The 113,660-nt window shown below is 66.2% G+C and carries 106 protein-coding genes, 1 tRNA gene, 1 other RNA gene and 2 pseudogenes (2 of these 110 cut by a window edge); 48 read left to right on the top strand and 62 right to left on the bottom strand.

All coding sequences use genetic code 11. From position 1 onward, the window contains the following. Positions 1–153 carry the 3' portion of a hypothetical protein gene (locus K8P63_RS16680; protein ID WP_223797128.1) on the top strand. Its footprint begins 297 nt before the window's first position, so the window shows 153 of its 450 coding nt (coding positions 298–450); its start codon lies beyond the left edge, outside the window; its stop codon occupies positions 151–153. A gap of 81 nt (positions 154–234) precedes the next feature. Here K8P63_RS16680 and K8P63_RS16675 read toward each other — a convergent pair whose 3' ends face one another. Further along, on the bottom strand, positions 235–1,524 hold the full coding sequence (locus K8P63_RS16675; protein WP_223797127.1) for an MFS transporter: 1,290 nt from the start codon (positions 1,522–1,524) through the stop codon (positions 235–237). Between the two features lie 119 nt (positions 1,525–1,643). On the opposite strand from K8P63_RS16675, the gene K8P63_RS16670 reads away from it, so the two are divergent. The 4 genes from K8P63_RS16670 to K8P63_RS16655 are packed head-to-tail and all read left to right on the top strand — an operon-like array spanning position 1,644 to position 3,467. After that, positions 1,644–2,171, top strand: coding sequence for a GNAT family N-acetyltransferase (locus K8P63_RS16670; RefSeq protein WP_223797126.1), 528 nt, complete (start codon positions 1,644–1,646; stop codon positions 2,169–2,171). 10 nt (positions 2,172–2,181) lie between these two features. Then, complete coding sequence (pgsA, locus tag K8P63_RS16665) at positions 2,182–2,730, top strand: CDP-diacylglycerol--glycerol-3-phosphate 3-phosphatidyltransferase (RefSeq protein ID WP_223797125.1); 549 nt, start codon at positions 2,182–2,184, stop codon at positions 2,728–2,730. A 3-nt stretch (positions 2,731–2,733) separates the two neighbouring features. Further along, a complete protein-coding gene (moaD, locus tag K8P63_RS16660; RefSeq protein ID WP_223797124.1) occupies positions 2,734–2,991 on the top strand; it encodes a molybdopterin converting factor subunit 1 in 258 nt (85 codons plus the stop codon). After that, entirely contained in the window at positions 2,988–3,467 is a 480-nt protein-coding gene (locus tag K8P63_RS16655; RefSeq protein WP_223797123.1) for a molybdenum cofactor biosynthesis protein MoaE, read from the top strand. Before moaD ends, K8P63_RS16655 begins: the two co-directional genes overlap by 4 nt. On the opposite strand, the gene K8P63_RS16650 is transcribed toward K8P63_RS16655, so the two are convergent. Beyond that, the gene (locus tag K8P63_RS16650; protein ID WP_223797122.1) at positions 3,428–5,362 is read right to left on the bottom strand and encodes an OPT family oligopeptide transporter; all 1,935 of its coding nucleotides are present in this window, start codon (positions 5,360–5,362) and stop codon (positions 3,428–3,430) included. The two genes, K8P63_RS16655 and K8P63_RS16650, sit on opposite strands and share 40 nt — an antisense overlap. Positions 5,363–5,479: 117 nt before the next feature. Between K8P63_RS16650 and K8P63_RS16645 the strand changes: the two genes are divergently transcribed. Both K8P63_RS16645 and K8P63_RS16640 read left to right on the top strand, forming a co-directional pair. Continuing rightward, positions 5,480–6,559 (top strand): mechanosensitive ion channel family protein, encoded by a 1,080-nt coding sequence (locus tag K8P63_RS16645; RefSeq protein ID WP_223797121.1) that lies wholly within the window; start codon positions 5,480–5,482, stop codon positions 6,557–6,559. 133 nt (positions 6,560–6,692) lie between these two features. Further along, positions 6,693–7,436 carry a hypothetical protein gene (locus K8P63_RS16640; protein WP_223797120.1) on the top strand — a complete coding sequence of 248 codons (744 nt, stop codon included), beginning with the start codon at positions 6,693–6,695 and terminating at the stop codon, positions 7,434–7,436. A gap of 83 nt (positions 7,437–7,519) precedes the next feature. Here the strand turns inward: K8P63_RS16640 and K8P63_RS16635 are convergent, their stop codons facing one another. The 4 genes from K8P63_RS16635 to K8P63_RS16620 form a co-directional block, all read right to left on the bottom strand. Further along, the gene (locus K8P63_RS16635; RefSeq protein ID WP_223797119.1) at positions 7,520–8,935 is read right to left on the bottom strand and encodes a UdgX family uracil-DNA binding protein; all 1,416 of its coding nucleotides are present in this window, start codon (positions 8,933–8,935) and stop codon (positions 7,520–7,522) included. A 290-nt stretch (positions 8,936–9,225) separates the two neighbouring features. Next, entirely contained in the window at positions 9,226–10,464 is a 1,239-nt protein-coding gene (locus K8P63_RS16630; protein WP_223797118.1) for a putative DNA modification/repair radical SAM protein, read from the bottom strand. A gap of 57 nt (positions 10,465–10,521) precedes the next feature. After that, entirely contained in the window at positions 10,522–11,532 is a 1,011-nt protein-coding gene (locus K8P63_RS16625; protein WP_223797117.1) for a sodium:calcium antiporter, read from the bottom strand. 224 nt (positions 11,533–11,756) lie between these two features. Further along, the gene (locus K8P63_RS16620) at positions 11,757–13,532 is read right to left on the bottom strand and encodes an ATP-binding cassette domain-containing protein (RefSeq protein ID WP_223799859.1); all 1,776 of its coding nucleotides are present in this window, start codon (positions 13,530–13,532) and stop codon (positions 11,757–11,759) included. Positions 13,533–13,629: 97 nt separating this feature from the next. Here K8P63_RS16620 and K8P63_RS16615 point away from each other — a divergent pair, with 97 nt between their 5' ends. The 3 genes from K8P63_RS16615 to K8P63_RS16605 all read left to right on the top strand — a co-directional run bounded on the left by K8P63_RS16615 (position 13,630) and on the right by K8P63_RS16605 (position 16,126). Further along, positions 13,630–13,929, top strand: a complete 300-nt coding sequence (locus K8P63_RS16615; protein WP_223797116.1) for a hypothetical protein — start codon at positions 13,630–13,632, stop codon at positions 13,927–13,929. Positions 13,930–13,998: 69 nt separating this feature from the next. Next, complete coding sequence (locus K8P63_RS16610) at positions 13,999–14,661, top strand: response regulator transcription factor (protein ID WP_223797115.1); 663 nt, start codon at positions 13,999–14,001, stop codon at positions 14,659–14,661. Positions 14,662–14,719: 58 nt separating this feature from the next. Next, the gene (locus K8P63_RS16605) at positions 14,720–16,126 is read left to right on the top strand and encodes a sensor histidine kinase (protein ID WP_398288916.1); all 1,407 of its coding nucleotides are present in this window, start codon (positions 14,720–14,722) and stop codon (positions 16,124–16,126) included. Here K8P63_RS16605 and K8P63_RS16600 read toward each other — a convergent pair. Together K8P63_RS16600 and K8P63_RS16595 are read right to left on the bottom strand one after the other, a co-directional pair. After that, entirely contained in the window at positions 16,045–17,379 is a 1,335-nt protein-coding gene (locus K8P63_RS16600) for a chloride channel protein (RefSeq protein ID WP_223797114.1), read from the bottom strand. The genes K8P63_RS16605 and K8P63_RS16600 overlap by 82 nt on opposite strands. Before the next feature lie 49 nt (positions 17,380–17,428). After that, positions 17,429–17,929, bottom strand: coding sequence for a GNAT family N-acetyltransferase (locus K8P63_RS16595; RefSeq protein ID WP_223797113.1), 501 nt, complete (start codon positions 17,927–17,929; stop codon positions 17,429–17,431). A gap of 812 nt (positions 17,930–18,741) precedes the next feature. Here K8P63_RS16595 and K8P63_RS16590 point away from each other — a divergent pair. The 3 genes from K8P63_RS16590 to K8P63_RS16580 all read left to right on the top strand — a co-directional run bounded on the left by K8P63_RS16590 (position 18,742) and on the right by K8P63_RS16580 (position 21,767). Further along, entirely contained in the window at positions 18,742–19,494 is a 753-nt protein-coding gene (locus K8P63_RS16590; protein WP_317629324.1) for a response regulator transcription factor, read from the top strand. A gap of 517 nt (positions 19,495–20,011) precedes the next feature. After that, positions 20,012–20,881, top strand: coding sequence for a sensor histidine kinase (locus K8P63_RS16585; RefSeq protein ID WP_223797112.1), 870 nt, complete (start codon positions 20,012–20,014; stop codon positions 20,879–20,881). A gap of 181 nt (positions 20,882–21,062) precedes the next feature. After that, positions 21,063–21,767, top strand: coding sequence for a hypothetical protein (locus K8P63_RS16580; RefSeq protein WP_223797111.1), 705 nt, complete (start codon positions 21,063–21,065; stop codon positions 21,765–21,767). A gap of 245 nt (positions 21,768–22,012) precedes the next feature. On the opposite strand, the gene K8P63_RS16575 is transcribed toward K8P63_RS16580, so the two are convergent. Both K8P63_RS16575 and K8P63_RS16570 read right to left on the bottom strand, forming a co-directional pair. Beyond that, complete coding sequence (locus K8P63_RS16575) at positions 22,013–23,038, bottom strand: LacI family DNA-binding transcriptional regulator (RefSeq protein ID WP_223797110.1); 1,026 nt, start codon at positions 23,036–23,038, stop codon at positions 22,013–22,015. A 48-nt stretch (positions 23,039–23,086) separates the two neighbouring features. Beyond that, positions 23,087–24,292, bottom strand: a complete 1,206-nt coding sequence (locus K8P63_RS16570; RefSeq protein ID WP_223797109.1) for an MFS transporter — start codon at positions 24,290–24,292, stop codon at positions 23,087–23,089. 406 nt (positions 24,293–24,698) lie between these two features. Here K8P63_RS16570 and K8P63_RS16565 point away from each other — a divergent pair, with 406 nt between their 5' ends. The 5 genes from K8P63_RS16565 (at position 24,699) to K8P63_RS16545 (ending at position 33,029) form a co-directional block, all read left to right on the top strand. Then, positions 24,699–27,350: a TonB-dependent receptor gene (locus tag K8P63_RS16565; RefSeq protein WP_223797108.1), complete on the top strand. Its 2,652-nt coding sequence runs from the start codon at positions 24,699–24,701 to the stop codon at positions 27,348–27,350. Positions 27,351–27,411: 61 nt separating this feature from the next. Beyond that, a complete protein-coding gene (locus tag K8P63_RS16560; RefSeq protein WP_223797107.1) occupies positions 27,412–28,377 on the top strand; it encodes a purple acid phosphatase family protein in 966 nt (321 codons plus the stop codon). Between the two features lie 56 nt (positions 28,378–28,433). Next, positions 28,434–29,438 (top strand): YncE family protein, encoded by a 1,005-nt coding sequence (locus K8P63_RS16555; RefSeq protein ID WP_223797106.1) that lies wholly within the window; start codon positions 28,434–28,436, stop codon positions 29,436–29,438. Further along, entirely contained in the window at positions 29,435–30,652 is a 1,218-nt protein-coding gene (locus K8P63_RS21055; RefSeq protein WP_398287826.1) for a histidine-type phosphatase, read from the top strand. The genes K8P63_RS16555 and K8P63_RS21055 overlap by 4 nt, the downstream gene beginning before the upstream one ends. A 1,291-nt stretch (positions 30,653–31,943) precedes the next feature. Beyond that, entirely contained in the window at positions 31,944–33,029 is a 1,086-nt protein-coding gene (locus K8P63_RS16545) for a YncE family protein (protein WP_223797104.1), read from the top strand. Between the two features lie 215 nt (positions 33,030–33,244). On the opposite strand, the gene K8P63_RS16540 is transcribed toward K8P63_RS16545, so the two are convergent. After that, positions 33,245–35,473, bottom strand: a complete 2,229-nt coding sequence (locus tag K8P63_RS16540) for a TonB-dependent receptor domain-containing protein (protein WP_223797103.1) — start codon at positions 35,471–35,473, stop codon at positions 33,245–33,247. Between the two features lie 150 nt (positions 35,474–35,623). Here K8P63_RS16540 and K8P63_RS16535 point away from each other — a divergent pair, with 150 nt between their 5' ends. Then, positions 35,624–36,337 (top strand): response regulator transcription factor, encoded by a 714-nt coding sequence (locus K8P63_RS16535; protein WP_223797102.1) that lies wholly within the window; start codon positions 35,624–35,626, stop codon positions 36,335–36,337. Further along, a complete protein-coding gene (locus K8P63_RS16530; protein ID WP_223797101.1) occupies positions 36,334–37,791 on the top strand; it encodes a sensor histidine kinase in 1,458 nt (485 codons plus the stop codon). Before K8P63_RS16535 ends, K8P63_RS16530 begins: the two co-directional genes overlap by 4 nt. Positions 37,792–38,247: 456 nt before the next feature. Here K8P63_RS16530 and trmB read toward each other — a convergent pair whose 3' ends face one another. Beyond that, positions 38,248–38,928 (bottom strand): tRNA (guanine(46)-N(7))-methyltransferase TrmB, encoded by a 681-nt coding sequence (trmB, locus tag K8P63_RS16525; RefSeq protein WP_223797100.1) that lies wholly within the window; start codon positions 38,926–38,928, stop codon positions 38,248–38,250. A gap of 126 nt (positions 38,929–39,054) precedes the next feature. After that, positions 39,055–39,768, bottom strand: a complete 714-nt coding sequence (locus K8P63_RS16520; protein ID WP_223797099.1) for a c-type cytochrome — start codon at positions 39,766–39,768, stop codon at positions 39,055–39,057. A gap of 132 nt (positions 39,769–39,900) precedes the next feature. Here K8P63_RS16520 and K8P63_RS16515 point away from each other — a divergent pair, with 132 nt between their 5' ends. The 5 genes from K8P63_RS16515 (at position 39,901) to K8P63_RS16495 (ending at position 45,010) form a co-directional block, all read left to right on the top strand. After that, on the top strand, positions 39,901–40,794 hold the full coding sequence (locus K8P63_RS16515) for a prephenate dehydratase (protein WP_223797098.1): 894 nt from the start codon (positions 39,901–39,903) through the stop codon (positions 40,792–40,794). A 63-nt stretch (positions 40,795–40,857) separates the two neighbouring features. Then, positions 40,858–41,862, top strand: coding sequence for an SGNH/GDSL hydrolase family protein (locus K8P63_RS16510; protein WP_223797097.1), 1,005 nt, complete (start codon positions 40,858–40,860; stop codon positions 41,860–41,862). Then, the gene (locus K8P63_RS16505; protein ID WP_223797096.1) at positions 41,859–43,259 is read left to right on the top strand and encodes a GDSL-type esterase/lipase family protein; all 1,401 of its coding nucleotides are present in this window, start codon (positions 41,859–41,861) and stop codon (positions 43,257–43,259) included. The genes K8P63_RS16510 and K8P63_RS16505 overlap by 4 nt, the downstream gene beginning before the upstream one ends. Continuing rightward, entirely contained in the window at positions 43,260–44,675 is a 1,416-nt protein-coding gene (locus K8P63_RS16500) for an MBOAT family O-acyltransferase (protein WP_223797095.1), read from the top strand. 14 nt (positions 44,676–44,689) lie between these two features. Further along, positions 44,690–45,010, top strand: coding sequence for a hypothetical protein (locus K8P63_RS16495; protein ID WP_223797094.1), 321 nt, complete (start codon positions 44,690–44,692; stop codon positions 45,008–45,010). A 51-nt stretch (positions 45,011–45,061) separates the two neighbouring features. On the opposite strand, the gene K8P63_RS16490 is transcribed toward K8P63_RS16495, so the two are convergent. After that, positions 45,062–45,616, bottom strand: a complete 555-nt coding sequence (locus K8P63_RS16490) for a cell wall hydrolase (RefSeq protein ID WP_223797093.1) — start codon at positions 45,614–45,616, stop codon at positions 45,062–45,064. A gap of 386 nt (positions 45,617–46,002) precedes the next feature. On the opposite strand from K8P63_RS16490, the gene K8P63_RS16485 reads away from it, so the two are divergent. Together K8P63_RS16485 and K8P63_RS16480 are read left to right on the top strand one after the other, a co-directional pair. Then, the gene (locus K8P63_RS16485) at positions 46,003–47,139 is read left to right on the top strand and encodes an AI-2E family transporter (protein ID WP_223799856.1); all 1,137 of its coding nucleotides are present in this window, start codon (positions 46,003–46,005) and stop codon (positions 47,137–47,139) included. 51 nt (positions 47,140–47,190) lie between these two features. Next, positions 47,191–47,267 (top strand) — tRNA-Asp (locus K8P63_RS16480). A gap of 24 nt (positions 47,268–47,291) precedes the next feature. Here K8P63_RS16480 and K8P63_RS16475 read toward each other — a convergent pair. From K8P63_RS16475 to K8P63_RS16445, 7 genes are all read right to left on the bottom strand, one after another. Continuing rightward, positions 47,292–48,119 (bottom strand): aldo/keto reductase, encoded by an 828-nt coding sequence (locus K8P63_RS16475; protein ID WP_223797092.1) that lies wholly within the window; start codon positions 48,117–48,119, stop codon positions 47,292–47,294. Positions 48,120–48,190: 71 nt separating this feature from the next. Then, the gene (locus tag K8P63_RS16470; RefSeq protein WP_223797091.1) at positions 48,191–49,201 is read right to left on the bottom strand and encodes a GGDEF domain-containing protein; all 1,011 of its coding nucleotides are present in this window, start codon (positions 49,199–49,201) and stop codon (positions 48,191–48,193) included. Positions 49,202–49,280: 79 nt separating this feature from the next. Then, entirely contained in the window at positions 49,281–49,475 is a 195-nt protein-coding gene (locus K8P63_RS16465; protein WP_398287819.1) for a DUF2842 domain-containing protein, read from the bottom strand. Between the two features lie 26 nt (positions 49,476–49,501). Then, on the bottom strand, positions 49,502–50,110 hold the full coding sequence (locus K8P63_RS16460; protein WP_223797089.1) for a 5-formyltetrahydrofolate cyclo-ligase: 609 nt from the start codon (positions 50,108–50,110) through the stop codon (positions 49,502–49,504). Continuing rightward, positions 50,097–50,253, bottom strand: a non-coding RNA gene (gene ssrS, locus K8P63_RS16455) — 6S RNA. Before ssrS ends, K8P63_RS16460 begins: the two co-directional genes overlap by 14 nt. 11 nt (positions 50,254–50,264) lie before the next feature. Continuing rightward, the gene (locus tag K8P63_RS16450; protein ID WP_223797088.1) at positions 50,265–50,576 is read right to left on the bottom strand and encodes a cell division protein ZapA; all 312 of its coding nucleotides are present in this window, start codon (positions 50,574–50,576) and stop codon (positions 50,265–50,267) included. Beyond that, positions 50,576–50,752: a hypothetical protein gene (locus tag K8P63_RS16445; RefSeq protein WP_223797087.1), complete on the bottom strand. Its 177-nt coding sequence runs from the start codon at positions 50,750–50,752 to the stop codon at positions 50,576–50,578. The genes K8P63_RS16450 and K8P63_RS16445 overlap by 1 nt, the downstream gene beginning before the upstream one ends. Before the next feature lie 248 nt (positions 50,753–51,000). On the opposite strand from K8P63_RS16445, the gene gap reads away from it, so the two are divergent. The 6 genes from gap to K8P63_RS16415 all read left to right on the top strand — a co-directional run bounded on the left by gap (position 51,001) and on the right by K8P63_RS16415 (position 56,827). Then, positions 51,001–52,011, top strand: coding sequence for a type I glyceraldehyde-3-phosphate dehydrogenase (gene gap / locus K8P63_RS16440; protein ID WP_223797086.1), 1,011 nt, complete (start codon positions 51,001–51,003; stop codon positions 52,009–52,011). 6 nt (positions 52,012–52,017) lie between these two features. Further along, entirely contained in the window at positions 52,018–52,470 is a 453-nt protein-coding gene (locus tag K8P63_RS16435) for an MOSC domain-containing protein (RefSeq protein WP_223797085.1), read from the top strand. Beyond that, a complete protein-coding gene (locus K8P63_RS16430; protein WP_223797084.1) occupies positions 52,467–53,675 on the top strand; it encodes a phosphoglycerate kinase in 1,209 nt (402 codons plus the stop codon). Before K8P63_RS16435 ends, K8P63_RS16430 begins: the two co-directional genes overlap by 4 nt. A gap of 95 nt (positions 53,676–53,770) precedes the next feature. Continuing rightward, positions 53,771–54,190 (top strand): low affinity iron permease family protein, encoded by a 420-nt coding sequence (locus tag K8P63_RS16425; protein ID WP_223797083.1) that lies wholly within the window; start codon positions 53,771–53,773, stop codon positions 54,188–54,190. Positions 54,191–54,275: 85 nt separating this feature from the next. Beyond that, complete coding sequence (gene trxB, locus K8P63_RS16420) at positions 54,276–55,280, top strand: thioredoxin-disulfide reductase (protein WP_223797082.1); 1,005 nt, start codon at positions 54,276–54,278, stop codon at positions 55,278–55,280. Between the two features lie 50 nt (positions 55,281–55,330). Beyond that, the gene (locus K8P63_RS16415; RefSeq protein WP_223797081.1) at positions 55,331–56,827 is read left to right on the top strand and encodes a Ppx/GppA family phosphatase; all 1,497 of its coding nucleotides are present in this window, start codon (positions 55,331–55,333) and stop codon (positions 56,825–56,827) included. A 10-nt stretch (positions 56,828–56,837) separates the two neighbouring features. Here K8P63_RS16415 and rnd read toward each other — a convergent pair whose 3' ends face one another. Further along, positions 56,838–58,001 (bottom strand): ribonuclease D, encoded by a 1,164-nt coding sequence (rnd, locus tag K8P63_RS16410; RefSeq protein ID WP_223797080.1) that lies wholly within the window; start codon positions 57,999–58,001, stop codon positions 56,838–56,840. A gap of 116 nt (positions 58,002–58,117) precedes the next feature. On the opposite strand from rnd, the gene aspS reads away from it, so the two are divergent. Then, complete coding sequence (gene aspS, locus K8P63_RS16405) at positions 58,118–59,938, top strand: aspartate--tRNA ligase (protein WP_223797079.1); 1,821 nt, start codon at positions 58,118–58,120, stop codon at positions 59,936–59,938. A 104-nt stretch (positions 59,939–60,042) separates the two neighbouring features. Here the strand turns inward: aspS and K8P63_RS16400 are convergent, their stop codons facing one another. From K8P63_RS16400 to dcd, 7 genes are all read right to left on the bottom strand, one after another. After that, the gene (locus tag K8P63_RS16400; RefSeq protein WP_223797078.1) at positions 60,043–61,362 is read right to left on the bottom strand and encodes a bifunctional folylpolyglutamate synthase/dihydrofolate synthase; all 1,320 of its coding nucleotides are present in this window, start codon (positions 61,360–61,362) and stop codon (positions 60,043–60,045) included. A gap of 24 nt (positions 61,363–61,386) precedes the next feature. Continuing rightward, positions 61,387–62,241 (bottom strand): acetyl-CoA carboxylase, carboxyltransferase subunit beta, encoded by an 855-nt coding sequence (gene accD, locus K8P63_RS16395; RefSeq protein ID WP_223797077.1) that lies wholly within the window; start codon positions 62,239–62,241, stop codon positions 61,387–61,389. Continuing rightward, on the bottom strand, positions 62,238–63,059 hold the full coding sequence (trpA, locus tag K8P63_RS16390) for a tryptophan synthase subunit alpha (RefSeq protein WP_223797076.1): 822 nt from the start codon (positions 63,057–63,059) through the stop codon (positions 62,238–62,240). The genes accD and trpA overlap by 4 nt, the downstream gene beginning before the upstream one ends. Next, positions 63,056–64,288, bottom strand: a complete 1,233-nt coding sequence (trpB, locus tag K8P63_RS16385) for a tryptophan synthase subunit beta (RefSeq protein ID WP_223797075.1) — start codon at positions 64,286–64,288, stop codon at positions 63,056–63,058. Before trpB ends, trpA begins: the two co-directional genes overlap by 4 nt. Then, on the bottom strand, positions 64,285–64,920 hold the full coding sequence (locus tag K8P63_RS16380) for a phosphoribosylanthranilate isomerase (protein WP_223797074.1): 636 nt from the start codon (positions 64,918–64,920) through the stop codon (positions 64,285–64,287). Before K8P63_RS16380 ends, trpB begins: the two co-directional genes overlap by 4 nt. 75 nt (positions 64,921–64,995) lie before the next feature. Continuing rightward, positions 64,996–65,778 (bottom strand): acid phosphatase, encoded by a 783-nt coding sequence (locus K8P63_RS16375; RefSeq protein ID WP_223797073.1) that lies wholly within the window; start codon positions 65,776–65,778, stop codon positions 64,996–64,998. Positions 65,779–65,797: 19 nt separating this feature from the next. After that, on the bottom strand, positions 65,798–66,349 hold the full coding sequence (gene dcd / locus K8P63_RS16370; RefSeq protein ID WP_223797072.1) for a dCTP deaminase: 552 nt from the start codon (positions 66,347–66,349) through the stop codon (positions 65,798–65,800). Between the two features lie 206 nt (positions 66,350–66,555). On the opposite strand from dcd, the gene K8P63_RS16365 reads away from it, so the two are divergent. Continuing rightward, positions 66,556–66,933: a DoxX family protein gene (locus K8P63_RS16365; RefSeq protein ID WP_223797071.1), complete on the top strand. Its 378-nt coding sequence runs from the start codon at positions 66,556–66,558 to the stop codon at positions 66,931–66,933. Between the two features lie 4 nt (positions 66,934–66,937). On the opposite strand, the gene K8P63_RS16360 is transcribed toward K8P63_RS16365, so the two are convergent. Next, the gene (locus K8P63_RS16360; RefSeq protein WP_223797070.1) at positions 66,938–67,390 is read right to left on the bottom strand and encodes a cytidine deaminase; all 453 of its coding nucleotides are present in this window, start codon (positions 67,388–67,390) and stop codon (positions 66,938–66,940) included. Between the two features lie 7 nt (positions 67,391–67,397). Next, complete coding sequence (locus tag K8P63_RS16355) at positions 67,398–67,880, bottom strand: UPF0262 family protein (protein WP_223797069.1); 483 nt, start codon at positions 67,878–67,880, stop codon at positions 67,398–67,400. Between the two features lie 148 nt (positions 67,881–68,028). On the opposite strand from K8P63_RS16355, the gene K8P63_RS16350 reads away from it, so the two are divergent. Then, positions 68,029–68,604: a TMEM175 family protein gene (locus tag K8P63_RS16350; RefSeq protein WP_223797068.1), complete on the top strand. Its 576-nt coding sequence runs from the start codon at positions 68,029–68,031 to the stop codon at positions 68,602–68,604. Here K8P63_RS16350 and K8P63_RS16345 read toward each other — a convergent pair. The 4 genes from K8P63_RS16345 to K8P63_RS16330 form a co-directional block, all read right to left on the bottom strand. Next, on the bottom strand, positions 68,594–69,280 hold the full coding sequence (locus K8P63_RS16345; RefSeq protein WP_223797067.1) for a DUF6975 family protein: 687 nt from the start codon (positions 69,278–69,280) through the stop codon (positions 68,594–68,596). The genes K8P63_RS16350 and K8P63_RS16345 overlap by 11 nt on opposite strands. A gap of 195 nt (positions 69,281–69,475) precedes the next feature. Then, positions 69,476–71,509: an RNA polymerase sigma factor RpoD gene (gene rpoD / locus K8P63_RS16340; RefSeq protein ID WP_223797066.1), complete on the bottom strand. Its 2,034-nt coding sequence runs from the start codon at positions 71,507–71,509 to the stop codon at positions 69,476–69,478. Between the two features lie 9 nt (positions 71,510–71,518). Further along, positions 71,519–73,408: a DNA primase gene (gene dnaG, locus K8P63_RS16335; RefSeq protein WP_449618970.1), complete on the bottom strand. Its 1,890-nt coding sequence runs from the start codon at positions 73,406–73,408 to the stop codon at positions 71,519–71,521. Between the two features lie 163 nt (positions 73,409–73,571). Further along, positions 73,572–74,024 carry a GatB/YqeY domain-containing protein gene (locus tag K8P63_RS16330; protein WP_223797064.1) on the bottom strand — a complete coding sequence of 151 codons (453 nt, stop codon included), beginning with the start codon at positions 74,022–74,024 and terminating at the stop codon, positions 73,572–73,574. A 136-nt stretch (positions 74,025–74,160) separates the two neighbouring features. Here K8P63_RS16330 and carA point away from each other — a divergent pair, with 136 nt between their 5' ends. Then, positions 74,161–75,348: a glutamine-hydrolyzing carbamoyl-phosphate synthase small subunit gene (carA, locus tag K8P63_RS16325; RefSeq protein ID WP_223797063.1), complete on the top strand. Its 1,188-nt coding sequence runs from the start codon at positions 74,161–74,163 to the stop codon at positions 75,346–75,348. Positions 75,349–75,461: 113 nt separating this feature from the next. On the opposite strand, the gene K8P63_RS16320 is transcribed toward carA, so the two are convergent. Next, entirely contained in the window at positions 75,462–75,794 is a 333-nt protein-coding gene (locus K8P63_RS16320) for an endonuclease domain-containing protein (RefSeq protein WP_223797062.1), read from the bottom strand. Between the two features lie 73 nt (positions 75,795–75,867). Between K8P63_RS16320 and carB the strand changes: the two genes are divergently transcribed. The 3 genes from carB (at position 75,868) to K8P63_RS16305 (ending at position 80,401) form a co-directional block, all read left to right on the top strand. Beyond that, positions 75,868–79,188, top strand: a complete 3,321-nt coding sequence (gene carB, locus K8P63_RS16315) for a carbamoyl-phosphate synthase large subunit (protein WP_223797061.1) — start codon at positions 75,868–75,870, stop codon at positions 79,186–79,188. An 87-nt stretch (positions 79,189–79,275) separates the two neighbouring features. Next, positions 79,276–79,752, top strand: coding sequence for a transcription elongation factor GreA (gene greA / locus K8P63_RS16310; RefSeq protein ID WP_223797060.1), 477 nt, complete (start codon positions 79,276–79,278; stop codon positions 79,750–79,752). Positions 79,753–79,774: 22 nt separating this feature from the next. Continuing rightward, positions 79,775–80,401 (top strand): rhomboid family intramembrane serine protease, encoded by a 627-nt coding sequence (locus K8P63_RS16305; protein ID WP_317629323.1) that lies wholly within the window; start codon positions 79,775–79,777, stop codon positions 80,399–80,401. 46 nt (positions 80,402–80,447) lie between these two features. Here K8P63_RS16305 and K8P63_RS16300 read toward each other — a convergent pair whose 3' ends face one another. The 6 genes from K8P63_RS16300 to K8P63_RS16275 form a co-directional block, all read right to left on the bottom strand. Beyond that, positions 80,448–80,669, bottom strand: coding sequence for a DUF4170 domain-containing protein (locus K8P63_RS16300; RefSeq protein WP_223797059.1), 222 nt, complete (start codon positions 80,667–80,669; stop codon positions 80,448–80,450). Positions 80,670–80,751: 82 nt separating this feature from the next. After that, a complete protein-coding gene (locus K8P63_RS16295; protein ID WP_223797058.1) occupies positions 80,752–81,354 on the bottom strand; it encodes an MlaC/ttg2D family ABC transporter substrate-binding protein in 603 nt (200 codons plus the stop codon). A 62-nt stretch (positions 81,355–81,416) separates the two neighbouring features. Continuing rightward, positions 81,417–81,860 (bottom strand): hypothetical protein, encoded by a 444-nt coding sequence (locus tag K8P63_RS16290; RefSeq protein ID WP_223797057.1) that lies wholly within the window; start codon positions 81,858–81,860, stop codon positions 81,417–81,419. Next, the gene (locus K8P63_RS16285) at positions 81,857–82,201 is read right to left on the bottom strand and encodes a DUF3618 domain-containing protein (protein ID WP_223797056.1); all 345 of its coding nucleotides are present in this window, start codon (positions 82,199–82,201) and stop codon (positions 81,857–81,859) included. Before K8P63_RS16285 ends, K8P63_RS16290 begins: the two co-directional genes overlap by 4 nt. Continuing rightward, the gene (locus K8P63_RS16280; protein ID WP_223797055.1) at positions 82,198–82,530 is read right to left on the bottom strand and encodes a hypothetical protein; all 333 of its coding nucleotides are present in this window, start codon (positions 82,528–82,530) and stop codon (positions 82,198–82,200) included. The genes K8P63_RS16285 and K8P63_RS16280 overlap by 4 nt, the downstream gene beginning before the upstream one ends. Positions 82,531–82,532: 2 nt before the next feature. Continuing rightward, positions 82,533–83,051: a hypothetical protein gene (locus K8P63_RS16275; RefSeq protein WP_223797054.1), complete on the bottom strand. Its 519-nt coding sequence runs from the start codon at positions 83,049–83,051 to the stop codon at positions 82,533–82,535. A gap of 135 nt (positions 83,052–83,186) precedes the next feature. Between K8P63_RS16275 and eno the strand changes: the two genes are divergently transcribed. Then, on the top strand, positions 83,187–84,464 hold the full coding sequence (gene eno / locus K8P63_RS16270) for a phosphopyruvate hydratase (protein ID WP_223797053.1): 1,278 nt from the start codon (positions 83,187–83,189) through the stop codon (positions 84,462–84,464). A 16-nt stretch (positions 84,465–84,480) separates the two neighbouring features. Here the strand turns inward: eno and K8P63_RS16265 are convergent, their stop codons facing one another. Further along, positions 84,481–85,539 carry an AbrB family transcriptional regulator gene (locus K8P63_RS16265; protein ID WP_223797052.1) on the bottom strand — a complete coding sequence of 353 codons (1,059 nt, stop codon included), beginning with the start codon at positions 85,537–85,539 and terminating at the stop codon, positions 84,481–84,483. A gap of 321 nt (positions 85,540–85,860) precedes the next feature. Between K8P63_RS16265 and K8P63_RS16260 the strand changes: the two genes are divergently transcribed. Then, on the top strand, positions 85,861–87,156 hold the full coding sequence (locus K8P63_RS16260; RefSeq protein WP_223797051.1) for an integrase family protein: 1,296 nt from the start codon (positions 85,861–85,863) through the stop codon (positions 87,154–87,156). A gap of 567 nt (positions 87,157–87,723) precedes the next feature. Here the strand turns inward: K8P63_RS16260 and K8P63_RS21105 are convergent. From K8P63_RS21105 to K8P63_RS16210, 10 genes and pseudogenes are all read right to left on the bottom strand, one after another. Beyond that, positions 87,724–89,242, bottom strand: a pseudogene (locus tag K8P63_RS21105) (peroxidase family protein); the annotation flags it as partial. A gap of 196 nt (positions 89,243–89,438) precedes the next feature. Beyond that, on the bottom strand, positions 89,439–90,233 hold the full coding sequence (gene cobA, locus K8P63_RS16250; protein ID WP_223797050.1) for a uroporphyrinogen-III C-methyltransferase: 795 nt from the start codon (positions 90,231–90,233) through the stop codon (positions 89,439–89,441). Next, a complete protein-coding gene (locus K8P63_RS16245) occupies positions 90,220–92,817 on the bottom strand; it encodes a nitrate reductase (RefSeq protein ID WP_223799854.1) in 2,598 nt (865 codons plus the stop codon). Before K8P63_RS16245 ends, cobA begins: the two co-directional genes overlap by 14 nt. A gap of 1 nt (position 92,818) precedes the next feature. After that, complete coding sequence (nirD, locus tag K8P63_RS16240; RefSeq protein WP_223797049.1) at positions 92,819–93,151, bottom strand: nitrite reductase small subunit NirD; 333 nt, start codon at positions 93,149–93,151, stop codon at positions 92,819–92,821. A gap of 11 nt (positions 93,152–93,162) precedes the next feature. Next, positions 93,163–95,631: a nitrite reductase large subunit NirB gene (gene nirB / locus K8P63_RS16235; RefSeq protein WP_223799853.1), complete on the bottom strand. Its 2,469-nt coding sequence runs from the start codon at positions 95,629–95,631 to the stop codon at positions 93,163–93,165. Positions 95,632–95,898: 267 nt separating this feature from the next. Next, the gene (locus tag K8P63_RS16230) at positions 95,899–97,104 is read right to left on the bottom strand and encodes an alginate export family protein (protein ID WP_223797048.1); all 1,206 of its coding nucleotides are present in this window, start codon (positions 97,102–97,104) and stop codon (positions 95,899–95,901) included. Between the two features lie 54 nt (positions 97,105–97,158). Further along, entirely contained in the window at positions 97,159–98,397 is a 1,239-nt protein-coding gene (locus K8P63_RS16225; protein ID WP_223797047.1) for a nitrate/nitrite transporter, read from the bottom strand. 198 nt (positions 98,398–98,595) lie between these two features. After that, complete coding sequence (locus K8P63_RS16220; protein ID WP_223797046.1) at positions 98,596–99,816, bottom strand: CmpA/NrtA family ABC transporter substrate-binding protein; 1,221 nt, start codon at positions 99,814–99,816, stop codon at positions 98,596–98,598. Further along, entirely contained in the window at positions 99,813–100,394 is a 582-nt protein-coding gene (locus tag K8P63_RS16215) for an ANTAR domain-containing response regulator (protein ID WP_223797045.1), read from the bottom strand. Before K8P63_RS16215 ends, K8P63_RS16220 begins: the two co-directional genes overlap by 4 nt. A gap of 393 nt (positions 100,395–100,787) precedes the next feature. Then, positions 100,788–101,133: pseudogene (locus tag K8P63_RS16210) on the bottom strand (IS5/IS1182 family transposase); the annotation flags it as partial. Positions 101,134–101,264: 131 nt separating this feature from the next. Here K8P63_RS16210 and K8P63_RS21050 point away from each other — a divergent pair. After that, the gene (locus K8P63_RS21050) at positions 101,265–101,447 is read left to right on the top strand and encodes a type 2 periplasmic-binding domain-containing protein (RefSeq protein ID WP_223799852.1); all 183 of its coding nucleotides are present in this window, start codon (positions 101,265–101,267) and stop codon (positions 101,445–101,447) included. On the opposite strand, the gene K8P63_RS16200 is transcribed toward K8P63_RS21050, so the two are convergent. The 4 genes from K8P63_RS16200 to K8P63_RS16185 form a co-directional block, all read right to left on the bottom strand. Further along, a complete protein-coding gene (locus K8P63_RS16200; protein WP_223797044.1) occupies positions 101,392–101,709 on the bottom strand; it encodes a hypothetical protein in 318 nt (105 codons plus the stop codon). The two genes, K8P63_RS21050 and K8P63_RS16200, sit on opposite strands and share 56 nt — an antisense overlap. A 41-nt stretch (positions 101,710–101,750) precedes the next feature. Beyond that, the gene (locus tag K8P63_RS21045; RefSeq protein ID WP_398288912.1) at positions 101,751–101,804 is read right to left on the bottom strand and encodes a hypothetical protein; all 54 of its coding nucleotides are present in this window, start codon (positions 101,802–101,804) and stop codon (positions 101,751–101,753) included. 160 nt (positions 101,805–101,964) lie between these two features. Further along, positions 101,965–103,050: a molybdopterin-dependent oxidoreductase gene (locus tag K8P63_RS16190; protein WP_223797043.1), complete on the bottom strand. Its 1,086-nt coding sequence runs from the start codon at positions 103,048–103,050 to the stop codon at positions 101,965–101,967. A gap of 134 nt (positions 103,051–103,184) precedes the next feature. Then, the gene (locus K8P63_RS16185; RefSeq protein ID WP_223797042.1) at positions 103,185–105,239 is read right to left on the bottom strand and encodes a hybrid sensor histidine kinase/response regulator; all 2,055 of its coding nucleotides are present in this window, start codon (positions 105,237–105,239) and stop codon (positions 103,185–103,187) included. 266 nt (positions 105,240–105,505) lie between these two features. Between K8P63_RS16185 and K8P63_RS16180 the strand changes: the two genes are divergently transcribed. Together K8P63_RS16180 and K8P63_RS16175 are read left to right on the top strand one after the other, a co-directional pair. Next, positions 105,506–106,993, top strand: a complete 1,488-nt coding sequence (locus K8P63_RS16180) for an ATPase domain-containing protein (RefSeq protein WP_223797041.1) — start codon at positions 105,506–105,508, stop codon at positions 106,991–106,993. A 2-nt stretch (positions 106,994–106,995) separates the two neighbouring features. Further along, the gene (locus K8P63_RS16175) at positions 106,996–109,146 is read left to right on the top strand and encodes a PAS domain-containing hybrid sensor histidine kinase/response regulator (RefSeq protein WP_223797040.1); all 2,151 of its coding nucleotides are present in this window, start codon (positions 106,996–106,998) and stop codon (positions 109,144–109,146) included. 4 nt (positions 109,147–109,150) lie between these two features. On the opposite strand, the gene K8P63_RS16170 is transcribed toward K8P63_RS16175, so the two are convergent. Continuing rightward, a complete protein-coding gene (locus tag K8P63_RS16170) occupies positions 109,151–109,405 on the bottom strand; it encodes a molybdopterin-dependent oxidoreductase (RefSeq protein ID WP_223797039.1) in 255 nt (84 codons plus the stop codon). Further along, the gene (locus tag K8P63_RS16165) at positions 109,299–109,640 is read right to left on the bottom strand and encodes a hypothetical protein (protein ID WP_223799931.1); all 342 of its coding nucleotides are present in this window, start codon (positions 109,638–109,640) and stop codon (positions 109,299–109,301) included. The genes K8P63_RS16170 and K8P63_RS16165 overlap by 107 nt, the downstream gene beginning before the upstream one ends. 241 nt (positions 109,641–109,881) lie before the next feature. On the opposite strand from K8P63_RS16165, the gene K8P63_RS16160 reads away from it, so the two are divergent. The 3 genes from K8P63_RS16160 to K8P63_RS16150 are packed head-to-tail and all read left to right on the top strand — an operon-like array spanning position 109,882 to position 112,033. Further along, complete coding sequence (locus tag K8P63_RS16160) at positions 109,882–110,688, top strand: SDR family NAD(P)-dependent oxidoreductase (RefSeq protein ID WP_223797038.1); 807 nt, start codon at positions 109,882–109,884, stop codon at positions 110,686–110,688. Continuing rightward, positions 110,685–111,680 (top strand): SMP-30/gluconolactonase/LRE family protein, encoded by a 996-nt coding sequence (locus K8P63_RS16155; RefSeq protein WP_223797037.1) that lies wholly within the window; start codon positions 110,685–110,687, stop codon positions 111,678–111,680. Before K8P63_RS16160 ends, K8P63_RS16155 begins: the two co-directional genes overlap by 4 nt. Next, the gene (locus K8P63_RS16150; protein WP_223797036.1) at positions 111,677–112,033 is read left to right on the top strand and encodes a hypothetical protein; all 357 of its coding nucleotides are present in this window, start codon (positions 111,677–111,679) and stop codon (positions 112,031–112,033) included. The genes K8P63_RS16155 and K8P63_RS16150 overlap by 4 nt, the downstream gene beginning before the upstream one ends. 35 nt (positions 112,034–112,068) lie before the next feature. On the opposite strand, the gene K8P63_RS16145 is transcribed toward K8P63_RS16150, so the two are convergent. The 3 genes in view from K8P63_RS16145 to K8P63_RS16135 are tightly spaced (each overlapping or abutting the next) and all read right to left on the bottom strand, a layout consistent with a single transcriptional unit that may run on beyond the window. Next, the gene (locus K8P63_RS16145; RefSeq protein WP_223797035.1) at positions 112,069–112,875 is read right to left on the bottom strand and encodes a VOC family protein; all 807 of its coding nucleotides are present in this window, start codon (positions 112,873–112,875) and stop codon (positions 112,069–112,071) included. After that, positions 112,872–113,318: a cupin domain-containing protein gene (locus tag K8P63_RS16140; RefSeq protein WP_223797034.1), complete on the bottom strand. Its 447-nt coding sequence runs from the start codon at positions 113,316–113,318 to the stop codon at positions 112,872–112,874. The genes K8P63_RS16145 and K8P63_RS16140 overlap by 4 nt, the downstream gene beginning before the upstream one ends. Further along, positions 113,315–113,660: the 3' portion of a DoxX family protein gene (locus K8P63_RS16135; RefSeq protein WP_223797033.1), read on the bottom strand. It continues 119 nt past the right edge of the window; 346 of the gene's 465 nt are visible here — the last part of the coding sequence; its start codon lies off the right edge, out of view; the stop codon is at positions 113,315–113,317. The genes K8P63_RS16140 and K8P63_RS16135 overlap by 4 nt, the downstream gene beginning before the upstream one ends.

Genomic DNA, 113,660 nt, shown 5'->3' with positions numbered 1-113,660 from the left:
GCGATCGGCGCGGCCGCGCTTGCCGGCGTGGCCGCCGGCGTCGCGGCGGTGATCGGGCGCAAGAAGATCGCCAAGGCGACCAGCGATGCGGTCGATGCGGTGACCGGCGCGGTCGAAGCCAAGCCCGAACTGCCCCAGCGCAGCGCCGACTGACGATCGGCGCTGGCGACGGTGACGGGATGCCCCTGCTCGCGCGGGGGCATTCTCGCGTCATGATTCGGCGCGTTTAGGAGCTCAGGATTCCGCGCACAGCGGTTCGTCGCAGGCGCGGTGCAGCTTCCACGCGATCGCCGCCGCGATCAGGCACATGCCGGCGACGCAGACCAATGCGTTGATGATCGAGACGCCCGCGGCGGCCAGGCCGATCGCGCCGCCGGCACCGATCACCATCGCTCCCGAATTGACGATATTGTTTGCCGCCACGGTGCGGGCGGTATGGTCGGCCTCGACCGTCGTCGTCAGGAAGGCATAGAGCGGCACCACGAACATGCCGCCGGTGATCGACACGCCGAGCAATGCCGCGCCGACCATCGGTGCGCCGGGATGGCGCGCAAACTCGCCGAGCGCATAGAGGTCGCGACCGGTCGCGGGGATCCAGCGGCTCGCGGCGAATGCCATCAGCAGCACGAAGCCCGCCATGGCGATCACCGAGGCCGGCGCGAAGCGTGCCGACACCTGGCCGTTGAGCAGCCGGTTGATGAGCACCGACCCGATCGCCACGCCGACCGAGAAGATTGCGAGGAACAGGCTCGCCACCTCCTTGTCCGCGGTGAAGACGTTCTTCACCAGCGGCGGGAACTCGATCACCAGCACCGCGCCGATCATCCAGAAGAAGCTGATCGCGCAGATCGACAGGAACAGGCGCGGGATGTGCATCGTCGCCGAAACGAGCCGGATCGACGAGCGTACGACGTGCAGATCGAGCGGCAGTCGCTCGCCCGGCGGTGGGGCGGAGGGGATCGTGCGCGCGGTCAGCCAGCCGATGCCGGCGACCGCCAGCACGATCAGCGCGGTCAGGCGCGCATCGACGAAGCCGGCCAGGATCGTCCCGGCAAGAATGGCGATATAGGTGCCCGCCTCGATCAGCCCGGTGCCGCCCAGCACCTCGTCGCCCTCCAGATGCTGGGGCAGGATGGCGTATTTGATCGGGCCGAAGAAGGTCGAGTGGGTGCCCATCGCCAGCACCGCCGCAAGCATCAATGGCACCGACGCGAACATCAGCCCGAGCGATCCGACGATCATGATAGCGATCTCGGCGGTCTTCACCAGCCGGACGATCTTCGCCTTGTCATGGCTGTCGGCGAGTTGGCCCGACAGCGCGGACAGCAGGAAGAAGGGCAGAATGAACAGCCCGGTGGCGATGGCGTTGAACGCCGCCTCCATCTTCGCATCCGAATAGATCGAGTAGGTCGCAAACAGGATCATCGCCTGCTTGAACAGATTGTCGTTGAACGCACCCAGAAACTGAGTCGCGAAGAGCGGCAGAAAGCGCCGCCTCGCGAGAAGTCGGAAGGACGGCGTCATGCGGGGGCGCAAACAGCACTGGATCGGGTCACGGCGGCGCGTCATAGCTCAACAACCATGCGAACACCAAGCCGCGTCTCTGACTTATGATTGCCGAGGCGTCCGGCCCGGTAGCGATCGTGACGCAGCGCCTGCGGCTCAGGCCGCACCGGCTCGACGATCTCGCCGGGCGTGCGGCGATGGTCGCTGAGCCGTCGACCATGCACCATGTCGGCGGCGCGCAGGATGCCGAGGAGAATCACGCCCGCATCCTGCGCTATGCCGGCCATTGGGCGCTGCGCGGCTTCGGCGCGTTCGCGATCGAGGAGCAGGAAAGCGGACGCTTCGCGGGGGAATGCGGCCTCGCTTTCTTCCACCGCGGCCTCGGCGACGATTTCGATCACTCGCCCGAGGCGATGTGGCTGCTGGCGGGCTGGGCGGAGGGGCACGGCTTTGCGTACGAGGCGATGTCGGGGGTGATCGACTGGCACGACCGGCACCGCGAACCCCAGCCCCTGGTCTGCCTGGTGGCGGTCGACAATGTCCGTTCGCTGGTGCTGGCCGCCCGGCTCGGCTTTCATCCGTTCCGCGACGCGCTCTATCGGGGCCATCCGGTCGTGCTGCATCGACGAACCGCGCCCTTCCCCAACGGGGGGGAGCCCGGCTAAGGTCGGGATCGTGCTGACGCTTCCGAACATCCTCACGCTGTCGCGCATCCTGGCGATGCCGGTGCTGGTCGCATTGCTGTGGTATCCGGGCCGCGGCGATTATGCCGCGGTGTTCGTGCTCTACGTGCTGGTCGGCATCACCGATTATTTCGACGGCTATCTCGCGCGTGCGCAGGGCACGGTGTCGAAGCTCGGCATCTTCCTCGATCCGATCGCCGACAAGATCATGGTCGCGACGGTGATCGTGATGCTGGTGTTCACCCGCGCGATCGACGGCTGGCCGGTGATCGCGGCGCTCATCATCCTGCTGCGCGAGATCGCCGTATCGGGCCTGCGCGAATTCCTGGCGGGCGTGCGGGTGTCGCTGCCGGTGAGCCAGCTCGCCAAGTGGAAGACGACGTTCCAGCTGGTATCGCTGGGCGCGATCATCCTCGCCGGGGCGCTGCCGGAGGCGGCGTGGATCAATCTGGTCGGCCTGACGTGCCTGTGGGCCGCGGCGGCGCTGACGCTCGTCACCGGCTGGGATTATCTGCGCATCGGCCTGAAGCACATGGACTGAAGCGTGGCGGTGGAGATCCTCTATTTCGCGTGGGTGCGCGAGCAGGTCGGCGTACCATCCGAGACGATCGAGCCGCCGACGGATGTACGGGATGTCGCCGGGCTGATCGCCTGGCTGTCGACGCGCAGCCCCGGCCACGCCGCGGCGTTCGCCGATACGGGCCGCCTGCGCGCCGCGATCGACCAGGCGTTCGTGCCGCTCGACGCCCCGATCGCCGGCGCGCGCGAGATCGCCATCTTCCCGCCGGTGACGGGCGGATGACGACCGTGCGCGTCCAGCACGCGCCGTTCGACGTCGGCGCGGAACTGGCGCTGCTCGACCGGCTCGGCGGGGGCGCGGTGGCGAGCTTTACCGGCATCGTCCGCGGGCAGGGCGGGCTGGTCGAACTGTTCCTCGAACATCATCCGGTCATGACGGCGGCGGCGCTGCAGCGCTTCGTCGATGAGGCCGAGGCGCGATGGCCGTTGGTGGGCGCGACCGTGATCCACCGCTGCGGCGCGCTGGCGCCGGGCGAGGCGATCGTGCTGGTCGCGACCGCCTCGCTCCACCGCGCGGCCGCGCTCGACGCCTGCGCTTATCTGATCGACCGGCTGAAGGTCGCGGCGCCGTTCTGGAAGCGCGAGCGCTTCGCCGACGGCACCGAGCGCTGGGTCGAGGCGCGCGTCGAGGACGATCGCGCCGCCGCCAGCTGGCAGGATCAGCCGAGTCGCGCCGAGACCCGCGCCGTCCAGCGGTAGAGCACCGCCAGCAACCCCGCGAACAGCGCGAGACCGATCACGATCCCCGGCGTCGCGAAGCTGGTGCCTACGAGCGCGAGCGGCGCACCGCTGCCGGTCGCGACGATCAGTCCTGCCAGCGCCACGCCGAACAGCCCATCGCCGACGATGAAGCCCGAAGCGAGCAGCACGCCGGTGCGCTGCGCCGCCTCGGTCCGCGTGCGCCGCTCGTAGAGGTGGCCGATCACCGCGCCGATCACCACCGGCAGCGTCGCCCCCATCGGCAGATAGACGCCGAGGCCCACCGCCAGCGGCGGCAGGTGCATACCCCCGCGCCGCTTGAGCGCCGCATCGATCACGATCAGCACCGCGCCGGCCGCCGCGCCCGCGCCGATCACCGACCAGTCGAGCCCAGCACCCAGCACGCCCTTGGCAAGCGTGGCGATCAAAGTGGCCTGCGGCGCGCCGAGCGGATTGGCCGGTGGCGCACCCACCAGCGGCGCGAAGCCATAAGCGCGGTTGAGCAGGCCCAGCACGAACGGGATCACCAGCGATCCGGCGATCACGCCGATCATCAGCGCCACCTGCTGCTTCCACGGGGTCGCGCCGACCAGCTGGCCGGTCTTCAGATCCTGCAGATTGTCGTTGGCGATCGTCGCCGCCGAGAAGATCAGCGCCGTCAGGAAGATCGCGAAGGCGACGAGGTGCGGGGTCGCGCCAGCCGGCACGTGCGGCTGCACGAACAAAGCGAGCAGCAGCCCCGCGCCGACGATGCCGAGGATGCCGAGCCCCGAGACCGGGCTGTTCGACGCGCCGATCAGCCCCGCCATATAGCCGCACACCGCCGCCACGATCGCGCCTGCGATCACCACGTAGACGACGCCCATCGCCGCCAGCGGCAGCGCGTAGGGGGCGAGGGGGCCCGCCGCGACGAAGCGCCACAGCACCCACGCGATCGGCAGCAGCAATGCCGCCAGCCCGAGGCCGAGCAGACCGAGCGGGATATCCTGCTCCTCGATCGCCAGCGCGGTGGTGCCCGCCTTGCGCTGGCGGCTGGCGGCAAGCGATTCGGACAGGCCGCGCGCGATCGGCATGACGAGCTGGCCGAGCGTCCAGATCGCGGAGATGCCGATCAGCCCCGCGCCGAAGAAGCGCACGTCGTGCCGCCAGATCATCTCGGCCATGTCGGGCTGGCCGTGCAACCACGTGAGGAACGGCGTGACGATGCCGAAGCCGAGCACCAGCCCCGCGAAGATCGCGACGCCGACCGTCAGCCCGACCAGATGGCCAGCGCCGATCAGCGCGAACGAGAGGGTCGCGTCGAAGCCGCTGCCGACCGCGCCGATGCGGAACCAGCGCGACACCTCCGATGCGGCGATCTGGGTCGCCGCGAGCGCGGCATAAGCGGCCGATGCGATGCTGCCGACGACGATCACGCGCAGTCCCGCCTTGCTCTCGGCTGCGCCCTCGGCGGTCTCGCTGCCGACCTCCAGCACCGCCGCGGCGGCGACGCCTTCGGGATAGGGCAGGTCCGATCCGGTGACGAGCGCGCGCCGCAGCGGCACCGAGAACAGCACGCCCAGAAGCCCGCCGATCGCGCACACCCAGAAGCTGGTCCAGTAATCGAAGCCGCTCCACCAGCCGGTCATCACGAGGCCGGGCAGCACGAAGCCGATCGACGACAATGTGCCCGCCGCGCTGGCGATCGTCTGGACGATGTTGTTCTCGAAGATGTTCGAACTGCGGAAGCCGCGCAGCAGCGCCATCGAGATCACGGCGGCCGGTATCGACGTCGCGAACGTCAGGCCGATCTTCAAGCCGAGATACAGATTCGCGGCGGTGAAGGCGAGGGTGATGAGGCACCCCAGCACGACGCCGCGCAGGGTGAGTTCGTTGGCATGCGAGCGCGCGGTCATCCCCCGTTGTGCGCAGTTATGCCCCGCCGCACAAGCGCTCCGCCGTATCCGACACGCCGCGCAGGGAACGCCTGCCGCCCAGGATCGTCCGGTGGTGGAACGATCGGGAGCAGGCGGATGGAGCAGTTCATAGCCAATTTGCCCGGATGGGTCCGGGGCGTCGGCATCATCGTCGTCACCGTGGGCGTCGCGCTGGCGGCGCATCGGCTGGCGATGATGGCGATGGGCCGCGCCGCGCGGCGCACCACGACCCAGACCGACGATCTGCTGCTCAAGCGGCTGCGTCGGCCGAGCCGCTGGCTGCTCGTCGCCTTCGCGCTGACGGCGATCCAGCCGACGCTCGACCTCAACGCGCAAGGCCATGCCGCGTGGCGGCAGGTCGCGGGCATCCTCGTGCCGGCGCTGATCGGCTGGCTGGCGGTGGCGATCCTGCGCGCTGGCAACGACATCGTCGAGGTCAAGGCGGACATGACCGTCGAGGACAATCTGAACGCCCGCCGCCGCCGCACGCGGGCAGCGATCCTGCACCGGATCGCGGTGTTCCTCGTGCTGGCGGTGACGGCCTGCCTGATCCTGATGAGCATTCCCAGCATCCGCTCGATCGGGGTGACGCTGATCGCCTCGGCCGGCCTCGCCGCGCTCGCGGTCGGCGCAGCGGCTCAGCCGGCGCTCAAGAACCTGATCGCCGGATTGCAGATGGCGTTCACCGAGCCGATCCGGATCGACGACGTCGTCATCATGGACGGCGAATGGGGGCGGATCGAGGAGATTCGCCTCACCTACGTCGTCATCAAGATCTGGGACGAGCGGCGGCTGGTCGTGCCGGTCTCGAAGTTTCTCGAGGAGAGCTTCCAGAACTGGACGCGCCAGACCAGCCAGTTGCTCGGCAGCGTCTTCTGGTATCTCGATCCGGCGGCGGACATTCCACGCTTGCGGGTGAAGCTCGGCGAGATCGTGAGCGCGAACAAGCGCTGGGACGGGCGCTTCTTCAACCTCCAGGTCACCGACATGAAGAACGATGCGATCGAGGTGCGCGCGCTGATGACGGCGAAGGATGCGGCGATCGCGTTCGACCTGCGCTGCGACGTGCGCGAGGCGCTGCTCGATTACATTCGCGCCGAAATGCCGGAAGCGATCTTGCGTAGACGCGGCGAGATTGTAAACGAACGATCCGGAATGGCTGCCACAATGCCGTGATCTTGTCCTGCGGTGCGATTGCCACATGTGGAAAACGGATCATTAAGCATTTTTGTGTAGGAACCGGAATGCGACAGGGGAATTTAACAGTTAATCAGATGTTTATGTCGCGTTCCGCGTGGGGAGACAGGTAATGAAGGGTTTGACCAAGCTGGCGCTGGCTGGTGGGCTGGTGCTGGGCACGGCCCCCGCGATGGCGACCGTGGTCTATTCGGGCTACGACAACAATGTTTCGGGCGGCGCGATGCTGACCAGCCCGAATGCCGATGCCGCGCAGGCGTCGTTCGTGTCGGGTCTCCAGAACGTGCTTGGTCAGAGCTTCGAATCCTACAGTTCGGGCGCGCACCCCGCGACGTGGACGTTCACCGGCGCGAGCGGGTCGACCACGGCGAGCGTGACCGGCGCGGGCCAGATGATGGGCTCCTACACGCGCAGCAGCCCGGTGCCGAACGGCCCGTTCGCGACCGATGGCAGCAAGTTCTACACGATGGAGGCATCGTCCTTCACGATCAGCTTCGCCGACGCCGTCCAGGGCCTCGGCTTCTACGCGACCGATATCGAGAGCGACCTGACCGCGACGCTGCTGCTCGCGTCGGGTGCGACCGAGACCTACAGCTTCGACACGCTGTTCAATTCCAGCGTCGCCGGTTCGGGCTCGGTCGATTATCTCGGCTTCACCAATGCGGGCGGCATCAAGGCGCTGACCTTGTCGAACGTCGGCAAGGCGGACGCGCTCGGCTTCGATCAGTTCCAGATCGGCACGCTGGTCGCCTCGGTGCCGGAAACGACCACGTGGGGCATGATGATCGTCGGCATGTTCGGCGCCGGCATGATGATGCGCGCGCGCACGACGCGCCGGGCCAGCCTCGCCGCCTGAGCTTCGCTCAGCGGTATGCAATGCGGGGCCGGGTCCGGAGATGGACCCGGCCCCACTTGCGTTTGGGAGCGCAAGCCTGAGGCTCAGCGTGTTCCTGCGAGCGCGCCGACGCGCTCTTGAACGTGCTTCAGGTCCGCGACGAACCGCTCGAACTCGGCATCGGCGGCATCGCGATCCTGGATTCGCAGCAGATAGCTGGGGTGGACCGTGACCCATCCCTCGCCGCCATCCTCCAGACGGTGTGCGACGCCGCGCGCGGCCGAGATGGTGACGACGCGGCCCAGCATGGAGCGCGCCGCGGTCGCGCCCAGCGCGACCGTCACCGCCGGGCGGATCATGTCGCGCTCCTGCTCGACCCACCAGCGGCACGCCTCGATCTCCGCGCCGTTCGGCTTGGAATGGATGCGGCGCTTGCCGCGCTGCTCATATTTGAAATGCTTGACGGCATTGGTGACGTAGGTGCGCGCGCGATCGACCCCCGCCTGCGCCAGCGCGCGGTCGAACAATTGGCCGGCTGGACCAATGAAGGGGCGCCCCGCCAGATCCTCCTGATCGCCCGGCTGCTCGCCGATGAACATCATCGCGGCATCCACCGGACCTTCGCCGAATACGGTCTGGGTCGCGGGCTTGTAGAGCGGGCACCGGGTGCAGCCCATCGCCTCTTCGCGCAGCGCCTCCCATGCGACCGCGACGTTGCCGCTCATGTCGTCCCGGCTCGCCGTCACCATCGCCGCCTCCCTGCCTTGCGCGCCCGCGATCAGGGCAGGGACCAACGCCGTCTCGGGCATGTTTTTCCAATATTTGCGCGGCATCTCCTTGAGCATCATGCCGATCTTCAGCCGCGCCGGGTTGAAGATCGAGGCGTAATAGGTCTTCCACGTCTCTTCGAGCGGGTCGCCCGCCGGCGCATCGGCGCGCGTCGCGCCCGGTCCTTCGGTCAACGTGGCGCCGTCCCAGTGAATCGACAGTTCGGGCGTGAGGATCGACCATCGCATCGCCGCGAAGCGATTGACGAAGAAGGCGGCGTTGGACCGGACGATGTGGTGCTCGGGCTCGAACCACGCAACGAAGCGCACCCCGCCATCATCCGCCACCTCGCGGAAACGCAGGAAGGCGCGCATCTTGTGAATGTCGCGGCGCACCTCCTTGGCCATCCGCTCCAGCCGGCGCAGGCCCGGATCGGCATGATCCTGCGCAAGCTGCGGCGTCGCACGCAGGCGCAGCAGCATCGCATAGAGCAAGGCGAAGCGCTCGGGATCGCCATGCGCGATCACATCGCGCGCAAGCTCGACGAACGGGCGGGGGACCGAAAAGGTCTGGCCGTCAGTGGCCGCCGGCAGGGGGGAGTGTGGCGATGCGTCGCCCGCAAACAGATCGGCTGGCCCCTCGCCGATCGTCCAGACGATCGAATCGGCGCGAACCCCTTCGATCGCTAGCGCTCGCGCTGCGATACGCCAGCCATCGAAACCGTCGGGACTAGAAAGGATTACGCGCTGCATCACCCGGCAAAACGGTCGACGCGCCGGGGCGTGCCGTCAGGCCGGATCGGTTGCCCCGATCAGAGGGCCTGGTCGCCCACCATGCTGTGGCGAAACCGATCCGAAACCCGCCATGCGATGGCGGAAAACGATAGGATGACGATCGATCCGACATAAACGGTGCCTACGACCGCAACCAGGCCAACCATACAAACACTCCATCACTCGGCCGAAAACACCGGCCACGCTCCGCAACCGAAACGGTAACCGGGCGTTAACTCCGATCTGGATCTGCTGCAACGCAGCAATTGTTACGATTTGAAAAGCTCGAGCTGATCGGTGGCCACTTTGGCAATCGGTCGGGTGCTGTCCAGCATCGCACCCGGCTGCCAATCGTCGGCGATCAGGAACGGCCGCACCTTTGCAAGCGATACGGTGAGGCGGCCGATATCCTCTAGCCGCAACCGCCGCCACCGCCGCGCGCTCAGAATGGCGTTGATCGCCTTCACTCCCAGGCCGGGAACGCGCAGCAGCATCTCCTTCGGCGCGCGGTTCACATCGATCGGAAACATGCCGCGAAACTTCAGCGCCCATGCGGTTTTGGGATCGATGTCGAGCGGAAGCATCCCGTTTGCATCCGCAGCATTCGTAACGTCCTCAGCAGAAAATCCGTAGAACCGGATCATCCAATCTGATTGATAAAGACGGTGTTCGCGCATCAACGGCGGCCGCTTGAGCGGCAGGATCGCGCTTGCGTCGGGGATCGGGCTGAATGCCGAGTAATAGACACGGCGCAGGCTGTATCGGTCGTACAAGCCCTTGGCGCTGGCGATGATCTCGCCATCGCTCGCGCTGTCGGCGCCCACGATCATCTGGGTCGACTGGCCCGCGGGCGCGAAGCGCGGCGCGCTGCGGAAGCGCTTGCGCGCATCGTGCCCGTCCTCGATCGAATCCTTTAGGTCGTGCATCGCCCCGGCGATGCGCTCGCCCGATTTCTCGGGGGCGAGTCGCTTCAGCCCGCGCGCGGTGGGCAACTCGACGTTGATCGACAGGCGATCGGCATGGAGGCCGGCCTGATGCACCAATTGGGGATCGGCGTCGGGAATCGTCTTCAGGTGGATGTAACCGCGGAAGTGATGGTCCTCGCGCAGCGAGCGCGCGACCTCGACGATCTGCTCCATCGTGTAATCGGACGAGCTGATGATGCCCGAGGAGAGGAACAGCCCCTCGATATAGTTGCGGCGGTAGAAGGCGAGCGTGAGCTGGACCACTTCCTGCGCGGTGAAGCGCGCGCGCCGCACGTTCGAGCTCTTGCGGTTGATGCAGTAATGGCAGTCGAAGATGCAGCTGTTGGTCAGCAGGATCTTGAGCAACGAGATGCAGCGGCCGTCGGGCGCATAGGCATGGCAGATGCCCATGCCCTCGGTCGAACCAATCCCCTTGCCATCGCGCGAGGAGCGCTTGGTGGTGCCGGATGACGCGCAGGACGCATCATATTTCGCGGCATCGGCCAGGATCGCCAGTTTTTCGCGCGTGTCGAGCTGGGCCATATGTTCGGTCTATGTTCTTGCGTGGCCCGGCGCAAGCCATTGAGGCCAATCGAAATGTCAGTGGCCGATATGCAGGCCGACCAGCAGGATCGCGAACAGCAGGTAGAGCAGGCTCATCGCCGCCAGCAGCCGCCGCGAGACGACGCCGCAGCGGAATGCGACGAACATGATCGCCACCGCCGCCGCCGTGATCCCGGCACCGAGCAGCAAAGGCGCATCGAGCAGCCACGGCGTCCAGAACAGGCCGAACGCAGTCGGCACCGTCGCCTGGATCATCATCGCGCCGGAGATATTGGCCAGCGCCAGCCGGTGTTTGCCCTGCCGGATCCAGATGATCGCGTTCATCGTCTCGGGCAATTCAGTCGCCACCGGGCTCAGCAGCAGGGCGACGAGCTGCGGCTTGAGCCCCAGCACAGGCGCGAGGCCACCCAACTGCGCCACGAATAGATGCGACGCGGCGAAGATCACGACGAGCGCGACGAGGGTCTGCAGCAGCACCAGCCCGATCGCCGGATCAGCACTGTTGGGAGCGAAGGTCAGCGGCTCATGCTCGCCTTCGACCTCGCCGCCTTCGTGGCGCATCTCGGCGCGCAGATAGACGCCGTAGGCGAGCAGGAAGAGCAGGCCGAGCCAAGGCTTCCACGCGAATGCGATCAGGCCGAGCGCGATCTTGATGACGAACAGCAGCAGGAACCAGCCCTGATCGCGCGACAGGCCACGAAACTGCGCCTTGATCTCAGGCGTCTTGGGCAGCTTCACCCGGCACAGCAGCAGGGCGACGCCGACCGTGGCATAAGCGATCGTCGCGAGCGCGAGCGGTCCGCCAAGTGCCGCGCCGACGCCGAGCGCCTTGCTCGCCGCGGTGCCGCCGAACGCGACCGCCACCAATGTCACCGCGCTTTCAGGCAGCGCCGTGCCGAAGGCGGCGAGCACCGATCCGGTCGCGCGCTGGCTGACGGCAAGCTTGGAGCCGAGCCACTCGACACCGTTCACGAACAATTCGCACGAGAGGTAGATCGCGACCGCCGAACCCAGCAGCAGCGCAATCATCACGGCCAAAGAATGCATCGTCGTCCCCCGGGGCCGGGCGCAAGCGCATGGAGCGGCCGTCACGCACCCGGCCCCGGGAACGCTGCCGCCCATGGTCTCGCCAAGCTGACGCTGCATCCGCCACGGCCGGGGCCGAGTATGTTGACGGATGCGCCGCGCATCATCGCGCGGACGGCTACTCCCCAAGGGAGCGGCGCCTGTGGCAGCTAGACTGCTTTGCGTCAATGTCCCTGGCGCGGGTGTCAGCCCTCGGCCATCTCGGCCAGTTCCAGCCAGCGCAGCTCGGCTTCCTCCTTGCGCCGGCGCGCGGTTTCGAGCCCGGTCATCAATGCCGCGAACCGCTCGGCATCGCGCGCGTAGAGCTCGGGATCGGCCAGCGCCGCCTCGTCGCGCACGATCGCCGCCTCGATCTTCTCGATCTCCTTCGGCAGCAGGTCGAAATCGCGCTGGTCCTTGTAGCTCAGCCGTTTGCGCGTCGGCGTCGGCGCAGGCGCGGCGTCGGCCGGTCCCGTCTTCGCCGTGGCTTTCGTCTTCGGCGCATCGCGCGTGCGTTCCCAGTCGGCATAGCCACCCGCGACCACGTCGACGCGGCCCGATCCGTCGAGCCCCAGCGTCACCGTGACGGTGCGATCGAGGAAGTCGCGGTCGTGGCTGACGATCAGCACGGTGCCGTCATAATCGGAGATAACCTCCTGCAGCAGGTCGAGCGTTTCCAGATCGAGGTCGTTGGTCGGCTCGTCCATCACCAGCAGGTTGGAATGGCGGGCAAATTCGCGCGCCAGCAGCAGGCGCGAGCGCTCGCCGCCCGAGAGCGTACCGACGCGCGCGTCGATCATGTTCGGGTCGAACAGGAATTCCTTGAGATAGCCGGCGACATGCTTCCGCACGCCCAGCACGTCGATCCAGTCGCCGCCGTCCGCCAGCACGTCGCGGATGCGTTTTTCGGGGGACATCAGCTTGCGCTGCTGGTCGATGATGACGCCATCGAGCGTCGCTGCCAGCTTGATCTTGCCCTCGTCGGGCGCGATCTCGCCGGTCAGCAGCTTGAGCAGGGTCGTCTTGCCGGCGCCGTTCGAACCTACCAGCCCGATGCGATCGCCGCGCGTGATGCGGAAAGTGAAGTCGCGGATGATCGTGCGGTCGCCGTAATTCTTGGTCACGTGCTCGGCGTCGATCACCACCTTGGTCTTGGTGTCGTTAGCGGCGGTGACGAGCTTGGCGGTGCCCTGCGGCCCGATCATCGAGGCGCGGGTCGCGCGCATCTCCATCAGCTTGGCTTTGCGCCCCTCGTTGCGGGCGCGCCGCGCGGTGACGCCGCGCTGGAGCCAATGCTCCTCGAGCTTGAGCTTGGCGTCGAGCTTTTCGGCGGAGCGCGCCTCTTCGGCATAGACGGCCTCGGTCCACGCCTCGAACCCGCCGAAGCCGACCTCGGCGCGCCGCATCGATCCGCGGTCGAGCCAGAAAGTGCTCTTGGTCAACCGCGTCAGGAAGGTACGGTCGTGGCTGATGACGACGAACGCGCCGTTGAAGCGGCCGAGCCACTTTTCCAGCCACTCGATCGCGGCAAGATCCAGATGGTTGGTCGGCTCGTCGAGCAGCAGCACGTCGGGCGCCTGCGCCAGCGCGCGTGCGATCGCGGCGCGTCGCCGCTCGCCACCGCTCGCCGTTGCCGCCTCGCGCGCGAGATCGATGCCGAGCTGATCGGCGATCGCCTCGACCTCATAGGGCTGCGGCGCGTCGTCGCCCGCCAGCGCCCAGTCGCGCAACGTCGCATGTCCGGCGATGTTCGGATCCTGCTCCAGCAGCACGACCTTCGTGCCGGGCACGATCGTACGCCGGCCTTCATCGGCGTCGATCAGGCCGCCGAGGAGCTTGAGCAATGTCGTCTTGCCGGCGCCGTTGCGGCCGATCAGCGCGAGCCGGTCGCGCGGGCCGATGTGGAGGTCGAGATGGCGGAACAGCCAGCCATTGCCCTGGACGAGACCGAGATTTTCGTAAGCGAGAATGGGTGCTGCCATGGCCGCCAGATAGTCGCGGACGACGCCAAGCGCGAGAGCGTTCGGCGGGCCGTTCATATTCACGGGTTATTCAAGCGGATCGGGCCAAGGCGCGGGCATGATCCTGAAGGCGATCACCGCCGCATCGTGCGCGGCCCTGCTGCTCTGCGTGCCCGCTTCCGCCCAGCGGCGGCGCGACCAGGATGCCGCTTATGCCGCGCGTCAGTCGGGGCAGGTGATGCCGCTTCACCAGATCGAGAAGCAGATCGTGCCGCGCATGGCCGGCTGCGACTATCTGGGGCCGGAGTTCGATGCGGATTCGGGGGTCTATCGCCTGAAGTTCATGCGCGGCCGATCGGTGATCTGGCTCGACGTCGATGGCCGCACCGGCCAGATCGTGGCCCGATCCGGATATTGAAGCGTTGGGCCGAAACGACATATGCCAGTAAAGCGCCGGCGCTGACGCCGCGCCAACGAGGAGTGACGGATGCGCGTACTGATCGTCGAGGACGAGCCCAATCTGGGGCGGCAGCTGCGCGCGACGCTCGAGGGCGCGGGCTATGCCATCGACCTCGCGACCGATGGCGAGGACGGCCACTATCTGGGCATGACCGAGAATTACGACGCGGTGGTGCTCGATCTCGGCCTGCCGGAAATTGACGGCCTCACGGTGCTCGATCGCTGGCGCAAGGATGGCAAGGACATGCCCGTTCTCGTGCTGACCGCGCGCGACAGCTGGTCGGACAAGGTTGCCGGGCTCGATGCCGGCGCCGACGATTATCTCGCCAAGCCGTTCCAGACCGAGGAACTGATCGCGCGGCTGCGCGCGCTGATCCGTCGCGCCTCGGGCAACAGTTCGTCGGAACTGCTGGCGGGCGACATCCGGCTCGACACGCGCTCGGGCAAGGTCACGCGCGCGGGCGAGCCGGTGAAGCTGACCGCGCAGGAATATAAATTGCTCTCCTACCTGATGCACCACAAGGGCAAGGTGGTGAGCCGCACCGAACTGATCGAGCATATCTACGATCAGGATTTCGACCGCGATTCCAACACGATCGAAGTGTTCGTCACCCGCATTCGCAAGAAACTGGGCCAGGACGTCATCACCACCATCCGCGGGCTGGGCTACAGCCTCGAGGAGCCAGCCTGAGATGGCGCGCGCGCGGCCCCGGGCGGGCGCGGCGCGCTGGCTGGAAATTCCGGCCAACATGATCCGCGTGACGTTCGGCCGTCCGCTGGTGGTTGCCAGCGGCGGCGACGAACCGCCGCGCGTGGTGAGCGGCACGACCGGCTCGCTTATTCGACGCATGCTCGGCATCGCCGCTTTATGGATCGGCGTGCTGCTGATGGGCGGGGGGCTCGCGCTCGATCGCGTGCTGAACAGCGCGATCACGCGCAACTTCGACGCGCAGCTGCAATATGTGCTGAACGCGATGATCTCGTCCGCCGAGATCGATCCGGTGGGCGAGGTGCGGTTCAACCGCCCGCTCGGCGACCAGCGCTTCCTCGAGCCGGGATCGGGCCTCTACTACCAGGTGTCGGCGCCGAGCTTCGAGCCGTTCCGCTCGCGCTCGCTCTGGGATCGCGCATTGCTCACCGGGCCGCCGCACGAGGATGACGGCTTCCACATCTACGACACCAAGGAGTTCGCCGACGAGCCGCTGCGCGTGATGGAGCGCGACGTGCACCTGCCGGGCTCGCCGGTCGTGTGGCGGTTTCAGGTGGCGCAGGATCGTGCGAGCCTGAATGCCTATATCGCCGTCCTGCGCAAGACGTTGGTCCGCTCGTTCGCGATCCTCGGCTTCGGGCTGATCGTGATGTCGGCGCTGCAGGCGACCTTCGGCCTGTGGCCGCTGCGCAAGGTGCGGCGCGAGATTGCGGCGGTGCGCAGCGGCCGCGCGGCGCGGGTCGATGCGCGCCTGCCGGTCGAGATCGCGCCGATGGTGGAGGAGCTCAACGAGCTGCTCGCCCACAATGAGCGCCAGGCGGAAGAAGCGCGCACCCACGCGGGCAACCTCGCGCATGCGCTCAAGACGCCGCTGACCGTCGTCATGAACGAGGCGACCGCGAACAGCCCCGATCTGTGCAGGACGGTCATCCGCGAGGCGACGACGATGCGCCGCCAGGTCGATCACCATCTCGCCCGCGCGCGTGCCGTCGGGCGGCGGGCCTCCGGCCAGAGCGTCGCGGCAGTCTGGCCCAGCCTCGAATCGGTCGAGCGCGCGGTTGCTCGGCTCTATCCCGACGTGACGATCGACGCGGCCGGCAACCGGCAGGCGAAGGTGCATGTCGAGCGGCAGGATCTCGACGAGCTGCTCGGCAATCTGATCGAGAATGCCGCCAAATATGGGGGGCACCGTGTTTTCGTCACGGTCGAGACCGAGCCGGGCTTCGTCGATATCGTCGTCGAGGATGACGGCCCCGGCATCCCCGCCGCCGAGCGTCAGGCGATGTTCGAGCGCGGCAAGCGGCTCGACACCGGCAAGCCGGGCACCGGCCTCGGCCTCGCGATCGTGCGCGACGTCGCCGGGATCTACGGCGGATCGGCGGCGCTGGAGGAGAGCGAGGATCTGGGCGGGCTGCTCGTGCGGCTGCGGCTGCCGGCCGCACCCTGATCCTCGTCGCGGGGCAGGAAGCCGCGCGCAAGCCCGTGATACAGCCGCTCGGGTGAGACGAACGAGGCCACGCCGTCGGCGATCAATGCGGTCGCCAGCAGCGGCAGCATCAATCCGCGGCTTGCGGTGGTTTCCGAGATGATGATGACCGAGGTGAGCGGCGCGCGCACCACGCCGGTGAAATAGGCGACCATCCCCAGCAGCACGACCGCGCCGCTCGGTTCGCTCGGAAACAGCGCGCGGATGAGGTTGCCGACACCCGCCCCGGTGGCAAGCGACGGCGCGAAGATCCCGCCCGGCAGCCCGGCTGCAGCGGTGGCGAGCGTCGTCGCGAACTTGGCGGGACCGAACCACAGCGGGGCGCGGCTGCCGTCGATCATCGCGCGCGCGGCCGTGTAGCCCGTGCCCCACGTCATGCCGGTCGCGACGCCCAGCACCGCAACGACCAGCCCGCATGCCGCCACCAGCAGCACCGGCCTGCCCCGCGACAGCCGCGCCGCGCCGCCGCTCGACAGCCACAGCATCGCGCGTGAGAACAGGCCGCCGCCGAGACCGCCCAGTACGCCTGCGACCGGCGCCAGCCACAGCACGGCGGCGAGCGGCAGCGTCTGGCCGACCACGCCGAAATAGACATAGTCGCCGGCCAGCCCGAGGCTGGTCATGCCGGCGATGAGCACGGCGGTCATGACCAGCAGGGTCATCTTCTGCTCATAGGCGGCGGCCAGTTCCTCGATCGCGAAGGCGACGCCGGCGAGCGGCGTGTTGAACGCCGCTGCCACGCCCGCCGCCGCGCCCGCCACCAGCACCGATGCGGAGACGCGTACGCGCATCAGGCGATGGGCATAGGCCATCACGGTGGCGCCGATCTGCACGGTCGGGCCCTCGCGCCCGACCGAGGCGCCGCACAGCAACGCCGCCGCGGTCAGCACGAACTTGACGATCGCGACGCGGGCGGAGGCGAGCGCGCGCGTCGCCATCTCGGGATCGCGCTTGGCGGCAATGATCTGCGGGATGCCCGAACCGCGCGCGGCCGGCGCCAGCCGCGCGGTGATCCACGCGATCAGCATGAAGCCCACCGGCGTCATCACCAGCGGCAGCCACCAGACGCGCATGGTCCACGCGCCGAACAGCTCGGCGGCGCGATCGGCGACGCTCGCGAAGGCGATCGCGACGAGGCCGACCGCGACCGCGCCCCCCAACGTGGCCGCGCGGCGGCGCCACGCGGGCGAGGTCGGCCCGTGCCGGCGCAGCATCGCGCGGCTCCGTCGTAGCGTCCGAACGCGACGGCCCGTCATCGCACCCTCACGACAATGTCTTCTGCATGAAGACGACGTCGAGCCAGCGGTCGAACTTGTAGCCGATGGAGCCCAGCGTTCCTGCGTCGTCGAAGCCCATGCGGCGGTGAAGCTCGATCGAGCCCGCATTCGCGGCGTCGCCGATCACCGCATACATGCGCATGAATCCCGCGGCCGTCGCGGCATCCATCAGCGCCGACAGCAACGCCCGGCCGACCCCGCGCCCGATGGCGTCGTGGCGGATGTAGATCGAATTCTCGCACGAGAAGCGGTACGCCGATCGATCGCGAAACTGGGCGGCATAGGCATAGCCGGAGATCCCGCCTTCGTCCTCCGCCAGCAGCCACGGCCAGCCGCGATCGATCACCTTGGCCATACGCTGCGCCATGTCGGCTGCGTCCGGGGGCACCTCCTCGAACGTGCCGGTGCCGTGCAGGACGTGGTGGGCGTAGATTTCGGCCACCGCCTCGGCATCGCGACAGGCATTGGCAGGGCGGATCGTAAGCATCGCCGCCTCTGTTGCGCACTGGCGCTCGAAACGAAAGGGCAAGTCTGCGCCTCCGCTTTGGCCGGCATGCTATCGCCGACGATAGCGAAAGTACCAGACCTCAGATTCAAATCTGGAATATAACACTGATATCAAATGAAAAATTCCCGAAAAGCCCGCCAGATTTTTTCGCCACTGTAATCGCCGGGCAATCACCGTTTTCCAAGGCTATATCCTAGAGTGGCGCGCGCCAGAGGTATCCCGCCCTCGTTGCCACAGTGGCCCCGCAAGGCGTCCGAGCAAATCGGCCATTTTCGCGGCGAGCTTCCTAATCGTCGCGTTGGCTCGGCACGCTCCCGGCGCACAGGGCGCGGGCTTGTCGGCGCGGGCGGAGACGACCGAACCGACGAGGCGATGTCGGCCCCGATGACGATCGCCACACGCGTGACGTCGCGCGCGGTCGATGGCGCGGAACAGCGCAATCCGGTGGCAGGTCGTGCGCAACGCCTCGATCGTTGTTGCGCGCTTGGAACCGCGTCGTCGATCCAACCGTGGCGCATCCTATCCACCGGCTGGTGCACATCGGCACCGACGGCAGCATCCCTGCGACGTGATATTACATCATTATGCAATATTTTGATTATAAATTCACACATCCAAGCCGGAGCAGGTCGAACTTCGAGCGGCATGGCATTTGCTGTGCGCGCAATCTTGTTCGAGGCTGTGAAGCTGTCTTTGCGAGGTCACGGCCTCCGCGAAGCCAGTAGAGCTCAGGGACTTCGATCTGGGAGGGGCTGTCGGCGTCGCCGTCTACGAAAGTTCGCTTCCCTGCCATGCCATACGAGACCTTTCCGATCGCCGATAACCCGCCTGCTGGGCCGGGGCGTCTGTCGGTGCGCGTGCTCCTTGCCGAGGACGATAGCGCGACCGCGCAATTTATCGAAGAGGGGTTGGCAAACGCAGGCCATAAGGCGACGGTCGTAGAGACGGGCGGCGGCGCACTGGAAAGCCTCGCCAGCGGCAATTACGACGTTGTCATCCTCGATCGGCTGATGCCGGATGGAGACGGCATCGCCGTACTGAACGCTTTGCGCGGACGGGGTTGCAAGGTTCCCGTGCTGATGCTGACCGCGCTGGGTCAGATTACCAAGCGTGTCGAAGGGCTCGTTGCGGGTGCCGACGATTACCTCGTCAAACCGTTCGATCTGAGCGAATTGATCGCCCGGATCCACGCCCTCCACCGTCGCGCAGGAGATGGCGGGATCGCTTCGCCGACGCCTGCCACCACATTGGTGTGGGGCGGCCTTTCGCTGGATCTGTTGCGTCGCACGGTTACGTATTGTGGCCGCGACGTGGTGCTGTTCCCCAGAGAGTTTCGCATTCTGGAGGAATTGGCGCGGGCGTGCGGCGAGACGCTGACGCGGACCATGCTCCTCGAACGCGTCTGGGGCTTTCATTTTGATCCCAAGACCAATCTGGTCGAAACGCATCTCAGCCGACTTCGAACGAAATTGGCGGATGCGGGCTGCGCGGGCATGATCGGCACGGTTCGGGGCGTCGGGTATCGCCTGCGCGGCGATGCCTGATCGCGGCATCTCGATCCGGGGACGATGGCGGCGGAGCGCTGCCTATCGTATCGCCATCCTGTATTCGATGGCCGTCGCGGTGGCCACGCTGGTGCTCGGCGATTTTGTCTACCGGTCGGTCCATCGCACCGTCTCCGATCAGTTCGATCGCCGTATCGCCGGCGATATGGAGGCGCTCAGGATCGCCTATCGGCGGCGTGGCCCGGCCGGGCTGGCATTGGCGGTCAACGATCGCGCGGGCGGCCTGTACATGAGCGAGTTGAATCATGCCGTGTTCGATCGCGCGGGGCACAGGCTGGCCGGCTCTCCACTGGTCTTATACGGCCCGGCCGGCTGGCATGCTGCGCGTCTCGCCCCGCATACGCCGAAGCAACGCAGGAAGGGGCGCGGCGACAAGGCGCGCGGCCTCGCCGAGGATCTGCCGGATGGTACGCGGCTTATCATCGTGGCGGATAGCGATACAGTCGATCATGCCGACAAAAATGTTGTGCGCCTGTTCACCAATGCCTTTTTCGGCGTGCTGCTGATCGGCGCGTTCGGAGCACTGTTTCTCGGCATCTATCTGCGGCGCAGGCTTTCGGCCACGCGCGAAACGGCAACCGCCATCATGGCCGGGGACATGTCGCAGCGCATTCGCATCGGGCCGGCGGGCGACGAATTTGACCAGCTCGCGATGATGGTCAACGTCATGCTCGATCGGATTGCGATGCTGGTGGCGAATGTCCGGCAGGTCTCCGCCGATATCGCGCATGATCTGCATACGCCGCTGGCGCGGCTGCGCAACGAATTGCGACGCGCTTCTGCGGCCGGCGATCCGACCGAACGCAAGGCGATGATCGAATCCGCAATTTCGCAAAGCGACGACGTGCTCGCGCTGTTCGCGGCAATCCTGCGGATTTCGGAGATCGAGGAGGGCGGGCTGCGCAGCGCGTTCACGCCGCTTAGCCTCTCTGAGATTGCCGTGGACGTGTGCGAGAGTTACGCGCCGATCGTCGAGGATGGCGGCCGCATGCTCGAATGGTCGGTGGCGCCGGAGGTTTCGGTGTTCGGCGATGCGGAACTGCTTGCGCAGGCGATGGTCAACCTGATCGACAACGGGCAGAAACATACACCATCGGGAACGCGCGTGTCCTTGCGACTGGCGATGACCGGCGACAGGGTCGTTCTGACCGTCGCCGACAATGGACCGGGCGTCGCCGTGGCCGATCGGGCACGCATCCTGCAACGCTTCACCCGCTTGGAAGCGAGCCGGACGCGGCCCGGGCATGGCCTTGGCCTCAATCTCGTTGCGGCGATCGCGAATGCCCATAGCGCGGAACTTGAAATCGGCGAGGCGGCACCTGGCCTCCAGGTGGTGCTGCGCTTCCCGCCCGTCGTGGCCCGATAAGCATCGTTTTGAAATGGCAGCTGCTCGAGCGGCGGCAATTTATACAATATTTCAATTTCATCGAGATGTCATAAGCGCTGCATAGCGCGGACATAACAACAACAGATCACCGCTAGACGGGCTGGAAATATTCAGAGGAAAAATGCAGGCGGCAGGGCTGTTCGCCCTGCGATGAGCATGCTTGTTTGTTCAATCCGCAGCCATCATCGTTCAGAGTATTTTAACGGGCTCGGCACTGGTCGACCGGTGTCGCCGTGCGTCAACGCCGGCGATGGCCCGGGGCGACGATATTGAGCGATTGCCGGGGGAAGCCCGCGCCGGTGCGACCTTCGATTTCTATCATCCAACCGAAAGACACGACATCATGACAAACCCGCTTTTCCGTGTGGCCGCCCTGCTACTGCTGCCGAGCGCTCTCGCCGCCGCTCATGCGCAGTCCGCTCCGGTTGCGGCGCCCGCCGCCACCAAGCCTGCGCCTCAATTGATTGCCGTCAGCGCGCCCAACGCGCAGGCCCTGATCGCCCGGGTCGCGGCTGCGCACAGTGACGTGTTCCTGCTCGGCCTGCATGCAAATGTTCCCGGCACCACCAGCAACGCGATCATCGCGTGCAGCGACGCGCCGCGGATCGGTAAGCCTTCCAGCGCCGGCGACCTCGCTCTGATCGGCAAGACCAAGATCGTCGTCGCCAAGCTTCCGGCGAAGAACGTCTACGAAGTCGCGATGCCGATTTCGGACGCGCAGGGGCGCTCGTTCGGCATGATCGTCGATCAGATGAAGATCGCTGCGATCAAGGACGAGGTCGACGCCCTCCAGCGCGCGCTCGCCCTTCGCGCCGAAGTCGAGCGTGGCATTCAGAGTGAGGCCTGGCTGTTCGACCGTAACTGACACACTGCTCGGCGGCCGTGCAGCCGCCGATCTTTCCCTAAAAGCGACCATTCTCATCGGCTGCCGAGTTGGGGCAGTTGGTGCGGCGGTTTTGCCGGCCGGCACGTCCTCGATCTTGCCGGCCGCGCAGGCATGCCTGCGTCCGTCGACGGGATCGAGCCTCGCCACGCCCATCGTGCTCCCGCCGCTGTCGTTCGGCTGCTGCTCTTGTTCGCATGAGGCTGACGCCGGACCTCGTCGCTCGTCTAGCCAACGTGGCGAACCGACTCGCGCGCGATCAGATTGGCGGGGATGAGGTGGTCGATCACATCCTCCTCCTCGCCATCCACGCAGCGCGCGATCGTGCTCATGATCTGCTCGGCGAAGACGTGAGGATCCTGGCGGAACGTGGTCAGCCGATATCCTTCCCATGCCGCCATCGGCACGTCGTCGAAGCCGATGACCGAGAAATCACGACCGGCTTCCGCCCGGCGGGAGCGGCGGGCGGCGTCGATCACGCCGAACGCGATATGGTCGTTCAGGCAGAACAGCCCGTCGGCAATACCGTCCGGGCCGATCAGTTCCGGCCCGAGCGCGAGCCCGCCGGCATAGTCGGCGCGCCCGCTGTCGGCGATCGGCGGTGCCGCGCGGATGATCCGCGGCGGCGCGTGCCCCGCCTCCGCCGCGCCGGATAGAAAGCCTTCGATCCGCGCGCGCATGCTGAACGTATCGCGCGCCGGCGACACCGCGCAGATCCGCGCGCTCGTTTCTGCAAGTTCGCGATAGGCGACACGACCGGCCGCCCGGTTGTCGGCGGAAATCAGGTTCAGCCCGGGTTCGTCGCGGTTGAGCGCGATCAGCGGGATGCCGGTGCGCTTCGTCGCCTCGATGAACGTGCCGGGTGGCGATCCCGACAAAATCACCACCGCCGCCGAGCGCAGGCTGACCACCTGGCGCAGCGACTCTTCCGCGATGTCGGGGGCAGTGCCGATGTTGATCAGCAGCGGCGCATATCCGGCGGCGATCAGACGCTCCGTGATCGCTGGCAGCATCATGCCCATGAACGGGCTGCCGAGCGAGGCGGAGACCAGCGAGACGATCATGCTGCGATCGTCGAGCAGTCCGCGCGCGAGCATGTTGATCTCGTAGCCGAGCTCGTCCGCCGCGGCGATCACGCGGGCTTTCATGTCGGCGGAAATGCTCGCGCCAGGAGTGAGCGCGCGGGAAACGGCGGAACGGGAAACCCCCGCGCGCTCGGCCACCTCGCGGGCGCTGACATAGTGTTTCTTCACAGCGACCCTTGCTCTGAACAGCTGTGCAGAAATATCACAAAATTTCAATCAAACCAGTCCCAATCGCCTCCTTGGGACTGACGGCGGCATCTGCTGGCGGTACGGGATCCAGAAGATCAGCGCGATGGCTCCGATCGCGGCCATCAGAATGTACGCCGTATCCGTCGTCCACCGTTCGGCGACATAGCAGGCCAGCAGGGGGCTCGCGGCTTTGCCGAGTTCCTGCAGCAGCATGATGCTGCCATATCGCACGCCAATCCCGTTCGCCGGTACGCGAAGTTCGCTCAGCGCCGCGCCGATCGCCAGCATCTGCGCCGATTCGCCTATGCCGTGCAATATCTCCACCGGCACGAGCGCGAGGTGCGGCGGGAGGATCGTCGCGATCACGCAGCGTAGCGGGAGAATTGCGAACGTCGCTGCGAACACGCGCCAATAACCCCACCGCCGCAACACGGGTACGATCAGGATCGAGCCGCCGATCATCGCGATCTGCGCGACGATCGCAATGCCGGACGAAAGCGCGGGTGCGCTCAATCGGCTGGAGTCGGCGAGCGAAAGGCCCAGCAACAGGCTGAGTGCGGCGTTGCCAATCTGGAAAAGGCCGAGCGCGATGCTCAACCCCAGCAGCGTCTGGCTCCGATTCGCGCTCGGCCTGCCCTCGTGGACTCGGAGCCGCGATACTGGCGGTGCGCGCCAGACCGTCGCGAGAAGAAGCATCAGATAGACGCCTTCGAACGCGATAAGCGTGGAAAATCCGAAGCCGCTACCGACCAAACCCGCCAAAGCGAGCCCCGCCGCTCGCCCCAAATGGCCGAACGCCTGGTTGCGGCCGAGTTGATCAAGCCGTTGATACATCGGAATGATATTGAAATTCATCGCGAGCAGGGCGGGAGTGATCACCGCTTCCGAAAGCGACATCATCGCTACGGCGCAGAGAGACGCGAACATGCTGTGAGAATGGAGCAGGATGCAGAATGCGCCGAGCGCAAGGCCACCGGCGATGACCGGCCAAACCTTTCGGCCATGCCTGCTGTCGACCACCATGCCGGCCGGCACCGTCGCGACCATCAAGACCAGGTTGCCGAATGCCATGACCGCGCCGATCGAGGCGGCGCCAAGCCCGTGTTTATAAAGGAATAGCGCCAAAAACGGCATGAAGCCGCTGCGCAGCAAAGCGGCGGCGAGATTGATGTGATCGATACGGCTGGCCCGAATCCAGGCAGAAACGGGACGTGGGCAATCACTGCTGGGCACGAGAGCGCTCTAGTCCGAGAAAATGACATTGCTGATCTTCGCTGTCACGATCCTGACACGACCGGACGTTAGTTGCACAGCCGTGCAGAGAGCATAAGCCGAGCAGTCCCAAAACAACATCAGGAAGATCACAGCGCAATTTCCATTGCGTCGCTTCGTCCGCACGCCCGTCGGCCTGGGCGTGGGACGCAGTGTCGGTGACATGGTCATACCCGTTCCGGAAGGTAGCTGGCGTGTTCGGTTCGTCCGCGCCGGCTTCCCGATCTCTTTTCGCCCGCCGTTCCGTGCGACGCCGCCTGCGCGGCGCGAGGGTCGGCGACCCGTGAGTCATCCGCCCAGCATCCAGCGGCGATGCTGCGCCGATCAACGCATCCTCCCTCTTTCAACGAAAGCTCAGAGAATTGTCATGACCCTTCCTCTGCCTTCCGCCTTTCGTCGCCACCGCGCGCTGCTGCTGCTGTCAGGCGCGCTGCTGCCGGTATGCGTCTCCCCCGCATGCGCCGCGGCCCCGGCGAGCGAGCCGATGGCGATGCATAATGACGCCGTGAACGTTGCTTCGGCCGATGCGGAGGGCTCCGACGACCGGAAGGACAGCGATCGCTCGGACATCGTCGTCCAGGCGTCGCGCCTGAAGGGCGCGCACAGCACGGTCGAGCAGGCGCTGCTGATCCAGAAGCTGGCTCCGAACATGGTCGATGTGATGTCGCAGGACGAGATCAAGCAGATGCCGAACTACGTGCTCGGCGATGCGGCGCGCCGCCTGCCGGGCGCATCCGTCATCAACAAGAGCGGTGAATCGCGCTCGATCCAGATCCGTGGCATCGACCCGAACCTGAATGGCGTGCTGTATGAGGGTGTCATGCTGCCGGCCGGATCGATCAACGGTGCCGGCCGGGCCGTACCGTTCGACGCCATTCCCGCCGCACTCGCCGGCGGCCTGGAACTGTTCAAGACCAACCAGCCTTCGCAGGAGGCCACGGCGCTCGGCGGGCAGATCAACATTCTGTCGCGTGAAATCGCGCCCGGCGAGAAACCCTATATCGAGGTGATCGCGGCGGGCGGCTTCCGTCAGCCGCACGCCAACGGCATTTTCCAGGGTACGATCAGCGGCGGTGCCCGCTTCGGCCTGCACAGTGACCCGTTCAGTGGCAGCACCCCGTTCGGTGTGTCGTTCTTCGCCACCGACACCGCCGATTCGATGAAGATGGACAACATTCAGCAGACATTCCTGGATAAGGCGGGCCAGCCGAGCAACGCGCTCAGCAAGGCGCAGCAGATCATGTATACGCAGACCAAGAAGCGTTATGGCTATGGCGGCGCGCTGACATGGGATATTGCTGCGGGCACGACGCTGTATTTCAAGGCGTTCGAATCGGGTATCGACTTCCATCCGAAAAAATATGCATTGGTCTATGGGTTCTCGAATCCGGTGTACGGCGCGACGAATAATTTTACCGCGACGACCGCACTCTCCGAGAACATCAACGACAATCTGATCCATGATCGCGAGAACTTCTACAAGTTCGGCGGTAACAGTACGTTCGGCAAGCTGTCGGTTGAATATTATGGCGCCTATGCCGCCAACCGACTTTCGTCGCCTTATTCCTATTCGGGTACGCTGGCGCGGCCGGGAACGGCCTCGGTCGCGGTCGACAATGTGACCAATCCGCTCTTGCCGAACCTTGCGGCGACCGACGGTTCGACCCTTACCAATTATTCGAGCTACGTCCTGAACTCGCTGTCGAACGCGGCCCAGGACGATCATGATGGTGCATGGTCGGGCCATATCGGCCTGTCGGCTCCGGTCGATTTCGGTGCAGTCGAGGGCACCTTGAGCGCAGGCGGTGGCGCGCGCTTCGAGAAGGTCACGCACTATGACCCGAAATACACCTACAGCGGCGTACCGTCGACGACCGGCGCAAGCCTGGGCAGCACCGAGAATTTCACGATCTTCGACGGTGCCTACAACCTCGGCTCCATGACCTCGACGGGCGGGATCAACCAACTCATCACCGGCGGCGCGCTGACCGAGAATATGGCGGCCGATGCCACCAGCCTTCGCCAGGCGTATCTCAACGACGACGAGAACATCTATAACGGCTATGTTCAGTACGACGGGAAGATCGGCAAGTTCGGGTTTCTGACCGGCGTCCGCTTCGAGAAGACCGAGGGCACCTATCGGGGCACGGCGACCAGCACCGTCTCCAGTGTCACCACGTTGACGCCGCGCACTGTCCGCCAGAGTTACAGCAATTTCTTCCCGACCGTACAGTTGCGCTACAATTTCACCGACGATCTGGTCGCCCGCGCCAACTGGTCGACTGCGATCGGCCGCCCTGGCTTTAGCCAGGTGACGGCGACCCAGACCGTGAACACCAGCGGCACCGTCACCACGGTCACGCAAGGCAACCCGGACCTGAAGCCGACCACCGGCAACAATTTCGACGCCAGCCTCGAATATTACATGCCGCATGGCGGCATCATCTCGGTCGGGCTGTTCGACAAGGAGTTCGACAATTATGTCGTGTCGACCACCGTTCCCGGTACGTACAACGGCACCACGGCGACGTTCACAACCTATGGCAATATCGATCATGCCTCGGCGCGCGGCGTAGAGGTCAATTATCGCCAGCGGTTCGATGATCTGCCGGGTCTGCTCTCGGGCGTCGGCATCAGCGGCAACTTCACCTATGTTCGTTCGCGCGGTTCCAGCCGCGGCGGCGTGACCGAAACGTTGCCGAATACGACGCCCTACATCGTCAATGTCGGTCCGTTCTACGAACACGGCCGGTTGTCGCTGCAGCTGCTCGCCAATTACCAAGGCTGGACGATGACCTCGCTCGGCTCCACCCCGACGCTCGACAATTTCGTGCAGCCCTATCTGAACTTCGATTTCGATGCGCGCTTCGCCATCACCAAGCGCCTCACCGTGTTCGCGCAGGGGCGCAACGTGACGAACACGAATCAGGTCGCAACCGAGGGCAAGGTCTCCGGGCGCTTCACCGAGCTGCAATATTACGGATCGTCCTACCTGTTCGGCATCGATCTGAAACTTTGACCTGCGCCGGGCGGCGCTATCGGCGCCGCCTGTTCCATCTCCCAGGGACACGAGACACGACATGGATATCATCACGGATCGTAGGTCGCTGCTTGGCGGCTTCGCGCTTACCACGGTCACCGCAGGGCTGCTCGGCGCCGAACCGGCCGCTGCCGCCAAGCCAAAGTCGCACAGCGTGACCTTCTGCATGATCGGCGACTGGGGGCGCGGCACGCCCGCGCAGCACGACGTCGCCGCGGCGATGGGCATGGCCGCCGCGCGCAGCAATGCTTCCTCGGTGCTCGCGGTCGGCGACAATTTCTACGATGTCGGCGTCACCTCGGTCGACGATCCGCTGTGGCAGTCGATGTACGAGCATGTCTACACGCACCCCGCGCTGCAGGTGCCGTGGCATGCGATGCTCGGCAATCACGATTACACCAGCAATCCGCAGGCGCAGGTCGAGTATACCGCGCGCAGCCCGCGCTGGCGGATGCCGGCGCGCTATTACAAGGTCGAGGACGCCAACATGGCGGCGGCGAGCGTCGATATCTTCGTGGTCGATACGGTGCCTTTCGTGAAATCGTATAGCAAGGATCCCACCAATCCGCGCGCGCGCAACATCGTCGGCCAGGACACGGATGCGCAGCTCGCCTGGCTGGATGGTGCGCTCGCGGCGTCGACGGCGCGGTGGAAGCTGGTGGCGGGGCATCACACGATCCATTCTGGCGGCAGCGCGCATGGCGACACGGTGGAACTGGTCGAGCGGCTCAAGCCGATCCTCGTGCGCAACAAGGTGCAGGCCTATCTCGCCGGGCACGATCACGATCTGCAGCACATCCGTCGCGACGGTCTCGACATCGTCCAGTGCGGTGCCGGCATGGAGGCGCGGCCGGTGAAGCCGATCGACGGCACGCTCTATTGCCTGGCCGAGCCCGGCTTCGGGCTGGTCACGGTCGGCGGCGACACGATGACGATCGACTTCCGCGATCAAAAGGGTGCGCCGCTGTACAAGGGCTCGATCCCGGTCGCCGCGACGGTCGCCTGATACCCATTGCGTTCACGTCCCGCGCCCCGGGGGGCGCGGGTTTCAGGATGTTTCCGATGCGATATCTGTCTTTGCTGCCTTTGGCGGCCTGTCTTGTCGCGGCCGCGCCGGCCCCGACCTACCAAGTCTCCGGCACGATCGCCGGCCCGGATGGTGGCTGGGATTATGCCAATGTCGACGCCGACAGCAACCGCCTGTTCGTCGCGCATGGCGAGACGGTTGCGACCGTCGATCTCGCCGCGCCAAGCGCCATGACGACCTTCGGCCCGGCGCATCATGCCCATGCAGTCGTGCCGATCCCCGGCTCGGGACTGCTGCTCGTGACCGATGGCGACACCGGCACGGCCCGCCTGGTCGAGATCAGGACCGGCGCCGAGCGCGCGACCATCAAGGTCGGCGAAAAACCCGACGCCGCGATCTGGGACGCGAAGCATCGCCGCGTGGTGGTGATGAATTCCAAGTCCGGCACGGTCATGATGATCGACCCGGCGACCGCGACCGTCACCGGCACTGCGACGCTCGCGCCCAAGCTGGAGGCCGCCGCGGTCGACAAGCGCGGCGTGCTGTTCGTCAACAACGAAGCACAGAACCTCGTCTATGTGATCGCGCCGGAGACCGCCAAGGTGCTCGGCACGATCACGCTGCCGGGCTGCGAGGGGCCGAGCGGCATGGCTTATGCCCCGAAGGCCGATCGCATCCTGGTGGCCTGCGCCAACAGGGCGGCGGCGGTGATCGCGCCGGTGGCGCGCACGGTCGAGAAGACGCTCGAGATCGGCGCGGGCCCCGATGCCGTGATCGGCGACGCGACGCACGGCCGGTTGTTCATTCCCTCCGGCGGCGACGGCACGCTGACGCTGTTTGCGGATACCGCCGCCGGCATCGTTCGCACCGGCGTCGTCAAGACCGAGATCGGTGCGCGCACCGGCGCGGTCGATCCGCGCACGGGCATTGTGTACCTGCCGACCTCGAAATTCGGGCCGCCGGCGACGGCCGGCGGCAAGCCTGTGGCCGTGCCGGGGACGTTCCACGTCGTCGTCGTGAAGCCGGGCAAGGCGGCATGATCCGCGCGCTGGCCGGGCTGGCCTTGCTGGCGAGCAGCGCGGCGGCGATCGCCGCGCCGACGCTGCAGATCGATCGCGTCGTGGTGGTGATGCGCCACGGCGTCCGCCCGCCGACCTCGGCGATGCCGATGGCGCCGGGTATCGCGGCCGATCCCTGGCCGGCATGGCCGGTCCCCCCAGGCTGGCTGACGCCGCACGGCGCCGAGGAATCGCGGCGCCTCGGGCTCAGCGATCGCGCGCAGTTCGTGCAATCGGGGCTGATGTCGCAGCAGGGTTGTCCCGCCGCAGGTACGGTCCGCATCATCTCCGACGGCGGCGACGAGCGCACCGTGGCGACCGGCGAATCCTACGCCCTCGGCATTGCGCCGGACTGCCACCTCCCGACAGAACATGCCCCGACGATCGGCCAGCCGGATCCGGTCTTCTCCGCGGTGCATGCGGGGGCCGCCACCTTCGATCCCGCGAAGGCCGACAAGGCGATTGCCGATGCCGACGGGCCGGCGGTGCTCGCGGCGGCCAGCGCCGAGGCCGCTCCGCTGATCGCGCGGATGAACGCGATCCTGTGCGGATCATCCACGGCGCCCTGCGGCCTGCACGACGACGGGCCGCTCGCGATCAAGCCCGCTACTGCGACGAAGGCGCCGAGTCTGTCCGGTGCGCTATCCAATGCGGGCAGCGGCGCGCAGTCGCTTCTGCTCGAATATATCGACGCAAAGCCGATGGCCGAGGTGGGCTGGGGGCGCGCGACGGCGGCTGACATCACCGCCCTGTCCGCGCTGCATGCGCTCAAGTTCAAGCTTGAGGGTCGGCCGCCCTATCTCGCGGCGCGGACCATGGCCGGGATCACGCCGCTCATGCGCAAGGCGCTGACAGCGGACGAGGCGGCGCGGGTGACGGTCTTTGCGGGGCACGACAGCGATCTGGTCGGTCTCGGCGGGATGCTCGATCTGCACTGGCAGGCAGCCGGCTTCGCACCCGACGACATCCCGCCGGGCAGCGCGCTACTGGTCGAGCGGCTGCACGATGCGGCCGGGCATCGCTACGTCCGCATCGCGTTCCGCAGCTTCTCGCTCGATGGCATCCGCAACCTCGACGCACGGGACGTGCCGGCCCGCAGCATCGTCGCGGTGCCGGGGTGCAAGGCCAACGGGCTCGTGGGTTTGTGCACGCTCTCGGACTTCATCGCCAAGCTGGATGCCGCGCAGGCGCTTTGAACCAACACGCCCGACAACCGACCATCGCCACATTGAGGAAACGAACATCATGAAGTCGACGAACCTTACCCTCATCGCGCTTGCGATGGCGTCCGCCGCGACGGGCAACGCGAATGCCCAGGCTCCCGCAGCGGCTCCCGCGCCGAGCGTCACCATCACCATGAAGGACCCAACCGCGCTGCAACTCGTGCGCTCCACGTCGCTGCCCGGTATCGAAGGCGACTTCGAATTCTTCGCGGCCGATCTCAAGCGCGATCTCTTATACGTGCCTGCCGAAGTGCATCACACGATCGAGATCTTCAAGGCCAGCACTGGCGAGCATCTCCGTTCGGTGGGCGGGGTGAAGACGGCGCACGGCATGGTCTACGTGCCGGAATCGAACGAGTTGATCATCACGGACGGTGGCGATTCCTCGACGCGGATCTTCTCGGCCGACGACATGCACCAGATCGAGCGCATTCCGATGATCGATGGTGCAGTCTCCGGCAAGACGGACTCGCCCGACGACGCGATCTATTACGCTAAGCGTCGCATCGTCTACATCGCCAACGGCGGCAAGTCGGCGAACCTGCCTTATTCGGAGCTCGCGGAACTCAACGTCGATACGCACAAGTTCGGCGCGTCCATCCGCGTCGAAGGCGACAACCTCGAGGGGATGGCGATCGACGAGGCCAATGGCCGCATGTTCATCAACATCCGCGACAAGAAGCAGGTCGGCGTCATCGACCTGAACCAGCGTAAGGTCGTCGCGACCTGGGATGTCGGCCTGAACCGCAACACCGCGCTCGGCTATGACCCGGCCAGCAATGTCGTGTTCGTGGGCAGCCGCCAGCCGGGCTTGTTCACCGTGTTGGACGGCACGACCGGCGCAGTCCTCGCGCAGCTGTCGTGCGTGGACATGACTGGCTCGCTGATCTGGGATCCGGTTGCCAAACGGGTCTATATTTCGGGCCTGCAGGGGATTTCGGTCTTCCAGCAGGAAAGCCGTAACTATTACACCGAGGTGCTGCGCACGCCGAACAATGGCGCCAAGACCGCGACCTACATCCCGCAGCTGAAGCAATATTACGTGGCGCACGCGAAGAACGCTTTGGATGACGCCGGCCTGCTGGTCTACCGCGTCCCGCGCTGAGCACGGGAACGCACTGAAACGCACCGTGGCGCGTCTTCGATCAGCCGTAACCGCGCATATCGGGCGAATGCGGCACGATGCCCGGACGCAGGGCCAATGCGGCCTCTGATCCGACGCGCCACGCACTTTCGATCCTCTCTGCCGAGAAAGACACATATCATGAAACCGACGAATATCGCCCTCATCGCGCTTGCGATGGCATTGGTCGCGACGGGTGCTGCCGATGCGCAGACCGCGGCACCCGCCGCCCCGGCGCCGAGCGTCACGATCACCATGAAGGATCCCGCGCCGGTTCAGCTCGTCCGCATGACCTCGCTGCCCGATATCGAAGGCGACTTCGATTTCCTCGCGGTAGATATCAAGCATGACCGGCTGTTTATCGCCGCCGAGGAGCATCATTCGATCGAGATGTTCAAGGCCAGCACCGGCGAACATCTGATGTCGGTGGGCGGGGTCAAGACGCCGCACACACTCGCCTATGTCGCGGAAAAGAACGAACTTGTCGTTGCTGACGGCGGCGATTCCTCGGCGCTGTTCCTGTCGGCGGACGATCTGCACCGCATCGACCGCATTCCGCTGATCGACGGATCTGTCACCGGCAAGACGGATTCGCCGGACGCCGGCGTCTATGATGCCAAGCGCCGGATTTTCTTCACCGGCAACGGTGGCAAGTCGGCGAACCTGCCCTATTCCGAGATCGCCGAGATCAACGTCGATACGCACAAGATCGTCGGCACCGTGCGGGTCGAGGGCAACAACCTCGAAGCGATGGCGATCGACGAGGCGACCAACCGCCTGTTCGTCAACATTCGCGACAAGAAGCAGGTCGGCGTCGTCGATCTGAAGCAGAACAAGGTCGTCGCCACCTGGGACGTGGGCCTCAACCGCAACACCGCGCTGGCCTTCGACGCGGCCGACAACCTCGTATTCGTCGGCAGCCGGGCACCGGGTCTTCTGACCGCCCTTGACGCGACGACCGGCGCGGTCGTCGCGCAGGTGCCGTGTGCGGATATGACGGACTCGATGACCTGGGATCCGGAGATGAAGCGCCTCTACGTCGTGGGCGCACAGGGCCTGTCGGTCTTCCAGCAGCAAAGCCGAAACCACTATGTCGAATTGCTGCGCACCCCCGTCAACGGTGCCAAGACCGGGCTCTACGTGCCGCAGCTCAAGCAATATTACGCAGTCCATCCGAAGAACGCGCTCGATGGCGCCGGTCTGCTGGTATTCCGCGTCAACCCGTGAACGCCTGACGCCAAAGCGGCGTTCTGCTTGCTCTTGCGGTCATCTGTGCGAATGCTCCCGCGCTCGCACAGGCACCCGCCGACCTACGGCCCGCCAATGACTCCGGGTGACGGTGCCACGGCCAGGACGCCATCCCCTCTGGTCGATCCGTGAGCGTCCCGCCGGCAGCGATGCCGGCGGGACGCTCTTTTATGATCCCCTTATGGTCACGGCGCTTATTGGAAGGCGTTGCCGCCCTTCTTCTTCGTACCCGACAGGTTCCAGGATAGGCCGACCAGCGCGATCTGCCCGGCAAGCCGGCGATCGATCCGTTCGCTCAGCCCCGGCGTATCGATCACCGAGGCTTCGCGACGCGATGCGAACACGTCGGACACGGTTGCCGTCAGCGTGAGATTGGGCCGCAGCTTGCGCTGGTAGCCGAGATCGAGGGTGACATATCCCTTGCGATAGCCCTGCGGCGTCAACCGTCGCCCGACCGCGCCGACATTCGCCTGAACGACGTTTTTGGCGTCCAGCGACCAGTCGAGGCCGGCCTTCGCATCGAAGCTCACCGTCGATCGCGTGCCGGCATAGCCGAGATTGCTCGCGTCGATCTGGTTGTAGAGCAGGTTGCCGCTGATCGTGTAGGTGATGCCGCGCAGGATTCTGCCTGCGGCGGCCAGCTCGATCCCGCCCGACTGGCTCCGGCCGAGATTTTCCTCCGTCACCAGCACGGTACTGGCGTCGATCGGGGTCGTCACGACGGTGAAGCTGTTGTGGATGCGCCGGTAGAACAGCGTCGCGCTGCGCGATGTCGCGCCCTGTTCGTATGACCAGCTCGCCTCGAACGACTGGATTTCCTGCGGCATCAGGTTCGGGTTGCCGCGCCGTAGCGTGAAGGCGTCGCGCTGGATGAGATAGGGGTTGAGATCGTCGGCGTCCGGTCGGATCACGCGATTGCCGTAGCTTAATCCGATCGTCTGATGATCGGTCAGCTTCTGCATCAGATGAAGGTTGGGGTAGGCGCGGAAATAGCTGCGGCTGCCACGCTCGTCGCTGGTGACCTGATCGGTCTGCACGTTGGTCTGTTCCACCCGGAGACCGGCGAGGACGGTCAGCTTGCCGATCGAGCGCTCATAGGATCCGTACCACGCCTGCACCGTCTGCCCGAAACGGAAGACGTTGGTGAAATTGGGGTCGGCGATCTCCGCGCCGCCGGCAGCCACCGCGACGCTCTGGAAATTGTCGAAATGATTGTCGTCGCGCTGGAGATTGTAGCCGAGGATCAGCTTGGCCTGTGCCGGCATCATCCGCGTGAAATCGATGCTGAGTTCGCGCGTGACTTCGCCGAACCGCAGGCTCTGCCGCTGCTCCGTCGGATCGGCGGCCGGCAGCAGGACGCTGTCGGCATAGTGCAACTGCTGGTTTTCCGTGGTCTCCGATCGCTGGGCGAGCACGGTGAGATTGCTGCCGTCGTGGCTGATATCGTGCCGATAGCGCAGCATCGCCGACGAACTGGTCTGCTTTTCCGTGCCTGGCCGGTCCCGCGAGGCGCGGCCGGTGGTCGCGCCAGCCGGATCGAAGGACGTGTCGTTCTCCGCGTAGGAGGCGTGATCGAAGCGGTTGGTGTAACTCCCCTCCGCACTCAGATGGTCGATCTTGCCGAGATCGAGATCGCCGCCCAGCGTTGCGGATTCGGACAGCCGGTCGCTGCGGCTGTCTGAGCCGAGCAGCGTCGCGGATCGGAACGCGCCCGTCGTCGCGTCGCTGGTTTGCTTCCGGTCGGTCACGCTGCGATCGCGCACGTCGCGGCGAACCGACAGCGCGCCGTGAACGGCCAGCGCCCCGAGGCTGGTGTTGCCCGTCCCGCCGAGATTGAAGCGGCCGCCGCTGCCGATATTGGCCTGAACGGCGGCGCCGCGACCCCGGCGGTGCTTGGTGACGATGTTGATGATCCCGGCGGAACCATCGGGTTTGAAATTCGCAGGCGGGTTCGTCAGCACCTCGACCCGGTCGATCGTATCGGCACCGAGCTGTTCCAGTGCCGCCCCGCGATTGGCTTTGTTGAATTGCGGCGCCGGCCGGCCGTCGATCAGGATCTGCACGTTCGCATCGCCGCGCAGGCTAGGATTGCCATCGACATCGACGGTTACGGAAGGGAGATTGCGCAGCACGTCGGCGACCGATCCGGTCTTGGCTTGGAGATCGTTCGCCAGCGAATAGCTCTTCCGGTCGATCGTCGTTGTCGTACCGGACGCCCGCCCGGTGACGACGATATCGGCGCTTGCGGCCTGATCGCCGCTTGCGAGCGCCTGGCCCGCATTCTGGCCGGAAGCGGGGGCGGGCGTGTCGGCCCATGCCTGCACCGGAACGAACGCTAGGCACAGGCCGAGCCGGCTGAGCGTGCGTGCGGAGGATTGTGGCGGACGGGTGGGGCGGGGCGGTGTCGATGGGAGGCTGGTCATGCCGACCCGATATCGGAGCGCGCCGGGGCGGTGGTTTCGCACTGTGTCGGATCGGGGGAATTGTGTGTCGTACTATGTCGTTTGCGGCGGACGACACGGATCGACATCGAATCGCTTCCGGCCCGCACCACGAGCGGGCAGAGACAGGCGGTGTCCACCGGCTCCCATCTTCTCATCGTTGACGACGATCCCGAAATCCGGTCGCTGTTGGCGACCGAGCTTCGCAAGGCGGGGTTTTCGGTCGCGGTCGCCGGAAACGGCGTCGCGATGCGCCGGGAGATCGAGCGGGGCGGCATCGATCTGGTGATCCTGGACCTGAACCTGCCCGGCGAGGACGGCCTCGCCTTGTGCCGCGCATTGCGCGCGACGAGCGAGCTGCCGGTTATCATGCTCACGGCGCGGGGTGATCCGATCGACCGGATCCTCGGGCTGGAGATGGGCGCGGACGATTATGTCGCCAAACCGTTCGAGCCGCGCGAGCTGGCGGCGCGCATCCGCAACGTGCTGAAGCGATCGCAATCCCTGCCGGTCAACCTCGAGCCGCTGGCGGCGAAGGGCGCGCGTTTTGCCGGCTGGACGCTGGATTTCGAACATCGCCAGATCATCGATGCGACGGGCCGGGTGACGGTGCTCTCCGGCACCGAATTCCGCTTGCTGCGCCTGTTCGTCGAATATGCGAATCGCGTGCTTTCGCGTGAGCAATTGCTCGCGCTGGGCGCCGTGAAGCAGAGTGAGGCGAACGATCGCGCGATCGACCTTCAAGTGAGTCGACTGCGCGCCCGCTTCGGCAGCGAGGGCGCCGATCTGATCCGAACGGTGCGCTACGAGGGATATGTGCTGGCCGCGGCGGTGGAGTTGCTGTGAAGCTTCCCGCGGAGCTGGACACCATGAGCGGCAGGATCTTCATGCTCTTGCTCGTCGGGATTGCGCTGGCCGGCACGTTGGGCGTGGTTCTGTCCGAGCAACGGCGCGTCGCGGAGGTGCGCCACATCCAGGCCGTCCGCGCGCTGGAGCGGCTGTCGCGCTTCATCGGCGAAATCGAGACATCGGAAAAGGACCGGCGCAAGCATGAAACCCGCGAGGCGCGAACCTTCGTGCGGCTGGCGCAGGGCGGAGACGAGGGCGGCATCGCGGCACCCGATCTCGTGGCTCTGCTGGCGCCGCAACTGCCGCCGGGTGTCACCGCTACGGTGACGGCAATCCCCGTCGCGCGATGTGCTGTCCCGGCGGATCGCGATCACGACAAGGACGATCACGACAAAGACAGGGATGGCGATCACGCCTCGGACCCTGACTCCGCCGCCAGCGAGTCAGCGCGAGCGTGGAGGGCGGTGGTGGAAGCGACGGATTGCTGGCGCATCGCGGCACGCCTCAGCGACGGGAGCGACTGGTCGTTCGTGACGGGACCGCCGCCGCTCCTCAAGGCGAGTTACGGGCCCGATCCGGCATTTCTGTCGGTGATCCTCGTCGCGGGCGCCGCTCTCGCATTGCTCGTCGCGCGCATCGCCGGAGGGCCGATCCGCACGCTCACCCGTGCCGCCGCCAGCATCGTTCCCGAAGTGTCGGTGATCGATCTGCCCGAAGCCGGTCCGGCGGATGTGCGCGGCGCCATCCGTGCCTTCAACGACATGCGCGTCCGACTGGCCCGCCACGCGATCGAGCAGACGCACATGATCGCCGCGATCACGCACGATCTCCAGACACCGATGACGCGGATGCGGTTGAAACTCGAACAGATCGATGATGTCGTCTGGCGTGACCGGCTGCTTTCCGACTGGCACGCGATGCGCGCGATCGTCGAGGAGGGGCTGGAACTGGCGCACAGCACCGATGCGCGCGAGCCGCTCGTATTGCTGGACATCGATTCCCTGATCGACAGTATCGTGGAGGACGAGCGCGATGCCGGCAACCTTGCCACGTTCGATGCGTCGGCGGGGCGCGACTGGGTCTGCCGTCCGCGCATGTTGCGGCGCTGCGTCCAGAACCTCGTCGATAATGCGATCAAGCATGGTGATGAGGCGCACCTTTCCACGCATGACGATGCCGACGGGTTGCGGATCGTGATACGCGATGCCGGGCCGGGCATCCCGGCCCATCAGATCGATGCCGTGTTCGAGCCGATGGTGCGGCTCGAAACCTCCCGCTCCCGCGAGACCGGCGGGACTGGCCTCGGCCTCACGATCGCGCGCAATCTGGCGCAACGCATGGGCGCGACACTTACGCTGGAGAATGCCGAGCCGCATGGCCTCGTCTGTACGATCCGGTTTCGTGCCGCCGCCTCAGTCGCCTCGACACGACCGCCTCATCACCGTTCCTGACCTACGCGCGTCCCCCGAACCGCCGCGCGGCATCTCGCCGGCTATGACCCGCGGCCACATGTCCGGAGATCTGCTCGCGAGAGCTTCGAACAGGATTTTCCATGATCCACCTCCGATGACGGCGAACCACGGTTCCTCGATCAAGAGCATCCCCTGCAATTCCTATTTCGTGTCCGATGCCATCACGGGACGCGGTGAACAGATCGGCATAGTTTGAGAAGGCGAGATCGGTTGCCACTCGGCGGCGTTGCTTTTCCGCGTTGGCGGTTGGCGGCGATCAGGGCGTCGACCGTCCACTTGAGAGTTTTGCCAGTTGCCCTTGGGTTATTCCGGAGCCTCATGTCCCTGTTTCGGTAATCACTAGGCAATCACCGGAGCGGAAATCATTGCGACCGACTGCCGTGAGCATGGTTTCGTGCATCGAAAACAATATGCTTCTCTGCACCAGACTACGCCCTACTTTCGTATATAGCGGAAATACCAGACCTCGTGGCCATGCGCGCGCGCCTTCGCTTCGTAGCGGGTCTCGGGCCAATCGTCCGGACGGACGAGGAAGTCGTCGGGGGCGGAGGCCAGCCAGTCGAAGGCAGGATTGCTGCCCATCACCATCATCGCCCAGCGGCAATAGACCGGATGATCGGTCCCGAACCTAAACTCGGCGCCCGGCTTCAGCTTGGCGGCGAGCAGGTCGATCGGTCCCTTGTTCATGAAGCGCCGCTTGGCGTGGCGCGCCTTCGGCCACGGATCCGGATGCAGCAGGTAGGCGCGCGACAGGCTGGCGTCGGGCAGCCGCTCCAGCACGCCGAGCGCGTCGTCGCGATGGATGCGGATATTCTCCAGCCCCTCGGCCTCGACATGCAGCAGCAGGCCGACGACGCCGTCGAGGAAGGGTTCGCACCCGATGAAGCCGTGATCGGGCCGCATCGCCGCCTGACCGGCGAGATGCTCGCCGCGGCCGAAGCCGATCTCCAGCTCGAGTGGCCGATCGTCGCCGAACAGGCGCGGCGCGTCGAGCGGCCCGTCGCCGGGCACCGACAGGAGCGGGAGCAGCCGTTCGGTCAACGCCGCCTGGCCCGCACGCAGCGGATGACCCTGGCGGCGGCCGTACAGCCGGCGGATGGTGGTGGGATCGGACATGGCCTCGAATTCCGAAGGGCTTGCACCGCGGCCCGACGGCCGGGTCGCTGCGCCTTGCGCGTGCGGCGTTGTACGCGTGGCGGTCGCCGGGGCAAGCCCGGCATGCTCAGACGCGCACTGCGCCGGTTACTGGCGGCGCTGGTCGGCGCGGCCGGAGGTGGCGGGGGCCGCCTCGCCAGCGACGTTGCCCTTGGGCTGCTTGGCCGCCTGCGCCTCGGTCTGCACCGGCTGATTCTTCGCCTTCTGCGCGTCGTCCTTGGTTTCGGCCGCGGCCTTGGCTGGGCTGTCGGCACCCGCCGAGGGCATCGGCGGCAGCGGCAGCTTGGTATCGCCCTGCTGGTTCAGATAGGCGATGACGTTGGCGCGATCCTGCGGGTTGGACAGGCCGGCGAAGGTCATCTTGGTGCCGGGCGCGAATGCCTTGGGGCTGGTGAGCCATTCGCCGAGGCGATCGAAGTCCCACTTGCCGCCCTTGCTCTTCAGCGCGTCGGAGAAAGCGAAGCCGCCACGGCCCGACGCCACCTCGTCGCCGACGATGCCATAGAGGTTCGGGCCGAGTGCATTGGCGCCGCCCTTGTCGGCATTGTGGCAGGCGGTACACTTCTTGAAGACGTCGCCACCCTTCGCCGCGTCGGCCTGCGCCATGTAGAAGGGAAAGGGTTTCTCGGCGGCCGCGGCGCCAGCGCCGGCGCCCGCTTCGGCCTCGACGCCGGTGACGGTGTAGCCCATCGTCTTGGGCCGTTCCGCCATATAGAATTCGCCCGTGACGATCGTGAGCCCCAACGCGGCGATGCCCGCGAACAGCACCCAGCCAGCAATCGTGTTCGCCCGATCGTCCATGCCCCTGCCTTGACTGTTCTGGTTGGCCCGTCGAGCGGGTTTGCCCCGTCTTAAAGGGCAGTAGAAGGCACCGCAAGCATCCCGCCACGATGGTTGCGGTCGCGGGGCCGGGTGGGTAAGCGGCTTCCCACCATGGAAAGCTATCCTGCACCCGCACATGCGCTGGTCGCCGCGATGAGCGACGCCGCCGCGGCGGCGCCCGCCCGCGCCGTCGCGATCCAGGGCGCACCGGGCTGCAACTCGCATATCGCCGCGCTGGAGGTCGATCCCGACGCGCTGCCTTTGCCCTGCTTCAGCTTCGAGGATGCGCTGGACGCGCTGCGCGACGGGCGGGTCGATCGCGCGCTGATCCCGATCGAGAATTCGCTGCACGGGCGCGTCGCCGACATCCACGTGCTGCTGCCCGAATCGGGGCTGGCGATCGTCGGCGAGCATTTCATGACGATCCGCTACCATCTGATGGGCTTGGGCGGCGCCGAGGTGAGCGAGGCGATGAGCCATCCGCAGGCGCTCGGCCAGTGCCGCCGCTGGCTGCGCGCGCGCGGCATCAAGCCGATCACCTATGCCGATACCGCCGGCGCCGCCGCCGCGGTGAAGGATCTCGGCCAGCCGCATGTCGGCGCGATCGCCCCGCGCCTCGCCGCCGAGCTTTACGGGCTGGAGTTGCTGGCGGAGGGGCTGGAGGATAGCGCCGACAACACCACCCGCTTCGTCATGCTGGCGCGCGAGGCCGACGCCGCGCCGGTCGCGAGCCCGAGCATGACCAGCTTCGTGTTCGAGGTGCGCAACGTACCCGCGGCGCTCTACAAGGCGCTGGGCGGCTTCGCGACCAACGGCGTCAACATGACGAAGCTGGAGAGCTATCAGCCGGGCGCCAGCTTCGCCGCGACCCAATTCTACAGCGATATCGAGGGCACGCCCGACGATCCCGCCGTCGCCCGCGCGCTGGAGGAGCTGCGCTTCCACACCAAGTGGCTGCGCGTACTCGGCACCTATCCGCAGGCCCGGCCGCGTACCGTCGCCTGAAGTCGGGCGGTTGATCGCCTGCCACCTTGCCAAGCCGGTGCCGGGTCGGCATCGGAGGGGTGAATGGGCAATCTGCGTTTTCTCTTCGATCGCACCGCCATCCTGTTCCTCGGCGTCGCCGCCGGGGTGGCGATCGGCTTCGCGTTCGGCAGCGGTGGCGAGCGGCACGAGACGGTGACGCTCGCGCCCGAGGCCGCGCCGGTGATCGGCGCGCCCGCCGCGACCGCACCGCCGCCGCCCTCCGGCCCCGCAGCGCCGGCCGCCGAGGAAGTGGCCAAGAAGGAACCTGCACTCGCCAAGCCCGCGCCGGTGGTGGCCGAGCCGATGGCCGAGGCGCCCGTCGCCGACAAGGCGACCGGTTCGCTGGCGGATGCGGTGCGCGGTGGCCGGCTGGTCCATGTCGGCGTGTTCGGCGACAGCTTCGGGGACGGCGTCTGGTCCGCACTCTACCGGCTGCTGCCGGCGACCGAGGGCTATCGCGTCACGAAGTATAGCCAGCAGTCCACCGGCTTCACCCGCTATCGCAGCCTCAACCTGGAGGCGCATGACGACAGCCAGGTCGGCAGCGACCCGGTCGACGTGGCGGTCGTCGCCTTCGGCGCCAACGACGTGCAGGGCGTGTGCGACGGCGGCCATTGCGGCGCGCTGATGAGCGCATATTGGCAGCAGGTGATCGGCCAGCGCATCACCAGCTATATCGCGATGCTGCGGCGGCACGGTGCGAGCGTCTACTGGATCGGCCTGCCGGTGATGCGCGATCCGTCGTTCGACAGCGACACGCACGCGATGGACGCCTTCTACGCTGCCTTGATGCAGCGGCTGGGCGTGCCGTTCATCGAGATCCGGCCTTATACCGCCGACGCCGACGGCAATTATCAGGCTTATTATCAGGATGCCGACGGCAGCCAGAAACTGCTGCGCGCGGGCGACGGCGTGCACATGTCGATGAACGGCTATATCCGCATCACCAAGACGCTGGCGGGCCGCATCAAGGCGACGGCAACCGCCGCGCGCAAGGATGCCGCCGCCGCTCCCGACACGCCCGCGCAGGACAATGGCAATCCATGATCTCCCTGCTCGCCGCGGCGGTGCTGTCGTTCGGCGGCACCTGCACCGATAGCCTGTGCAATCCGCGCTCGCTCGACCCGTTTTTCGCCAAGCTGGCGCGGCAGGGGCCGGGCGTCGGCGGGCGGCCGGTCCACATCCTCCAGATCGGCGACAGCCATACGGCCGGCGATTCGATCAGCGGCGCGTGGCGCGATCTGCTGCAACGGCGCTATGGCGCGGGCGGCCGCGGCGTGCTGCCGCCGGGCCGACCTTACGACGGCTACGTCACCCACGGCTCGACCGAGGCGATGTCCTCCGGCTGGAGCATCGCCGCCGATTTCGGCAAGGCGTGGACCAGCCCGTCGCCGCCGCTGGGCCTGTCCGCGTTCAGCGCGACGAGCATCCAGGATGGTGCCACCATGTCGATCTCGGCCGATCCCGGCGAGATGTTCGACCGCTTCACCGTCTGTGCCATTGCCAAGCCGGGCGCGGGCAGCCTCCAGCTCCGTGCCGGGACCGACACCGTCATCTTCAGCCTCGGCTCGGTAACCGAGCGGCCGCAATGTCGCACGATGCATCTCACCCAGCCGGCGAGCAGCGCCGACGTGACCACCAGCGACGGTCCGGTGACGATCACCTCGTGGGCGACGTTCCGCGATACCGGCGGGGTCGCTTTGTCGAACCTGGGCGTGGTCGGCTCGCAGCTCATGCATTTCTCGCGGACCGACGATGCGGTGCTGTCGGAAGAACTGCACGCTTATCAGCCCGATCTAATCGTGATCGCGTTCGGCACCAACGAGGGCTTCGGCCCGCGCTTCAGCGCGTTCGAGTATGAAACCATCCTGCGCACCCAGATCGGGCGCATCCGGCGGCTGGCGGGCAATGTGCCGATCCTGCTGCTGGGCGCACCCGATGCGCTCAGCCGCCGCGCCGAGATGCGCTCCAATGGCTTGGGCGACGTCTCCGCCGACTGTCCGCCGCTCGGCGCCAGCCCGACGCCGTCCGCGCCCGCCGCCGCGCCGCCGCAGGGCGTGATCGCGGGAATCATGGATCGGTTGCGCGCCAGCATCGGCATGACGGGGGACGATGCGACCCCGGCTCCAGCCGCACAGCCGCCGCTGGTGGTGCCGCCGCCGGTCGCCGCCGCGCCGACCACCTCGCCGCCGGTCGTGCGCCCCGGCCTGTTCCCGCCGGCCGCGCTGAAGGCGGTGCGCGACGTGCAGCGGCGCGTCGCTGGTCAGCTCAACGTCGCTTTCTGGGATTGGGAAGCGCGGATGGGCGGGCGGTGCGCCGCCAACGACTGGGTTCACCGCACGCCGGCGCTGATGCGCGGCGACTACGTCCATTACACCACCACCGGCGGTCAGGAGATCGCGCAGCGCCTGCAGGCCGATCTCGACCGGGCGGCCGCACGCTAGATGCTGTTCCCGACGCTCAGCTTCGGGCTGTTCTTTCTGGTCGTCTATGCGGTCGCGTGGGGTGCGCAGGCGTCGAACGAATGGCGCAAGATCCTGCTGCTGCTGGCGAGCTGGACCTTCTACGGCGCGTGGGACTGGCGGTTCGTCGCGTTGCTGATCGGATCGGCCTTCCTCAACTGGGGCGCAGCGCGGCTGATCGACGCCCAGCCGGAGGAGGAGACGGGACGGCGCAAGGCGATCCTGATCGTCGGCGTGGTCGCCAATCTCGCGATCCTCGGCTTCTTCAAATATTACGGCTTCTTCCTCGAACAGCTCGGCGACGTGCTCGGCGCGCTCGGCATCCAGCGCGATCTGCCGCTGATGCAGGTGGTGCTGCCGGTCGGCATCTCCTTCTTCACCTTCCAGGGCATGTCTTACCTTGCCGACGTGCATGCGCGGCGGCTGGCGCCGGCGGCCTTGCTCGACGTGACCCTGCTGATGTCGTTCTTCCCACATTTGGTCGCGGGGCCGATCGTGCGCGGATCGGATCTGCTGCCGCAATTTGCGCGCGCGCCGCGGCTCACGCGCGACATGGCGACGATGGGCCTACTGCTGATCGTGTGGGGACTGTTCAAGAAAGCGGTGATCGCCTCCGAGCTGTCGACCCAGCTGGTCGACCCGGTCTTCTTCGATCCGTCGGCGCACAGCCGCGCCGACCTGATAGCGGCGGCCTATGGCTATGCCATTCAGATCTATTGCGATTTCTCCGCCTATAGCGACATGGCGATCGGCATTGCCGCTCTGCTCGGCTATCGCTTCCCGCTCAACTTCGACCAGCCTTATCGTGCCGCCTCGCTGCAGGAATTCTGGCGGCGCTGGCACATCAGCCTGTCGAGCTGGCTGCGCGACTATCTGTATATCGGCGCGCTCGGCGGCAACCGGCGCGGCTTCGCGCGGCAGTGTGTGAACCTTGTGGCGACGATGCTCCTCGGCGGGCTGTGGCACGGCGCGAAGTGGACGTTCGTGGTGTGGGGTGGCCTGCATGGGGGCGTACTGGCGCTCGAACGCATCTGGGATCGTTACCGGCCGGAGGATTGGCCGCGCCTGCCGCGCGTCGTGACATTGCTCGTCACCTTCCACGTCGTGCTGATCGGCTGGATTTTCTTCCGTTCGGAAACGTTCGGCGGCGCCACGACCTATCTCGGCGGCATGGCCGCGAGCAACGCGACGAGCGCGGTGCTGACGCCGCTGATGCTGGTGCTGATCCTGTTCGGGCTGGCGATCCACTTCACGCCGCCGCTGCTGGCGCAGAATGTCGCCCTGCGCTTGCGGCGGCTGCCCGCCCCCGCGCTGGGCCTGCTGACGGGGGCGGCGATCCTCGTGGTCGACGCGATGCGCTTCGAAGGGGTCGCGCCCTTCATCTATTATCAGTTCTGACGAGGGAGCTGGGCATGCCGCGCGAGACGCCGTCACCGATCGACCTGCCCGGCCCGGCGCTGCTGAACGGCAGCGGGATCGCGTGGGCGACCACCGTGATCGCGGTCGCGACTTTGGTGCTGCTGCTCACCAACGCGGTGGCATTGCGCGACTGGATCGACGAACAGCGGCCGAGCCCGGTGCAGGCCTATGCCGCGACTGCCGCCGACGGTTGGGTGGCATTCACCGACACGATCGGCCTCGGCGCGCCACGCGCGGCGATGCACGGCCAATGGAAGCGGGCCGAGGCGGCGCGCTTCGCCGGCCAGCCGCCCACGGATGACGCACGGCAATAGCACCGCTCCGGCCGAGGCCGGGAACGGCGCCATTGCTACGGCGATAGCGATTTAGCGGTAGAAGACCTGCGCGCCGACCATCGCGACGCGCGCGCGCGAGCGGAAGAAGCTGCTGGCGGGGCTGGCGGCGGAGCGGAAGAACATCGCGCCCGGTACGATCGCATCGGCATCGCCGGTAAGCACCGCGCGCGAAACCGCCATCGATTCGGCCCAATTGTCGCTGTCACGATGCGGCTGATAGCTCGCGACGTTGAAGAACTGGCCCGGCTGCTTGGCGATGGCGCAGATCGAATCGCCGAAGCGTCCAGTCTTGAGGCGGTTGACCAGGGTCTGGGCGACCGCGACCTTGCCGGCGCGCGGTTCGGAGCCGGCTTCGTGCATTACCACCTTGGCCATGCATTCCAGCGCGGCGGGGTCGACCGCGACATCATCGTCGCCGGCATCGGCCATGGCAGGCTGCGGCGCGGCGGCCTGCGGGAGATTGGAGGAATCGAGATCGTAGGCCAAAGCCGGGAGCGCACCGAGATCGGCAGCATGGCCCATCGTCGGCATCAGCCCCAGGAAAGCGGCAGCTGCAAAGCCACCGCCGAGGGAAAGCAGCGTCACACGCTGTTTCACAGTCATTCATTACTCATGCGCATGCGCAAAAACGCCCGGCGTCGCGGATACAAAGCCACGCCTGCGGATTTCACGTCTTGTCGACTGGACGGAAACGCGAGCCCCGGCGACCGTTCGATACCCTTACGTGTCCGCAACAGGTTAATGCGTCAATTAAGTGACGACGAGTCGGTAGGCTGCCGCGATGGGCCGTTGCGGCCCAAATGCGGCTTTGTTGCACGAACGCGACGGTTTTTGGCCATTTTCAGCGGCTTGTGATCGCTCCGGGTGCCGCGCGTCCAATCTTGGGATATCGACGTCTCGCCCGCTATGCAGGGCCCGATTCGCGGGGAGACGCGGTGGAAGAACGGCTGGGTACATCTGCGATTCGCGCCATGCTGGCGGCGCGCGGTGCCGAATCGCTGCGCCGCGACCGGCTGCTTGCGGCCATTGCCTTGTTCGCGGGCCTCGGCCTGCTGATCGCGCTGCCGTTCGCCTTGCGCGCGGGCACCGCATTCTTCCTGCCGGTCACGGCAGCACTCGTGATCGCCATCGCCCTGGTGCCGACGCTCGAATGGCTCGAGCGGCGCGGGGTTCCCTCTTCGGTCGCCGCCTTTTTCTGCATCGCCGCCTTCCTCGCCATCGCCAATGCGGCCGTCGCGGCGATCATCGTGCCGGCATCGGGCTGGTTCGCGCTGCTGCCGCAAAGGGTAGTGCGGATTCGTCATAATCTGCGCCCGCTGATCGAGCTCTATGGCAGTCTCGACCGCTTCGTCAGCGATACCTCGGCGACGTTCATGCGCGTCAGTCCGCACGCGCATACGGTGACGGTGGCCGCGCCCAATTCGTTGCTCGACGTGGTCGCGAGCTCGGCGCCGGTGGCGATCCTGCAGATGTTCTTCGCTTTGCTGGTCGTCTATTTCTTCCTCTCCGGCTGGACGCGGATGCGGCGCAACACCATCACCAGCCGGGGCAGCTTCACCAGCGCGCTCACCACGGCGCGGGTGATCCAGGAAATGGTCGATTCGACCTCGGCCTATCTGTCGACCATCACCATCATCAATATCGCGCTGGGGTTGATGGTCGCGTTCGCCCTGTGGCTGATCGGCCTGCCCGATCCGCTGATGTGGGGCGGCATCGTCGCGTTGTTCAACTACATGCCCTATCTCGGCCCGATCATGGCAGCGTTGCTGCTGGCGCTGGGCGGGCTGATGGTGTTCCGCGACGCTTGGTACGCCACCTTTCCGGTGGCGGTGTTCGTCGGCTGCCACCTGATCGAATCGAACATCATCACCCCGTCGCTGGTCGGGCGACGGCTGACGATCAATCCGCTGCTGATCCTCGTGTCGCTCAGCTTCTGGGGCTGGGTGTGGGGGGCGACGGGTGCGCTGCTGGCGGTGCCGCTGCTCATCATCATGAAGACCGTGCTCGACGCGGCCGGCAAGCCCGACATCGCCGGTTTCCTGTTCGAGGACGGCACGCTTACCGGCCCGCTGCCCGAACCGCCCTCCCCGCCGTTCGAGAGCGGTTGACAGGCAGGGCGGCCCTATTTAGGTGGCCGGCCTCCGCAAGGGCATTCTCATGCGGGTGTAGCTCAGTTGGTTAGAGCGCCGGCCTGTCACGCCGGAGGTCGCGGGTTCGAGCCCCGTCACTCGCGCCATTGCATGTTTCGGTATCCCCGCGATCATTGCGGCGGACCGAGCTGCTCCGGATCGGGGCCGATCCTGCCATCCGAATTGTCGAGCCGGCCGATCGCCGCCATGTCGTCCGCATCCAGCGCGAAATCGAACAGCGCGATATTTTCCGCCTGCCGCTCGGGGCTCGACGATTTGGGAATCGCGATCAGCCCCAGCTGGACATGCCACCGCAGGATGATCTGCGCCGGCGTGCGACCGTGTTTGCGGGCGAGCGCCGCGATGGCCTCGTCGCCCAGCGCCGCGCTGCGCCCCAGCGGGCTCCAGCTGGTGGTGGCGATCCCGCGCTCGGCATGGAAGTCGCGCAGCCGGCTTTGCTGGAAATGCGGGTGCAGCTCGATCTGGTTGGTGACCGGCACGACGCCGCTATCGTCGATGATCCGCTCCAGATGCTCGACCGTGAAATTGGAGACGCCGATCGACCCGACGCGGCCTTCCTCCTGCAGTCGCACCAAAGCACGCCACGTCTCGACATATTTGTCGAGTGACGGCAGCGGCCAGTGAATCAGGTAGAGGTCGAGCTTGTCGATGCCGAGCCGCGTCATGCTCGCATCGAATGCGCGCAGCGCGGTGTCGTAGCCGTGATCGCCGTTCCACAGCTTGGTGGTGACGAAGATCCAGTCGTCGCTCTCGCGCACCGCCGCGCCGACGCCTTCCTCGTTGCCGTAGAATTTGGCGGTGTCGACCGCGCGATAGCCTTGTCCGATCGCGCTCGCGACCTGTCGCTCGGTCTCGTCGATCGGCATCTGGAACACGCCGAAGCCGATCTGCGGCATGCGCGCGCCGTCGTTCAGCAGGATATCGGGAACCGCAGTCATGGAATGCTCCGTCGCTCGTTGCGCGTTGGGAGCGTCCGGCGCGCGGTGAGGTTCCGCGCGATGTGGCGACGTCAGCCGACCATCACGCGGTTCCGTCCGGCGCGCTTGGCTTCGTACAGCGCCACGTCGGCGCGCTTCAGCATGGCCGATGCGCCGCCCTCCATCGCCGCGAGCTGCGCGACGCCGGCCGAAAAGGTCAGGCGCCCGAGCGACTGGCCGGTCGCATTGACCCGCAGGTCGCGCTTTCCGATCGTCGCACGGATGCGGTCGACCTCGCGGCTGGCGCTGGCCGCGTCGGCACCCTCGAACAGCACGACGAATTCCTCGCCGCCATAACGCGCGGCAAACAGCCGTTCGCTGGCGCCGTTGGACAGGCTGGTCGCGACGAACTTGATGACCTCGTCGCCGATCTGGTGGCCGAAGCGATCGTTGACCGCCTTGAAATGATCGATGTCGCAGATGGCGATGCTGAACGGGCGGCCCGTGCGGCGGGCGGCATCCGATGCGGCGGCGAGGCGGGCGTCGAGCGCGCGGCGGTTGGGCAGGCCGGTCAGCGCGTCGCGGTTGGCGGCATCCTGCGCCTCGGCCAGGCTCTCGCGCAATTCGCGTATCTCTTCGCACGCGGTCCGCAGCTGGTCCTCGATCGCCTGCGTCTTGTCGATCATCGACTGGGTGACGTCGAGGAGCGAGCTGACCAGCGGTCCGGCAGCCGCGCCCGCTGCCAGTTCGGCGGCATTGGTCGCCAGCGTGCTGCCATAATCCTGATGCGCCTCGCGCGAGCCGAGCAGGATCACCTCGACTTCTTCGAGACGCTCCTGCGCTTCCTTCGCCATCCCCTGCAGGTCGGCGGCGGACAGCTCGACATTGCGTTCGGCCATCAACGCCGCGGCGGCGGCGGCCGATAGGCCACCGTGCGCCGTGGCGCGGTCAACCGCGCTGTTGAACGTCGCGTCGTCGGCGGTCAGATAATGATGCGCGAGACCATAATTGGTCGGAGTCGGCTCCAGCCGGTTCTCTAGCAGAACCTGCCGGATGTCGTCGAAGAGACAACTCCACCGATCGTGTTGGGCCGGGCTCGTCATGACGCAACCGTTATCAGCCGCCGGTTAAAGGACGGTGAGCATCGCGTTTAGAAAGATGTACGGCGCTGAAAATATTCGACTAAGGTCTGTCATTTCGCATCCGTTTTGGACCGATTTCCATCCACCTCAGCAATGGCTTCAGCGGAGTGATCCAGACGATGCCTGCGACAGCATAAACCAGCGCCTGGAGAAGGCCCGGCAGCGTCGCGATCCGTTGGCTCTGGCTGACGACCAGCCCTGCCCATATCGCAATCAACAGCAGGATCAGCAGCATGCCGACCGGCTTGCGCCAACTGGGTGTCATTGCCCGGTCTTCGTCACGTCGATCCACTCCCGCTCGGTCGCGATTCCGTCGAGCGCGATGTCCCACGGATCGCGTGGCACGGTCGCGATCTCCTGCGCCGACCAGCCATAGCCGATTCGGAACGCGCCGGGCAAAAGCGCGAACGCACGATCGTAGAAGCCACCGCCCTGGCCGATGCGGCCGCCAGCGCGATCGAAGCCGACCAGCGGCGTGACGATCACGTCGGGCACGACCGGCTCGCTTGCGTCATGAGGCTGGCGAAGGCCGAACATGCCCTCGAACAGCGGCGCCTCGGGATGCCATGCGAGAAAGCGCATGGTCGGATCGCCGCGATCGACATGCGGCAAAGCGAGCCGATGCCCCGCCGCGATCAGCAGGTCCGCAAATGGTGCAGGATCGAGTTCGTCGCCGAGCGACCGATACAGCGCGACCGTTGCGCCGGCCGGAACATGTGCCAGGGCATGCGCCGCAGCGGCATGCGCGGCATCATGACAGCCTTCGTCCCGCAGCCGCGCGACATGCGCGGCGCGCGACGCCCGGAGCGTGGCGCGGATCGTGCGCTTCTCGTCTAGTGGGGAGAGGGGTGGGGGTGGTGGGACCGCCATGGCCGTTTTCCGGAATATCCTCTGACGCCGTAAACGTCAGGTGGGGACCATATGCACCGGACCAGGGTCCGGACAGGGACAGCCCCCAAGGATGATGGATCGCCTCAGGGATGTTCGCAGCGGTTCGCACCGGGCAGTCCCACCGGCAACCAATCTAGGGTCGCTGGTCGCTTTTCTCAAGACGCTCGGCAATCGATTCGACCCGCTGCGCCAGCGCATCGATCGCGGTGGCGGCGCGATCGTCGGCGGTCGGGGCGACCCCCGCTTCGACGTCGCTCAGCGTGTCGGCGAGCAGCAAAGCGGCCATCAGCAATTGACGCGCCTCGTTCGTGTCACCGACGGCGCGTGCCGCCTCGGTCGCGCGCGCGTCGACCATCGCGCCGAGCATCCGCAAGCGATCCTCGCCACCATCGCGACAAGCGAGATCGTAGCGGCGGCCGCCGATCGTCAGCGTCACCTGCGCCATCAGCTGCCGCCCCCGATCAGGGTGTCGAGCCGCTCGATCGTCTGCTGCACGCGATCACGCAGCAGGCCGTGGCGTTCCTCGAGCAACACGTAACGTTCTGCCAGCTCGGCGCCGGCGAAATCACGACCGTTGCCGGCGCGTTCGATCCGCTCGATGGCGCGATCGAGCCGCGCCAATGCGGTGTCCAGGGCTTCATGCGTCATGCCTGCCGAGATAGGGACCCATGCGGCCCGGGCGCAAGCCGCGCGGTTGACGCTTCGCCGCCCAGCCGACAAAGGACGTCGCATTCTGCCGGGCTCGAATCGTGCGGGGTCGCACGGGGGCGGTCCGGTTCCTGGCGCGCTGACCCGCCTGGCGGGGAAAGCCGCCGCATCACGCCGCCCATATGTTCCGGTAAGGAGCGGGTGGCCGCAAGGAGATCGATATGGCGGTGCGGGTTGCGATCAACGGCTTCGGGCGCATCGGTCGGCTGGTGGCACGCGCGATCCTCGCGCGGCCCGAATGCGGGCTGGAACTGGTCGCGATCAACGATCTTGGTGATGCCAAGGCGAATGCGCTCCTGTTCAAGCGCGATAGCGTGCATGGTAGCTGGGACGGCACCGTCACCGCCGAGGGCAGCGATCTGGTCGTCGACGGCAAGCGCATCAAGGTGACGGCGGAGCGCGATCCGGCCAAGCTGCCGCACGCTGCCGACGCGATCGACATCGCGCTGGAATGCACCGGCTTCTTCACCGATCGCGAATCGGCGGGCAAGCATCTGATCGCAGGCGCCAAGAAGGTGCTGGTCTCGGCGCCCGCCAAGGGCGTCGACCTCACCGTCGTCTATGGCGTCAACCACGACAAGCTGACCGCCGACCACAATATCGTCTCCAACGCCTCGTGCACCACCAACTGCCTCGCGCCGATCGCCAAGGTCCTGAACGACGCGGTCGGTATCGAGCGCGGCCTGATGACGACCGTCCACAGCTACACCAATGATCAGAAGATCCTCGACCAGATCCACAAGGACATGCGCCGCGCGCGTGCCGCCGCGATGTCGATGATCCCGACCACCACCGGTGCGGCGCGCGCGGTGGGCGAGGTGCTGCCCGAGCTGAAGGGCAAGCTCGACGGATCGGCGATCCGCGTGCCGACGCCGAACGTCTCGGTGGTCGACCTCACCTTCCAGCCCAAGCGCGACACGACCGTCGAGGAAGTGAACGGCGCGCTCAAGGCCGCGTCGGAGGAAGGCCCGCTCAAGGGTATCCTCCAGTTCGTGACCGAGCCGCTCGTCTCGATCGACTTCAACGGCGACGCGCACTCGTCGTCGGTCGACAGCCTCGAGACCACCGTGCTCGAGGGCAAGCTCGTCCGCGTGCTCTCATGGTACGACAATGAGTGGGGGTTCTCGAACCGGATGGTCGATACCGCCGGCGCGATGGGCAAGCTGCTCTAACACCCGATGGGACGCCTGCTCGGCATCGCGCGCCATGCGCGGCCGCGCGGCGCCATGGAAACGCTCGGCGCGGCCGACGTGACCGTCGCCGAAGGGGTGCATGGCGACTTTCGTGGCAGCCTCAAGCCCGGCCGCAACAAGCGCCAGGTGACGGCGATGGCGGCCGAGGATTGGGCGGCGGCGCTCGCCGATCTCGGCGCGGACGTGCCGTGGGAGCAAAGGCGCGTGAACCTGCTGGTCGAAGGGCTGGCGCTGCGCGAAACCAAGGGCGCGCGCATCGTCTTCGATACGGGCCTCGTGCTTGAGGTGACCGGCGAATGCGATCCGTGCAGCCGCATGGAGGAGGTGGCGCCCGGCCTGAAGGCGGCGCTGCTGCCCGGATGGCGCGGCGGCGTCACCACGCGCGTGATCGAAAGTGGCCCGATCCGGGTCGGCATGGAAGTGAGGATCGATCGATGAGCGGCTTCAAGACCCTGGACGACATGGGCGACGTCACGGGCAAGCGCGTGCTGGTGCGCGAGGATCTCAACGTGCCGATGGATGGCGCGCGCGTGACCGACGACACGCGCCTGCGCGCTGCCGCGCCGACCGTCGCCGAACTGTCCGACAAGGGCGCGATCGTGCTGATCCTCGCCCATTTCGGCCGGCCGAAGGGCGAGCGCAATCCCGATATGAGCCTCGCCTTGGTGACGAAGCCGCTGTCCGACGTGCTGGGGCGCGAGGTGCGGTTCGTCGACGATTGCGTCGGCCCGGACGCGAAGGCCGCGATCGCCGATCTGAAGCCGGGTGATATCGCGCTGCTGGAGAATACCCGCTTCCACAAGGGCGAGGAGAAGAACGATCCGGCGCTGGTCGCCGCGCTGGCCGAGCTGGGCGACGTCTACGTCAGCGACGCCTTCTCGGCCGCGCATCGCGCGCACGCGTCGACCGAGGGACTGGCGCACGTGCTGCCGGCGTTCGCCGGCCGCGCGATGCAGGCCGAGCTGGAGGCGCTGGAGAAGGCTTTGGGCAAGCCCGAGCATCCGGTCGCCGCGGTGGTCGGTGGGGCCAAGGTCTCGACCAAGCTCGACGTGTTGCGCCAGATGGTCGCGAAGGTCGATCACCTCGTCATCGGCGGCGGCATGGCCAACACCTTCCTCGCGGCGCGCGGCATCGATGTCGGCAAGTCGCTGTGCGAGCATGACCTGGCCGACACCGCACTCGCGATCCTCGACGCGGCCGATGCTGCCGGCTGCACCGTCCACCTGCCCTACGACGTCGTCGTGGCGAAGGAGTTCAGGGCCAACCCACCGACGCGCACGATCAACGTGCACGAGGTCGCCGCCGACGAGCTGATCCTCGATGTCGGCCCCAATGCGGTCGAGGCGCTCGCCGATGCGCTCAAGACCTGCCGCACGCTCGTCTGGAACGGTCCGCTCGGTGCGTTCGAGACGCCGCCGTTCGATACGGCGACGGTGGCGCTGGCGCGGACTGCGGCGGCGCTCACCCAGAGCGGCACGCTCGTCTCGGTCGCCGGCGGCGGCGATACGGTCGCGGCGCTCAACCAGGCCGGCGTCGGCGACCAGTTCACCTACGTGTCGACCGCGGGCGGCGCCTTCCTCGAATGGATGGAGGGCCAGGAATTGCCCGGCGTGAAGGCGCTCGAGGCCGCGTCGACGCTGTAAGGCCCTGGTCAGCGAGCTTGTCTAAGGATGCGTCCGCGCGCACAAGGATGTGCGCGCACAAGGATGTGCGCGGACAAGGGTGAACGGCGGACATGATGGATCGGCTGTTCACGACGATCGCCAACCGCATCGCCAGCTTCGTCGGCCAGCCGAGCGCGTTCATGCTCGCGCTGCTGGTCGTGATCGTGTGGGGGGTGACGGGGCCGCTCTTCCATTATTCCGATACGTGGCAGCTGGTCATCAACACCGGCACCACTATCGTCACCTTCCTGATGGTGTTCCTGATCCAGAATTCGCAGAACCGCGACGCCGCGGCGATGCAAGCGAAGCTGGACGAGCTGATCCGCGCGGTCGACGATGCGCGCGGCCAGTTCATCGGCATCGAGCACAAGACCGATCACGAGATCCAGCAGATCCGCGCGGACCTCGAGAAGGAATGCGAGGACATTGGCGATGAGGAGCGCGGCAAACCGCCGAGCCCGACCTATATCGATCGCCTGATCCGGCGGCGCTGAGCCGTTATCGGCAGGCCGACCGGTTGCCATTCACCGGGTCGCGCACCTATCTGTGGTCGCTCCGATCCACGTTGCGAGCTGCCGTATGACCGCCGTCCATTCCACCCGTATGCTGATCCTCGGCTCCGGTCCCGCCGGTCTTTCCGCTGCCATCTATGGCGCGCGGGCAGGCATGGCGCCGATCGTGGTGCAGGGGCTCCAGCCCGGCGGCCAGCTCACCATCACCACCGATGTCGAGAATTATCCCGGCTTCCGCGACGTCATCCAGGGGCCGTGGCTGATGGAGGAGATGCAGGCGCAGGCCGAACATGTCGGCGCGCAGATGATATGGGACACGATCGTCGAGGTCGACCTGTCCGAGCGGCCGTTCCGGCTCAAGGGCGACGGCGGCACGCTCTACGTCGCAGACACGCTCGTCATCGCGACGGGCGCGCAGGCCAGGTGGCTCGGCGCGCCGGGCGAGGCGGAGCTGGGCGGCAAGGGTGTCTCGGCCTGCGCGACCTGCGACGGCTTCTTCTATCGCGGCAAGAAGGTGGCGGTGATCGGCGGCGGCAATACCGCGGTCGAGGAGGCGCTCTACCTCACCAACCACAGCCATGACGTCACCCTGATCCACCGTCGCGACAGCCTGCGGGCCGAGAAGATCCTGCAGGAGCGGCTGTTCAAGCATCACGGCATCAACGTGCTGTGGAACAAGGAGGTGGTGCGCTTTGTCGGCGGATCGGACGCCGAGGGGCTGATCGGCATCGATCTCAAGGACACGAAGACCGGCGAGGTCAGCCGGTTCGACGTCGATGGCGGCTTCGTCGCGATCGGCCACCACCCCTCGACCGAATTGTTCGCCGGCCAGATCGAGCTGGACGAGGGCTATATCAAGGTGAAGCCCGGCACCGCGCTCACCAACGTGCCCGGCGTGTTCGCGTGCGGCGACGTGATGGACAAGGTCTATCGTCAGGCGATCACCGCCGCCGGCACCGGCTGCATGGCGGCGCTGGATGCCGAGCGCTTCCTGCAGGCGCAGGATTTCCCGGTGCCAGAGGATGCGGAACTGGGGCCGATCGCGGCGGGCGAGAGCATCGCCGCCGAATAGGCGATCCTCGGCTTTCGCCCGCGATCGTTCCGGGCTAGGCCTCGCCAAGCATGGTTGCGATTCCCTTTCTGCGCCGCGCCGACGCGCCCGACGTCGAGCGGGCGCCGGTGGCGATTATCGACATCGGCTCCAATTCGATTCGGCTTGTCATCTACGAAGGACAGGGGCGGATCCCGTCGATCCTGTTCAACGAGAAGGTGATGGCCGGGCTGGGCAAGGGGCTCGGCAAGACCGGGTTGCTCGACCCGCCCTCGGTCGAGCGCGCCTTGGTGGCGCTCGCCCGCTTCAAGCGGCTGGCCGAGGATATGGGCGTGCGCCAGCCGCGTACCGTCGCGACGGCGGCCGTGCGCGATGCGCGCAACGGGCCCGATTTCATCGCGCGGCTGGGGACGATCGGCCTCGAGGTCGAGTTGCTGACCGGCGCGGAGGAAGCGACGCTGGCCGGACACGGCGTGCTCGCGGCGATCCCCGAAGCCGACGGCATCGTCGGCGACCTTGGCGGTGGCAGCCTTGAGCTGGTGCGCGTGGGCAATGGTCAGGTGCAGCATGGCGCCTCGGTGCCGTTCGGCGTGCTGCGGATCGCGGCGATGAAGCTGCGCACCGCGCGCGATCTCGACCGCGCATTGGGCCATGCGCTCGACAAGAGCGGCTGGAGCGGCAACGCCGAGGGCAAGCCGCTCTATATGGTCGGCGGCTCGTGGCGCAGCCTCGCGCGGCTGCACATGGCGCTGGCGAGCTATCCGCTGCCGATCGTGCATCATTATGCCATGGCGCCGGGTGAGGGGCAGCGGCTGGTGCGCGCGCTGGGTCAGCTCGATCCCAAGCGCGTGCGCGAGGTGCCCGGCATCTCCACCCCGCGCGTGCCCGCGCTCGGCGACGCGGCGATGCTGCTGGCTGCGCTGGGGCGACGCCTCAAGCCGTCCGCGCTGATCGTCTCGGCCTATGGCCTGCGCGAGGGACTGCTCCACCGCAGCCTTCCGGCGGCGGTCCAGGCGCGCGATCCGCTGATCGAGGCGACGCGCGAGGAAGGCGTGCGGCAGGGGCGCTTCCCCGAGCATGGCGACCTGCTCGATCGCTGGATCGCACCTTTGTTCGCGCACGAGTCGCCGGCCTTCGCGCGGCTCCGCCATGCCACATGCCTGCTTGCCGATGTCGGCTGGCGCGCGCATCCCGAATTCCGCGCCGAACGCGGTCTCGACACCGCGCTGCACGGTCATTGGGTGGGGATCGACGGGCAGGGTCGTGCGATGATGGCGCAGGCGCTGTTCACCCATTTCGGCGGCGATAGCGTGCCCGAAATGGTCGCCCGTCTGATCGGGCCCGAGCTTAGCGCGACCGCCAGCCGTTGGGGCTATGCGATGCGTCTCGGCCAGCGCCTGTCGGGCGGCATCGCCGAGCCGCTCGAGAATAGTCGTCTCAGCCTCGAGGATGATGCGGTCGTGCTGCGCCTGTCGGGCGGCGATCGCGCGCTTTACGGTGAGGCGGTCGAGCGCCGCCACCGCGCGCTCGCCGAGGCGCTCGGCCGCAAGGCGCTGCTCTACACCTGATTTAGGGTCGTCAGAGTTCGCTCATCACCATCTTGCCGCTCTGCACGCTGAAGGCGAGGCGGCCTTCGACCAGCGCCAGCGCATCGCGGCCGAACACGTCGAAGCGCCACCCCTCCATCATCGACAGATTCTGGCGCTGGCCAGCTGCGAGCGCGTCGAGCTCGTCGCCGCGTGCGATCAGGCGCGGTGCCACGTCGGCGTCGCGCGCGCGCACCTTGAGCAGCAGCTTGAGCAGGTCGGCGACGAGCGCGCCTTCCTTGCCGAGGCCGGGCCGACGATCTTCGCGCGGCGGCATTTCGGCCTCGACCAGCGGGGCGGCCCCTTCGATCGCGCCCATCAGCCGGGCGCCGATCTCGTTGCCGGCCCAGCTCGGCGCGAGTCCGCGCACCTTGGCAAGGTCGGCCTGCGCGCGCGGCGGGTGGACCGCGAGATCGGCGATCGTCTCGTCCTTGATGAGGCGGCCGCGCGGCAGGTTCTTGCGGCGCGCCTCGCGCTCGCGGAAGCCCGCAATCGCCTTGAGTCGGCCGAGCACCTCGGGCTTGCGGCTGGCGACCTTCACCCGCTGCCACGCCAGATCGGGGTCGTTCACATAATTGGCCGGATCGGAGATGCGCTCCATCTCCTGGTCGAGCCACGCGCCGCGGCCGGTCTTGCGCAGCTTTTCCAGCATGCGCGGGAAGACCGTCACCAGATGGGTCACGTCGCCGATCGCATAATCGATCTGGCGCTTGTCGAGCGGACGGCGGCTCCAGTCGGTGAAGCGTGCGCCCTTGTCGAGCTTCACGCCGGTCATGCTCTCGATCAGGTTCGAATAGCCGACCTGCTCGCCCATCCCCAGCGCCATGGCGGCGATCTGCGTGTCGAACAGCGGGTGCGGCGTGGTCTGGGTCAGGTTGTAGATGATCTCGATGTCCTGCCCGCCGGCATGGACGACCTTCAGCACGTCCTCGTTGTCGACCAGCAGATCGAGCATCGGCGTGAGATCCAGCCCCGGCGCGAGCGGGTCGATCGCCGCGGCCTCGTTGGTATCGGCGATCTGCACCAGGCAGAGTTCGGGCCAATAGGTGTTCTCGCGCATGAACTCGGTATCGACCGCGATGAAGTCGCTTTTGGCGAGGCGGGCGCAGAGCGCGGCGAGGGTTTCGGTGTCGGTGACGAGCGGATGAATATGCATTGTGCACTGCCATAGCGAGCGCAGCGCGGGTTGACAAAGCGAGCCGCGGCAAGAAAGCGCCGGACACGGTTTTGATCCTGCCCGCGCGGGACGATTTTTGCGGAAAGACCCCGACGATGCACGCCTATCGCACCCACACTTGCGCCGGTCTGGGCGCCTCCCAGGTCGGGGAGCAGGTCCGCCTGTCCGGCTGGATCCATCGCAAGCGCGATCATGGCGGCGTGCTGTTCGTCGATCTGCGTGATCATTACGGCATCACCCAGGTTGTCGCCGACAGCGATTCGCCGGCACTCGCGGTGCTTGAAGGGCTTCGCGTGGAGTCGGTCGTGACGATCGACGGCGTGGTGAAGGCGCGCGCCGACGGAACGGCGAACCCCAACCTTGCCACCGGCGCGATCGAGGTGTTCGCGCAGAGCGTGACGGTGCAGAGCATGGCGCAGGAATTGCCGCTCCCGGTCGCGGGCGAGGCCGAATATCCCGAGGATATCCGCCTGCGCTATCGCTTCCTCGATCTGCGGCGCGAGCGGCTGCACAAGAACATCGTCCTGCGTTCCAACGTGATCGCCTCGATCCGCCGCCGCATGATCGGGCAGGGCTTCACCGAATTCCAGACGCCGATCCTGACCGCGTCGAGCCCCGAGGGCGCGCGCGACTTCCTCGTGCCGAGCCGCATCCACCCCGGCAAATTCTACGCGCTCCCGCAGGCGCCGCAGATGTTCAAGCAATTGCTGATGGTGGCGGGCTTCGATCGTTATTTCCAGATCGCGCCCTGCTTCCGCGACGAGGATGCCCGTGCCGACCGCTCGCCCGGCGAATTCTACCAGCTCGATTTCGAGATGAGCTTCGTCACGCAGGACGACGTGTTCGCCGCGATCGAGCCCGTGCTACACGGCGTGTTCGAGGAATTCGCCAACGGCCGCACCGTCAGCGCCTGCCCCTTCCCGCGCATCGCCTATCGCGACGCGATGCTGAAATATGGCTCGGACAAGCCCGATCTGCGCAACCCGATCGAGATCGTCGACGTGACCGATCATTTCCGCGGCTCGGGCTTCGGCCTGTTCGCGCGGCTGGTCGAGAGCGGCAACGTCGTGCGCGCCATCCCCGCGCCGGGGGCGGGCGCCAAGAGCCGCAAATTCTTCGACGACATGAACGAATGGGCGCGCGCGCAGGGCTATTCGGGCCTCGGCTACATCAACATCAAGGATGGCGAGCCCGGTGGCCCGATCGCCAAGAATCACGGCGAGGAAGCGACCGCCGCGCTGATCGAGGCGCTCGGCCTCGGGCCCAATGACGGCGTGTTCTTCGCCGCGGGCAAGGAAGGGCAGGCGGCCAAGCTTGCCGGCCTCGCCCGCACGCGCACCGGCGAGGAACTGGGCCTGATCGAGCAGGGCGTGTTCCAGTTCTGCTGGATCGTCGATTTCCCGATGTTCGAATATGACGAGGATGCGAAGAAGGTCGATTTCAGCCACAACCCCTTCTCGATGCCGCAGGGCGAGCTGGAGGCGTTGGAGACCAGGGATCCGCTCGACATCCTCGCCTATCAATATGACATCGTCTGCAACGGCATCGAATTGTCGTCGGGCGCGATCCGGAACCACAAGCTCGACGTGATGTACAAGGCGTTCGAGATTGCCGGCTATTCGCGCGAGGACGTCGACGCGAGCTTCCCCGGCATGGTCGGCGCGTTCAAGTACGGCGCCCCGCCGCACGGTGGTTCGGCGCCGGGCGTCGACCGCATCGTCATGCTGCTGGCGGACGAGCCCAACATCCGCGAGGTCGTGCTCTTCCCGATGAACCAGAAGGCGGAGGATCTGATGATGAACGCGCCGTCCGCCGTCACGATGAAGCAGCTGCGCGAGCTCAACATCCGCGTGGTCGAGCAGGCACCGTCGCCGGCCAAGCCGGTCGCCGCGGTGGTGGCGCCCGACGCGGGGTGATCCCCCATCTACCCGTCATCCCAGCGAAAGCTGGGATCTCGTGCGGTCCGGGCGTTCCGCTCGCCTGACGAGATGCCAGCCCGCGCTGGCATGATGGAAAGAGATCAGGCTGGCGGCGTGCCGTTCGCCGCCAGCGCCTCGCCCGCGAGATAGAGCGAGCCGCCGATCAGCACGAGCGGCGCCGTCTGGCGCGCGGCGATCAACGCCAGTGCGTCCCCGATCGTCGCTGCGCCGTCGGCCGGGATGCCCAGCCGCTGCGCCGCTGCCGTCACCGCCGCCGCATCATGATGCGCATGGCCGGGCACCGGCACTGCGTGGATGCGCGTCACGCTGCCGGCGAACGGCTCGAGGAAGCCCGCCAGATCCTTGTTGGCGAGCATGCCCAGCACCAGCTCGAACGGCTGGCCCGGCGTCACCTTGCTGCGAAAGAATTCGGCGATGGCGCGCGCCGCCGCCGGATTGTGGCCGCCGTCGAGCCACAGGCTGCCGTCCTCCGGCAAGGCAGCGGCGAGCGTGCCGGTGGTAATCCGCTGCAGCCGCGCCGGCCATTCGGCCCAGCCCATCGCCGCGCGCAGTGCTGCCGGGGGCACTGCCAGCCGCGTCTGGTGGCGCAGCATCGCCACCGCCAGCGCGGCATTGCCCGCCTGGTGGCTGCCCGGCAGGCGCGGCACCGGCAGATCGAGCGTGCCCACCGCATCTTCATAATGGAGCTGGCCGCGCTGCACGCTTGCCCGCCACACGCCGTCGCGCGGCAGCCAGAGCGCGCCGGCCGCCGCCGCTGCCGCCTCGATCGGCGCCGCCACCGGGGGGGCGTAACGCTGCGTCAGCAGCGGCACGCCGGCCTTGGCGATGCCAGCCTTCTCTCCGGCGATCACCTCGATCGTGTCGCCCAGCAGCGCCTGATGATCGATGCCAAGCTGGGTGATGCCGCAGGCGACCGGGGTCGCCAGTACGTTGGTGGCATCCAGCCGGCCGCCGAGGCCCACCTCGATCACGCAGGCATCGGCGGGCACGCGCGCAAAGGCGAGGAAGGCGGCGGCGGTCGTCACCTCGAAGAAGCTGGGTGAGACGCCGTCGGCCACGCTCAGCACCTCGTCGAGCAAGGCGGCGAGCATCGCGTCGTCGATCAGTGTGCCGGCAAGCCGGATGCGCTCGTTGAAGCGGACGAGGTGCGGGCTGGTATAGACGTGGACCTTGTGCCCCGCCGCCTCCAGCGCCGTGCGCAGGAAGGCGCAGGTCGAGCCTTTGCCGTTGGTCCCGGCGACGTGAAACACCGGCGGCAGCGCGCGCTCGGGATTGCCGAGCCGCGCGAGCAGGGTCGCGATCCGCTCCAGGCCGAGAATGTCGGCGCCCGGCGACAGCGTCGCCAGCCGGTCGAGCTGGCGCTGCACCGCCGGATTGGACGAGACGGCGTGGTCAGGCATCGCTGGCGCCCAACGCCGGCCGGGTCACGCCGCGGCCTTCCCCGGACAGAGGTAGGAGACGAGCCGCGCCAGCTCGGCGCGCAGCTTGTGGCGATGCACCACCATGTCGAGCATGCCGTGCTCCAGCAGATATTCGGCGCGCTGGAAGCCCTCGGGCAATTTCTCACGGATGGTCGATTCGATCACGCGCTGGCCGGCGAAGCCGATCAGCGCACCCGGCTCCGCCAACTGGACGTCGCCCAGCATGGCATAGGATGCGGTGATGCCGCCGGTGGTGGGATCGGTCATCACGACGATGTAGGGCAGCCCCGCCTCGCGCAGCTGCTGCACGCCGATCGTCGTCTTGGGCATCTGCATCAGGCTCATGATGCCCTCCTGCATCCGCGCGCCGCCGCCCGAGGTGAAGATGATGTAGGGGCAATGCTGCGCGATCGCGGCCTGCACGCCGACGATGAACGCCTCGCCCACCGCCAGCCCCATCGTGCCGGAAAGAAAGCCGTAATTCTGGACGCCGACGATCGCCTGATAGCCCTCGATCGTCCCGCGTGCATTGACCAGCGCGTCCGCCTCGCCGGTCTTGGCGCGCGCGGCCTTCAGCCGGTCTGCATAGCGCTTCGAATCGCGGAACTTGAGCGGATCCTCCGCCACCTCGGGATCGGGCAGCAGGGTGTAGAGGCCGCCGTCGAACAATGCGTCGAACCGGTCGTCCGGCCCGATCCGCCCGTGATGCTGGCATTTCGGGCAGACCGACTGGTTCTCCTCATATTCGCGCGTGAACAGCATCGTCCCGCAGCTCGGGCATTTGTGCCAGAGGTTGTCGGGCGTCTCCCGCTTCGGAATGAAGGGGATCGAATTGCGTACCTTGTCGAGCCAGCTCATGCCGACACCCTTTCGCCGTCCGCCAGCGCGCGCGCAAGCGAGGAGACAAGCGCCTCGACGCCCGGCGCGGGATCGCGCCCCTCCTTCGCCGCCGACTCGATCACGTCGATGATTGCCGAGCCGACCACCACGCCGTCGGCCACCGCGCCGATCGCGCGCGCCTGATCGGGGGTGCGCACGCCGAAGCCGACCGCGACCGGCAGCTCGGTCGCAGCTTTCAGCCGGTCGACCGCGTCCGCGATGCTGGCGGTCGCCGCCTGCTGCATGCCGGTGATGCCCGCCACCGAGACGTAATAGAGAAAGCCGCTCGCGCCATCGAGCACCGCCGGCAGCCGCGCCGCATCGGTGGTGGGGGTGGCGAGGCGGATCGGATCGATGCCCTTGGCGCGCAATGCCGGCCCGAGCGAGGCATCCTGCTCCGCCGGCACGTCGACGCAGATCACGCCGTCCACGCCATTGTCGGCGCACGCTTCGGCGAACCATTCGGCGCCCCGCCGCAGCATCGGATTGGCATAGCCCATCAGCACCAACGGCACGCGCGGATGACGTTCACGGAACGCTCGTGCCGCAGCAAGAATATCCGCGGTGCGCGTGCCGGCATCCAGCGCGCGCAGGTTGGCGCGCTGGATCGCTGGGCCGTCGGCCATCGGATCGGTGAAGGGCAGGCCCAGCTCGATCACGTCTGCCCCGCCCGCGACCAACGCGTCGAGGATCGCGGCTGTCGCGGCGGGCGACGGATCGCCGCCGGTGACGAAGGTGACGAGCGCAGCGCGGCGCTCCGCCCTGGCGCGCGCGAAGGCGTCGGATAGGCGGCTCACAGCGTCACGCCCAGCGAGGCGGCGACGGTCGGCATGTCCTTGTCGCCGCGGCCCGACAGGTTGACGAGGATGATGCCGTCGCGCGGCATCGCCTTGGCGCGCGCCGGAACGGCCGCCAGCGCATGGGCGCTCTCCAGCGCGGGGATGATCCCCTCGACCTCGGCGAGCAGCTTGAACGCCTCGACCGCCTGATCGTCGGTCACGCCTTCGTAGGTGACGCGGCCGATATCGTTCAGCCAGGCATGTTCGGGCCCGATGCCGGGATAATCGAGGCCGGCGGAGATCGAATGCGCCTCGGTGATCTGGCCGTCCTCGTCCTGCAGCAGGTAGGTGCGGTTGCCGTGCAGCACGCCTGGCGTGCCGCCGCCGATGCTGGCGGCATGGCGCCCGGTCTGGACGCCATAGCCCGCCGCCTCGATGCCGAGCATCGCGACCTCCGGATCGTCGAGGAACGGGTGGAACAGGCCGATCGCATTCGATCCGCCGCCGACCGCCGCGATCAGCAGATCGGGCAGGCGCCCCTCCGCCTCCAGCATCTGCGCGCGCGCCTCGGTGCCGATCACCGACTGGAAATCGCGCACCAGCTCCGGATAGGGGTGCGGCCCCGCGACCGTCCCGATCAGGTAGAAGGTGTCGTCGACGTTGGCGACCCAGTCGCGCAGCGCCTCGTTCAGCGCGTCCTTCAGCGTCTGCGCGCCGCTCGTCACCGGCACCACCTCGGCGCCGAGCAGTTTCATGCGGAAGACGTTCGACTGCTGCCGCTCGACGTCCTTTGCGCCCATGTAGACGACGCACTTCAGGCCGAAGCGTGCGCAGACGGTGGCGGTGGCGACGCCGTGCGATCCCGCGCCGGTCTCGGCGATGATGCGCGTGCGGCCCATCCGTCGTGCGAGCAGGATCTGGCCGATGCAATTGTTGATCTTGTGCGCACCGGTGTGGTTCAGTTCCTCGCGCTTGAGGTACACCTTCGCGCCCATGCCGTCGGGCGCGGCGGCGCGAAGCGTCTCGGTCAGCCGCTCGGCATAATAAAGCGGGCTCGGCCGGCCGACATAATGCGTCATCAGCCCGTTGAATTCGGCGTGGAAGGCGGGATCCTCCTTCGCCGCGCGATATTCGCGCTCGAGCTCGAGGATCAGCGGCATCAGCGTCTCGGCGACGTAGCGGCCGCCATAATCGCCGAAATGGCCCGACGCATCGGGGCCGGCGCGAAGGCTGTTCTGTAGGGTCATAGTCGGGCCGCGGCTTGAAGGAAGGCGCTCACCTTGTCCACATCCTTGACGCCCGGCGCGCGTTCCACGCCGGACGAGACGTCGATCGCGCGCGCGCCGGTGATGCCCACCGCCTCGGACAGGTTGCCGGCATCGAGTCCACCCGACAGCAGCCACGGCAGCGGATGATCGAAGCCGTCGAGCAGCCGCCAGTCGAAGCGCATTCCCATCCCACCGGGCAGGGTGCCGGGCGGCGTCTTGGCGTCGTAGAGGATGCGATCGGCGACGCCCTGGTAGCGCTTGGCCGCGTCGAGATCGGCGCGGGTGCGCACCGGGATCGCCTTCCACAATTCCAGCCCGTGCCGGCGCAGCGCGGCCAGCCGCTCGGGCGATTCGTCGCCGTGCAGTTGCAGAGCCGTAAGCCCAGCGCGCGCCGCCTCCGCCACTAGTGCATCGTCGGGATCGACGAATACGCCGACCCGGCCGATATGTGCCGGCACGCGCGCGGTGAGCCCGGCGACCGCATCGGCATTCACGTCGCGCGGGCTTTTGGGAAAGAAGACGAAGCCGACCCACGCCGCACCGCCGCCGATCGCGGCGTCGATGGCGTCAGCCGTTGAGAGGCCGCAGATCTTGGAACGCACGGTGGGCATGCGCGCCGATATAGAGGGCGTGCCGCGGCGAAACACCCCCGTCGCCCCGGACCGTGTCCGGCATGACGATGATCGCTAGTCCTTTAGCCCCGCTAGCACCGACGGCCCGATGAGCGCCGCCTCGGCCGCGCAGGCGCCGGCATCGGGTGCTGGCGTCGATGCCCGCGCCGCCGCCAGTTCCGCCTTCGCGGCGGCGAGATCGGCCTGATAGGCAGGGGTCGCGCGGACCGCTTCCATCGTCACCGTCGCGCTCAGCCGGCCATTCTCGACCGCGCTGAAATTGTGCACGCGGCACACGATCCGGCTCTCGCCATAAGCGCGGGCGCGCGTGAGGATCGGCGTCGCGCGATCGGGCAGCGCATCGGCCAGCACGAGCCCGACCGTCCACCCCTTGGTGGTATGGCCCGAGGGGTAATCGTAGCTCTTGCCGAGATCCTTTTTCGGCTGGCAGGTCTCGCCCTTGTCGATCCAGAACGGGCGCAGCCGGCGATACTGATCCTTGGCGTCGTTGTTGGCGTTGGACGTGTCGCGCGACGCGGTATCGAGCAGGCGATAGGTGGCCGGCGTGGTAGTGGGCGACAAGGCGATCCCCGTCGCGCACGCGAAATCGCGCATCACCGCCGGCGTCGCCAGGTCGACATCGCTCGTGGCCAGATCCCAGCGCGGGCTGCCGATCCGCGCCTTCATCGCCTTGAAGATCTTGCGGTCGGTTGCGTAGCGAATGTCGCCTTCTTGCGGCGCGGGCGGCAGCACCTTGGTCAGGTCGATCGCATGGAGCGGCAGATAGCCGGGCTCCTTGTCCGCCGCGATCAGCGCCACTGCCGCCAGCGGCACGATCCCGACCATCCAATACCGCATGACGATCCCCCCTCGGCCGTTACAGGCGGGGCAGGGTGACACCCTGCTGCCCCATATATTTGCCCGCGCGATCGGCGTAGCTCACCTCGCACGGCTCGTTGCCCTGCAGGAACAGGAACTGGCATGCCCCCTCATTGGCATAGATCTTGGCAGGCAATGGCGTGGTGTTCGAGAACTCCAGCGTGACATGCCCCTCCCAGCCCGGCTCCAGCGGCGTCACGTTGACGATGATCCCGCAGCGCGCATAGGTCGACTTGCCGAGGCAAATTACCAGCACGTCACGCGGCACTCGGAAATATTCGACCGTGCGCGCCAGCGCGAAGCTGTTGGGCGGGATGATGCAGATGTCGGTCTTGCGATCGACGAAGCTGTTGTGGGCGAAATTCTTCGGATCGACGATCGCATTGTCGACATTGGTGAAGATCTTGAACTCGTCCGCCACGCGCGCATCGTAGCCGTAGGAGGACAGGCCGTAGCTGATACAGCCCTCGCGCCGCTGCGCCTCGACGAACGGCTCGATCATCGCCTGCGACAATGCCGCCTCGCGGATCCAGCGATCGGACATCACCATGCGAAGGCCTCCGCCGGGGCGAAGTTGAGGATGTTGAGGGGTGCGAACGCGTCCGCGCGCGGATCGTGGCGGCTGCGAGAGAGGCTGGAGCGCATCATGCGCCTTCTTGACGTACCAAATCCTACTTTGCCAGCCCGAAGCGGTTGATCGCGCGGCACCGTTTCTGGCATTATGTCGCCATCCTTGGGGGAGGATGCATGATGGACATGAGCAGCAGCATGGTGTGGCTGGGTCGCGCTCTCAGCCTGATCGTTGTGTCGATTCTGTTGGCGGACGGTGCGGTGGGGTTGTTCGCGCCCGAGCAGCTTCGCGCCAACGTGGAGGAGACGGGCTGGACGGTGGCGCAATTGCCGGTGATCGCGACGACGGCGATTGCGAGCGCCATCCTCTACGCCATCCCGCGGACCAAGACGCTCGGCGCGATCCTGATCACCGCCTTCGCCGGCGGGGCGGTCTGCACGCATGTGCGGATCGGCGAATTCGGCTCGCCGCCGCAGATTGTCTGTATCCTGTTGGCGGTAGGGGCGTGGGGCGGACTCTATCTGCGCGACGCGCGCGTGCGGGCGCTGCTGCCGCTGGCCTGAGCGGTCAGCCGATGCCGAGGTCGGCCGGCCCGAAGGCGTGCGGCAACAGCTCCGACAGCAGGTGGCGACGCAGGATCGAGCCGTCGGCCGAGCCGCAATAGACGATAATGTCGCGGCCCCCCAGGTCGGCCGCTTCGTTCAAAACCTGGCGGCAGCGTCCGCACGGATAGATGGCGCCATCGCCGTCGATGCCGCCGCCCGGCGCCATCGCGCCGCCGACGATGCCGATCGCGACCACGTCGCGCAGCCGCCCGGCGACGTTGGCGGCGGCGAGCGCGACCGTCTCGGCGCAGAGCGACAGGCCGTAGCTCGCATTCTCGAAATTGGTGCCGGGCACGATCGTGCCATCGGTCAGCAGCAATGCCGCGCCGACGGCGAAGCGCGAATAAGGGGCGTGCGCGTTCTTTGCCGCCTCCAGCGCATGATCGACCAGCACGCGGCCGGCGACGTCGGCCATCGCCACCTCAGCCACGGATGTGCAACGCGGTGATCAGGGTGAACAGCCGTCGTGCGGTATCGAAGTCCAGCGCCACCTTTCCCTCCAGGCACGTCACGAGCAATTCAGCCGCGCCGTTGTGGATGCCGCGCCGCGCCATGTCGATCGCCTCGATCTGCGCCGGCTGGGCCTGCGCCACCGCCTGGAAGTAGCTGTCGCAGATGGCGAAATAATCCCTGATGACACGACGAAAGCGGGCGAGGCCGAGGATGATCGTCTCCAGCAGCCGCCCATCCCGCTCGGCGATCCCGATCGCCAGCCGCCCTTCCTCGACCCGCAGGCCGAGCCGATAGGGGCCGCCATAGCCGTTGGCGATCGGCCGCCGCGGCGCGAAGCTGTTGCTGGTCAACAGATCGCGGATCGCCACCGCGCGCTCCTGCTCGATCTCGGGCGTGCGTGCCAGAATTGTGGCCTGGTCCAGGTCGATGGCGATGATCCGGTGTTCGGGCACGCCCCGATCTATCGGAGCGGTCCGCGCAAGGGAAGCGGAGCAATCGATGGCGGTGCGGGTCCATCGCCGCCTGCGACCGATCTCGGGCCGTTCTCATTCGCGCAGCGCGCGGCTATCCCGTCGCAAGGCAGCACTGGGAGACAAGCCGATGAAGCCGGGGCGGCTGGAAGCGTTCACCGACGGGATCGTCGCGATCATCATCACCATCACGGTGCTGGAGATGCGCGTGCCGCATGCGGCGACGCTTGCCGGCCTGCGCGAGGTGGCGCCGGTGCTGGTCGCCTATGCGCTCAGCTTCGCCAATGTCGGGCTATACTGGAACAACCACCATCACATGCTCGCCGCGACCGAGCGGATCGACGGCAGCGTGCTGTGGGCCAATCTGTTCATGCTGTTCTGGATGAGCCTGGTGCCGTGGGTGATCCGCTGGCTGGACGAGGCGGGCTTCGGCGCGATGCCGACCGCCGCTTACGGCGTGGTGATGGGCATGACCGCGATCGGTTATATCTGGACGCAGGCGCGGATCATCGCCGTCAACGGCCACACGTCGGCGGTGGCGCGGGCGGTCGGCCATGATCGCAAGGGACGCATCAGCCTGGCGCTTTATCTCGCGGCGATCGCGATCGCCTTCGTGGCGCCGCTGGCGGCCGACGCCATCTATGTCGGCATCGCGATCCTGTGGTTCGTGCCCGACCGGCGGATCGAGCGCCAGCTCAGCCGGTAATGCGCGTATCCTGCGCGACGCGGGCGGCGGCGCGCGCCTCCAGCAGATCCCACAACCCGCAATGCTGTACGAGCAGCTGGCGTGCGCCGAATGCGAGGGTGCGGCCGAGGCGCGGCTGTTCGGGCAGCCGGGCCAGCAGGGTCGCGGTCAGTTCCTCGTCGGGCATCCGACAGCGGCCGACTGTAACCCCCAGCCGCGCCGCGCCGGTATCGAGCACCGAGCGGATCGACTGCCAGTCGAGCACCATCGCTGCGGCTGCGCCGAGCGAGCAACCGAACCGATCGGATGCCGCAATCGTGCCGAAAGCGTGACGCTGGTTGGCGACGGTAGCGGCGGTCTCGGTTTCGCCCGGCGTGCTCGGCACCGGGCCGGCGGCGACGATCAGCTGGGCAAGATAGGCGCGTTCCAGCGTGAAGGCCGACACCGCCTGATGAAACCACTCGTCCGCCTCGGGCAGGACGTTGCGGTCGGCGGCCATCTCGATCAGTCCGGGATGGACGCCATGCAGCATCGACAGGAGATGCAGCGTGTCGGCAAGATTGCGCGTCGCCAGCGAATCCGCATTCAGTTCGATCGAGACCGTATAAGGATGGCTCGCGCTTCCCTCGGTCGCGGCGAGCGCGACCATCATGGCGCCGAAATCGGCGTCACCTTGTTCCAAAGCTGCGAATGGCATCATCGGCTCCCGAAGCGGCGCGCAGGACGCGCCCTCGTTCATCCCCTGTGGCCAACGTTGTAACGATAGCGCGTAAAGACAGGGTGTATGCCGCATTAGGCATTTGCCGCGCGCGCCTATGTGGCCCGACCCATAATCAAAGGGCGGCGCGAGCCCCCGCCCGCGCCGCCCTAATAATTACCGAAGCCGGTTCGCTTACTGATCGAGGAAACTGCGCATTTTGCGGCTGCGCGAGGGATGCTTCAGCTTCCTGAGCGCCTTCGCTTCGATCTGGCGGATGCGCTCGCGCGTCACGCTGAACTGTTGGCCGACCTCTTCCAGCGTGTGATCGGTGTTCATGCCGATGCCGAAGCGCATGCGCAGCACGCGCTCCTCGCGTGGGGTGAGGCTCGCCAGCACGCGGGTGACGGTTTCCTTGAGGTTCGCCTGGATCGCGGCATCGACCGGGATCACGGCATTCTTGTCCTCGATGAAGTCGCCGAGGTGCGAATCCTCCTCGTCGCCGATCGGCGTTTCGAGGCTGATCGGCTCCTTGGCGATCTTCATCACCTTGCGGACCTTCTCGAGCGGCATCGAGAGGCGCTCGGCGAGTTCCTCGGGAGTCGGCTCGCGGCCGGTCTCGTGGAGGAACTGGCGGCTGGTGCGGACGAGCTTGTTGATCGTCTCGATCATGTGGACCGGGATGCGGATCGTCCGCGCCTGATCCGCGATCGAGCGCGTGATTGCCTGGCGGATCCACCACGTCGCATAGGTGCTGAACTTGTAGCCGCGGCGATATTCGAACTTATCGACCGCCTTCATCAGGCCGATATTGCCCTCCTGGATCAGATCCAGGAACTGCAGGCCGCGGTTGGTGTATTTCTTGGCGATCGAGATCACGAGCCGGAGATTGGCCTCGACCATCTCCTTCTTGGCGATCCGCGCCTCGCGCTCGCCCTTCTGCACCATGTTGACGATGCGGCGGAACTCGGTGAGCGCCATGCCGGTCGCCTGGACGATCTCGGCGATCTCGGAGCGGATACGCTCGACCGCGCCCGCTTCCTCGGCGACGAAGGCGGTCCATTTGCGGTCGATCTTCGCGACGCTGTCCAGCCAGCCCTCGGTGGTCTCGTGGCCGATATAACGGTCGAGGAAGTCCTTGCGCGGCACGCGGTGGCGCTCGGCGAGGCGCAGCATCTGGCCGCCCAGCGCGGTCAGGCGCCGGTTGAAGCTGTAGAGCTGGTCGACCAGCGACTCGATCTTGGCGGCGTGGAACTTCACGCTCTCGACCTGCGCGGTCAGATCCTCGCGCAGCTGCTGGTAGCGATCCTCGTCCGCCTTGGGGAAATCGTCGCCCAGCCCCTGCGCCGTCACACGACGACCCTGGAGCGCGGAGAAGGAGCGGTACAGCTCGGTGATCGCGGCGAACTTCTCAAGCGCCTGCGGCTTGAGCTGCTCTTCCATCTGCGCGAGGCTGAGGGTGTTGTCCTCCTCCTCGTCGTCCGACGGGCGCGGCGCGCGCCGCTCGACCATCGACTCCTCGTCCTCGTCGGTTTCGGCGGGCGCCTCCTCGGGCTCCTCCTCTTCCTTGAACGAGGGGCCGGCCGAGGTTTCGCTGATCTCGCCCGTATCGTCTTCGGCACCGGCCACCTGCTCGGGCGTCGGCCCCTTGGAGACCATCGCCTCGAGATCGAGGATCTCGCGCAGCTGCATCGTGCCTTCGTTGAGCTGGGTCGACCAGTCGATGATGGCGTTGAAGGTGATCGGGCTTTCGCACAGCCCCTGGATCATCGTGTCGCGGCCGGCCTCGATCCGCTTGGCGATGGCGATCTCGCCCTCGCGGCTGAGCAGTTCGACCGCGCCCATCTCGCGCAGGTACATGCGCACCGGATCGTCGGTGCGATCGACGGTTTCCTTCTTGGCGACCGGCGTGAAGGTGACGGTGGCCTCGTCCTGGCCCTCTGCGGTTTCGTCCGCATCGTCGTCGGGCTGGGGATGCGCCTCGCCGTCCTCGCCCGCTTCCTCATTCTCGACGACGTTGACGCCCATCTCGTTGATGGCGGACATCACGTCCTCGATCTGGTCGGTGGACATGTCGCCCACGACCTCGTTCACCTCGTCAACGGTGATGTAGCCGCGCTTCTTGGCGCGCGCGATCAGCTTCTTGAGCGACGCCTCGTTGAGATCGATCAGCGGCGCATCGCCACCTTCAATCTTGTCGCCTGCGTCCGCCACAATCGTCTTCGCCATGCTGCCTCTTCAACCCTCGTCGCGCTCGCCGAGGCGGAACGCCGCCTCCAACACTTCCGCTTGCTGCTCCCGAACGGTCATCCGTTCGTCTTCAATCCGGCTGTAACGTTCGCCGTCGCCGTCCGTCGCCGCTGCCTTCGCCTCGGCCTCAAGCATGTCGCCATGCTCGCGAAGCTCGCGCTCGGCACAGAGCGTATCGATCAATCCGGCGATCTGGCCCGTCCCCCGATCGCTCCCTGCCTCTGCATGGAGGAACGGGAAGCGCAAGCTTTTCTGTAGATTGACCTGCAACAGCTCGGGCAGCAACGCCGTGTCCAATATGGAAAGGATCGCGTCGCTATCAAGGGCGGGATGGCGCCACGCCGCATCGACCAGCGCCTCGCGCCAGCGCGCCAGCCGTTCGTCGGCGATCGGCATCGCCGCCAGTTGGTCGAGATGCTCGGCGATCAGGTGCGGGTGGCGCGACAGTCCGTAGAGCATCGCCTCGACATAGGAATCGCGCAGGTCGCGATAGCTTTCCGGCCGGGTGGCGGCGCGCAGGACCGCGCTGGCGATCGTGCGGCGCTCGGTCTTCTTCCAGCCGAAATCCTCGAAGAACAGGCTGGTGAAGGCGCGCTTATATTCGTCCGCGACCAGCCGGTCGCCGCAGCGCGCGGCCATGTCGTTGAGCGCCTGGCGCAGGCCCGCACGCGCCTCGGGTCGCTCCATATCGGCGGCATCTCGCGCGGCGCGATACAGCAGAACGTCCAGCGGGACCGTCTCGGCGATCGCCGTCTCGAACGCTTCGGCGCCGCCATCGCGCACCAGATCGTCCGGATCCTTACCCGTCGGCAGCATGGCGAAGCGCAAGGTCTTGCCCGGGCGCAGCACTGGCAGCGCGCGCTCGGCGGCGCGCACGCCGGCCCTGCGCCCCGCGCCGTCGCCGTCGAAGCACAGGATCGGCGCGTCGACGAGGCTCCACAGCCGCGCCATCTGCGCCTCCGTCAGCGCGGTGCCGAGCGGCGCCATCGCCTCGCCGATGCCCGCCTGATCGAGCGCGATCACGTCGAGATAGCCTTCGACCACGATCGCTCGGCCGGACTTGCGCGCGATCGGGCCGGCGCGGTCGAGATTGAAGAGGGTGCGGCCCTTGTCGAACAGCGGAGTGTCGGGCGAGTTCAGATATTTGGGCTCGCCCTGATCGATGATGCGGCCGCCGAACGCGATCGTGCGTCCGCGGGCGTCGCGGATCGGGATCATCAGCCGGCCGCGAAACCGATCATAGGGCTTGCCGTCGCCATCGGGCTTGATGAGCAGCCCGGCCTCGATCAGTTCGACTTCGGGCGCGGGGGCCAGTGCCGGGGCGATGCGGTTGCGGCCGTCGGGTGCGAAGCCGATGCCGAACGCGGTGCGGGCATGCGCGCCCAGCCCGCGCTTGTCGAGATAGGCCCGCGCCGCCGCACCCTCGATCCCGTCGAGCTGCTGGCGAAACCAGCCCGTCGCCGCCTCGCACACGCCGATCAGCCCGCCGGCCCGCTCGGCGCGTGCGCGTGCGGCGGGATCGGGCGCGGGCATGTCCATGCCGGCAGCGGCGGCCAGTTCCTTGACCGCATCCATGAAGGGCAGGCCGTTCGCCTCGGTCAGGAAGCGGATCGCATCGCCGTGCACGCCGCAGCCGAAGCAATGGTAGAAGCCCTTCTCGTCATTGACGTAGAAGCTCGGCGATTTTTCGTGATGGAACGGGCAGCACGCTTTATACTCGCGTCCGGCCTTCTGCAGCTTCACCGAGCGGCCGATCAGCGTCGACAGCAAGGTGCGGGTGCGCAATTCGTCGATGAAGGCGGGCGACAGCAAACCGCCGCCAGAAGTCCGGCGGGTCGGGTATGATTCGCTGCGGGGTGCCGGTGCGGCGGAAGCCATGGCGTATTATATTAGATAGCAGAAAGCGGCGCGATGGGGAAGGGCAGCCCGCCGATTTCGGGCTGCGCAATCCGCTCGCATCGTCGCGCCGGCGCAGGCCGGAAACCGGGCTCGCGCCGTCGATCCGGATCCCGGCCGCCGGGATGACCGTGCGAGCGCGTGGCTATGCGAGCCGCGCCTTCACCAGTGCGCTGGCTCGGCTCATGTCCATCTGCCCGGCGTGGCGCTCCTTCAGCGCCGCCATCACCCGGCCCATATCCTTGACCGAAGCGGCACCCACCTCGGTCGCGATCGCGTCGATGGCCAGCTTCGCCTCGTCCTCGTCCATCTGGCGCGGCAGGAAGCGTTCGATCACCGCGACTTCGGCCTGCTCCGCCGCAGCCAGCTCCGGCCGGTTGCCTTTTTCGTAAAGCTCGATCGATTCGCGGCGCTGCTTGATCATCTTCTGCAGCACTTCGGTCACCAGCAGGTCGTCGCCGGGCTGGGCCGAGGCGGTGCGCAGCTCGATGTCGCGATTCTTGATCGCCGCCTGGATCAGGCGGGTCGTGGCGACCGTCATCTTGTCGGCAGCCTTCATCGCGGCGATTTGCGCCGTCTTCACATCGTCGCGGATCATGCATCTCTCGAGGTCGGGATAAACCCCGATCATAGCCGCTGCCGGCCGATTTTGGTAGAGTTGACCGCCCGGCCCATGCGGTCTAGCGGACGCCGCTTAGCGACATTGCCGCCATCTGAAGGAGTGCCTGCCCACCATGGCCGACGCCACGTCATCACGCGCGCCAGAAGGAGCGACGGGGGTTCTCGTCCTCGGCAACGGCTCGGTCATCTGGGGCCGCGGCTTCGGCGCGGAGGGCGCCGCGGTGGGCGAGGTGTGCTTCAACACGGCGATGACCGGCTATCAGGAGGTGATGACCGATCCTTCCTATGCCGGGCAGATCGTCACCTTCACCTTCCCGCATATCGGCAATGTCGGCGCGAACGCCGAGGATATCGAGGCGATCAACCCGCACGCTTTGGGCTGCATCGTGCGCGAGGACGTGACCGATCCCTCCAATTTCCGCGCGACGCAGGGCTTCGACGCGTGGCTGCGCAACAATGGTCGCATCGGGCTGGCCGGCGTCGATACGCGCGCGCTGACCCGCGCCATCCGCATCGAGGGCGCGCCCAACGGCGTCATCGCCCACAATGCCAAGGGTGAGTTCGATCTCGAGGCACTGCGGGCGCAGGCGCGCGCGTGGCCGGGGCTGGAAGGCATGGACCTCGCCAAGGAAGTCTCCTCGACCCAGAGCTACAAGTGGGACGACGGGCTGTGGACGCTGGGCGAAGGCTATGCCACCCACGCCGCCAATCCGGACGGGCCGCACGTCGTCGCGATCGATTACGGGCTGAAGCGCAACATCCTGCGCAACCTCGTCGCCGCTGGCGCGCGCGTGACCGTCGTGCCCGCGACCGCGACCTTCGAGGATGTGATGGCGCACGCGCCCGACGGCGTGTTCCTGTCGAACGGGCCGGGCGATCCGGCCGCGACCGGCGCCTATGCCGTGCCGGTGATCCGCGAATTGCTGGAGGTCGGCAAGCCGATCTTCGGCATCTGCCTCGGCCACCAGTTGCTCGGCCTCGCGGTCGGCGCGAAGACCTACAAGATGCACCAGGGCCATCGCGGCGCGAACCATCCGGTCAAGCGCGTGGGCGACATCGAGGGCGCGGGCCGCGTCGAGATCACCAGCATGAACCACGGCTTTGCGGTGGATACGGAAACCCTGCCCGCCAATGCCGAGCCGACCCACGTCTCGCTGTTCGACGGCAGCCTCGCCGGCCTGCGCCTGACCGACAAGCCCGCCTTCAGCGTGCAATATCACCCCGAAGCGAGCCCCGGCCCGCAAGACAGCCACTATCTGTTCGAGCAGTTCGTGCGCCAACTGCGGAGCGCGGCGGCATGACTCCCTCTCCCTGTCGGGGAGAGGGTTGGGGTGAGGGGATGCGAGGCGCAGCCGAGCTTGTCCTGTCTGCGGCAGACCACCCTCACCCAATCCCCTTCCTCAAGGGAGAGGGCTCAGCCGCGTGCCAGGAGGATGGTTCGACGTATTTCTTCCAGCACCCCGTCCATGTTCTCGGCTACGTCGTTGTTCCAGAAGCGGATTACGGTGTAGCCCCGTGCCTCGATCAGCCGCGTGCGTTCCGCGTCCGTCGCGCTCGTCGCATGCTGGCCGCCATCCAGTTCGATCACGATCTTGAGCGAACGGCTGGCAAAGTCGGCGACGTGCTGACCGATTGGAAGCTGCCGCACGAACTTCGTGCCTTCCACCTTGCGATTGCGCAGGCGCTGCCACAACGCCGCCTCCACATCGGTAGCCGTCCGTCGCAGATCGCGTGCGACCGGCGTCAATCTTCCCGTCATCGGCGGATCCCCTCACCCAACCCTCTCCCCGCGGGGAGAGGGCTAGCAGGCCTCGCATAACATGCCCAAGCGCACGGACATTTCCTCCATCCTCATCATCGGCGCGGGCCCGATCATCATCGGCCAGGCGTGCGAGTTCGATTATTCGGGCACGCAGGCATGCAAGGCGCTGCGCGAGGAGGGCTATCGCGTCATCCTCGTCAACTCGAACCCCGCGACGATCATGACCGATCCGGACATGGCCGACGCGACCTATATCGAGCCGATCACGCCCGAGGTTGTCGCGCGCATCATCGAGAAGGAGCGGCCCGATGCGGTGCTGCCGACGATGGGCGGGCAGACCGCGCTCAATACCGCGCTCGCCTTGTTCCATGATGGCACGTTGGAGAAATATGGCGTCCAGATGATCGGCGCCGATGCCGAAGCGATCGACAAGGCCGAGGATCGGCTGAAGTTTCGCGACGCGATGGACAAGATCGGCCTCGAAAGCCCGCGCAGCCGGATCGCACATACGGTGGACGAGGCGCTGGAGGCGCTGGAATTCGTCCAGCTGCCCGCGATCATCCGCCCGAGCTTCACCATGGGCGGGCAGGGCGGCGGCATCGCCTACAACAAGCCCGAATTCATCGAGATCGTCACCAACGGCCTCGATCTGTCTCCGACGACCGAGGTGCTGGTCGAGGAATCGGTCCTCGGCTGGAAGGAATATGAGATGGAGGTGGTGCGCGACCGCGCCGACAACGCCATCATCATCTGCTCGATCGAGAATGTCGATCCGATGGGCATCCATACGGGCGATTCGATCACCGTCGCGCCGGCGCTGACGCTGACCGACAAGGAATATCAGATCATGCGCAACGCCAGCATCGCGGTGCTGCGCGAGATCGGCGTCGAGACCGGCGGCTCCAACGTCCAATTCGCGGTCAACCCGAAGGACGGCCGGCTGGTCGTGATCGAGATGAACCCGCGCGTGTCGCGCTCCTCGGCGCTCGCGTCCAAGGCGACCGGCTTCCCGATCGCCAAGGTCGCGGCGAAGCTGGCAGTGGGCTATACGCTCGACGAGATCGACAACGACATCACCGGCGCGACGCCGGCGAGCTTCGAGCCGACGATCGACTATGTCGTCACCAAGATTCCGCGCTTCGCCTTCGAGAAGTTCAAGGGCGCGTCGGACCACCTGACGACGGCGATGAAGTCGGTCGGCGAAGTGATGGCGATCGGCCGCAACTTCCACGAGAGCCTGCAGAAGGCGCTGCGCGGACTCGAGACCGGTCTCGCCGGTCTCAACGTGGTCGATCATCTGAAGGGCGCCCCGCGCCCCGAGATCGAGGCGGCGCTCGCCGCGCCGACGCCCGACCGGCTGCTGGCCGCCGCGCAGGCGCTGCGCGAGGGCTTCACCGTCGACGAGGTGTGCCGGATCGCCAAATATGATCCGTGGTTCGTCGAGCGGCTCGACGAGATCGTCGCCGCCGAGGAAGGCGTCTGTCATGGCGGCCTGCCCAACGATGCCGCGGGCATGCGCAAGCTGAAGGCGATGGGCTTCTCCGATAAAAGGCTCGGCTGGCTCGCGCTCAATTCGGCGCATCTGGCGGGCATGAAGCGCGCGCAAGCGCGCGGCGGCGGCATCGTCCACGACGCGGTCAGCGCGATGACCGGCGGCATCACCGAGGCGGAGGTGCGCGCGCATCGCCACAAGCTCGGCGTGCGCCCCGTCTTCAAGCGGATCGACACGTGCGCGGCCGAGTTCGAGGCGAAGACGCCCTATATGTACTCGACCTACGAGGCGCCGGTGTTCGGCGAGCCCGAGAACGAGGCGCAGCCGTCCGACAAGAAGAAGATCGTGATCCTCGGCGGCGGTCCCAACCGCATCGGCCAGGGCATCGAGTTCGATTATTGCTGCTGCCACGCCTGCTTCGCGCTGTCGGATGCGGGTTTCGAGACGATCATGGTCAACTGCAACCCGGAGACGGTGAGCACCGACTATGACACGTCCGACCGCCTGTATTTCGAGCCGCTGACGGTCGAGGACGTGCTGGAGATCCTGCATGTCGAGCAGCAGAACGGCACGCTCGTCGGCGTGATCGTGCAGTTTGGCGGTCAGACCCCGCTCAAGCTCGCGCAGGAGCTGGAGAATGCCGGCATCCCGATCCTCGGCACCTCGCCCGACGCGATCGACCTCGCCGAGGATCGCGAGCGCTTTGCGGATCTGGTGGTGCAGCTCGGCCTCAAGCAGCCGGCCAACGGTATCGCGCGCAGCCGCGACGAGGCGATCGCAGTGGCGGAACGCATCGGCTATCCGGTGCTGACGCGTCCGTCCTACGTGCTCGGCGGCCGCGCGATGGAGGTGGTCGATACCCCCGCACAGCTCGATCATTACATCATGACCGCGGTGCAGGTGTCGGGCGACTCGCCGGTGCTGATCGACCGCTATCTGCGCGACGCGGTCGAGGTCGATGTCGACGCGATCGCCGACGGCACCGACGTGACCGTGGTCGGCGTGATGCAGCATATCGAGGAGGCCGGCGTCCATTCGGGCGACAGCGCCTGCTCGCTGCCGCCGTACAGCCTGTCCGCCGAGATCGTCGCCGAGATCGAACGGCAGACCGACGCGCTCGCCCGCGCGCTCCGCGTGACAGGCCTGATGAACGTGCAGTTCGCGGTCAAGGACGGCGAGGTCTATCTGATCGAGGTCAATCCGCGCGCCAGCCGCACCGTGCCGTTCGTCGCAAAGGCGATCGGCGCGCCGGTCGCCAAGATCGCGGCGCGGGTGATGGCGGGCGAGAAGCTCGCCGCGCTGCCGCCGATCCCACGCACGACCGATCATATCGCGGTCAAGGAAGCCGTCTTCCCGTGGGCGCGCTTCCCCGGCGTCGACCCGGTGCTGTCGCCCGAAATGCGCTCGACCGGCGAAGTGATGGGAATCGATCGCGATTTCGCCACCGCCTTCGCCAAGGCGCAGCTCGGTGCGGGCACGGTGCTGCCGCAGTCGGGCACGGTGTTCGTGTCGGTCAAGCCGACCGACAAGGCAGTGATCGAGCCGGCGGTGCGCGATCTGATCGCGCTCGGCTTCTCGATCGTCGCCACCACCGGCACCGCCGATTATCTGCGCGGCCAGGGCCTCGCGGTCGAGACGGTCAACAAGGTCGCGCAGGGCCGTCCGCACATCGTCGACAAGGTGAAGGACGGCGAGATCGCGCTGGTCTTCAACACGACCGAGGGCTGGCAGTCGCTGCAGGATTCGAAGTCGATCCGGGCCTCGTCGATGCTCGCGCGCGTGCCTTACTTCACCACCGCGGCGGCGGGGCTGGCGGCGGTTCGCGCCATCGCCGCGCTCAAGGAGCGGAGCCTTGAAGTGCGCTCGCTCCAATCCTATCATAGCTGACCAACGATCCCCCCACATCGCCAAGTGAGGGCGCCGTCGATCCGGCGGCGTGGCATAGCTTTTGACGAATAAGAAAAGGGTTTGGACATGGCCGGCGAAGACAAGCTGCCGATGCTGCAGGAGGGCCACGACATGCTCTCCAAAGAGCTTTCACGCCTGAAGGTCGAGCGGCCGCAGATCATCGACGCAATCGAGGAAGCGCGCGCCCACGGCGACCTGTCCGAGAATGCCGAATATCATGCCGCCAAGGAGCGTCAGGGCCAGATCGAGGCGATGATCGCCGACATCGAGGACAAGCTCAGCCGCGCGCAGGTGATCGATCCGTCGATGCTGTCGGGCGACAAGGTGGTGTTCGGTGCGACCGTCCACCTGCTCGACGAGGACGAGAAGCCGATCAAGTATCAGATCGTCGGCCAGACCGAGGCCGACGCCAAATCGGGGCGGATCAGCTATAATTCGCCGCTCGGACGCGCGCTGATCGGCCGCAAGGTCGATGACGAGGTCGAGGTGACGGTGCCGTCGGGCGATCGTTACTATGTCGTCTCGGCGGTCGAATTCATCTGACCCGATCGTCGGGGCAACATCGGTGAGGGCCGCGCCCGCACGCATGACGGTGACGCTGGCTGCGTTGACGGTCGCCAGCTACGTGGTCGTCGCGGCGCTCGATCGATCGCAGGCGGCGGCGCTGGTGGGCGGCTTCATTCCCGCGCGCGTGACGGGGATGGCACTGGCCGGTGCGATGCCGGTGTGGCTGACCCCGCTCACCGCCGCCTTGCTGCACGGCGGTGTCCTGCATCTATCCTTCAACCTGCTGATGCTGGTCTATTGCGGACGCGAGGACGAGGTGGCGCTGGGCGGCGGCGGCATGGTGCTGCTCTATGTGGCCGGCGCCTACGCGGCGGCGGCGGCGCAATTCGTCGCCGGCCCGCACTCGGCGGTGCCGATGATCGGCGCGAGCGGCGCGATCTCGGCGCTGGTAGGGGCCTATGCCATCCTCTACGGCCAGCGGCGTCCCTCCAAGCTGTCGCCCGAGCTGGCGCGCTGGGTCCATATCCTGTGGCTGGCGGTGACGTGGGTGGTGGTGCAGGCCCTGCTCGGGCTGGCGTCGGCCACCGTGGGGGTGGCGATGGCTGCGTCCGCACATGTCGGCGGCTTCGTGGCAGGGCTGCTGTTGGCGCGGCCGTTGCTGCGCTGGCGCTATCGCAAGGCTTGAACGTCGCCGGGTAGGATCGCGCGAGCGATCCGGGCACTAAGCGCGATTATTGACCGGCGACGCCGGGATCGAGCAGCTTGTGCAGGTGGACGATCACGTAGCGCATCTCGGCATCGTCGACCGTGCGCTGTGCGGCGCCGCGCCACGCTTTCTCGGCTGTGGCGTAATCGGGGAAGAAACCGACGACATCCATCGCCGACAGATCGTCGAAATCGAGGGTCTGCGGATCGGTGACGCGGCCACCGAAGACGAGATGCATCAGGCTCATGGCCGCGTTCTGCCGCCACCGCTGCCGCATTGCAACAGGCGAACGCGACCGGCCGATCGCCGATCGCGTTCGTCGGGTGGTATCAGCCGCGCGCCTTCATCATCTTCACCAGCGCATCGAAGCCCTGGCGCTGGATCACCGAATCGAAATCGGCCGCCTGCGCCATCGCCACGTTGATGCCGCCGACGCGCAGGTTGAGCACCTTGTAGCCGCCGCCGACTTTCGTCACCGACCAGACCGCCGGGATCGGCTGGGCGCCGGGCTTGGTCACGGTCGAATAGACGTCGACGCCGTCGCCAGCGGTCGGCTGGGTACGGATGACCTTTACCGTCGCATTGGCATATTCGAACAGCCGGTCGGTGTAGGTGCCGACGATATAGGCCGGCAGTGCACTGTCATATGCCGCCTTCTGCGCCGGCGAGATCGTCGGCAGCCAGCGGCGGATCAGGCGCGCGCCGACCTCGTCGACCGCGACATTCTGCGCCAGCAGCGCACGGAAGCGCGACTTCGCGCCCGCTTTGTCGCCGGTACGCATCGCCGCGAAGCCGTCGGTGGTCAGCGTCTCGACGAAGCGCTGCGGATCGGAATTGTCGACCGCGGCTGCCGCCGGTGCGATCATCGTCGGTGCGACAAGGCCGGCCGTGGCCAGCGCGAGCGCGGCAAGCGTGCCGCTAACCGTCTTCATGTTCGGTAATCTCCAATATGTCGCCGCCGTGCTGCACGCAGGCGGCTGAACCCGATTTGAACTTAGCGAGCGGATGTTTCGCGCGCGGCGTCCAGCGCCGCGCTTCCGGCGGTGCTGGCGGCATCCAACACCTGTCCGACCAGTTTGGCTGCCTGGGCGCGCAGATTGTCGGCACTCAGCCCCGCCTCGGTCAGCGAAGCGAGCCCGGCGGTCTTGCCGGCATCCAGCCCGGCGCGCGCGGCGTCGCCGATGCGTGCGCCGACCGGGTCGAGCAATTGCTTCTCGCGCGCGCTGCGCGGGATCAGCGCGCCCGCCGCCGCGCCGATCACGAGGCCGCCGATCAATGCCGCGAGCGGATTGCCCTCGATGCCGGACACGGTGGTGGAGGCGGCATCCGACGCGACGTCGCGCGCCCTGGCATAAGCGGTCGTCACGCTGTCGCTCACTTTCTCATAGGCGTCGGTCAACAAAGCGGTCGAACCGGTCGGTTCGTCATCCTTGCTCATGATCGGTCTCCCTCGATCCGGCGCGATCGCCGCGCCGGCTTGGTGTTCGTGGCTGGGCGCGCACCGGCGCCCGCAATCCGGCCGATCAGCCGCGCAAGCGGCCGACGGGCGAGAAAGGCGATGGTGGCGATGCCGATCGCGGACGCGGCGACCGGGCGGGCACGGACCGCGCCCAACGCCTTCGATGCCGCCGCCTCGCCGCCTTCGCGCACGCCGCCCCATGCGCGCTCGGCCAGCACCGAAGGCGCCAGCCGCGTCTGCAGCGCGTGCGCCGACCCGAGCAACCGCTCGCGGGCGGCATTCGCCTCGGCACGCGCCTTGTCCAGATCCTGTCCGCTCATGACGACGATCCCGTGATCCGCTTCACTGCGATCCAGCCGAACAATCCGGCGATCGCCAGCGCGATGAGCGCTGCGAGCGCCAATCCGCCGGCCGGGCCGATCCACAGCGCCAGCAGCATGCCCAGCGCGGCGATGGCGATGACCAAGGCTGCCTGCACGATCAATATCGCGGCGATCCCAAGGATCAGCGCTGGCCGCAACTGATTGACCCGCGCGAGCACCGTCTGCCGAACGAGGTTCAGCTCCGCGCGCGCATAGGCCTTCGCATTCTCGACCAGCCGCGCGACCGTGTCGCGCAGCGATTCCTCCTGATCGCCCCCGTGCTGCAATGTCAGGCCTTGGGCGCATCTTTACCGGGGTCCACCGGAACGGTCTCGCCGAAGCCCGATCGTGCCAGCCGCGCGACGACGAAGCCCAGCGCCGCGGCGACGCCCATCGCCACCGCCGGCGATTTCTCGATCAGCCCGCGCGCATCGGCGAACAGATCGTCGACATCCTTGCTCTTGAAGGCGTCGGAAAAGCCGCCGATGCCCTGTGCGGCGCGGCGTGCATAGTCGCCATAATTGGTGCCGACGCGCGCATCGATCTCGCTCGCCGTATCCTCGATCATCTTCACGACGTCGTCGAGCGACGACGTGATCCGGTCCTTGCCCGCCTGCGCGAAATCGCGTGCGCTGTCGCCGGCTTGGCCGCGCAGCTCGTCGATCTTGGCGAAGAACAGCGTGCGCGCGTCGCCATCGGGCGCCGTCGCTTTATCGGTCGTGCCGGTGGTGGCGCCCGCGTCGTCGGACGCTGCGCCATCGATGATCGTGTCCGTTCCTTCGGGCAGCGACGTGTCAGCAGGGGGCATGGCGATCTCCGTTCCAGGCTGCATGGTCAACCGACGTGGCGCGAGGCTCGTTCCATATCGGCAGCGCAATTATTGCGCAGGATCGCGCCGACCGATAGAGGCCTCGCGAACCCAAGCTACCCGATAGGAGCCTCCATGACCGCGATCGTCGACGTCCACGCACGCACGGTGATCGACAGCCGCGGCAATCCCACCGTGGAGGTCGATGTGACGCTGGAGGATGGCAGCTTCGGCCGCGCCGCCGTGCCCTCGGGCGCGTCGACCGGCACGCGCGAAGCGGTCGAGAAGCGCGACGGCGACAAGAGCCGCTGGGGCGGCAAGGGCGTCGACGCGGCGGTCGATGCGGTCAATGGCGAGATCGCCGATGCGGTCGAAGGCCTCGAGGCCGAGGACCAGGCCGAGGTCGACGGCGTGATGATCGAGCTCGACGGCACCGACAATAAGGGCCGGCTCGGCGCGAACGGCATCCTCGGCGTCAGCCTCGCCGTCGCCAAGGCGGCGGCCGAGGCGCGCGGCCTGCCGCTCTATCGCTATGTCGGCGGCGTCACCGCGCACGTGCTGCCCACGCCGATGATGAACATCATCAATGGCGGCGCGCACGCCGACAATCCGATCGACTTCCAGGAATTCATGATCGTGCCGGTCGGTGCGGAGAGCATGATCGATGCGATCCGCTGCGGCACCGAGGTGTTCCACACGCTCAAGAAGACGCTCCACGACCGCGGTCTCGCGACGGCGGTGGGCGACGAGGGCGGCTTCGCGCCGAACCTCGCCAGCCCGGCGGCGGCGCTCGACTTCATCATGGGTGCGATCGAGGCGGCGGGCTATCGCCCCGGCGAGGATGTCGCGATCGCGCTCGATTGCGCGGCGAGCGAGTTCTTCAAGGACGGCGTCTACGATCTGGTGGGCGAGGGGCGGAAGCTCTCCCCGGCGGAGATGGCGGCCTATCTCGGCGAACTGGCCGCCGCTTACCCGATCGTCTCGATCGAGGACGGCATGGCCGAGCAGGATTGGGACGGCTGGAAGCTGCTGACCGACCAGCTGGGCGGCAAGCTGCAGATCGTCGGCGACGACATCTTCGTCACCAACCCAAAGATTCTCGCCGAGGGCATCGAGAAGGGCATCGCCAACTCGCTGCTCGTCAAGGTCAACCAGATCGGCACGCTCAGCGAGACGCTGGAAGCGGTCAGCATGGCGCAGCGTGCGGGCTACACCGCCGTCATGTCGCACCGTTCGGGCGAGACCGAGGATTCGACCATCGCTGATCTCGCGGTCGCCACCAACTGCGGCCAGATCAAGACCGGCAGCCTCGCCCGCTCCGACCGGCTCGCCAAGTACAACCAGCTCATCCGCATCGAGGAAGAGCTGGGCGCGATCGGCCGCTATGCGGGGCGCAGCGCGCTCCGGCGCTGAAGGCAGCCGCGCAGATCTAAGGCGACGACGCTGCTGCGGCGTCGTCGCTGCCGACGCGCCGCGCGATGGTCCGCGCCAGCCACGGGCCGACAGGCAGTACCGCCACCAGCCGGGCGACCTGCATCGACATCACGAACGGCACGTCGACCCGTGACGAGCTGGCGATGATCGCGACCGAATCGGCGCCGCCGGGGCTCATCGCCAGATAGCAGCTCAACAGATCGCGTCCCGACAGCTTCGCCAATGCAAACCCGCAGCCGGCGCAGAAGGCGATGAGCGCGGCAATCGCGAGCACGAGCCGCGCGGCGGCGCGGCGGGCAGCCCGCACGATATCCGGCGTGAAGCCAAGCCCGATCCGCCAGCCGACGAGCAGGTAGGAGGTGGCCAGCAGCCAGCCAGGCAGTTGTGGCCGCGCGATGCCGATTCCCTGCGCCACGGCGGCGAACAGCGCGGGGCCGAGCAGGGCTGCGGCCGGCATGCCTACCTTCCTGCCGCCCCATACGCCTGCGCTGCCGAACAAAGCGGCCTCTGCCAGACCCAGCGGATCGACGGGCGGAAACCATGCTCCGCCCGGTGCACGGCTACCGCCATGACCCGCGATGGTGGCAGCGAGCACGGAAGCGACGGCGGCGACGAAGATCACGCGCAGATAGCTCATCACCGCGACGAGTTGCCATTGGGCACCTTCGTCGCGTGCCATCAGCACCATCGCCGTCGCCGCTCCCGGCATGGAGCCCCAGACGGCAACCGAGCCGGGCAGAACCTTCCACCGCGCGAGAAGCGCGCCGATGGCAGCGGCAGCGACCAACGTCGTCAGGGTGCCGCCGAGCAGGATCCACGGCTCCTTCGCGGCGACAGCGATCAACTGCGGTGTAAAGGATCGCGCGATCAGCAGCCCGACGACCGCCTGCGCGGCAGTGGCCAATGGCGGCGGAACGGCGAGGCGACCGCCTTGCGCGGAGAAGATCATCGCCGCAGCCATCGGCCCGAGCAACAGGCCGGCGGGAAGCCCAACCCACTCGAGCAGCCCTGCGAACGCGCAAGAGGCGAGGAGCAGCAGTGCGATTCGAGCCACGCGCGCCATCAACACCGGGCGGAAGGTGAGCGGGGTTTGGGCATAGCGCCCGCCACCCCGGCCACGCGCGATGTCTGACCATGTCTGGTGCTGCCGGTGAGGATTGAACTCACGACCTCAGCCTTACCAACAGGAATATGATTTCGCACATCGTATCCCGATGTGCGATGCCACACACTTAGGTGTTTGTAATTGCTCATTTAATCCTACCTTTCTGTAGCCGGGCGCCGCTGACGCTATCCGCCTGTACGACGCATTTTCATTTACGTTTCCATTACGGCGCGGTCAGGCTATCCTGCGTAATATAGGCGGAGGCATGCCATGCAGGCGGAGATTTCTCAAACCGTAATCAATCGCCTGCGGGCGCCCGAAGTTGGACAGGAGTTCGTCTGGGATACCGAGCTCAAAGGGTTTGGCGTTCGGGTGGGGACGAGCGGAGTGAAGACATACGTTCTTCAGTTTCGTAGCCCCGATGGGCGTCTCCGTCGCATGGCGGTGGCGAGATGCAACATCATCGATGTGGACGATGCGCGTAGGCAGGCGAAAGCGTTGCTCGCGAAGGCGACTCTCGGTGTCGATCCCGCTGAGGAGAAGCGGGCCAATCGCGTCGGGGGCACTGTCGCGGACGTGTGCGACTGGTACCTTGTCGAAGCGGAGTCTCGCAGACTGCTCGGTCGTCGGCGGCGGCCGATAAAGCCCTCGACTCTCAAAATGGACCGAAGCCGGATCGAGCGGCACATCAAGCCGCTGCTCGGCACCCGCGCGGTAAGAACGTTACGCCTCGCGGACATTGAGCGAATGCAGGCCGACATTGCCGGTGGAAAGACGAGCGCTGCGCCTCATAAACGGAGCGGTAGGATTACGACCGGCGGAGAAGGCGCCGCGGGGCGTGTCATCTCCACGCTGCATTCGATCTTCGAACATGCAGTTCGGATGGATATCATCGAGACCAACCCAGCAAGAGGCGTTCGCCGCATCGCCAGCAAGCGCCGTACGCGTAGGCTGAGCGCCAGTGAACTGGTCAGGCTTGGTGAGGCGATGCGCCGCTCGGCGGAGTATGGCGAGCACCCGACCGGCTTAGCGCTAGTACGCTTCATAGCTCTAACCGGTTTTAGGTTGATGGAGGCGCAGACGCTTCAGCGGGATTGGATCGACCGGCAGGGCGGTTGCGTCCATTTCCCAGATACAAAGTCCGACGCGCAGACGCGCGCGATTGCGCCTGCGGCGTATGCCGTCGCTGCTGATCAGCCAACTCCTGAGACGTGTCCCTATGTTTTTCCGTCGGAAGATGCGCGCAGTCATTACAAACAGGTACCGGACGTCATCGCTCGGCTCTGCCAGATAGCGCAACTCAAGGATGTAACGGCTCATACACTGCGCCACACGTTCGGAAGCGTGGCGGGCGACCTGGGCTTCTCAGAACTGACAATCGCGATGATGCTCGGGCATGGCAAGCGCAACGTAACCCAGGGCTATATCCACATTGATGAGGGGCTTTGGATAGCGATCGACGCCACGGCCACCAAGATCGCTGAACTTCTAGATGGCGCGACCAACAGCATCCGGATCCCAAGGCTTGTGAGCGTGGGAATTCGGAACTTGAATGCGAGTGTTTGATGTAACGAGCACTTAAGAGTCTTGTACGATTGATGGGGGAACGGGCAGATTGACCGATACGGGGGCGCCCTCGACGTTGACTGAAGACCAGCAGCGGCCCCCGCTCGCCAGAGCTCTCGGATTTGCCGGCCTGTTACCGCAAGTAGGGTCGTCCTGGCGCTGGGGTAAGGATCGATGTGGTGGCACTTCGCGGCGCTGTCGCTCGGTTACGCCTATGCCGCGTTGATCTTCAGCTTCCTCGGCAGAATGTGGTGGGGTCTCGCCGCCGCACAAGCCGGTCCAACTCCGGCCTGGGCATGGCTAGCAGCAGTAGCCCCGTCGTTGATCGCCCTGGCGCGGCGTTGCCCTGGGCGATCGGTGCGCCCTGGCCGGGACCGTCGCTGGCCATTCTCGGCTTGGCGCTGTTCGCCAGCTTGTTGGTGGATCGGCGGATGGTCGCCATCGGGCTCGCGCCGAGCTGGTGGAGTGCCGCTGTCTATCGGACTGGAAATGCTAGCGTTTCTTACCGCCCTGCTCAGTTAAAGTGTCGAGAGGGCCCGGCGAACTCAAGCCCGCCGGGCCCTTCGTTCAGAAGCGATCCGCGTTCATGACCTTCGTCCAGGCCGTGACGAAATCGTTCACGAACTTCGCTTTGGAATCATCCGAAGCATAGACTTCGGCCACCGCGCGCAGTTCGGAATTCGATCCAAAAATCAAATCGACCGAGGTCGCCGCCCACTTCGGAGCACCGCTGGCGCGATCCTTACCCTCATAGAGATTCGGCGTCGAAGACTTCGACCAGACCGTGTCCATCGACAGCAGATTGACGAAGAATTCGTTGCTGACCCGGCATGAACGGCACACTCAGCTTCATTCCGCCGCTTGCCGCTGCCTGTTCGATTGCCGCATTGCCGCCGAGCACCATTAGATCGGCCATCGGCACGCGGTGGCCCCGCTTGGCGAACTCGGCCTGCACTTGGGTGAGCTTGGCGAGCACGTGTTGGAGTTCGGCAGGATCGTTCGCTGCCCAGCCGCGCTGCGGATCGAGCGACAGCCGCGCGCCGTTCGCCCCGCCGCGCATATCGGTGCTGCGGAAGCTCGACGCCGCAGCCCAGGCAGTGCGGATGAGTTCAGGTCCGGTCAGGCCCGAGGCCAGCACCATCTCCTTGAGCCGGATCTGCTCGTTCGCGTTGATCGGCGCAAAGCTTGGTTGGGGCAACGTGTCCTGCCAGCTGAAGCTCTGCGTCGGTACGTCCTTGCCGAGATAGCGAGCCTGCGGCCCCAGATCACGGTGGGTCAGCTTGAACCAGGCGCGGGCAAAGGCCAGTGCGAACTCATCGGGGTTCTGCTGCCAGCGTACCAAACCGGCGTCGAAACCGGGATCGTCCTTCAGGCGATATCGGTGGTGAACATGATCGGCGCGTGGCGCACCCCTGCGAGATGCGCGTCGGAAACCAGATTAGCCGCCTTCGGATCGGTCGGGATCCACTCGGTCGCGCCGGCCGGACTCTTAGTCTTCACCCAATCATAGTCAGCAGGTTGTTTACATATTGCATTGTAAAGTGAGTCGGATCGGCGGACCAAGCGCCTTCGAGGCCCGATGTGATCGTATCCTCGGCATTGCCTTTGCCGCATTTGTTCGTCCATCCCATCCCCTGATGCTCGATCGGCGCGGCGGTCGGCTCGGCTCCCAGGCATTCCTTCTGCGGGTGCGCCCCGTGTGCCTTGCCGAAGGCGTGACGGATGTCGGCGGCGGCGCCGATCGGATCATGATCGCCGCCGGGGCCTTCCGGGTTCACCTAAATCAGGCCGATCGTCGTCGCGGCGAGCGGCTTCTTGAGCGTACCGTCGGGATTCGACCGATCGTTGCCCATCATCTTGGTCTCGGGGCCCCAATAGACACGTCGGGCTGCCAGGCATCGACACGGCCGCCGGCGAAACCGGCGGTTTTGAAGCCCATGTCTTCCAGCGCGATGTTGCCGGTCAGCACCATCAAATCGCCCCAGCTGAGCTTGCGGCCGTATTTCTGCTTGATCGGCCAGACGAGGCGACGAGCCTTGTCGAGGCTTACATTGTCTGGCCAGCTATTAAGCGGATCAAAGCGCTGTACGCGCCTTGTCCTATCCGAAGCAGCCGGAGCGCCCACCGCACAGGATTGCACCAAGGAGCTTCACAGGGGATGTGGCTCAGTATCCGATTGCCGGTGTATCTTCGTCTCTAGGAAGGACCTCGCCATGTCGCCTAATTCCATGGAAGGGCGAGTCCGCGCCGTCGCCCATGGGCATATCGCGCATCCCATCGAGTTAGGCCCTGCTGCATGACTGTACAGTCATTTCGATGCGGGTCAGGGATGCAATGCGACTCGCCGTGCCGACGGCTTCGCCAATCAACAACAACGTAGGGTCATCGTCGCTGATCGCTTCAACAAGAAACGCTAACGCGGCGAGCCGACCTCGGATGATCCTCTCCTGCGGCATCGAAACGTTCACTGCAATCATGACCGGCGTATCGGGCGACCGGCCGGCCGCAATCAGCTCGCGAGATACCTCACCTGCGGCAGCGCGGCCCATATATACCGCGAGTGTGCTGTCCGCGCCAGCGAGGGTTCCCCAATCAAGGTCCAGCGCATGCCCCGCTCGGGCATGCGCGGTGACGAGTGTCAGCCGTCGGGCTAGCCCACGCAGCGTAAGTGAAATGCCGCCGCTTGCCGCGGCCGCGCTTGCGGTCGTTACACCGGGGCAGATGCGCACGGTTACTCCCTTCGCAGCGAGGTGCTCAACCTCTTCGGCGGAGCGGCCGAAGACGGACGGATCACCGCCCTTCAATCGCACAACACGCTTTTTGGCATGTGCGGCCACGACCAGCATGTCGTTGATGGAGCCCTGATCCTTCGAGTGACGCCCCGACCGCTTGCCAACGCCGACTTGCTCGATGTGGCGCGGCACCCGATCGAGAATAGCTGGGCCGACGAGCGCGTCGTAGAAGATGATGTCGGCCTGAGCGATCAATCGTTCTGCCTTGCGTGTGAGCAGCTCGGGATCGCCTGGTCCGGCTCCGACCAGCCAGACCGTACCTACCGGGAAGCTATCCTGCGACATCGGCCACCTCCGGAGTCTTTGCGATGAGCTTGGCCAGCGCGGGGCGGCACGAGCCGCAATTCGTGCCTGCCCCAAGCGCTGCGCCAATCGCGGCGACGCTGACGAGCTTCTGATCAGCGATAGCCGCGACGAGCGTTTTCAGCCCGACGTCAAAGCAGACGCAGACGACCACTCCGCTATCTACTGCAGCGCCAGCCGCCCGACCTGCGAGCAGAACAGGCCCTGCAGAGGCCTGCCCGAGTTGAGAAATGAGCCAATCGCGTGAAGGGAGCTTGCCGTCGCGCGTGACGAACAGGACTGCTGCAACCCGGCCCTCCACAATCACGGCGGTGCGCCGCGTTCCGCGGGCGCGGTCCTGCGTCTCGATGCGCTCGCCGCGCGGCAATGTCGCCTCCAATCCAGCCGGATCACCGTTGCCGGCAAGCTCGAACAGCGCGCCTCCGGAAACCGTGACGCGCGTCGCCCACAAGCACTCTGGAAGCGGGATCGCGGCATCCCGGGTAATCAGGAATCCGCGCCATTCGGTCGCGACTGGGTCAATCCGGGCCGGCGTCGCTTTGAAGCCGGGCTGCCCCGACTGCGGGTCGGCAAGCGGGCGGGGCAAGAGGCCGGCGCGGCCGCCGCTCGACTGGCGATCGGTCCAGTGGATCGGCACGAACAGTTCACCAGGCCTCTGGCTGTCGCTGAGCGCGATGCGAAACAAGCTCCCGCCCTGCGGCGTGGCGACACGCGCCAAGCCGCCCGCGTCCAGCCCAAGTGCGGTGGCGTCATTGGGATGCACCTCGACCATCGGCTCCTCTCGATGGCGTGAAAGCTTTGGGCTGAGGCCGGTGCGGGTCATCGTATGCCACTGATCGCGATAGCGGCCGGTGTTAAGTGTCATCGGCCAGTTGCGCAGCGGCTCCGGCGCCTTCGCCTGCCGGATAGTGACCAAACGCGCCCGACCCCCGGGCGCGGGATACCGCCCGTCCGCGAACGGTGTGCCACCCCAGCAGAACGGTGCCATTGTATCATAGGCGTGATTCCCGATCGCGGCCTGCGCGCGCAGATCGAGGACGCGCGCGCCGTCGACGTTCTGATAGGCTGTCAGGCGCGCGTGCTCGCGCCAGATATCGGCCGCATGATTGTAGGCGAAATGCGATGCCCAGCCCATACGTCCCGCGACCTGCGAGACGATCCACCAGTCCGGCCGTGCATCGCCGGGCGGCAGCAGCATGGCGCGCTGACGGGTGACGCGGCGCTCGGAGTTTGTGACCGTGCCGTCCTTCTCTCCCCACGCGGCGGCCGGCAGCCGCACGTGGGCGAAGGCGCTCGTGTCGGTATCGGCGATCACGTCCGAGACGACGACGAACGGGCAGCCGGCGAGGGCTTCACGCACGCGGCCGGCGTCCGGCATGCTGACCGCAGGATTGGTCGCCATGATCCACAAGGCTTTGATCCGGCCCTCCCCGACGGCGCGGAACAGGTCCACCGCCTTCAGGCCCGGCTTGCGCGCGATGTTGGGAGCCGCCCAGAAGCGTGCCGTCCGCTCAACATTCTCGGCAGAGAAGTCCATGTGCGCGGCGAGGGTGGACGCCAGGCCACCGACCTCGCGACCACCCATCGCGTTCGGCTGGCCGGTGATCGAGAAAGGCGCAGCACCTGGCTTGCCGATGCGGCCGGTAGCAAGGTGCAGATTGGTGATCGCGTTGACCTGATCGGTGCCGCGCAGCGACTGATTGATCCCCTGGCTGAACAAGGTGACGGTGCGCGCGGTCGTTGCGAACAGATCGTAGAAGCGGCTAAGATCGGCGGGCGTGACATCGCAGGCGGCCGCGACGGACCAGAGATCGCCATGCTCCTCGATCGTCGCCCAGAAGTCGTCGGGCACCGCGAGCGCCGCATCGTCCGTCAGCCGCTCGCGCCGGCAATGCGCCAGCAGGCCGTTCATGAGCGCGACGTCGCTACCGGGGCGGATCGCTAGATGGAGATCGGCTTCCTCCGCCGTCTCCGTCCGGCGCGGATCGATGACGACGAGCTTCGTGCCTTGTTCCGCCCGTGCCGCCTGGATGCGCTGGTAGACGACCGGGTGGCACCAGGCGGTGTTCGAGCCCACGAGCACGATCAAATCGGCGGCGTCGAGATCGTCATAAGTCGCGGGCACTACGTCCTCACCGAACGCCCGGATGTGTCCGGCCACCGCGCTCGACATGCACAGTCGCGAGTTGGTGTCGATGTTGGCCGAGCCGATGAAGCCTTTCATCAGCTTGTTGGCGACGTAATAGTCTTCCGTAAGAAGTTGACCGGAGACGTAGAAGGCGACGCTGTTCGGCCCATGCTGTGCGATCGTGTCGCTAAAGCGCGTCGCCACCAGATCGAGCGCCTTGTCCCAACTCGAACGACGCTCGCCGATCATGGGGTGGAGCAGCCGCCCCTCGAGCCCAACCGTCTCTCCAAGGTGCGTGCCCTTGGAACAGAGCCGCCCGCGATTGGCGGGATGCTCGGGATCGCCCTTGATCTCGACCGCGCGCTCGCCGCTTCGGGTGGCGATGATGCCGCAACCGACGCCGCAATAGGGGCAGGTGGTGCGCACCCCCTCGGCCATGTCAGGCGGCGTCGGCGAGAGCGGCAGGTGCCCCGAGCAGGATACGATCACCGTCGAGCCGCATCGGGACGACCGGCGTGCAGCCCTTGTCGTCACCCTGCGCCTCGCCGCTCACTAAGGCGATCCGCCAATTATGCAGCGGGCAGGAGACGGTGTGGCCGTGGACGATCCCTTGGCTAAGCGGCCCCGCCTTGTGCGGGCAGCGATCGACGAGCGCGAAGATCCGGTCGTCCACGGTGCGGAACACGGCGACAGGCTGTCCGCCGAACTGCAGGTTACGCGCGCCCTGCACAGGGATGTCGGCGACGCAGCCAACGTCGGTCCAGTTGGTCATGACTACCTCGCTCACTCTGCCGCTGCCATCATTAGCGGCTGGTGGAATTGTGCGTCCTCGCCGGCGACCCGCTTGGCCCAGGGATCGTCCTGCGTGAAACGCTGCGAGAACAGGAAGCGTGCGGCCAGCGCATCGCGACCCTCCCCATCCTCGACCACGCGGCTCTTGACGTACTCAAGCCCAATCCGCTCGATCCAGGGCGCCGTGCGTTCCAGGTAATGCGCCTCTTCTCGATAGAGCTGGGTAAACGCCGCACAATAATGCATCGCTTCTTCCTCGGTCGCGACCTTGCAGAGAAGATCGGTAACGCGGACCTTGATGCCGCCATTGCCGCCGACGTGGAGCTCGTAGCCGCTGTCGACGCATATCACGCCGAAGTCCTTGATCGTCGCTTCCGCGCAGTTTCGCGGGCATCCCGAGACGGCGATCTTGAACTTGTGCGGCATCCACGAGCCCCACGTCATCTGCTCGGTCTTGACGCCGAGTCCGGTTGAATCCTGTGTGCCGAACCGGCACCAGTCCGTGCCCACGCACGTCTTTACGGTACGCAGCGATTTGCCGTAGGCATGGCCCGAGACCATGCCAGCAGCATTGAGATCGGCCCAGACGGCCGGCAGATCCTCGCCCTTGATGCCGAAAATGTCGAGCCGCTGGCCGCCGGTAACCTTCACCATCGGCGCGTTGAACTTCTCGACCACATCGGCGATCGCGCGCAGCTCCTTGGGTGTCGTAAGGCCACCCCACATCCGTGGCACTACCGAATAGGTGCCGTCCTTCTGGATGTTTGCGTGCATCCGCTCGTTGACGAAGCGGCTCTGCTGATCGTCCTTATAGTCGCCGGGCAAGGCGCACAGCAGATAGTAATTAAGCGCCGGGCGGCAACCCGAGCAGCCATCGGGGGTCGACCAGTGCAGCTTCTGCATGACCTCGGGTATCGAGCGCATTCCTTGCGCCACGATCTCGCGCCGGACATCACCATGGCCGAAGCTGGTGCATTTGCAGAGCGTCTTGGTCGTCCGCGCGCCGCCATAATCGGCCCCGAGCGTGAGGCTCAGCAGATGTTCGACGAGGTTGGTGCAAGAGCCGCACGAGGCAGAGGCCTTGCACGTCGACCGCACCGCATCGAGACTGACTGCGCCGCCGACGATCGATTGGACGACCCTTGCTTTGGAGACGCCGTTGCAGCCGCAGATCTCGGCATCGTCCGAGAGCGCCGCAACGGCTGAGCTAGGGTCCCCCTGCCCCCCTCCGGAGGCATAGGCCTGACCGAAGATCAGCATGTCGCGGATCGGCGAGATGTCCTCGCCCTTTTTTAGCAGGTCGAAATACCACCCGCCGTCACTGGTGTCGCCGTAGAGTACCGCGCCGACGACGCGGTCGTCCTTCACGACGACGCGCTTGTAGATGCCGCGGCTGGCATCGCGTAGCACGATATCCTCCGCACCGTCGCCGCCGAGGAAGTCGCCCGCTGAGAACACGTCGAGCCCGGCAACCTTGAGCTTGGTCGAGGTCACCGAGCCCTTGTAGCCGCTGTGCCGCTCGACAAGTCCGTCCGCCAGCGCGCGACACATCTCCCAGAGCGGTGCGACCAGACCGTAGACGAGACCGTCATGCTCGACGCACTCGCCCACCGCCAGTACATCGGGATCGGACGTCACCATATGGTCGTCGACCTTGATGCCGCGACCGACCTCGAGCCCGGCGTCGCGCGCGAGCTTCACTGAGGGACGGATCCCGACCGCCATCACCACGAGACTTGCCGGGATCAGCGTGCCGTCCTTCAGCCGCACGCCCTCCACGTGATGCTCACCCACGATCTCGGCGGTGTCTGCCTTGGTGAGGATCGTTTGTCCGCGCGCCTCGAGCGCGCTCTTGAGCAGCCAGCCTGCCGCCTCGTCGAGCTGCCGTTCCATCAACGTGCCCGGCAGGTGTAGCACGGTCACCTTCATGCCACGCAGCGTCAGGCCGTGCGCCGCCTCCAGCCCGAGAAGGCCGCCGCCGATGACCACCGCATTCCCGCCCTTCTCAGCGGCTCCGAGCATGTGGTCGACATCTGCCATGTCGCGGAAGGTGATGACCCCGGGCAGATCCTTGCCCGGCACGGGGATGATGAACGGATCGGACCCGGTCGCGATCAGCAGTTTGTCATAGGCGACGGTGCGGCCCGACCGCGCCGTTACGGTTTTCGCCTCGCGATCGATCGCATCCACAGGGTCGCTGGCGATCAATTCGATGCCGTTGTCGGCATACCAGGCACGGTCGTTGATGACGATCTCGTCGAAAGTTTTCTCGCCGGCCAGCACCGGCGACAGCATGATGCGATTGTAGTTCACGTGCGGCTCAGCACCAAAGATGGTGACCTGATATCGACCCTGCTCGCGCTCGAGGAGTTCCTCGACGGCGCGGCAACCGGCCATGCCGTTGCCGATGACAACGAGCCCCCGGTCACTCTCGGCTTTGGTCGTACCGACCGTAGCCATTTCTTCGGCACTCTCGTCGAGGAATTCCATCGTCATGCTCCGGAAACGAAAAAGGCCGCCATGCGGACGCTGGAAACCCAGCGCCTGCATGGCGGCCTTGCCATCATCACAATCGACCGGAGATGAACCCCGATCGGGCGATGCACCAGACCCGTCCGACATTGGAGAGCTTGGCTATGGGCTCGCGGCGGCATTGCCGCGAACAATCGAAGGGTGCCGGAAGCGCAGCGCGTCAGCAAGCGATTCTTCGCATTCGCAGCATCTTTCTTACAACGCCCAGTCGACCTCCAGCCACAGCTTGCGGGTATCCGTGGCAAAGCCGTGCGCCCGATAGTCGGCATAGCGGAGCGAGAGCGTGGTGCGCTTGATCTTCATGCTGGCAAGCGCATCGATCTCGTCTCCATAGCGCCGCACCAGGCGATCACTGTCAAAGTGGTGATAGACGCCCTGGAACGTGAACACGCCAAGCGCGGTACCCGTCTTCAATCCATATCCAACGCTTCCGTAAAGGTCGCGCACGCCGTCGGGCGGAGTCGTGAGGAACTTGTCCGCCCAGCCCTGGAACTTGAAGCCGGTGGCAAGCGGCGTCTGGAACGAGGTCAGCGCCAGGCCGTGGTCGGCACCGAGCACCTCATACCCCACGCCGATCTTGAACTGAGCCACATCGAGTGAGCCATCGACCAAATAGTAGCCGGCTGTGTAGTCGTTCGGATTGCGGTGATAATCCGATTGGCGTGCATAGCTGGCCTGGTAGGAAAGCTTGGCCTGCTTGGAAAAGGTGTGCGCACCAGCGAAGCGGACGCCGTACGTCTGGCTCGACAGGCGATAGCCCTGCACCGCCAACTCATCCTGGTCGATCAGATAGGCAAAGCCCGTCAGCGTGCCAAACGAAGTCTGGTAACCGACGTTGGCAAACACGTTGTTGCCGGAAACCGCCTGTTGCCGCGCGTCGTGCCCGTCGATGCCCCAGATCGTGCGCACGCTCCAGGAATAACTCACATCCGCCTTCAGTCGCTTGACCGGATTCCACTCGAACCGCACCGCGTCGAATGTCTGGCCGTTATCGCGGAAGTTGACCGCACCCACAAAACGCTCGTCGTCGAGCGCGATGCGCTGCCTTCCCGCCGTGATCGCCCAGCCGGGCCGGGCGTAACGTAGCTGCGCTCGGTACAGCGCGATGTTCTGCGGGTCGGCGACGAGTGGGCGCGTGGCGGCACCATTCAATCCATCATAATAATGATCGACGGCAGCTAGTGTGCCCTCGCCCTCGATCAGTGCCGATAATCCGCCGGCGTCCGCTTCGAGGCCGCCGCGCGCGCGGATGGTGAGGGCATCTGCATCGCTAGCGACACCGTCCTGATCGACGTTTTCGTAGCGCGTACGAAGATCAACGAACGGTTTGAGCGACACGCTTTGGGCGTAAGCCGGCCCGGCGACGGCCAAAGTGGCCGCCGTCAAAATGACATGTTTCATCAAATTTCCCCTAGGAGCGGGTGGGCGCCGTGTCGGCTCGCCCACCCGTTCAATTCAGATCCGGACGCCCTCGGCCGCGCCCCAGCTCCTTCGCCATTGGCTCTTGACCACGAAGACGCTGACCAGCGCCACGAGCGCCAGCGCGGCAAAGATCAGGAAACCTGGCGCGAAGCTTCCCGTCCACTGCTTGGCAAGTCCGAGCGAAGAGGCGAGATAGAAGCCGCCGATGCCACCAGCCATGCCGACGAGCCCGGTCATTACGCCGATCTCGGCGCCGAAGCGCTGTGGCACAAGCTGAAACACCGAGCCATTGCCGACTCCAAGGGCAAGCATCGCGACGACAAAGAATGCCAGCGCGCTCCCGACGGTCGGCGCGATGCTGACCGCAGCCAGCGCCAATGCCGCGACGATGAAGACGCCGATCAGCATCTTTATACCGCCGATCGAGTCGGCGAGCGCGCCACCGATCGGCCGGACCAGCGAGCCGGCGAACACGCACGCGGCGGTGCAATAGCCGGCGGTGATCGGGGTCAGGCCGAAGCGATCGGTGAAGTAGATGGGCAGACTGGCCGCAAGTCCAACGAAGCCGCCGAAGGTGACACTGTAGAAGCCCATCAGCCACCAGGCATCGGCGGATTTCAGCGGATGCAGGTACTCGCTTAGCGACTTCGGCGCGGGGCGACCTGGCGCGTCCTTTGCCATCGCCATGTAGATCACGAACACGATGGCCAGCGGGATGCAGGCGAGTCCCAGCACTGTATTCCAGCCGAACAGTTTGGCGAGACCAGGCGCGAATAGTGAGGCGAGCACCGTGCCTGAGTTGCCCATTCCGGCAACGCCCATTGCCTTGCCTTGATGATCGGGCGGATACCAACGACTGGCTAGCGGCAGCGCGATTGCGAAGCTCGCGCCCGCGAAGCCCAGGATCACGCCCAGCGCGATCGTGCCACCGAAACTGTCGACGCCGAGAAGATAGGCGGACAGTAGCCCGCCGATAACGATCAGCTGACTGATCGCCCCTGAACGCTTGGGTCCGATGCGATCAACGAGAAGCCCATTGACGACACGCAGCAATGCGCCGGCAAGCGTCGGCGTCGCCACCATGAAACCCTTTTCGGCGGGCGTCAGCGCCAAGGCCTTCGAGATGGCGGGTGCCAACGGCCCGAGCAGGACCCACACCATAAACGCCAGATCGAAGTAGAGGAACGCGGCAATGAGTGTCGGCGTATGCCCGCTCGACCAGAAGCCGCCCCCTGTCTTGGTGTTCGCACCCTTCCAATACGCCGTCGCCATGGAAAACCCCCTTCAAGAATGGGTTGAGCCCAAGCAAAAAGCCGCTGCCGACGCCCGACAAGGTCAGGCGTCAGACAGCGGCTCTGCTGATCTGTTGGAGGGGCTCGCCGCCGACGCTGGCGCGTTCCCCGCTAAACGCGCTCCATCGCGCGTTACCGAGGAACCTGTATCAACCGGACTGCATTCGCAAGTGCAAAATCAGCCTACCGGCGAACTCGCCCTGAAACGTGCGAGATAGCTGGCAACGTCGTTGGGATCGAACACCGTGCCGTCGAAGAAGCGGTCCGGGCCGAGCGTGAGCGACCCGCGGGCTACGCCTATCGCAAGGGGGCGGGTCAACGATCCTTCCACCTTCAAGCTTGCTCCGGGCATCGGCACGCCGCTGCTGCCAAGCGCCCGCCGGTAAATATCCGAGCGGAATACGTCTGCCGCCTGGCGTTCATGGTCTGGACTTGGCTCGACCATACCCCAGCGGATGAGTTGGGAGTAAATCCAGAGCGCCTGACTGCGCCAGGGAAAGCCGGTTGCTTCGCGATGAAACATCATCACATCCGGCGTCTCGGCAGGACCGTCCCCCTGGCGGAGCACCATTCGACCGACAAGCGCGGGTAGAATGAGCTCGGCAGGCCGATCAAGATAGGATTCGCGGGAAAGAAGGACGGCTAGTTCCTCGCGGTTGACAGGTTCGTCACACCAGCCCGCAGCCTCGGACAATGCGCGTAGAAGCCGATCCACAGTGTCTGGGTTGGCATCGAGCCATTCGCTGCGAAATGCCAGGACCTTCTCAACCCCCCGCTGCCAAATGCGCTCGCCAAGAGCGATGATCTCTGCCTCGCCTTCAGCTACCGCGATGCTGCTCCACGGTTCGCCAGCGATAAAGCCATCAAGCTCTCGTGCACGCATCGCCTCGACCATCAATGATGGCGGCAGCACCCGCAGCATTACGTCGCGGTCTGGATCTACCCCTGCAAAGCCTAGCCAGTAGCGGAGCATCAGTGCGTGGCTGGAAAAGCGGTGAACGATGCCGATGACCGGCTTGCGGTGGTAAAGACCGATCGCGGTCGCGAAATCGTGCGCGGTGGCGACGGGATCGGCGATGCGCGCGGCGGGATCCGGGTCGAGGGCGGCGGCGAAGGTAGGTGACATGGCAAGCGCATTGCCGTTGACGTTCAATCTGAACGGCGCTGCGATCGGCGCCGGATGCTGGCTCAACCCGAGCGTGACTGCGAGCGCCAGCGGCGCCAGTATGTGCGCCGCTTGTACTTGACCGAACACCAGCCGATCGCGGACCGTCGCCCAGGAGGTCGCGCGGATCAGGTTCAGCTCCACACCCTGTCTTTCGGCAAACCCCTTCTCCCGCGCTGCTACAAGCACAGCAGAGTCGGTGAGCGGCAGAAAAGCGACCGAGACGGGCGTCACAAGCCGGCTCCGATAAGGCTGCTCGCCGTAATCAGCGCGTCTGCCACCTCCACTATCCTCCTACCCTGATTCATGGCTGTCGTGCGCAAGAGTCCGTACGCATCCGGCTCGGAGAGATTCCGTGCCGCCATCAGGATCGCCTTGGCTTTGTCGATCGTGCGGCGGTCGGCAAGAGCGGTCTTCGCCTCGTTGAGCTCCGCTTGCATGCGCGCGAACGCATTGAAGCGGCGGATCGCCAGATTGAGAATCGGCTGCACCCGATCCTTGCGCAGCCCGTTAACGACATAGGCGGAAACACCGGCATCGATCGCAGCGCCGATCATCGTATCGTCCGAGCTGTCAACGAACATCGCGATCGGCTTCGCGAGTGCCCGGCTGACGGCGAGCATCTCCTCCAGCGTATCCCGGCTCGGGTTGCCGAGATCCATGAGCACAACATCGGGCGCCATTCGCTCGACCTTCGCTACAAAGCCCCCCCGGGGCAGGACAACGTGAATGTCGTCGTAGCCGGCCTCAAGAAGGCCCTCCTCAAGGACCGTCGCCCGCAGACCGCTGTCGTCGATGAGGACAATTCGCAATCGATCGACTCCAGTGCGGCGTAGGATCGTTGTTGCACCTGCGAACGTCAACAGTTGAGATTGCCGTGCTCCTTGTTCGCCGCTGTTCGAGGCGAACAAGGAGCACGGCGCTGGCGAGGTCTCCTGCCGCAATTAGCTCTAAGCTCACAAGGTGTATGTACCGCCATTCACCAAGCTGGCAGGCTTCGCGATAAGGTTACGCGTGCCCCACGCCTGCCTCGGCGCGGACCGGCACGCCGGTACCGGGCATCGAGGCAATGTCGCGATTGATCGGACAACTGCCCCTGATTCGGTCATTTATAGATCCGGCATAGAAATTTGTTGATTCTTCAGTGTTGGGATGGTTTTGTTGCAAAACTGCGGCAAGTTCAAACGATGCTCTACTGCTGAGTTCTATGCGATGCGGATCGTAGTCGGCGATCCATTTTTTGAAAAGCGATTGAGAACTTTGACGCGAACTTTGTGCTCGGTCGTCTGGCGGTCAAGGGCGCGGGATACGACGCGCGGACCGAGCAGTTTGAAGCAGTGCATTTTGGTCTCGACGAGGCTGCGGCGATGGTAGCCACTCTATTTCTTCCAGAGCTTCCGGCCGAGCCGCTTGATGGCGCGGAGCGCTTCGTTACGAACGTCGACGCCCGGACCATCTTCCTTCCATGGCGGGCCATTCCGGCGGACCGGAAAGACAGCCTCGGCATGACGCTCGGCGATCGCGGGCATGACATTTCCTCGTATCGTAGGCATCCGCGCCATCTACACACCTCGATTCCCTCAAGGATCCCTGATCGGCTTATGCAACAAAGCCGGGTTTAGACGCTCGCCCGTCTTCGGTTCAGCGTCCCGTTTTCTACGCGCTTAACGCTCGATCGGCTCCTGCGCGCACTCGGCGTCGACCCTCCTGAGATCGACATCGCGCTGGTGCTGAACGAGAGCGCGCGGACCGCGGTAGAGGCCGGTGCCGGCGTCACCGTCCTCTCGTCGCTGGTCGTGGCGCCTGCGATCAAGGCAGGCTCGCTTTACGCGCGAGCGATCGCGCGCCTTCTTCGGGCTGCATAACAAGCAGCGATACCGCACGAAAGCGGCGGGCGCCCTGCTGGAGGTGATCGGCGCAGAGCGCGCGTAGTGCTGCCTGCACTACGAGCGCGACGTCCAGATGCCGAGAAGCGCGGCCAAAGACACCAGCATCAGGAAACCGTTCATGCCCAGCAACAAGGCCGCTGGCAGCCGCGCGGTGTCTGGCAGTGGCGGCGGCGCTACCGCCCCCCATCTCCCGCCACACCGCGGCGACAAAGCAGACGGCCCTGAACAGGATAAGCACGGTCCCCTTCGCCGTCGCCAACCATGGAAACACGACGTCCTTCAGTAGGGCACGGGCGCCGATCCGGAGGCAAGCGCCGCGAGCGCGGTCCGCATCCAGGCGGCATAGGTCCGCTCGCCGGCGAATTTTTCCGGTCGGCGGCAAGCACGGTGCGCCGATCGGCGCTGTCGACCTGCTCGACGGCGCTGTGCTTCAGCGTGGTTGCGGTCTTGGCCAGCCTCGCATGGGCCTCTTCGGCGTCAAGCAACGAGTTCATCAGCGGGCAGTGACGGTGATGCGATGCCAGGCGGTCGAAAGATAGCCTGCAAAGTTCCAGATTGCTTCTGGCCGTTCGGGCTGCATCTGTCCCGCCCCGTCTACGGCGCGCACGACGAGGACGTGGAGACCTGGCGACAGGCCGGCCGTAACGCGCCATTGCGTCCAGCTCCAGGGTGCATCCGGGTTGACGGTCAGTTCCGCCTGCTCCCAGTCAGTGCCGCCATTGACGGAGACGTCGACGCGGGAAACTGCCCGGCCGAAGGCGACGGCATAGCCCGCGATTCCGCACGCGCCGGCGTCGACATGCGCGCCGTCTACTGGCGAGCAGATCGACGCGTTGAGCGGCATTTCTTCGATCGTCAGGCCTTGATCCCAGTCCGCTTCGTCCTTCGTAACCGAAGACGGGAAGAGTTTGTAGTCTTTGGCTTGGATCGGTGCGTCGGACGGGCAGTCTCTCACTTCGATGCGGGTCAGCCATTTGGCGCTGCGGACCCCCGCATAGCCCGGCACGACGAGGCGCAGCGGTGCGCCGTGCTCGGGGGCTAGTGGTTTGCCGTTCATGGCCCAGGCGATTAGGACGTCGGGTTCGAGCGCCTTGGCGATCGGGATCGAGGCGCCGAACGGAGCCGTCTCACCATCGACATCGACGTCGTCGGCGCCGATGGTGCCTACGTATAAGGCGCCGTCCTGGATGCCGGCAGCAGCGAGCACGTCGCGTAGCGCGACACCGGTCCACTCCGCATTGCCGATCGCCCCCACATCCCAGGGGTCGCCCGAAGTCTTCCCTACGCCTTGCAGGTGGGCTCGGCGATTACCGGCGCACTGCATCGTCGCCACCACCGTCCGGCTTTGGAAGGCTGCCTGAAGTTCGGCGACCGTGTAGGAACGTGGGTGATCAATGAAGCCGTCCAGCGTAACGGGGTGATCGTCGGCCAGCTCCGGCGTCGGACCATGGCTGCGGATGTAAAAATCCGCCTGCGGCGTCAGGAAGGATGCGATCAGCTTGTCCGGCGGTGTCTCCGCGTTGAGCGGATCCGAGCATCGGAGGATCAGGTTCTGTTCGGCGCGGGCTAGTGTGGTCATTCGATAGACCCACCATGTGGAATTCGAGGGTGTAATCGATCGTCTAGATCGGGCGACATCACACGCTCTTTCTCTATGACCGAGTCTTCGCGGCCGCTCGCCTTCATTTGATCACCGTTTCCATCTCGGATCAATTACCCGTGGGTTTGCCACGTGATCGATTTACGGAACACGCGCGACAGCTGCTCGATCGAATAGGGCTTGTGCAATAGCTCGAAGCCGTGACGACCGTTCTGTGCAAGTACGTGGCTGTAGCCGCTGGTCAGGATCACCGGCATGCGCGGGTGGCGACGACGCACCTCGTGCGCTAACTCCAGCCCTGACATGCCCGGCATCACCACGTCCGAAAAGACGATATGGAAGCGGTCGCACCCCTTTTCGAGCTCGGCCAGCGCCTCGTCGGCGTTAAGCGCCAGGATCGTATCGTAGCCCAGCTCACGTAGCGCCTGTACCGCGAACTCGCCGACGCTGCTATTGTCCTCGACGACGAGTACGCAAACGCCGTCGCCGGGGATCGCAACGGGTTGCTCCTCTTCGACCGTGGGGCGGCTGCCGTCCATTGCTACTCGAGGCAGGTAAAGTGTAAAAGTCGTGCCGCCCTCTTCACCGCTTTCGACGCGGATGTCGCCGTCCGACTGCTTGGCGAAGCCAATCACTTGGCTGAGACCAAGACCGGTTCCCTTTCCCAGCCCTTTGGTGGTGAAGAATGGCTCGAAGATGCGTGCTATGTTTTCGGGCGAGATACCGGTGCCGGTGTCACTGATCGTCACCGCCACATAGTTGCCGGCGACCGGAGGGTGGAGCCGGATTTCGGGGATGCCGGACACGGGGCCGACGACGATCGTGAGCTTACCCTCGCCATCCATCGCATCGCGGGCGTTGATGCTCATGTTGACGATCGTCGTATCGAACTGGCCCTTGTCGGCCAACACGTAGCAGGGATCATCCGGTACGACCGTCTCGATGACGATGCGTGATCCGGTGAGGGTGCCGACCATCGACACGACGTCCGTGATGCTTGCCCCGCAATCGAAGGTTTCGGGCTTGAGCGCCTGCCGTCGAGCAAAGGCTAGGAGCTGACCCGTTAGCTTGGCGGCACGATCGGCGGTCTCGCCAATCGCATCGATGTAGCGAGCGCGGCGCTCCTCGCTGAGATCAGCGCGGCGGAGAAGGTCGACTGAACCGCGGATGACGGTCAACAGGTTGTTGAAGTCGTGCGCGACGCCGCCTGTCAGTTGCCCGACCGCCTCCATCTTCTGCGACTGGCGCAGCGTGTCTTCGGCAAGCGCCAGCTTGTCAGCCCGTTCCCGTTCGTCGGTGATGTCGCGCGCACTCGAATAGAGCTTGCCCTCGAACGGGACCGCGACCCACGATAGCCAGCGAACCTTGCCGTCCTTGGTCCGGTAGCGGTTGTCGAACCGCATTACCGGGTTACCCTCCCGCACCTCTTCAAACGCTGCGGCGCTGACAAGCGCATCGTCGGGCAGTAGGAAGTCTGAGAATGGAGAACCCTCCATTTCCTGCTGCGTCCACCCAAGGGTCGCCGTCCAGGCCGGATTAATACGATCGAAGCAGCTGGTTTGCAGATCGATGACGGAAAGCAGCTCCGAAGTGACCGTCCAAGTTGTCGCCCGCTCTCGCCCGCGAGCTACAATTTGTTCCTCCAGATCGGTGTTGAGCGCGCGAAGCTCTGCCTCGCGTGCCGCCAGCTGGCGCTCGTGAACGACCTTGTCGGTCGTCTCCGTGGCGATGTCGAGAAAGCCTGCGACCGCACCGTAGTCATCTCGCAGCGGGCTGTAGGCGAATGTCCACCACGTCTCTTCCGGATAGCCGTGCCGGGTCATGGTGAGAGGCATATCCTCGTAGCCGACCGGTACGCCTTTCATGGCCGACTCGACCAACGGCTCTATGTCGGGCCAGACTTCCGCCCAGACGGTTTGCAGAGGCTGCCCCAGGGCGGCGGGATGCTTTGCTCCCAGGAAGGGCACATATGCGTCGTTGTAGAGGAGCGTTAGATCCGGCCCCCAACCCAGGCACATCGCGAACTTCGAGGATAGCATCAGGTCGATCACGGTTTCGAGCGAACGCGGCCACGTTGCCCGATCGCCAAGCCCCGACCTTGACCAATCCTGCATATCCATGAGGCCGCGAAGGCCCATGCTTGCGCCGTTATCGTCCTGCTCGCCCATCGCCTCACCGGTCCCTGCTTGGATTCAGGACCAGGATGGGCCGGCTGCCAGCAGCCCATGCATAGGCTTTTTCAATGCGCTGGGCAGTATCTGAATGGCATCGAACGGGCGTCCGAGGGGCGGGATGCCACGAATTTGTCCAGTATCTTCATAGCGATGCGTGCATCGCGCCCGTTCAGAGGTGGTTTTCCTCAAGCTGGGACATCGTTAAAAGGCATCCGACAAGTCGGCTTCGGCGGGCGTAGCTCTATGGATCAAGGCGCGGAATGACGACGGCAGCACGGCAGATCGCCACGGGCAATGAAGGTTTGGACGCAATTTTACGCGGAGGTCTGCCGGCGAAGCGCCTCTACCTTCTTGAAGGCGCTCCCGGCTCTGGCAAGACCACGCTATCGCTCCAGTTCCTGCGGTCCGGCCAGCAGGCTGGCGAGAAGACGCTCTACATCACGCTGTCCGAAACCGCCGAGGAGCTGGCCGTCGTTGCCGCCTCGCACGATTGGAGCATTGACGATTTCAGCGTTTTCGAGCTGAGCGCGATGGAAGATGTGTTCGGGGACGACCGCCAGCAGTCGGTGCTGCACCCGTGGGAGATGGAACTGGGCGAGACCATCAAGCTCATCCAGGCACAGGTCGAGCGCATCAATCCGACCCGCGTCGTATTCGACAGCCTGTCCGAGATGCGGCTGCTCGCGCAGGATTCGCTCCGCTATCGGCGCCAAATTCTCGGGCTAAAGCAGTTCTTCGCGGGTCGCGACACGACGGTCATCCTCGTCGACGACATGTCCGGCTCGGCAGACGGCTCGGACGCGCACCTTCACAGCCTGTGCCACGGCGTCATCACCCTGGAGCGGCTGACCCTCGACTTTGGTGCAGCACGGCGTCGCCTCCAGGTGCAGAAGCTGCGCGGCGTCGACTTCATCGCCGGCTATCACGACTTCACAATTCAGAAGGGCGGCCTCGACATCTACCCGCGGCTCGTCGCGGCCGACCATCACGATGCTTATGTCGGCGAACCGGTCGGCAGCAACGTCGCCGAGCTTGACGCGCTCCTCACCGGCGGGCCTCTGCGCGGTACCAGCACGCTCCTCACCGGTCCGGCCGGCACGGGCAAGACCACGATCGCACTCCAATATGTCCATGCGTCGTGCGAGCGCGGCGAGCGCGCCACGATCTACGAGTTCGACGAAAGGGTGGGCACGCTGGCGCTGCGCGCCAAAGCCTTCGGTCTCGACATCCAGGCGCACATCGACAGCGGCTGTCTCACCATTCACCAGATTGATCCGGCCGAGCTGTCCCCCGGCGAATTCGCGACCCGCGTCCGGCGCGAGGTCGAGGAGCGCGGCGCGCGCATGATCGTGATCGATAGCCTTAACGGCTATCTCGCCGCCATGCCGCAGGAGCAGCAGCTCATCCTCCAGATGCATGAGCTGCTGTCCTATCTCAGTCAGAAGGGCGTGGTGACCTTCCTGATCAACCCGCAGCAGGGGCTGCTGGGATCGATGGCAAGCAACCTCAACATCTCCTACGTCGCCGACGCCGTCATCATGCTGCGCTTTTTCGAGGCGAACGGGCGCATCCGCAAGGCGATCTCGGTCATCAAGAACCGAGCGGGCGCGCATGAGGATGCGATCCGGGAGTTCCGGATCGACGCCAAAGGGGTGCGCGTCGGCGAGCCACTAACTGCCTTCAAGGGCGTTCTGACGGGTACACCGGAATATACCGGTAATCGTGAGCCTTTGATGGAAGATCGCTGACGTTGGGACACCGTACTGCAGAGGAAGGCTACAAGGTATTGATCGCGGCGCCCTTTGGGCGCGATGCCGAAAGCCTCAGGCATGTTCTAGCTGAGCAGGGCTATGACGCTTCCAGCTATCAAGGCCAGGAGAGCTTGGCCGCTGCCTTCGACGATCGGGCGGGCGTGGTGCTTGTGACCGAAGAGGCGCTGCGCGGTGACGTCACGACCCTGCGAGCGGCCCTTGACGCACAGCCGGCCTGGTCGGACATCCCGTTCGTTGTTCTGGCAGCCCAGCGGACCGGCTCTACACGTCGGGATGAGGCGACACGTGCCGCTTTAGTCGGCTTGGTCAATAACGCGATCGTGCTAGAGCGGCCAATCGGTACAGCGTCACTGACCAGCGCGATCGCCTCGGCGATGCGCTCGCGCCAGAAGCAGTTCGAGATGCGGGATCGACTGGCCGAACTGGCAGAAAGCGCGGGCAGTTTGCGTCTCGCCACCAGCGCCGCGAACATTGGGACTTGGGACTATCATCCCGCGACCGACATTCTGCGCTGGGACGATCGGTGCAAAGAGCTGTTCGGCCTACCGCCCTCCGCTTCGGTCACGCTCGACGGCACTTTTTACCCGGGGGTGCATGCGGACGACCGTGATGACGTCGCCGAAGCGGTGACACAGGCAATGGACCCAGGGGGGAGCGGGGAGTATGATATCGAGTATCGCACAGTCGGTCTGGAAGACGGCAAAGAACGTTGGGTGGCCGCCCGAGGCCGCAGCGTATTCGATAACGGTGTCGTACTCCGCTTCATCGGTACGATTATCGACATCACAGCGCGCAAGAACACCGAGCTGGCGCTTGCTACGTCGGAACGATTCCTGAAGAGCGAGCGGGAGGAACTCGACTGCCTTGCCCAAACACTTGAGCAGAAGGTGATCGCGCGCACGGCCGAGCTTGAGGCGGAGATGGCCAGCCGTACGGCGGTTGAAGCGGCGCTGCGGCAGAGCCAGAAGATGGAAGCCGTGGGTCAGCTGACCGGCGGCATCGCGCACGACTTCAACAACATGCTCACCGGCGTCATCGGCGCCATGGACATCATGAAGCGACGGCTTGCCGCGGGACGCACCGACGACCTGCCGAGGTTCATGGATGCGGCAGCAACGTCGGCCCAGCGGGCCGCAGCGCTGACCGCCCGCCTTCTCGCCTTCTCGCGGCGCCAATCCCTCGATGCCAAGCCTACCGACACTAACACGCTGATCCTGTCGTTCGAGGAACTGCTCCGGCGAACCATCCGCGAGAACATCGCGCTACGCATCGTGCCGGGTGACGACGTGCCGCCGGCGATCGTGGATGCAAACCAGCTTGAGAACGCGATCCTGAACCTCGCGATCAACGCGCGCGACGCCATGCCCGACGGCGGTCAGCTGACGATCGAGACCAGAACGGTCGAGTTGGATGAAGCCTATGCGACCGCGAAACCCGAGGCGAAACCGGGCCGGTACGTTGTGGTCGCGGTGTCTGACACCGGCGTCGGCATGACGCCTGAAGTGCTGGAAAAGGTGTTCGATCCCTTCTTTACGACCAAGCCGATCGGCCAAGGCACAGGCCTTGGCATGTCGATGGTATACGGGTTTGCGCGGCAGTCGGGCGGACAAGTCCGCGTGCATAGCCAGCCAGGCGTCGGGACGACGGTGTCGATCTACCTTGCCGCGGGTGAGGCAGCGGCCCCTGAGCAGGCGATGGAGGTCGGATCGACCCCGGAAGGGCGCGGGCAGACGGTGCTTCTGGTCGAGGATGATCCGTCCGTCCGCCTGCTAGTTCGGGACGTGCTGGAGGAGCTGTCCTACACCGCGATCGAAGCGCAAGAGGCCGATAGCGCCCTGCCGATTCTGACTTCCGAGCAGAAGATCGATCTGATGATTTCTGACGTGGGCCTGCCTGGCATGAACGGGCGCCAGCTGGCCGAGGAAGCCCGCAAGCACCGTCCCGAGCTGCCGGTTCTATTCGTAACTGGTTATGCCGAGAACGCCGCAATCCGCGCCGGATTTCTCGGCACCAACATGGCCATGATAACGAAGCCGTTCTCGCTTGATGACCTGGCCGGCAAAATTGCGGAGATGCTAGCGCAGCCGTGCAGTACGCCTGACCGCGAGCCGACTATCGCGGCACGTTAGTCACTTAGCCGCTACGTAACCTAATCTGATTGATACCGGCGGCGGCGAGGACGTCGCGGAGCGCGACGCCAGTCCACTCCGCGTTGCCGATCGCGCCAACGTCCCACGGATCGCCCGAGGTCGTCTCCACACCCTGTAGATGGGCCCGGCGATTACCCGCGCACTGCATCGTTGCCGTCACAGTCAGGGTCGGAAATGTAGCCTGAAGTTCGGCAACAGCGAAGGAGCGCGGTCGATCGATTAGACCGTAGAGCGCCACGATGATCGTCGGCCAGCTCGGGGGTTGGACCGTGGCTGCGAATGTAGAAGTGCGCCTGCGATGTCAGGAAGGACGCGATCAGGTTGTCCGGAGCCGTTTCCGCGTTGAGCGGGTCCGGGCTGCGAAGGATAAGGTTCTGTTCGGCGAGGGCGCGTGCGGTCATTCGCCAGGATACCACCTCGGGGCGCATATGTAATCGCTTGTTGAGAGCGATCGGGCGGCGATCAAAGCCCATCGAATATCTTCAATCGACGGGACGACGGGGAATCATCCTGAGTGGCCGGCGTCTATCTTACCCCGGCTAGTATGGCAGTGTTAATCGCCCGCTTGCGGACGGCGAACCGCCTGCGATCGCGAAATCCACAACATGCATTAATTGTCGCGCCGGCGTCCGCAGTATGTCCTAAATTGCACGACGGACCATTGAGGCGGGTAGTCTGTTCTAACTCTCAACACGCATATGGACGGATTGAAACATGCCGAGCGAAGCTACATCCGCGATATTCGCCAACGTCCTGCTCGGGCGTACTGCGTTGGTGACAGGCGGAGACTCGGGCATCGGTGCGGCCTGCGCAAAGGCGCTCGCAGCGGCGGGCGCGGACGTGGCCGTGACCTACCTTCATGACGAGCAGGGTGCGGCCGAGACCGCCGAAGCGGTCCGCGCTCACGGACGGCGCGCGCTGGCGATGCGCAGCGATGCCCGAGACGAACACGCGGTCGAGGAATGTTTCGATCGCATCGAACAGGAGCTCGGCACCGTCGACATCCTGGTCACCTCGGCGGGGATCAACACCTATGGCATCGAAGTAGCCAAGCTGACGCTCGACAAGTGGGAGGACATGCTGCGCACCGACCTGACCGGCACGTTCCTCGCCACGCGGAGCTGCACGCGCAGGATGCAGGAACAGAAGAAGAAAGGCGCAGTGATCGCGATCAGTTCGATCCACGCCGAAATCGTGCGATCGGGCAGCTCGGTCTACGCCGCAGCCAAAGCGGGGGTGAAGCATTTCATCGAGACGCTCGCGATCGAGGTGGCGGGCGACGGCATCACCGTCAACGCTATCGCGCCGGGCATGATCCTGACGCCGATGAACCAGACGGCGGAGGATTGGTGGGTGGTGCGCAAGGTGAAGAGCGAATTCATTCCGCTTGGCCGCCCCGGCCAGCCCGAGGAGGTCGCCAACTGCGCCGTGTTCCTTGCCTCACCCGCCGGGGACTACATCACTGCGTCCACCCTCACCATCGATGGGGGCCTGTCCAAAATGGTGGCGCTTGGAGCGTGAACGGGGACGACCTGCTGCCGACGCGGCTGCTGCGCCGGCCGGGGCCGCCGAAGCCGATGGACGGCTGGCGAGGCGTGCAGATCGAAGACGAGCGGCTGGCACAGATGCTCGCCCCCGATGCGCCTCTGCTCGTGCTCCACGAGGGCACGGTACATGGCGAGGGGCCGACATGGCAGGCGTCGCGCAGCCGGCTGGTATGGTCGGACGTGCCCAATCGGCGTCTGCTAGGCTGGTATCCCGACGGCCGCGTCGAGGTGGTGATCGAGGGCACGTGGTTCATGAACGGCAACGCTGTCCTGCCCGACGGCACGCTGGTTCATGCCGAGCATGGCCGCCGCTGCATCAGCCGAAGCGGCCACGATAGCGCGCAGCCCGAGCCGATCGTCACCCACTTCGAGGGCCGGCGGATCAATTCGCCCAACGACGTGGCGGTGGCGCCGGACGGCAGCATCTGGTTCACCGATCCGATCTTCGGCATCGTTATGCCCAATCAGGGCGCACTCGCCGAGCCGGAGCTCGATCATCGCAGCGTCTACCGCTTCGATCCGCTAACGGGCGCACTCGCCCGCATGGCGGACTTCGAGCAGCCCAACGGCCTCGCCTTCACCGCCGATGGCGGCACGCTCTACGTGTCGGATACGTCGCTGTCGCTGGGCGAGGTGCCGGGGTTCGAGGCGGGCACGAAGCACGAGATCATCGCCTTCGACGTGGGCGAGGATGGCGCACTGTCGAACCGCCGCTTCTTCTGCCACACCGACCACGGCTATCCCGACGGGTTCAAGGTCGACGCACGCGGTTGGGTATGGACCAGCGCGGCGGATGGCGTCCACGTCTGGTCGGCAGATCGGCGCAAGCTGGGATTCATCCCGACGCCGATGGTCGCTTCCAACCTGGCGTTCGGCAGCGCGGGCGCCCCGCGGCTGTTCATCGCCGCGACCAAATACCTGCTCGCAATCGATCTCAGCGCGGGCGAAGCGGAGAGAAACCAATGATCCGTCCCATGATTATCGCGTTGCTGGCGACAGCCACCGCTAGTTGCTCGAGCAGCAACGCCTCGATCGAATGTCCTGCACCTGAAAGCGGTCAGGCCGCCGGAACGCTGCAGGAAACGCCGGCACAGATCAGCGCTGCCGGAGCGCAGCTGGGTCATGGGAATGAGAATGAGATCGCCGGAGTCGCAGCCGGCATCCGCGCCCGTCACCCGAACGTGGATAAAGCGGCGATCGTCAATTATCTCGTGACCGCTTACTGCCCGCGGATCAACGGCCGTCCCGAACTGAACCGGGCGGCCAAGCGGCAGGCTCTTACGGATTTCTCCGCCCGTGCGGACCGGATCGTGCGGTGACGATCCGGATGGCGCCGCTTAGCCGCTCGAGCGCTTCACCCTCGTTCGACTTGGTGCAGATGCCCGTCAGGATCGCGCAGCAACGCGGTTTGGTCGCCCAACCAAACGATGCGGGTCGCGACGATATCGTCGACTTCGGGGGGTGCCTGTGCGCGACCGCGCGGGTGGCGATAAGCGAGCAACTCGACGTGCGGCGGCGTCGCCGCCGGATGCATCGGCACGACATCTGCCACCACGCTGTCGAGGCCGTCGAGCGCGACCTGCGCCGGGCCCTGATTGAGCGTCGCTCTTGCCGCGCTGAGTCCATGATCTGCGTAGAAGCGGCGACTAGCGGCGAGATCGGCGACCGAGATGGCGCTGTGGTCGATCCCCAGTATGCCGCTGCCTGCCCAGTTCGGGTTCGTGTTTGGCGGGAACTGGAGGAACTCGAGCGGGTGCCCGTCGGGGTCGCGGAACTTGACCGCGGTGACACCGCCGGACGAGGCCGGCAGCGTCACCGGGCATTCACGGCTGATCGGTATCGCGCCGGCCGCCTTGGCCCAAGCCCAGGCCGCGGCGGCATCGTCGGTGACGAGCGCGAGGTGCTGGAAGACGAGGTCCGCCGCGTTTGCCTCGATCGGATAGGCGCGGCCTGGTGGGTCGAAACGGTCGAGGTCGATTCGAGACGGGCCGAGGCGCATCGTCAGACGCTCGCCGGTGCCGCTGCGGCCGAGCAGGCGCAGTTCGCCCTCGCCGATCGGCCCGCGCTCACCGAGCGCGAAGCCGAGCGCGTCATAAAAGCGCTCTAGCCGGTCGAGGTCGCCGGTTACGAGCCGGAAGCCGGTTATCCGCGTGAGCGTCACTTGACCCCGCAGGGCTCGCGTTGCGGGTCGCGGTGGAGCTGCACGGTCATCAGGCAGCACGGCACGTCGCCGACCGTGCCGGACCTGTGGCCCTTCTTACCCCCCGTTTCGGTGCAACCCTGGTCCTCGCCGAACGAGAACTCGCCGGGACCTTGCTCGATGCGGGTGCCGTCCATGCTCTCGATGAACCAGCGGCCCGACAGTACCACGATCCACTGCGGCGCGGGGTTCTCGTGCCAATCGCCGATCCAGCCAATCGGCTGGACGGTGAAGACGGGCGTGGCCTCGCCGCGCTCCATCTTCAGGTTCCACTGCGGGTCGGCGGGGCCGACGCCCTTGGCCTCATAGCCCTTGAGGTGGCATTGTACCTGCCGGCTGACACCGTCGCCATCGACGTACAGGTGCCAGTAGGGAACGGCAGGTTTCGGACCGAGATCGCTCATGAGGAACTCCCATAGGGGTGGCTGGAGGCGAACGGCGCATCGAAAAACGGTTGAAGCCCCCGCCCGTCCGTGCCGACCACGATCAGCAGGAAGCCTGCGCCGAGCGATAGGTTCTTGAGGAAGTCCCAGAACAGGGTGCGCCCCTTGCCGTCCGGGTCGACCCAGAAGTCGCCCGGCGCCCAGAACCGCTTGTAGAGCACGGCCGTCACTGCGCAGTAGCCGGCGAGTACAAAGGCAGCGGCGCGATCAGCGATGCCGGTGACGACGCCGAGCGAGCAGAAGACCTCGATGGCGAGGCCGGTCAGCAGCACGGCGGTCGCCAGCGGCCGCGGCGTGAACACC

Origin of the sequence: Sphingomonas nostoxanthinifaciens, assembly GCF_019930585.1 — a bacterium.
In the GTDB taxonomy this organism is placed as follows: Bacteria; Pseudomonadota; Alphaproteobacteria; order Sphingomonadales; family Sphingomonadaceae; genus Sphingomonas_I; species Sphingomonas_I nostoxanthinifaciens.
The sequence above is the reverse complement of the archived record's forward strand: the minus strand, read 5'-3'. Positions and strand labels throughout refer to the sequence as shown.

Excerpts from the sequence above, each read along its gene's own strand:
- aspS (WP_223797079.1), top strand. The coding sequence starts at position 58,118 with ATGCACGCCTATCGCACCCACACTTGCGCCGGTCTGGGCGCCTCCCAG.
- K8P63_RS16555 (WP_223797106.1), top strand. The coding sequence starts at position 28,434 with ATGCGATATCTGTCTTTGCTGCCTTTGGCGGCCTGTCTTGTCGCGGCC.
- K8P63_RS16345 (WP_223797067.1), bottom strand. The coding sequence starts at position 69,280 with ATGCCATTCGCAGCTTTGGAACAAGGTGACGCCGATTTCGGCGCCATG.
- dnaG (WP_449618970.1), bottom strand. The coding sequence starts at position 73,408 with ATGGCTTCCGCCGCACCGGCACCCCGCAGCGAATCATACCCGACCCGC.
- K8P63_RS21055 (WP_398287826.1), top strand. The coding sequence starts at position 29,435 with ATGATCCGCGCGCTGGCCGGGCTGGCCTTGCTGGCGAGCAGCGCGGCG.
- K8P63_RS16510 (WP_223797097.1), top strand. The coding sequence starts at position 40,858 with ATGGGCAATCTGCGTTTTCTCTTCGATCGCACCGCCATCCTGTTCCTC.
- K8P63_RS16365 (WP_223797071.1), top strand. The coding sequence starts at position 66,556 with ATGAGCAGCAGCATGGTGTGGCTGGGTCGCGCTCTCAGCCTGATCGTT.
- K8P63_RS16330 (WP_223797064.1), bottom strand. The coding sequence starts at position 74,024 with ATGATCCGCGACGATGTGAAGACGGCGCAAATCGCCGCGATGAAGGCT.
- K8P63_RS16150 (WP_223797036.1), top strand. The coding sequence starts at position 111,677 with ATGATCCGTCCCATGATTATCGCGTTGCTGGCGACAGCCACCGCTAGT.
- K8P63_RS16495 (WP_223797094.1), top strand. The coding sequence starts at position 44,690 with ATGCCGCGCGAGACGCCGTCACCGATCGACCTGCCCGGCCCGGCGCTG.
- K8P63_RS16400 (WP_223797078.1), bottom strand. The coding sequence starts at position 61,362 with ATGCCTGACCACGCCGTCTCGTCCAATCCGGCGGTGCAGCGCCAGCTC.
- carB (WP_223797061.1), top strand. The coding sequence starts at position 75,868 with ATGCCCAAGCGCACGGACATTTCCTCCATCCTCATCATCGGCGCGGGC.
- K8P63_RS16465 (WP_398287819.1), bottom strand. The coding sequence starts at position 49,475 with ATGCTGCTGATCCTGCTGTTGATTGCGATATGGGCAGGGCTGGTCGTC.
- K8P63_RS16285 (WP_223797056.1), bottom strand. The coding sequence starts at position 82,201 with ATGAGCGGACAGGATCTGGACAAGGCGCGTGCCGAGGCGAATGCCGCC.
- K8P63_RS16630 (WP_223797118.1), bottom strand. The coding sequence starts at position 10,464 with ATGGCCCAGCTCGACACGCGCGAAAAACTGGCGATCCTGGCCGATGCC.
- K8P63_RS16140 (WP_223797034.1), bottom strand. The coding sequence starts at position 113,318 with ATGAGCGATCTCGGTCCGAAACCTGCCGTTCCCTACTGGCACCTGTAC.
- K8P63_RS16590 (WP_317629324.1), top strand. The coding sequence starts at position 18,742 with ATGCCATACGAGACCTTTCCGATCGCCGATAACCCGCCTGCTGGGCCG.
- trmB (WP_223797100.1), bottom strand. The coding sequence starts at position 38,928 with ATGTCCGATCCCACCACCATCCGCCGGCTGTACGGCCGCCGCCAGGGT.
- K8P63_RS16595 (WP_223797113.1), bottom strand. The coding sequence starts at position 17,929 with ATGCTTACGATCCGCCCTGCCAATGCCTGTCGCGATGCCGAGGCGGTG.
- K8P63_RS16430 (WP_223797084.1), top strand. The coding sequence starts at position 52,467 with ATGAGCGGCTTCAAGACCCTGGACGACATGGGCGACGTCACGGGCAAG.
- K8P63_RS16230 (WP_223797048.1), bottom strand. The coding sequence starts at position 97,104 with ATGAAACATGTCATTTTGACGGCGGCCACTTTGGCCGTCGCCGGGCCG.
- K8P63_RS16360 (WP_223797070.1), bottom strand. The coding sequence starts at position 67,390 with ATGGCCGACGTCGCCGGCCGCGTGCTGGTCGATCATGCGCTGGAGGCG.
- accD (WP_223797077.1), bottom strand. The coding sequence starts at position 62,241 with ATGAGCTGGCTCGACAAGGTACGCAATTCGATCCCCTTCATTCCGAAG.
- K8P63_RS16645 (WP_223797121.1), top strand. The coding sequence starts at position 5,480 with ATGGAGCAGTTCATAGCCAATTTGCCCGGATGGGTCCGGGGCGTCGGC.
- K8P63_RS16640 (WP_223797120.1), top strand. The coding sequence starts at position 6,693 with ATGAAGGGTTTGACCAAGCTGGCGCTGGCTGGTGGGCTGGTGCTGGGC.
- K8P63_RS16415 (WP_223797081.1), top strand. The coding sequence starts at position 55,331 with ATGGTTGCGATTCCCTTTCTGCGCCGCGCCGACGCGCCCGACGTCGAG.
- K8P63_RS16545 (WP_223797104.1), top strand. The coding sequence starts at position 31,944 with ATGAAACCGACGAATATCGCCCTCATCGCGCTTGCGATGGCATTGGTC.
- K8P63_RS16375 (WP_223797073.1), bottom strand. The coding sequence starts at position 65,778 with ATGCGGTATTGGATGGTCGGGATCGTGCCGCTGGCGGCAGTGGCGCTG.
- K8P63_RS16540 (WP_223797103.1), bottom strand. The coding sequence starts at position 35,473 with ATGACCAGCCTCCCATCGACACCGCCCCGCCCCACCCGTCCGCCACAA.
- K8P63_RS16650 (WP_223797122.1), bottom strand. The coding sequence starts at position 5,362 with ATGACCGCGCGCTCGCATGCCAACGAACTCACCCTGCGCGGCGTCGTG.
- K8P63_RS16500 (WP_223797095.1), top strand. The coding sequence starts at position 43,260 with ATGCTGTTCCCGACGCTCAGCTTCGGGCTGTTCTTTCTGGTCGTCTAT.
- K8P63_RS16350 (WP_223797068.1), top strand. The coding sequence starts at position 68,029 with ATGAAGCCGGGGCGGCTGGAAGCGTTCACCGACGGGATCGTCGCGATC.
- K8P63_RS16475 (WP_223797092.1), bottom strand. The coding sequence starts at position 48,119 with ATGACTGCGGTTCCCGATATCCTGCTGAACGACGGCGCGCGCATGCCG.
- K8P63_RS16435 (WP_223797085.1), top strand. The coding sequence starts at position 52,018 with ATGGGACGCCTGCTCGGCATCGCGCGCCATGCGCGGCCGCGCGGCGCC.
- greA (WP_223797060.1), top strand. The coding sequence starts at position 79,276 with ATGGCCGGCGAAGACAAGCTGCCGATGCTGCAGGAGGGCCACGACATG.
- K8P63_RS16520 (WP_223797099.1), bottom strand. The coding sequence starts at position 39,768 with ATGGACGATCGGGCGAACACGATTGCTGGCTGGGTGCTGTTCGCGGGC.
- K8P63_RS16625 (WP_223797117.1), bottom strand. The coding sequence starts at position 11,532 with ATGCATTCTTTGGCCGTGATGATTGCGCTGCTGCTGGGTTCGGCGGTC.
- K8P63_RS16635 (WP_223797119.1), bottom strand. The coding sequence starts at position 8,935 with ATGCAGCGCGTAATCCTTTCTAGTCCCGACGGTTTCGATGGCTGGCGT.
- K8P63_RS16615 (WP_223797116.1), top strand. The coding sequence starts at position 13,630 with ATGATCCTGAAGGCGATCACCGCCGCATCGTGCGCGGCCCTGCTGCTC.
- rpoD (WP_223797066.1), bottom strand. The coding sequence starts at position 71,509 with ATGGCGAAGACGATTGTGGCGGACGCAGGCGACAAGATTGAAGGTGGC.
- K8P63_RS16610 (WP_223797115.1), top strand. The coding sequence starts at position 13,999 with ATGCGCGTACTGATCGTCGAGGACGAGCCCAATCTGGGGCGGCAGCTG.
- eno (WP_223797053.1), top strand. The coding sequence starts at position 83,187 with ATGACCGCGATCGTCGACGTCCACGCACGCACGGTGATCGACAGCCGC.
- K8P63_RS16165 (WP_223799931.1), bottom strand. The coding sequence starts at position 109,640 with ATGGGCTTTGATCGCCGCCCGATCGCTCTCAACAAGCGATTACATATG.
- K8P63_RS16605 (WP_398288916.1), top strand. The coding sequence starts at position 14,720 with ATGATCCGCGTGACGTTCGGCCGTCCGCTGGTGGTTGCCAGCGGCGGC.
- gap (WP_223797086.1), top strand. The coding sequence starts at position 51,001 with ATGGCGGTGCGGGTTGCGATCAACGGCTTCGGGCGCATCGGTCGGCTG.
- K8P63_RS16300 (WP_223797059.1), bottom strand. The coding sequence starts at position 80,669 with ATGAGCCTGATGCATCTCGTCTTCGGTGGCCGCGTCACCGATCCGCAG.
- K8P63_RS16505 (WP_223797096.1), top strand. The coding sequence starts at position 41,859 with ATGATCTCCCTGCTCGCCGCGGCGGTGCTGTCGTTCGGCGGCACCTGC.
- K8P63_RS16275 (WP_223797054.1), bottom strand. The coding sequence starts at position 83,051 with ATGCCCCCTGCTGACACGTCGCTGCCCGAAGGAACGGACACGATCATC.
- K8P63_RS16515 (WP_223797098.1), top strand. The coding sequence starts at position 39,901 with ATGGAAAGCTATCCTGCACCCGCACATGCGCTGGTCGCCGCGATGAGC.
- K8P63_RS16655 (WP_223797123.1), top strand. The coding sequence starts at position 2,988 with ATGACGACCGTGCGCGTCCAGCACGCGCCGTTCGACGTCGGCGCGGAA.
- rnd (WP_223797080.1), bottom strand. The coding sequence starts at position 58,001 with ATGCATATTCATCCGCTCGTCACCGACACCGAAACCCTCGCCGCGCTC.
- K8P63_RS16380 (WP_223797074.1), bottom strand. The coding sequence starts at position 64,920 with ATGCCCACCGTGCGTTCCAAGATCTGCGGCCTCTCAACGGCTGACGCC.
- K8P63_RS16260 (WP_223797051.1), top strand. The coding sequence starts at position 85,861 with ATGCAGGCGGAGATTTCTCAAACCGTAATCAATCGCCTGCGGGCGCCC.
- trpB (WP_223797075.1), bottom strand. The coding sequence starts at position 64,288 with ATGACCCTACAGAACAGCCTTCGCGCCGGCCCCGATGCGTCGGGCCAT.
- trxB (WP_223797082.1), top strand. The coding sequence starts at position 54,276 with ATGACCGCCGTCCATTCCACCCGTATGCTGATCCTCGGCTCCGGTCCC.
- nirB (WP_223799853.1), bottom strand. The coding sequence starts at position 95,631 with ATGGCTACGGTCGGTACGACCAAAGCCGAGAGTGACCGGGGGCTCGTT.
- dcd (WP_223797072.1), bottom strand. The coding sequence starts at position 66,349 with ATGGTGATGTCCGATCGCTGGATCCGCGAGGCGGCATTGTCGCAGGCG.
- nirD (WP_223797049.1), bottom strand. The coding sequence starts at position 93,151 with ATGACCAACTGGACCGACGTTGGCTGCGTCGCCGACATCCCTGTGCAG.
- K8P63_RS16450 (WP_223797088.1), bottom strand. The coding sequence starts at position 50,576 with ATGGCGCAGGTGACGCTGACGATCGGCGGCCGCCGCTACGATCTCGCT.
- K8P63_RS16225 (WP_223797047.1), bottom strand. The coding sequence starts at position 98,397 with ATGGCGACGGCGTATTGGAAGGGTGCGAACACCAAGACAGGGGGCGGC.
- K8P63_RS16565 (WP_223797108.1), top strand. The coding sequence starts at position 24,699 with ATGACCCTTCCTCTGCCTTCCGCCTTTCGTCGCCACCGCGCGCTGCTG.
- K8P63_RS16180 (WP_223797041.1), top strand. The coding sequence starts at position 105,506 with ATGACGACGGCAGCACGGCAGATCGCCACGGGCAATGAAGGTTTGGAC.
- K8P63_RS16290 (WP_223797057.1), bottom strand. The coding sequence starts at position 81,860 with ATGAGCAAGGATGACGAACCGACCGGTTCGACCGCTTTGTTGACCGAC.
- K8P63_RS16425 (WP_223797083.1), top strand. The coding sequence starts at position 53,771 with ATGGATCGGCTGTTCACGACGATCGCCAACCGCATCGCCAGCTTCGTC.
- K8P63_RS16485 (WP_223799856.1), top strand. The coding sequence starts at position 46,003 with ATGCTGGCGGCGCGCGGTGCCGAATCGCTGCGCCGCGACCGGCTGCTT.
- K8P63_RS16190 (WP_223797043.1), bottom strand. The coding sequence starts at position 103,050 with ATGACCACACTAGCCCGCGCCGAACAGAACCTGATCCTCCGATGCTCG.
- cobA (WP_223797050.1), bottom strand. The coding sequence starts at position 90,233 with ATGTCGCAGGATAGCTTCCCGGTAGGTACGGTCTGGCTGGTCGGAGCC.
- K8P63_RS16185 (WP_223797042.1), bottom strand. The coding sequence starts at position 105,239 with ATGGGCGAGCAGGACGATAACGGCGCAAGCATGGGCCTTCGCGGCCTC.
- K8P63_RS16675 (WP_223797127.1), bottom strand. The coding sequence starts at position 1,524 with ATGACGCCGTCCTTCCGACTTCTCGCGAGGCGGCGCTTTCTGCCGCTC.
- K8P63_RS16460 (WP_223797089.1), bottom strand. The coding sequence starts at position 50,110 with ATGGCGGTCCCACCACCCCCACCCCTCTCCCCACTAGACGAGAAGCGC.
- K8P63_RS16560 (WP_223797107.1), top strand. The coding sequence starts at position 27,412 with ATGGATATCATCACGGATCGTAGGTCGCTGCTTGGCGGCTTCGCGCTT.
- K8P63_RS16295 (WP_223797058.1), bottom strand. The coding sequence starts at position 81,354 with ATGAAGACGGTTAGCGGCACGCTTGCCGCGCTCGCGCTGGCCACGGCC.
- K8P63_RS16160 (WP_223797038.1), top strand. The coding sequence starts at position 109,882 with ATGCCGAGCGAAGCTACATCCGCGATATTCGCCAACGTCCTGCTCGGG.
- K8P63_RS16600 (WP_223797114.1), bottom strand. The coding sequence starts at position 17,379 with ATGCTGCGCCGGCACGGGCCGACCTCGCCCGCGTGGCGCCGCCGCGCG.
- carA (WP_223797063.1), top strand. The coding sequence starts at position 74,161 with ATGGCCGACGCCACGTCATCACGCGCGCCAGAAGGAGCGACGGGGGTT.
- K8P63_RS16245 (WP_223799854.1), bottom strand. The coding sequence starts at position 92,817 with ATGGCCGAGGGGGTGCGCACCACCTGCCCCTATTGCGGCGTCGGTTGC.
- K8P63_RS16620 (WP_223799859.1), bottom strand. The coding sequence starts at position 13,532 with ATGGCAGCACCCATTCTCGCTTACGAAAATCTCGGTCTCGTCCAGGGC.
- K8P63_RS16470 (WP_223797091.1), bottom strand. The coding sequence starts at position 49,201 with ATGACGAGCCCGGCCCAACACGATCGGTGGAGTTGTCTCTTCGACGAC.